The 115,343-nt window shown below is 62.9% G+C and carries 102 protein-coding genes, 1 tRNA gene and 1 pseudogene (1 of these 104 running past the window's edge); 59 read left to right on the forward strand and 45 right to left on the reverse strand.

From position 1 onward, the window contains the following. Positions 1-382: 382 nt before the first annotated feature. Positions 383-1,270, reverse strand: coding sequence for a carbohydrate kinase family protein (locus ACLI1C_RS18725; RefSeq protein WP_411399086.1), 888 nt, complete (start codon positions 1,268-1,270; stop codon positions 383-385). Next, entirely contained in the window at positions 1,267-2,214 is a 948-nt protein-coding gene (locus tag ACLI1C_RS18730; protein ID WP_411399088.1) for a pseudouridine-5'-phosphate glycosidase, read from the reverse strand. Before ACLI1C_RS18730 ends, ACLI1C_RS18725 begins: the two co-directional genes overlap by 4 nt. A gap of 431 nt (positions 2,215-2,645) precedes the next feature. On the opposite strand from ACLI1C_RS18730, the gene ACLI1C_RS18735 reads away from it, so the two are divergent. The 4 genes from ACLI1C_RS18735 (at position 2,646) to ACLI1C_RS18750 (ending at position 6,806) form a co-directional block, all read left to right on the forward strand. After that, positions 2,646-3,734: a polyamine ABC transporter substrate-binding protein gene (locus tag ACLI1C_RS18735; protein WP_411399089.1), complete on the forward strand. Its 1,089-nt coding sequence runs from the start codon at positions 2,646-2,648 to the stop codon at positions 3,732-3,734. Between the two features lie 157 nt (positions 3,735-3,891). Further along, positions 3,892-5,040, forward strand: a complete 1,149-nt coding sequence (locus ACLI1C_RS18740) for an ABC transporter ATP-binding protein (RefSeq protein ID WP_411399090.1) — start codon at positions 3,892-3,894, stop codon at positions 5,038-5,040. After that, on the forward strand, positions 5,037-5,996 hold the full coding sequence (locus ACLI1C_RS18745; protein WP_411399091.1) for an ABC transporter permease subunit: 960 nt from the start codon (positions 5,037-5,039) through the stop codon (positions 5,994-5,996). Before ACLI1C_RS18740 ends, ACLI1C_RS18745 begins: the two co-directional genes overlap by 4 nt. Then, complete coding sequence (locus tag ACLI1C_RS18750) at positions 5,997-6,806, forward strand: ABC transporter permease subunit (RefSeq protein WP_411399092.1); 810 nt, start codon at positions 5,997-5,999, stop codon at positions 6,804-6,806. Here the strand turns inward: ACLI1C_RS18750 and ACLI1C_RS18755 are convergent. Then, a complete protein-coding gene (locus tag ACLI1C_RS18755) occupies positions 6,803-7,870 on the reverse strand; it encodes a hypothetical protein (RefSeq protein ID WP_411399093.1) in 1,068 nt (355 codons plus the stop codon). The genes ACLI1C_RS18750 and ACLI1C_RS18755 overlap by 4 nt on opposite strands. Positions 7,871-8,331: 461 nt before the next feature. Here ACLI1C_RS18755 and purU point away from each other — a divergent pair, with 461 nt between their 5' ends. Further along, complete coding sequence (gene purU, locus ACLI1C_RS18760) at positions 8,332-9,186, forward strand: formyltetrahydrofolate deformylase (RefSeq protein ID WP_411399094.1); 855 nt, start codon at positions 8,332-8,334, stop codon at positions 9,184-9,186. Positions 9,187-9,193: 7 nt separating this feature from the next. On the opposite strand, the gene ACLI1C_RS18765 is transcribed toward purU, so the two are convergent. From ACLI1C_RS18765 to ACLI1C_RS18775, 3 genes are all read right to left on the reverse strand, one after another. Then, a complete protein-coding gene (locus ACLI1C_RS18765; RefSeq protein WP_411399391.1) occupies positions 9,194-10,462 on the reverse strand; it encodes an RNA polymerase sigma factor in 1,269 nt (422 codons plus the stop codon). Continuing rightward, positions 10,462-10,833, reverse strand: coding sequence for a YciI family protein (locus ACLI1C_RS18770; RefSeq protein ID WP_411399095.1), 372 nt, complete (start codon positions 10,831-10,833; stop codon positions 10,462-10,464). Before ACLI1C_RS18770 ends, ACLI1C_RS18765 begins: the two co-directional genes overlap by 1 nt. 68 nt (positions 10,834-10,901) lie before the next feature. Continuing rightward, positions 10,902-11,768 carry an EamA family transporter gene (locus ACLI1C_RS18775; RefSeq protein ID WP_411399096.1) on the reverse strand — a complete coding sequence of 289 codons (867 nt, stop codon included), beginning with the start codon at positions 11,766-11,768 and terminating at the stop codon, positions 10,902-10,904. A 120-nt stretch (positions 11,769-11,888) separates the two neighbouring features. Here ACLI1C_RS18775 and ACLI1C_RS18780 point away from each other — a divergent pair, with 120 nt between their 5' ends. Genes ACLI1C_RS18780 through ACLI1C_RS18795 form a run of 4 tightly spaced genes read left to right on the forward strand, consistent with a single transcriptional unit; the run spans position 11,889 to position 15,601 of the window. Further along, positions 11,889-12,950, forward strand: coding sequence for an aldo/keto reductase (locus ACLI1C_RS18780; protein WP_411399097.1), 1,062 nt, complete (start codon positions 11,889-11,891; stop codon positions 12,948-12,950). Beyond that, a complete protein-coding gene (locus tag ACLI1C_RS18785; RefSeq protein WP_411399098.1) occupies positions 12,943-13,626 on the forward strand; it encodes a fumarylacetoacetate hydrolase family protein in 684 nt (227 codons plus the stop codon). Before ACLI1C_RS18780 ends, ACLI1C_RS18785 begins: the two co-directional genes overlap by 8 nt. Then, positions 13,626-14,714 carry an ATP-dependent RecD-like DNA helicase gene (locus ACLI1C_RS18790; RefSeq protein WP_411399099.1) on the forward strand — a complete coding sequence of 363 codons (1,089 nt, stop codon included), beginning with the start codon at positions 13,626-13,628 and terminating at the stop codon, positions 14,712-14,714. The genes ACLI1C_RS18785 and ACLI1C_RS18790 overlap by 1 nt, the downstream gene beginning before the upstream one ends. Then, on the forward strand, positions 14,711-15,601 hold the full coding sequence (locus tag ACLI1C_RS18795; protein WP_411399100.1) for a transglutaminase family protein: 891 nt from the start codon (positions 14,711-14,713) through the stop codon (positions 15,599-15,601). Before ACLI1C_RS18790 ends, ACLI1C_RS18795 begins: the two co-directional genes overlap by 4 nt. Before the next feature lie 3 nt (positions 15,602-15,604). On the opposite strand, the gene ACLI1C_RS18800 is transcribed toward ACLI1C_RS18795, so the two are convergent. Continuing rightward, positions 15,605-16,441: a transglutaminase-like domain-containing protein gene (locus ACLI1C_RS18800; protein ID WP_411399101.1), complete on the reverse strand. Its 837-nt coding sequence runs from the start codon at positions 16,439-16,441 to the stop codon at positions 15,605-15,607. Positions 16,442-16,701: 260 nt separating this feature from the next. Here ACLI1C_RS18800 and ACLI1C_RS18805 point away from each other — a divergent pair. The 10 genes and pseudogenes from ACLI1C_RS18805 to ACLI1C_RS18850 all read left to right on the forward strand — a co-directional run. Then, positions 16,702-18,486: pseudogene (locus ACLI1C_RS18805) on the forward strand (cation:proton antiporter); the annotation flags it as partial. Between the two features lie 850 nt (positions 18,487-19,336). Then, positions 19,337-19,765, forward strand: coding sequence for an RrF2 family transcriptional regulator (locus ACLI1C_RS18810; RefSeq protein ID WP_411399102.1), 429 nt, complete (start codon positions 19,337-19,339; stop codon positions 19,763-19,765). Between the two features lie 256 nt (positions 19,766-20,021). Further along, positions 20,022-21,194, forward strand: a complete 1,173-nt coding sequence (locus ACLI1C_RS18815) for a tyrosine-type recombinase/integrase (RefSeq protein ID WP_411399103.1) — start codon at positions 20,022-20,024, stop codon at positions 21,192-21,194. Continuing rightward, positions 21,191-21,970 (forward strand): hypothetical protein, encoded by a 780-nt coding sequence (locus tag ACLI1C_RS18820; RefSeq protein WP_411399104.1) that lies wholly within the window; start codon positions 21,191-21,193, stop codon positions 21,968-21,970. Before ACLI1C_RS18815 ends, ACLI1C_RS18820 begins: the two co-directional genes overlap by 4 nt. Before the next feature lie 87 nt (positions 21,971-22,057). Then, the gene (locus ACLI1C_RS18825; RefSeq protein ID WP_411399105.1) at positions 22,058-22,315 is read left to right on the forward strand and encodes a helix-turn-helix transcriptional regulator; all 258 of its coding nucleotides are present in this window, start codon (positions 22,058-22,060) and stop codon (positions 22,313-22,315) included. A gap of 119 nt (positions 22,316-22,434) precedes the next feature. Continuing rightward, positions 22,435-22,587, forward strand: a complete 153-nt coding sequence (locus ACLI1C_RS18830; protein WP_411399106.1) for a hypothetical protein — start codon at positions 22,435-22,437, stop codon at positions 22,585-22,587. Further along, positions 22,587-25,460, forward strand: coding sequence for a VapE domain-containing protein (locus ACLI1C_RS18835; protein ID WP_411399107.1), 2,874 nt, complete (start codon positions 22,587-22,589; stop codon positions 25,458-25,460). Before ACLI1C_RS18830 ends, ACLI1C_RS18835 begins: the two co-directional genes overlap by 1 nt. 10 nt (positions 25,461-25,470) lie before the next feature. Beyond that, positions 25,471-25,851, forward strand: coding sequence for a hypothetical protein (locus tag ACLI1C_RS18840; RefSeq protein ID WP_411399108.1), 381 nt, complete (start codon positions 25,471-25,473; stop codon positions 25,849-25,851). Between the two features lie 728 nt (positions 25,852-26,579). Beyond that, positions 26,580-29,168 (forward strand): MrcB family domain-containing protein, encoded by a 2,589-nt coding sequence (locus ACLI1C_RS18845; protein ID WP_411399109.1) that lies wholly within the window; start codon positions 26,580-26,582, stop codon positions 29,166-29,168. A gap of 26 nt (positions 29,169-29,194) precedes the next feature. Continuing rightward, positions 29,195-30,205 carry a 5-methylcytosine restriction system specificity protein McrC gene (locus ACLI1C_RS18850; protein ID WP_411399392.1) on the forward strand — a complete coding sequence of 337 codons (1,011 nt, stop codon included), beginning with the start codon at positions 29,195-29,197 and terminating at the stop codon, positions 30,203-30,205. A gap of 367 nt (positions 30,206-30,572) precedes the next feature. Here ACLI1C_RS18850 and ACLI1C_RS18855 read toward each other — a convergent pair whose 3' ends face one another. The 6 genes from ACLI1C_RS18855 to ACLI1C_RS18880 form a co-directional block, all read right to left on the reverse strand. Next, complete coding sequence (locus tag ACLI1C_RS18855; protein ID WP_411399110.1) at positions 30,573-31,559, reverse strand: ABC transporter permease; 987 nt, start codon at positions 31,557-31,559, stop codon at positions 30,573-30,575. A gap of 60 nt (positions 31,560-31,619) precedes the next feature. Then, positions 31,620-33,551 (reverse strand): ABC transporter substrate-binding protein, encoded by a 1,932-nt coding sequence (locus ACLI1C_RS18860; protein WP_411399111.1) that lies wholly within the window; start codon positions 33,549-33,551, stop codon positions 31,620-31,622. A 100-nt stretch (positions 33,552-33,651) separates the two neighbouring features. Beyond that, entirely contained in the window at positions 33,652-35,751 is a 2,100-nt protein-coding gene (locus ACLI1C_RS18865) for an alpha-amylase family protein (RefSeq protein ID WP_411399112.1), read from the reverse strand. Next, complete coding sequence (locus tag ACLI1C_RS18870; RefSeq protein ID WP_411399113.1) at positions 35,741-36,790, reverse strand: ABC transporter ATP-binding protein; 1,050 nt, start codon at positions 36,788-36,790, stop codon at positions 35,741-35,743. The genes ACLI1C_RS18865 and ACLI1C_RS18870 overlap by 11 nt, the downstream gene beginning before the upstream one ends. Then, positions 36,787-37,824 (reverse strand): ABC transporter ATP-binding protein, encoded by a 1,038-nt coding sequence (locus ACLI1C_RS18875; RefSeq protein WP_411399114.1) that lies wholly within the window; start codon positions 37,822-37,824, stop codon positions 36,787-36,789. Before ACLI1C_RS18875 ends, ACLI1C_RS18870 begins: the two co-directional genes overlap by 4 nt. Then, entirely contained in the window at positions 37,821-38,900 is a 1,080-nt protein-coding gene (locus ACLI1C_RS18880; protein ID WP_411399393.1) for an ABC transporter permease, read from the reverse strand. The genes ACLI1C_RS18875 and ACLI1C_RS18880 overlap by 4 nt, the downstream gene beginning before the upstream one ends. 374 nt (positions 38,901-39,274) lie before the next feature. Between ACLI1C_RS18880 and ACLI1C_RS18885 the strand changes: the two genes are divergently transcribed. From ACLI1C_RS18885 to ACLI1C_RS18895, 3 genes are read left to right on the forward strand one after another with little or no spacing between them, the layout of a single operon-like run. After that, entirely contained in the window at positions 39,275-40,372 is a 1,098-nt protein-coding gene (locus tag ACLI1C_RS18885) for a LacI family DNA-binding transcriptional regulator (protein ID WP_411399115.1), read from the forward strand. 9 nt (positions 40,373-40,381) lie between these two features. Further along, positions 40,382-41,185, forward strand: coding sequence for a fumarylacetoacetate hydrolase family protein (locus tag ACLI1C_RS18890; protein ID WP_411399116.1), 804 nt, complete (start codon positions 40,382-40,384; stop codon positions 41,183-41,185). Between the two features lie 27 nt (positions 41,186-41,212). Beyond that, on the forward strand, positions 41,213-42,094 hold the full coding sequence (locus ACLI1C_RS18895) for a 2-hydroxy-3-oxopropionate reductase (protein ID WP_411399117.1): 882 nt from the start codon (positions 41,213-41,215) through the stop codon (positions 42,092-42,094). Positions 42,095-42,136: 42 nt separating this feature from the next. Here ACLI1C_RS18895 and ACLI1C_RS18900 read toward each other — a convergent pair whose 3' ends face one another. The 7 genes from ACLI1C_RS18900 to ACLI1C_RS18930 all read right to left on the reverse strand — a co-directional run bounded on the left by ACLI1C_RS18900 (position 42,137) and on the right by ACLI1C_RS18930 (position 49,776). After that, on the reverse strand, positions 42,137-43,186 hold the full coding sequence (locus tag ACLI1C_RS18900; RefSeq protein ID WP_411399118.1) for an ABC transporter ATP-binding protein: 1,050 nt from the start codon (positions 43,184-43,186) through the stop codon (positions 42,137-42,139). Beyond that, positions 43,183-44,223, reverse strand: a complete 1,041-nt coding sequence (locus tag ACLI1C_RS18905) for an ABC transporter ATP-binding protein (RefSeq protein WP_411399119.1) — start codon at positions 44,221-44,223, stop codon at positions 43,183-43,185. Before ACLI1C_RS18905 ends, ACLI1C_RS18900 begins: the two co-directional genes overlap by 4 nt. Continuing rightward, positions 44,213-45,361, reverse strand: a complete 1,149-nt coding sequence (locus ACLI1C_RS18910; RefSeq protein ID WP_411399120.1) for an ABC transporter permease — start codon at positions 45,359-45,361, stop codon at positions 44,213-44,215. Before ACLI1C_RS18910 ends, ACLI1C_RS18905 begins: the two co-directional genes overlap by 11 nt. Before the next feature lie 6 nt (positions 45,362-45,367). Beyond that, positions 45,368-46,354 carry an ABC transporter permease gene (locus tag ACLI1C_RS18915; protein WP_411399121.1) on the reverse strand — a complete coding sequence of 329 codons (987 nt, stop codon included), beginning with the start codon at positions 46,352-46,354 and terminating at the stop codon, positions 45,368-45,370. Between the two features lie 54 nt (positions 46,355-46,408). Further along, entirely contained in the window at positions 46,409-48,334 is a 1,926-nt protein-coding gene (locus tag ACLI1C_RS18920; protein WP_411399122.1) for an ABC transporter substrate-binding protein, read from the reverse strand. A gap of 67 nt (positions 48,335-48,401) precedes the next feature. Beyond that, positions 48,402-48,809, reverse strand: coding sequence for a nuclear transport factor 2 family protein (locus ACLI1C_RS18925; protein WP_411399123.1), 408 nt, complete (start codon positions 48,807-48,809; stop codon positions 48,402-48,404). Between the two features lie 10 nt (positions 48,810-48,819). Next, positions 48,820-49,776: a D-2-hydroxyacid dehydrogenase gene (locus ACLI1C_RS18930; RefSeq protein ID WP_411399124.1), complete on the reverse strand. Its 957-nt coding sequence runs from the start codon at positions 49,774-49,776 to the stop codon at positions 48,820-48,822. A 190-nt stretch (positions 49,777-49,966) separates the two neighbouring features. Between ACLI1C_RS18930 and ACLI1C_RS18935 the strand changes: the two genes are divergently transcribed. Together ACLI1C_RS18935 and ACLI1C_RS18940 are read left to right on the forward strand one after the other, a co-directional pair. Further along, a complete protein-coding gene (locus ACLI1C_RS18935; protein WP_411399125.1) occupies positions 49,967-51,004 on the forward strand; it encodes a LacI family DNA-binding transcriptional regulator in 1,038 nt (345 codons plus the stop codon). A 419-nt stretch (positions 51,005-51,423) separates the two neighbouring features. Then, entirely contained in the window at positions 51,424-52,545 is a 1,122-nt protein-coding gene (locus ACLI1C_RS18940; RefSeq protein WP_411399126.1) for a 5-methyltetrahydropteroyltriglutamate--homocysteine S-methyltransferase, read from the forward strand. 248 nt (positions 52,546-52,793) lie between these two features. Here the strand turns inward: ACLI1C_RS18940 and ACLI1C_RS18945 are convergent, their stop codons facing one another. The 3 genes from ACLI1C_RS18945 to ACLI1C_RS18955 form a co-directional block, all read right to left on the reverse strand. Then, positions 52,794-54,308 carry a tripartite tricarboxylate transporter permease gene (locus ACLI1C_RS18945; RefSeq protein WP_411399127.1) on the reverse strand — a complete coding sequence of 505 codons (1,515 nt, stop codon included), beginning with the start codon at positions 54,306-54,308 and terminating at the stop codon, positions 52,794-52,796. A 6-nt stretch (positions 54,309-54,314) separates the two neighbouring features. Next, the gene (locus tag ACLI1C_RS18950) at positions 54,315-54,734 is read right to left on the reverse strand and encodes a tripartite tricarboxylate transporter TctB family protein (protein ID WP_411399128.1); all 420 of its coding nucleotides are present in this window, start codon (positions 54,732-54,734) and stop codon (positions 54,315-54,317) included. A 100-nt stretch (positions 54,735-54,834) separates the two neighbouring features. After that, entirely contained in the window at positions 54,835-55,794 is a 960-nt protein-coding gene (locus ACLI1C_RS18955; protein WP_411399129.1) for a tripartite tricarboxylate transporter substrate binding protein, read from the reverse strand. Between the two features lie 302 nt (positions 55,795-56,096). Here ACLI1C_RS18955 and ACLI1C_RS18960 point away from each other — a divergent pair, with 302 nt between their 5' ends. The 4 genes from ACLI1C_RS18960 to ACLI1C_RS18975 all read left to right on the forward strand — a co-directional run bounded on the left by ACLI1C_RS18960 (position 56,097) and on the right by ACLI1C_RS18975 (position 59,599). Then, positions 56,097-57,032: a dihydrodipicolinate synthase family protein gene (locus ACLI1C_RS18960; RefSeq protein WP_411399130.1), complete on the forward strand. Its 936-nt coding sequence runs from the start codon at positions 56,097-56,099 to the stop codon at positions 57,030-57,032. Positions 57,033-57,092: 60 nt separating this feature from the next. Further along, entirely contained in the window at positions 57,093-58,088 is a 996-nt protein-coding gene (locus ACLI1C_RS18965) for a dihydroxyacetone kinase subunit DhaK (RefSeq protein WP_411399131.1), read from the forward strand. Positions 58,089-58,091: 3 nt separating this feature from the next. Beyond that, positions 58,092-58,721 (forward strand): DAK2 domain-containing protein, encoded by a 630-nt coding sequence (locus ACLI1C_RS18970; RefSeq protein ID WP_411399132.1) that lies wholly within the window; start codon positions 58,092-58,094, stop codon positions 58,719-58,721. Between the two features lie 80 nt (positions 58,722-58,801). Then, positions 58,802-59,599 (forward strand): IclR family transcriptional regulator, encoded by a 798-nt coding sequence (locus ACLI1C_RS18975; protein WP_411399133.1) that lies wholly within the window; start codon positions 58,802-58,804, stop codon positions 59,597-59,599. Between the two features lie 66 nt (positions 59,600-59,665). Here the strand turns inward: ACLI1C_RS18975 and ACLI1C_RS18980 are convergent, their stop codons facing one another. The 3 genes from ACLI1C_RS18980 to ACLI1C_RS18990 are packed head-to-tail and all read right to left on the reverse strand — an operon-like array spanning position 59,666 to position 61,892. Next, positions 59,666-60,346 carry an RraA family protein gene (locus tag ACLI1C_RS18980; protein WP_411399134.1) on the reverse strand — a complete coding sequence of 227 codons (681 nt, stop codon included), beginning with the start codon at positions 60,344-60,346 and terminating at the stop codon, positions 59,666-59,668. Next, the gene (locus ACLI1C_RS18985) at positions 60,346-61,080 is read right to left on the reverse strand and encodes a FadR/GntR family transcriptional regulator (RefSeq protein WP_411399135.1); all 735 of its coding nucleotides are present in this window, start codon (positions 61,078-61,080) and stop codon (positions 60,346-60,348) included. The genes ACLI1C_RS18980 and ACLI1C_RS18985 overlap by 1 nt, the downstream gene beginning before the upstream one ends. Then, entirely contained in the window at positions 61,074-61,892 is an 819-nt protein-coding gene (locus ACLI1C_RS18990) for an SDR family oxidoreductase (RefSeq protein ID WP_411399136.1), read from the reverse strand. Before ACLI1C_RS18990 ends, ACLI1C_RS18985 begins: the two co-directional genes overlap by 7 nt. A 460-nt stretch (positions 61,893-62,352) precedes the next feature. On the opposite strand from ACLI1C_RS18990, the gene ACLI1C_RS18995 reads away from it, so the two are divergent. The 4 genes from ACLI1C_RS18995 to ACLI1C_RS19010 all read left to right on the forward strand — a co-directional run bounded on the left by ACLI1C_RS18995 (position 62,353) and on the right by ACLI1C_RS19010 (position 70,552). Then, positions 62,353-63,429: a hypothetical protein gene (locus ACLI1C_RS18995; RefSeq protein ID WP_411399137.1), complete on the forward strand. Its 1,077-nt coding sequence runs from the start codon at positions 62,353-62,355 to the stop codon at positions 63,427-63,429. Positions 63,430-64,269: 840 nt separating this feature from the next. Next, entirely contained in the window at positions 64,270-65,532 is a 1,263-nt protein-coding gene (locus ACLI1C_RS19000; RefSeq protein ID WP_411399138.1) for an AAA family ATPase, read from the forward strand. Next, the gene (locus ACLI1C_RS19005; RefSeq protein WP_411399139.1) at positions 65,525-66,169 is read left to right on the forward strand and encodes an RloB family protein; all 645 of its coding nucleotides are present in this window, start codon (positions 65,525-65,527) and stop codon (positions 66,167-66,169) included. The genes ACLI1C_RS19000 and ACLI1C_RS19005 overlap by 8 nt, the downstream gene beginning before the upstream one ends. Before the next feature lie 9 nt (positions 66,170-66,178). Further along, positions 66,179-70,552, forward strand: coding sequence for a hypothetical protein (locus ACLI1C_RS19010; protein WP_411399140.1), 4,374 nt, complete (start codon positions 66,179-66,181; stop codon positions 70,550-70,552). 84 nt (positions 70,553-70,636) lie between these two features. Here the strand turns inward: ACLI1C_RS19010 and ACLI1C_RS19015 are convergent, their stop codons facing one another. Beyond that, positions 70,637-71,200 (reverse strand): hypothetical protein, encoded by a 564-nt coding sequence (locus ACLI1C_RS19015; protein WP_411399141.1) that lies wholly within the window; start codon positions 71,198-71,200, stop codon positions 70,637-70,639. 262 nt (positions 71,201-71,462) lie between these two features. On the opposite strand from ACLI1C_RS19015, the gene ACLI1C_RS19020 reads away from it, so the two are divergent. Genes ACLI1C_RS19020 through ACLI1C_RS19035 form a run of 4 tightly spaced genes read left to right on the forward strand, consistent with a single transcriptional unit; the run spans position 71,463 to position 75,056 of the window. After that, positions 71,463-72,683 carry a hypothetical protein gene (locus ACLI1C_RS19020; protein WP_411399142.1) on the forward strand — a complete coding sequence of 407 codons (1,221 nt, stop codon included), beginning with the start codon at positions 71,463-71,465 and terminating at the stop codon, positions 72,681-72,683. A gap of 13 nt (positions 72,684-72,696) precedes the next feature. Beyond that, positions 72,697-73,341 (forward strand): hypothetical protein, encoded by a 645-nt coding sequence (locus ACLI1C_RS19025; protein WP_411399143.1) that lies wholly within the window; start codon positions 72,697-72,699, stop codon positions 73,339-73,341. A gap of 38 nt (positions 73,342-73,379) precedes the next feature. Continuing rightward, entirely contained in the window at positions 73,380-74,108 is a 729-nt protein-coding gene (locus tag ACLI1C_RS19030; RefSeq protein WP_411399144.1) for a DUF2971 domain-containing protein, read from the forward strand. Positions 74,109-74,153: 45 nt separating this feature from the next. Next, positions 74,154-75,056 (forward strand): hypothetical protein, encoded by a 903-nt coding sequence (locus tag ACLI1C_RS19035; RefSeq protein ID WP_411399145.1) that lies wholly within the window; start codon positions 74,154-74,156, stop codon positions 75,054-75,056. Here ACLI1C_RS19035 and ACLI1C_RS19040 read toward each other — a convergent pair. After that, positions 75,032-76,306 carry a DUF4238 domain-containing protein gene (locus tag ACLI1C_RS19040; RefSeq protein ID WP_411399146.1) on the reverse strand — a complete coding sequence of 425 codons (1,275 nt, stop codon included), beginning with the start codon at positions 76,304-76,306 and terminating at the stop codon, positions 75,032-75,034. The two genes, ACLI1C_RS19035 and ACLI1C_RS19040, sit on opposite strands and share 25 nt — an antisense overlap. Before the next feature lie 226 nt (positions 76,307-76,532). Then, positions 76,533-76,622, reverse strand: a tRNA-Ser gene (locus ACLI1C_RS19045). A gap of 119 nt (positions 76,623-76,741) precedes the next feature. On the opposite strand from ACLI1C_RS19045, the gene ACLI1C_RS19050 reads away from it, so the two are divergent. From ACLI1C_RS19050 to ACLI1C_RS19140, 19 genes are all read left to right on the forward strand, one after another. Beyond that, positions 76,742-77,203 carry a gamma-glutamylcyclotransferase family protein gene (locus ACLI1C_RS19050; protein WP_411399147.1) on the forward strand — a complete coding sequence of 154 codons (462 nt, stop codon included), beginning with the start codon at positions 76,742-76,744 and terminating at the stop codon, positions 77,201-77,203. Between the two features lie 55 nt (positions 77,204-77,258). Then, entirely contained in the window at positions 77,259-78,035 is a 777-nt protein-coding gene (locus ACLI1C_RS19055) for an MBL fold metallo-hydrolase (protein WP_411399148.1), read from the forward strand. A 224-nt stretch (positions 78,036-78,259) separates the two neighbouring features. Continuing rightward, the gene (gene rplU / locus ACLI1C_RS19060) at positions 78,260-78,823 is read left to right on the forward strand and encodes a 50S ribosomal protein L21 (RefSeq protein WP_411399149.1); all 564 of its coding nucleotides are present in this window, start codon (positions 78,260-78,262) and stop codon (positions 78,821-78,823) included. Positions 78,824-78,835: 12 nt separating this feature from the next. Beyond that, positions 78,836-79,102, forward strand: a complete 267-nt coding sequence (gene rpmA, locus ACLI1C_RS19065; RefSeq protein WP_137150623.1) for a 50S ribosomal protein L27 — start codon at positions 78,836-78,838, stop codon at positions 79,100-79,102. Between the two features lie 130 nt (positions 79,103-79,232). Beyond that, a complete protein-coding gene (locus ACLI1C_RS19070; protein ID WP_411399150.1) occupies positions 79,233-79,760 on the forward strand; it encodes a GNAT family N-acetyltransferase in 528 nt (175 codons plus the stop codon). Then, positions 79,757-80,275 (forward strand): GNAT family N-acetyltransferase, encoded by a 519-nt coding sequence (locus ACLI1C_RS19075; RefSeq protein ID WP_411399151.1) that lies wholly within the window; start codon positions 79,757-79,759, stop codon positions 80,273-80,275. Before ACLI1C_RS19070 ends, ACLI1C_RS19075 begins: the two co-directional genes overlap by 4 nt. After that, positions 80,272-80,799, forward strand: a complete 528-nt coding sequence (locus ACLI1C_RS19080; protein ID WP_411399152.1) for a GNAT family N-acetyltransferase — start codon at positions 80,272-80,274, stop codon at positions 80,797-80,799. Before ACLI1C_RS19075 ends, ACLI1C_RS19080 begins: the two co-directional genes overlap by 4 nt. Next, positions 80,796-81,332: a GNAT family N-acetyltransferase gene (locus ACLI1C_RS19085; protein ID WP_411399153.1), complete on the forward strand. Its 537-nt coding sequence runs from the start codon at positions 80,796-80,798 to the stop codon at positions 81,330-81,332. The genes ACLI1C_RS19080 and ACLI1C_RS19085 overlap by 4 nt, the downstream gene beginning before the upstream one ends. Next, a complete protein-coding gene (obgE, locus tag ACLI1C_RS19090) occupies positions 81,329-82,372 on the forward strand; it encodes a GTPase ObgE (protein WP_411399154.1) in 1,044 nt (347 codons plus the stop codon). The genes ACLI1C_RS19085 and obgE overlap by 4 nt, the downstream gene beginning before the upstream one ends. A gap of 172 nt (positions 82,373-82,544) precedes the next feature. Next, the gene (gene proB, locus ACLI1C_RS19095) at positions 82,545-83,684 is read left to right on the forward strand and encodes a glutamate 5-kinase (RefSeq protein ID WP_411399155.1); all 1,140 of its coding nucleotides are present in this window, start codon (positions 82,545-82,547) and stop codon (positions 83,682-83,684) included. After that, positions 83,671-84,951, forward strand: coding sequence for a glutamate-5-semialdehyde dehydrogenase (locus tag ACLI1C_RS19100; protein ID WP_411399156.1), 1,281 nt, complete (start codon positions 83,671-83,673; stop codon positions 84,949-84,951). Before proB ends, ACLI1C_RS19100 begins: the two co-directional genes overlap by 14 nt. A 5-nt stretch (positions 84,952-84,956) precedes the next feature. Beyond that, on the forward strand, positions 84,957-85,598 hold the full coding sequence (locus ACLI1C_RS19105; protein ID WP_411399157.1) for a nicotinate-nucleotide adenylyltransferase: 642 nt from the start codon (positions 84,957-84,959) through the stop codon (positions 85,596-85,598). Positions 85,599-85,776: 178 nt separating this feature from the next. Then, positions 85,777-86,160: a ribosome silencing factor gene (rsfS, locus tag ACLI1C_RS19110; protein ID WP_411399158.1), complete on the forward strand. Its 384-nt coding sequence runs from the start codon at positions 85,777-85,779 to the stop codon at positions 86,158-86,160. 9 nt (positions 86,161-86,169) lie between these two features. Then, a complete protein-coding gene (gene rlmH, locus ACLI1C_RS19115) occupies positions 86,170-86,652 on the forward strand; it encodes a 23S rRNA (pseudouridine(1915)-N(3))-methyltransferase RlmH (RefSeq protein ID WP_411399159.1) in 483 nt (160 codons plus the stop codon). A gap of 107 nt (positions 86,653-86,759) precedes the next feature. Beyond that, entirely contained in the window at positions 86,760-88,169 is a 1,410-nt protein-coding gene (locus ACLI1C_RS19120; RefSeq protein ID WP_411399160.1) for a murein hydrolase activator EnvC family protein, read from the forward strand. Positions 88,170-88,176: 7 nt separating this feature from the next. Further along, positions 88,177-89,601, forward strand: a complete 1,425-nt coding sequence (locus tag ACLI1C_RS19125; RefSeq protein WP_411399161.1) for a S41 family peptidase — start codon at positions 88,177-88,179, stop codon at positions 89,599-89,601. Positions 89,602-89,699: 98 nt separating this feature from the next. Further along, complete coding sequence (locus ACLI1C_RS19130; RefSeq protein WP_411399162.1) at positions 89,700-90,824, forward strand: divergent polysaccharide deacetylase family protein; 1,125 nt, start codon at positions 89,700-89,702, stop codon at positions 90,822-90,824. Positions 90,825-90,836: 12 nt separating this feature from the next. Continuing rightward, entirely contained in the window at positions 90,837-91,373 is a 537-nt protein-coding gene (locus tag ACLI1C_RS19135; protein WP_411399163.1) for an RNA pyrophosphohydrolase, read from the forward strand. Between the two features lie 145 nt (positions 91,374-91,518). Beyond that, positions 91,519-92,205, forward strand: a complete 687-nt coding sequence (locus tag ACLI1C_RS19140; protein WP_411399164.1) for an aspartate/glutamate racemase family protein — start codon at positions 91,519-91,521, stop codon at positions 92,203-92,205. On the opposite strand, the gene ACLI1C_RS19145 is transcribed toward ACLI1C_RS19140, so the two are convergent. From ACLI1C_RS19145 to ACLI1C_RS19190, 10 genes are all read right to left on the reverse strand, one after another. Then, positions 92,202-94,112: a methyl-accepting chemotaxis protein gene (locus ACLI1C_RS19145; protein WP_411399165.1), complete on the reverse strand. Its 1,911-nt coding sequence runs from the start codon at positions 94,110-94,112 to the stop codon at positions 92,202-92,204. The two genes, ACLI1C_RS19140 and ACLI1C_RS19145, sit on opposite strands and share 4 nt — an antisense overlap. A 71-nt stretch (positions 94,113-94,183) precedes the next feature. Then, positions 94,184-96,052, reverse strand: coding sequence for a methyl-accepting chemotaxis protein (locus tag ACLI1C_RS19150; RefSeq protein WP_411399166.1), 1,869 nt, complete (start codon positions 96,050-96,052; stop codon positions 94,184-94,186). A 55-nt stretch (positions 96,053-96,107) separates the two neighbouring features. Continuing rightward, a complete protein-coding gene (locus ACLI1C_RS19155) occupies positions 96,108-96,692 on the reverse strand; it encodes a hypothetical protein (RefSeq protein ID WP_411399167.1) in 585 nt (194 codons plus the stop codon). 110 nt (positions 96,693-96,802) lie between these two features. Next, complete coding sequence (locus ACLI1C_RS19160) at positions 96,803-98,980, reverse strand: methyl-accepting chemotaxis protein (protein ID WP_411399168.1); 2,178 nt, start codon at positions 98,978-98,980, stop codon at positions 96,803-96,805. A 344-nt stretch (positions 98,981-99,324) separates the two neighbouring features. After that, entirely contained in the window at positions 99,325-99,750 is a 426-nt protein-coding gene (locus ACLI1C_RS19165) for a F0F1 ATP synthase subunit epsilon (RefSeq protein ID WP_411399169.1), read from the reverse strand. An 86-nt stretch (positions 99,751-99,836) separates the two neighbouring features. Then, complete coding sequence (gene atpD, locus ACLI1C_RS19170) at positions 99,837-101,276, reverse strand: F0F1 ATP synthase subunit beta (protein WP_411399170.1); 1,440 nt, start codon at positions 101,274-101,276, stop codon at positions 99,837-99,839. 24 nt (positions 101,277-101,300) lie between these two features. After that, positions 101,301-102,188, reverse strand: coding sequence for a F0F1 ATP synthase subunit gamma (locus tag ACLI1C_RS19175; protein WP_411399171.1), 888 nt, complete (start codon positions 102,186-102,188; stop codon positions 101,301-101,303). An 85-nt stretch (positions 102,189-102,273) separates the two neighbouring features. Next, the gene (atpA, locus tag ACLI1C_RS19180) at positions 102,274-103,809 is read right to left on the reverse strand and encodes a F0F1 ATP synthase subunit alpha (RefSeq protein WP_411399172.1); all 1,536 of its coding nucleotides are present in this window, start codon (positions 103,807-103,809) and stop codon (positions 102,274-102,276) included. Next, positions 103,809-104,369 carry a F0F1 ATP synthase subunit delta gene (locus tag ACLI1C_RS19185; RefSeq protein ID WP_411399173.1) on the reverse strand — a complete coding sequence of 187 codons (561 nt, stop codon included), beginning with the start codon at positions 104,367-104,369 and terminating at the stop codon, positions 103,809-103,811. Before ACLI1C_RS19185 ends, atpA begins: the two co-directional genes overlap by 1 nt. A gap of 208 nt (positions 104,370-104,577) precedes the next feature. Beyond that, on the reverse strand, positions 104,578-106,746 hold the full coding sequence (locus ACLI1C_RS19190) for a primosomal protein N' (protein ID WP_411399174.1): 2,169 nt from the start codon (positions 106,744-106,746) through the stop codon (positions 104,578-104,580). Between the two features lie 124 nt (positions 106,747-106,870). Here ACLI1C_RS19190 and ACLI1C_RS19195 point away from each other — a divergent pair, with 124 nt between their 5' ends. After that, complete coding sequence (locus ACLI1C_RS19195) at positions 106,871-107,062, forward strand: hypothetical protein (protein ID WP_411399175.1); 192 nt, start codon at positions 106,871-106,873, stop codon at positions 107,060-107,062. 8 nt (positions 107,063-107,070) lie between these two features. On the opposite strand, the gene ACLI1C_RS19200 is transcribed toward ACLI1C_RS19195, so the two are convergent. Further along, the gene (locus ACLI1C_RS19200) at positions 107,071-108,054 is read right to left on the reverse strand and encodes an omptin family outer membrane protease (RefSeq protein WP_411399176.1); all 984 of its coding nucleotides are present in this window, start codon (positions 108,052-108,054) and stop codon (positions 107,071-107,073) included. An 81-nt stretch (positions 108,055-108,135) separates the two neighbouring features. On the opposite strand from ACLI1C_RS19200, the gene ACLI1C_RS19205 reads away from it, so the two are divergent. The 3 genes from ACLI1C_RS19205 (at position 108,136) to ACLI1C_RS19215 (ending at position 111,644) form a co-directional block, all read left to right on the forward strand. Continuing rightward, positions 108,136-109,065 carry a tyrosine recombinase XerC gene (locus tag ACLI1C_RS19205; protein ID WP_411399177.1) on the forward strand — a complete coding sequence of 310 codons (930 nt, stop codon included), beginning with the start codon at positions 108,136-108,138 and terminating at the stop codon, positions 109,063-109,065. 228 nt (positions 109,066-109,293) lie between these two features. Further along, positions 109,294-110,235 carry a DMT family transporter gene (locus ACLI1C_RS19210; RefSeq protein ID WP_411399178.1) on the forward strand — a complete coding sequence of 314 codons (942 nt, stop codon included), beginning with the start codon at positions 109,294-109,296 and terminating at the stop codon, positions 110,233-110,235. A gap of 86 nt (positions 110,236-110,321) precedes the next feature. Beyond that, on the forward strand, positions 110,322-111,644 hold the full coding sequence (locus ACLI1C_RS19215) for a hypothetical protein (RefSeq protein ID WP_411399179.1): 1,323 nt from the start codon (positions 110,322-110,324) through the stop codon (positions 111,642-111,644). A gap of 65 nt (positions 111,645-111,709) precedes the next feature. Here the strand turns inward: ACLI1C_RS19215 and ACLI1C_RS19220 are convergent, their stop codons facing one another. The 5 genes in view from ACLI1C_RS19220 to sdhD are tightly spaced (at most 48 nt apart) and all read right to left on the reverse strand, a layout consistent with a single transcriptional unit that may run on beyond the window. Beyond that, on the reverse strand, positions 111,710-112,492 hold the full coding sequence (locus ACLI1C_RS19220; RefSeq protein ID WP_332686840.1) for a succinate dehydrogenase iron-sulfur subunit: 783 nt from the start codon (positions 112,490-112,492) through the stop codon (positions 111,710-111,712). A gap of 48 nt (positions 112,493-112,540) precedes the next feature. Then, complete coding sequence (locus ACLI1C_RS19225; RefSeq protein WP_411399180.1) at positions 112,541-112,825, reverse strand: hypothetical protein; 285 nt, start codon at positions 112,823-112,825, stop codon at positions 112,541-112,543. Continuing rightward, positions 112,822-113,253, reverse strand: a complete 432-nt coding sequence (locus tag ACLI1C_RS19230) for a DUF3052 domain-containing protein (protein WP_411399181.1) — start codon at positions 113,251-113,253, stop codon at positions 112,822-112,824. The genes ACLI1C_RS19225 and ACLI1C_RS19230 overlap by 4 nt, the downstream gene beginning before the upstream one ends. Then, positions 113,253-115,064 (reverse strand): succinate dehydrogenase flavoprotein subunit, encoded by a 1,812-nt coding sequence (sdhA, locus tag ACLI1C_RS19235; protein WP_411399182.1) that lies wholly within the window; start codon positions 115,062-115,064, stop codon positions 113,253-113,255. Before sdhA ends, ACLI1C_RS19230 begins: the two co-directional genes overlap by 1 nt. A 5-nt stretch (positions 115,065-115,069) precedes the next feature. Further along, a protein-coding gene (gene sdhD, locus ACLI1C_RS19240) for a succinate dehydrogenase, hydrophobic membrane anchor protein (protein WP_411399183.1) crosses the window boundary here: on the reverse strand, positions 115,070-115,343 show its 3' portion. Its footprint extends 122 nt past the window's final position; the window shows 274 of its 396 coding nt (coding positions 123-396); its start codon lies off the right edge, out of view; the stop codon is at positions 115,070-115,072.

The raw sequence follows: 115,343 nt of genomic DNA on the forward strand, positions 1-115,343 counted from the left end.
GCGCCCGGCTCACCCCAGCCACTGTTCGCCTGCAGGCCGCCCGTGCGAGGTGATGGGGCGATTATGGCATGGGTCTTGGAGGCGGGGATAAGTTGGGGATGACAATTCCGCCGGGGGTGCATTTGGCCCACAGATAGGGGCTCCCACACCCCCTCCCACCCTCCCCCATCAAGGGGGAGGTGCCGGCTGGTGGGTGGACTGGGATGTGCCCACCAATAGCTTTTATGAACGACAAGGCCACGGTGCGGCCACGTACATCGGTCTTCACCTCCCCCTTGATGGGGGAGGCTGGGAGGGGGTGACGGTTGGCCCGGATATCCGAGCTAGACACTCCCACCCTGGAGGGGAGGGACACGACTGGGAAATTGCAGAACGGCGCAACCTATGCTGCCGGCTGACCGCCGATCGACTGCACCGCTTTGGCTCCTGCCGCGATTCCCCGCGCCAGTGCCGTGGCTTCGTCGGCGCCATCCAGATGCGCCGCGATGAAGCCGGCCGCGAAGGCATCGCCCGCCCCCGTCGTATCCACCACGCTGACCTGCGGCGCCGGCAGCGCGACGCGCACGCCATCGCGCCCGCCCAGAGCCGCGCCCAGCCTGCCGCGCTTGATCAGCACGGTGCGGTAATGCGCGCCCAGCGCCCGCATCTGAGCGGCGTGGTCTGAAAGTCCGGTCAGGGCCTCGGCCTCGCTTTCATTGGCGAAGATGAAATCGGCCTCGCCGGTCCAGTCGAGGAAGTTTGCGGCCCCGACTTCGACCAGGAATCCCACCGAAGCCGGATCCACCGCCACGGCAATGCCGCGGGCCCGCGCCGTGGCGAACAGCGCCTGTACCGCCTGCCGCGGGCCGGGTGCAAAGAAGCTGTAGCCCGAGACCATGACCATGCCGATACCATCGAGCAGGCTGTCGGGCAGGTCATCGGGGCAGAGATTGAGGTTGGCGCCGCGATCGGTGAGAAAGCTGCGCTCGCCATCGGGATCGACAATGGTCACCAGGACGCCCGAGGGCTGATCCCGGTCGCCAGAGAGCACCGGCACAACCCCGAGGCCCCGGAAATAGTTCTCATACATGGCCTTGTCGGTCGCGCCGACGCGTGCCGCGAACACCACCGCGGCCCCCATCGCCCCCAGCCACACCGCCTGATTGGCGCCCGACCCGCCGGGCCGGCTGCGCACCGTGGCGCGCCGGTCACTACCTTTGACGATCGGACCCTCGGGCACCACGATGACGTCGGTCATCACATCCCCGACGACGAGGACCTTTGCGCTCATGCCCGCCGCACGGCCGGCTTGGGCGCGTGCCGCGCCGCCAGGGCCGCGGCGATGCCGGCGGCCACAAGGGCATTGTTTTCCACCAGCGCGATATTGGCGACCAGCGACTTGCCGTCGGTGAGCTCGAAAATGCGCTTGAGCAGGAACGGCGTCAGCGCCTTGCGCGACACGCCCTCCTGCTCGGCGCCCCGGATCGCCTCGGCAATGCGCGCCTCGATGGCGGACGGATCGAGCGCATCGGCCTCCGGGATCGGATTGGCCACCAGCACGCCGCCCATGCCCAGATCGGCCTGCATGGCCACGACCCGGGCAATATCGGCGACGTCGTCGAAGCGATGGTCGACCTTGTGCCCGCTCTGGCGCGCCCAGAAAGCCGGAAACTCGTCGGTGCCATAGCCCAGCACCGGCACGCCATTGGTTTCCAGCACTTCGAGCGTCTTGGCGATATCAAGGATGGACTTGGCGCCGGCGCAGACCACGCAGACGGGCGTGCGGCTCAGCTCTTCGAGGTCGGCCGAGATATCGAATGTATCCTCGGCGCCGCGATGCACCCCGCCAATGCCGCCGGTGGCAAACACCTGGATGCCCGCCAGGGCCGCGATCTGCATCGTCGTCGCCACCGTGGTGCCGGCAATCTCGCCCTTGACCAGGAGCGAGGCGACATCGCGCCGGCTGGCCTTGGCGGCCTTGCCGCCCGTCTGGGCCAGACGCTCCAGATCCTCGCCCGACACCCCGACGCAGAAGCGCCCATCCATGATGGCGATGGTGGCGGGCACAGCGCCATGCCGGCGGATCACCGCCTCGACATTCTGCGCCATTTCCAGGTTTTGCGGATAGGGCATGCCATGGGTGATGATGGTCGATTCCAGCGCCACGACCGGCGCGCCGGCAGCCAGCGCTTTCTTTACCTCGGGGCTGATCGAGAGGTAGGCCTTGGCGCTCATCTGTTCACTCGCTTTTCCGTTCTGCGTCCGGGCCGCTCCGGCCCCTTTCGGCGCGGGTTTTGCGCCTTGTTGCCGCAGGGCGTCAACCCCTGCAAAAACATGGGCGCAAGCGGCTTGTCGCCCCTCCGTTTTGGCTCTAGGTTGCCCCCATAACCTCCAGCGTGGAAAGGGCACTTCGCTGCAGACGATGATTGTTGGTCGCGCGCCTGGCGCCGATCGATACGCGCCCGGCATCGGGCCCAGTCCAGCCAAAATGCCCAGCGCTTCCGAGCGCCCTGTTGCCGTATCAGCGATTCAGACCGGACCACGTGGTCCGGGCACTCAAAGATGAGCGCCCGCTGCTGATCGTCCGTGCCCGCCCGGGCCAATTCCCGATTGCCGCGCCGCGGCGCCGCAAGCCAAAACCAATACTCTCCCAAGGAGCTCCCCAGATGAAGAAGTCGCTCGCCCTTGCCCTCGGCACTCTCATGGTCGCCAGCCCCGCGCTGGCTCAGGAAGAGGCCGTGCTCAACGTCTACAACTGGTCCGACTATATTGCCGAGGACACGATCGCCAATTTCGAGGCGGAGACCGGCATCAAGGTCAATTACGACGTCTATGACAATAACGAGATCGTCGACGCCAAGCTGCTGGCCGGCTCTTCGGGCTATGACATCGTGGTGCCCACCGGCAACTTCCTCGAGCGCCAGGTGCAGGCCGGGCTGCTGCTGCCGCTCGACAAGTCCAAGCTTCCCAATCTCGCCAATCTCGATCCGGCCGTGCTCGGCGTTGCGGCCGCGCATGACCCCGACAATGCCCACTCCATCCCCTATATGACCTTTACCATCGGGCTGGGCTACAACACCGCCAAGGTCGCCGAAGCGCTGGGCGAGGTGCCGGTCGACAGCTGGTCGATCCTGTTCGATCCGGCCAATGCCGAAAAGCTCGCCGGCTGCGGCATCGCCGTGCTCGACAGCCCATCCGAAGTGGTCGGCACCGCCCTGCACTATCTGGGCCTCGACGCCAATTCGGAGAGCGAGGAAGACCTGGCCAAGGCCGAGGCGCTGCTGACCGCGGTCAAGCCGCATATCCGCTACTTCCACTCCAGCCAGTATATCGATGACCTGGGCAATGGCGAAATCTGCCTGGCGCTCGGCTATTCCGGGGACGTCTTCATCGCCGCCGACGCCGCGGCCGCTGCCGGCCAGGGCGTCGAAGTGGGCTATGCCATTCCCAAGGAAGGCGCCGCCACGCTGATGGACCTGCTGGCCATCCCCGCCGATGCGCCGCATCCGGACAATGCCCACAAGTTCATCAACTACATCATGCAGCCCGAAGTGGTCGCCGCGATCACCGACTATGTCTTCTATGCCAACCCCAACCTGGCAGCGACCGAGTTCGTCTCCGAAGAGGTCAAGGGAAATCCCGGCATCTATCCGCCGGCCGAGACCGTCGCCAAGGCCTTCGCCCTCAAGGCGCATAGCCCCGACTACGAAGAAGTCCTGACCCGCACCTGGACCCGCATCAAGACCGGCCAGTAAGACATCGGGGGCGGCACCAGCCGCCCCTTCCACCTCTGGCCCACCAGCAGCCCTCATGGTGAGCCCGTCGAACACGAGGGCGCGGCACCATCCGAGACGACCTCGTCCTTCGACGGGCTCGGGATGAGGTCTACTGACAGGATTGCTAGGGACCGACATGGCTAAAAAGCCCCAATTGGCTATCGACACCCGCCCCTGGCGCGACCCCGCGGCCAAGCCCTTCGTGCGCATCCGAAATGTCACCAAGAAATTCGGTGACGTCCATGCGGTGCATGACGTGTCGCTCGACATCTACAAGTCCGAGCTGTTCTGCCTGCTCGGCGGCTCGGGCTCGGGCAAGTCGACCCTGCTGCGCATGCTGGCCGGCTTCGAGGAGCCCACCGCCGGCACGATCGAGATCGACGGCCAGGACATGACCCATGTGGCGCCGTATAACCGGCCCGTGAACATGATGTTCCAGTCCTATGCGCTGTTCCCGCACATGAATGTGGAACAGAACATCGCCTATGGCCTCAAGCGCGACCACCTGCCCAAGGGCGAGATCGCCGACCGCGTGGCGGAGCTCTTGAGCCTCGTCAAGCTCTCCGACTATGGCAAGCGCAAGCCGCACCAGCTGTCGGGCGGCCAGCGCCAGCGCGTGGCCCTGGCCCGGGCCCTGGCCAAGCGGCCAAAACTGCTGCTGCTCGACGAACCACTCGGCGCGCTCGACAAGAAGCTGCGCGAGGAAACCCAGTTCGAGCTGGTCAAGATCCAGGAAACGCTGGGCGTCACCTTCATCGTGGTGACGCATGACCAGGAAGAGGCGATGAGCCTTGCCACCCGCATCGGGGTGATGAACCAGGGCGAGATCGCCATGATCGGCGAGCCCACCGACATCTATGAATTCCCCAATTCGCGCTTCGTCGCCGGCTTCATCGGCTCGGTCAACATGGCCGAGGGCGTCGTCATCGAGGACGAGCCCGACCATGTGCGCATCCGCTCGGCGGAACTGGGCTGCGACATCTATGTCGACCACGGCGTCGACTGCGCACCCGACCAGATCCTGTGGTGGGCAGTGCGGCCGGAAAAGATCCATCTCAGCCGCGAGGCGCCCGATAATCCGCATGACGCCAATGTCACCAGGGGCCTGGTCGAGGAGATCAGCTATCTGGGCGACATGAGCGTCTATCAGGTCCTGCTCGACAGCGGCAAACGCCTGCGCGTCACCCAGACCAATACGGTGCGCGGCAATCCCGACTCCATCACCTGGGACGAGCCGGTCTATTGCACCTGGGGCGGCAATGCCGGATCGGTGCTGACGGTATGAGCAGCTACGACATCGATTCCCCGCCACCGCGCCGCCGGGCCTGGACCGGGGTCGAGCGCGCGCTGGCCGCCGTCGGTCTCTCCGGCAAGGCACTGGTGATCGCGGCGCCGGCCATCTGGCTGACGGTGTTCTTCCTCGTGCCGCTCGCGGTGGTCTTCGGCATCTCGCTGACGCTCAAGCAGTTCGGCCGGCCGCCCTATACGCCGCTGCTGACCACCGAGGAGGGCACGGTGCAGCTCACCCTGCACCTCAACAACTATATCCGCCTCTTCACCGACAGCCTCTATGTCGCGGCCTATCTCAACTCGATCAAGATCGCGCTGATCTCGACCATCATCGCGCTGCTGATCGGCTATCCCATGGCCTATGCCATCGCCCGCGCGCCCGAGCGCTGGCGCAATATCCTGCTGATGCTGGTCATCCTGCCCTTCTGGACCTCGTTCCTGCTGCGCGTCTATGCACTGACCGGCTTCATGCGCGGCAATGGCGTGATCAACCAGGTCCTGGCCGTGTTCGGCATCGAACCGCTGGTGATGATGCAGACCGATTTCGCCGTCTATGTCGGCATCGTCTACACCTACCTGCCCTTCATGATCCTGCCGCTCTATACCAACCTCGTGAAGCTCGACGGCGCTCTGCTGGAGGCCTCGGCCGACCTGGGCGCGCGCCCGGCACGCACCTTCCTCTCCATCACCCTGCCGCTCTCCATGCCCGGCATCATTGCCGGCTCCATGCTGGTCTTCATCCCCGCCATCGGCGAATTCGTCATTCCATCGCTCCTGGGCGGACCCTCGACGCTGATGATCGGCCGCGTGCTGTGGGACGAGTTCTTCGCCAATACCAACTGGCCGCGCGCCGCCGCAGTGGCCATTGCCATGCTGGTGGCGGTGGTCGTGCCGGTCATGCTGCTGCAAAAGGCGCAGGACGCCGTGCAGGATTCGGGGAGGACCAGATAGATGCGGCGCGGCTGGTTCCTTCCCGTCACGGCGACGCTCGGCTTCGCCTTCCTCTATGCCCCCATCATCTCGCTGGTGATCTTCTCGTTCAACGAGAGCCGGCTGGTGACGGTCTGGTCGGGGTTTTCGACCAAGTGGTATGGTGAGCTCTTCGCCGATCCGCAGATGCTGGGCGCCGCCTGGCTCAGTGCCCAGGTGGCCTTTGTCAGCGCCACCATCGCCCTGGTGCTGGGCACGCTCTGTGCCGTGGCACTGGTGCGCTTCAAGCGCTTCCGTGGCCGCACCGTGCTGGCCGGCACCGTCTCGGCCCCGCTGGTCATGCCCGACGTGATCACCGGCCTGGCTCTGCTGCTGCTGTTCGTCGCCATGGAGGCTACTCTGGGCTGGCCGGCCGGACGCGGCCTTGTCACCATCATCATCGCCCATTCCACCTTCTGCATGGCCTATGTGACCGTTGTGGTGCAGTCGCGCCTGACCGATCTCGATCTCAGCCTCGAAGAGGCCGCGATGGATCTGGGGGCGACGCCCGTGCGCGTCTTCTTCGACATCACCCTGCCCATCATCGCCCCGGCTTTGGTATCGGGGTGGCTTCTGGCCTTCACCCTCTCGCTCGATGACCTGGTGATCGCCAGCTTCGTGTCGGGCCCCGGCTCGTCGACCCTGCCCATGGTGATCTTTTCCAAGGTGCGGCTGGGCGTTTCGCCCGACGTCAATGCGCTGGCCACCATCATCATCGGCATTGTGGCGCTCGGCGTGTTTGCCGCAACCGTGCTGCAGCTGCGCTCGCGCCCCAAAAAGCTGCGGAACTAGGCCGGCCCCGGCCGGCCCAGGACCGCCTTGCGCGCCGGGCGCCGCGCCGGCCGGCCGGCATCGAGTTCGGAGCCCCGGCAGATGAGCCGGCTGGGATCGGGCACGGCCTGTGCGGCCCGGCCGAAGAAGCCAGCGATATAGGCGCTGTATTCCGGCTCTTCCGGATCGTGGTAGGATTGGCGCAGGACATCGATCAGCGCGACGACCTGCTCGCGCGGCATCACATGCCGGTCGCCCGCCTTCTCCACCGTCTCATTCTCCCGCGGGGCGACCAGCAGCCAGGCGGGCGTTTCATGCTTTTCCGCCTCGAACAGGAAGCCGGCTTCATGCAGCGGCATCTTGAACGGCATATCCACCTTGAAGACCGAGGGCGAGGGTGACTTGGGCGGGAAAAGCCAGCGCAGCGGAGGGCGCTGGAGCAGCCAGCGCAACGGGTGATCAAACTTGGAATAGCGCAGGTGCCAGGCATATTGCTGGAACCGGCGCAGTCGCGTGACGGCCTCATGCGGATCCCGCGAGTCCACTTCGGCGATCACATGGTCCCAGCCGCCATAGCCGTTGCAGACGCGGATCAGCTTGCTGACCAGGTCGGTGGCAACCTCGCTTTCGGCAGGCTCCCGCCCTGCCCGTTCGCCCGGCCGGACATTGGGAGCCTCCTCGCCTTTGGCGATGTACCAGAAGAAGATGATGCGCTCGGACCGGAAGTGCTCGGCCGTGAGATAGGCCAGGATTTTCCCGCCGACCTTGTAGTAGAGAACGATCATCGCGGCGTTCGAGCGGGGCTTGCCGAGCATGTTGAACTTGGACGCGGCGATCTTCTGCGACAGCAGGCCCTCGGGATCGCGTTCCTCGATCGGGAAGCGGACGCGCTGGATATCCTCGACATCGCCCAGCGCCGGATCGTCGGCCGAAATGATCTGATGCACCCGACGCAGCTTGAACACGGACATCAGCACCAGGAACAGTTTCCCCGCCACGAGCACCACCAGAGGGGAGCCAATGACGGTCACGATGGTTCGATATTCGGTCAGGAATTTCTCGATCTGAGTGAGCAGGTCTACCATTGTTCCCCCCAACGGATCTGCACGGGCACACAGGCGCGAAAGCGCAAATAATCACGAGAATGCCGGGGCTGGCGTTGACGATCGTCAATGACGCGGGGGCCGTGTCATGCATCGGGCGTGCCCGGCACGACGATCTGTGACTTTACAATGACGATAAACGGGAGCAGCATCCCCTCATGTTCAACCAACGTGAAGGAGGTGATCCAATGGCTCATGAGATGACGGCACTCGAAGCAGGTCTTGGATTTATGGTGTCTGCGCGGGAGATTCTCGGCTAGCACCAGTCCTCCAGGCCAAAGCGTCGGGCGCGCCCCGGCGCAGCTTTTCGAGAGTGGAGCGCACAGCGCTCCATAGGCCGAAACTCAGGAAGGGCCGTCCCTCGGGGCGGCCCTTTTTGCTGCGCACTTGACGGGCGGGCGCAACCCATTGATACCGCAGGCTGGAATTCACGGAAGCTTGCTATGTCCCCGGCCAATTTCGTCCTAACGCTGTCCTGTGCCGACCGCCCCGGCATCGTCGCCGCCGTCACCACCGAACTGGCTGCGCTCAACGCCAATATCGCCGAATCCAACCAGTTCTGGGATCGCGAGACCGGCCGCTTCTTCATGCGCCTGGCCTTTACCGCGCCGGACGGCGTGACGCGCGAAGCCATCGAACGGGCACTGAAATCGCCGATCGAGCGCTTCTCGATGAAGACCGCGCTGGCCGATGAAAGTCGCAAGAAGCGCATCGTCATCATGGTCAGCAAATTCGACCACACCCTGCTGCATCTGCTCTACCAGATCCGCGTCGGCTGGCTCGATGCCGAGGTCGCGGCCGTGATTTCCAACCATCCCGACGCGCGCAAGATCGCCGAGGATGCCGGCATTCCCTTCCATCTGCTGCCGGTGACCAGGGACACCAAGGCGCAGCAGGAAGAACAGGTCCTGGCACTGGTCAAGCAATCAGGCGCGGACCTCGTGGTGCTGGCGCGCTACATGCAGGTGCTGTCCGACAATCTCTCGACCCGCCTCTTCGGCCAGGTCATCAATATCCATCACTCCTTCCTGCCCAGCTTCAAGGGTGCCAAGCCCTATCACCAGGCCCATGAGCGCGGCGTCAAGATCATCGGCGCCACCGCCCATTATGTGACGCCCGACCTCGACGAGGGCCCGATCATCGAGCAGGAAACCGCCCGCGTCACCCATGCGATGAGCCCAGACGACCTGATCGCCGCCGGCCGCGATATCGAGAGCCGCGTGCTGGCCCGTGCCGTCAAGCTGCACCTGGAAAGCCGGGTCATGCTCAACGGCCGCAAGACGGTGGTGTTCGGCTAGCCGACGCTTACTGGATGGCAGCAACGGGCGGCGGCGGGCCCTGCTCTGCCAGCCGGTCGAGATGGAGGCGGATATGCGCCGCCTCGGCCGGCGAACCGGCCAGCGCAATGGCGCGATTGAAGGCCTCGCGGGCCGCTAAGCCATGGCCCAGTTGCAGCAGCAGGCCGCCGCGTACGCCGTGGAAATAGAAATAGCCGTCCAGCCGCTCGGCCAGCGGCTCGATCAGCGCCAGGGCCGCTGCGGGACCTCGTGACTTGCTGACGGCCACCGCGCGGTTGAGCGTCACCACCGGCGAGGGCTGCAGCACTTCGAGCGTCTGGTAGAGCCGGTCGATGGCGCCCCAGTCGGTATCGGCGGCGTGCCGGGCGCGGGCATGCTGGGCGGCAATGGCGGCCTGCACCTGATAGATGCCGGGCTCGGCATGACGCAGCGCCTTTTCGACGAGGCTGCGACCCTCGGCCAGCATGGCGCCGTCCCACAGCGCCCGGTCCTGATCGTCGAGCAGCACGATCTGTCCGGCCTGGTCGGTGCGCGCCCGATGCCGTGCATGCTGGAGCAGCATCAGTGCCAGAAGCCCCATGATCTCCGGCTCGGCCGGAAACAGATGCAGCAGCAGGCGGGCCAGCCTGATGGCTTCGTCGCAGAGCTGCGCCGCCGCCGGATCGGCATGGCCGCGCGAATAGCCCTCGTTGAAGACGAGATAGAGCATCATGGCCACGACGCCCAGCCGCTCCAGCCGGGCCTCCGCGTCGGGCGGGTCGAATGGGACCGGATTGGCCGCGATGCGCGCCTTGGCCCGCGTGATGCGCTGCTCCATGGCCGTTTCGCCGACGAGAAAGGCCCTGGCAATCTGGCGTAGGGACAGGCCGGCGACAATGCGCAGGGCCAGGGCGATCTGCTGGTTGGCGGGCAGCTCCGGATGGCAGCAGACGAACAGCAGACGCAGGATGTCGTCGCGATAGTGGCCAAGATCCAGCCGCTCAGCCATGCCGACCTCGACATCGTCCAGGTCGGACAGCCGCTCTTCGGCCGGCAGGGCCACATTGTGACGAGCCTTGCGCAACCCATCGACCCCGCAATTGCGCCCGACAAAGATCAGCCAGGCGACGGTGTCGCGCGGCGGCCCCTTGTCGGGCCAGCTGTGGATGGCGCGCAGGCTCGCTTCCTGGAAGGCCTCCTCGGCAGTATCGAGATGGCGGAAATAGCGCAGCAGGGCGCTCAATGCCTGGGGGCGGGCCGCCGTGAGCGCAGCTGCTATCCAGGCATTGTCGACCATCATCCGATCTCGCTGGGATGGTAGAGGCCAACCGGCCGGATTTCGTAGCCGCCGCCGCCCGGATTGGCCTTGGTCAGCTCCTTGGCAAAATCGATGGCTTCTTCCAGCGATTCGCAATCGACCATGTAGAAGCCGAGAAACTGCTCCTTGGTCTCGGCGAAGGGCCCATCGATGATGAGCGGCTCGCCCGAACCCTTGCGCAGGGTCGTCGCCGATGTCGTGGGCAGCAACCGCGCGACCGGGCCGAGCTTGCCCTTGGCCTTCATGCTGTCCTCTACCTTGCCGAGGCGTGCCATGCAGGCATCGTCCTCTTCCTTGGTCCAGGCAGAGACGGCTTTCTCATCGTTGTAGCAGAGGACGGCATAGAGCATTTGGAACATCCCTCATCGAAAACATGACGAGCGACTATGCCCAAAACAGACGGCGGGTGAAGGATTTTTTAGGCCACGGGCGGCGGCACGCCGCGGGCAATGGTCACGGTGGCGCCCAGCGAGGCAATGACGATCGCGGCGATGCCCGCCAGCTGCCAGGCGCCCAGCGACTCGCTGAGAATGACGAAGCCCGACAGCGCACCCAGCGCCGGCTGCCCGCTCATCAATATGCCGAACAGGCGCGAGGGGAGATGGGGCAGGGCCACCATGTCCAGCGCATAGGGAATGGCACTCGACAGCAGCGCCACGCCCAGCGCGATCGGCAGGATGGCGGGATCCAGCAAGGCCGTGCCGGCCGTGGCCACCCCGAAGGGCAGCGCGATGATCGCGGCGATGGAGACGCCCAGAGCGGTGATATGCGGCCCGCCTCCCGTGCCGGCGCGCTGGCCGAAGACGATATAGCCGGCCCAGCAGGCGCCGGCCGCCAAAGCCAGCAGCACGCCGACGAACCCGATCTCGCCGCTCGTCTGTCCCAGCGGCAGCAGCATGGCGAGCCCGGCAACGGCCAGGCCGATCCACACGAAGTCGAGCGGCTTGCGCGACCCGGCCAGCGCCACCGCCAGCGGCCCGGTGAATTCCAACGCCACGGCGACGCCGAGCGGGATGGTGGCCAGCGCGGCATAGAAGAACAGGTTCATCGCGCCCATGACGCCGCCATAGAGCAATACGGCACGCCACTGGTCAGGGGTCAGCTTCTGCCGCCACGGGCGGAACAGCGCCAGCAGCACCAGGGCCGCCAGCGTCAGCCGCAGCGTTGTGGCTCCCGCCGCGCCGACAGCGGGAAACAGCCCCTTGGCAAAGGAGGCCCCCGTCTGGGTGAACACCATGCCCAGGGTAACGAGCGCGACGGACAGAAGAACGGATTGCGGCCGCACGGGGAGGGCTTTCGAAATGAGGCGGCTGCGGTCTAGCAGGCTTTGTTTCCCGGTGCCATGCATTGACCCGACTCTCAATGCCCTTTAGCCCTAACCGGCCGGAACAAAGGAGGAATGCCGATGGAATACCGTTATCTCGGACGGTCGGGTCTGAAAGTGTCGACCCTGACCATGGGCACCATGACCTTCGGCGGCTCCGAAAAGGTCGGCCATACCGAACAGGCCGACGCGACGCGCCAGATCGACATGTGCCTCGATGCCGGCATCAACCTGCTCGACACCGCCAATGTCTACAATGCCGGCGTCTCCGAGGAGATGATCGGCGTTGCCCTGGCCGAGAATGGCCGCCGGAACAGGACGCTGGTCGCCACCAAGGTGCGCTTCAAGATGGGCGACGGTCCCAACCAGATCGGCCTGTCGCGCCACCACATCATCGAGCAGTGCAAGGCCAGCCTCCGCCGGCTCAAGACCGACGTCATCGACCTCTACCAGGTGCATGAATGGGACGGCATGACGCCCATCGAGGAGACCATGGAGGCGCTCGATACGCTCGTGCGGCACGGCCATGTGCGCTATATCGGCTGTTCGAACTTTTCCGGCTGGCATATTTCCAAGGCCCTGGCCGCGGCCAGGGAGCGCCAGGGCGAACGCTTCGTCAGCCAGCAGATCCACTACACGCTGCATTCGCGCGAGGCCGAATATGAGCTGGTGCCGATCAGCCAGGACCAGGGCCTGGGCATCCTGATCTGGTCCCCACTGGCCGGCGGGCTGCTGTCGGGCAAGTATCGGCGCGACGGGGGCCCCGATAGTGGCCGCCATGTCGGCGGCTTCCGCGAGCCCCCGGTCTATGACTGGGAAAGGCTCTACAACATCATCGACACCATCGTGGCCATTGCCGAAGGCCGCGGCGTCTCCGGCGCCCAGGTGGCCCTGGCCTGGCTGCTGGGCCGGCCCGGCGTCACCTCGGTCATCATCGGCGGGCGCAGCGATGCGCAGTTCAAGGACAATCTGGCGGCCGCCGAGCTCAAGCTCAGCGCCGAGGAGCGGGCCCGGCTCGATGCCGTCAGCCAGCCGCCGCTGCTCTATCCCTATTGGCACCAGTCCTTCACGGCGCAGGACCGGCTGGGCAAGATCGATCTCGACCTCATCGGACCCTATGCGGAGGATTTCAAGCGTGGCTGATTTCCTGTTCGCGCCGCACAATCCCGTCACCGTGCCGATCGCCCGCGGCGGGCTGTTTGCCGTCCGCCGTGTCTATTGCGTGGGTCGCAACTATGCCGAGCACATCATCGAGATGGGCAATGACACGCGCGATCCGCCCTTCTTCTTCGCCAAGCCGGCCGATGCGGTGGTCGTGGGTGGCGCCGCCATCCCCTACCCGCCCCAGACCGCCGATTTCCACCACGAGATCGAACTGGTCGTTGCTATTGGCAAGGACGGCACCGACATCGCCGTCGAGCAGGCGCTCGATCACGTCTATGGCTATGCTGCCGGGCTCGACATGACCCGGCGCGACCTGCAGGCCGTGGCCAAGAAGGCGGGCCGGCCGTGGGAAATGGCCAAGGGCTTCGATTTTTCCGCGCCGATCGGCACGATCGAGCCGGCCAGCAGCATCGGCCATCCCGCAGCCGGCGCCATCACGCTTGTCGTCAATGGCACGGAGCGCCAGCGCGGCGACCTGGCCGACCAGATCTGGAGCGTGGGCGAAACCATCGCCTATCTGTCGCAATTCGTGACCCTGCGGGCCGGCGACCTGATCATGACCGGCACGCCGGCCGGCGTCGGCGCCGTCGTGCGTGGCGATGTGCTTGAAGGCGCCATTGCCGGCGTCGGCACGGTCAGGACAGCGATAGTCTGATGCCGGTCTGGTCACCCCAGCAGGATGCGGCGCTCAAGGCCGTTTCCGATTGGCTCAAGGACAAGAACGGTCCGCAGGTCTTCCGCCTGTTCGGCTGGGCCGGCACCGGCAAGTCGACGCTGGCCGTGCACCTGGCGCAGGATGTGCGATCCGTCAAATTCGCCGCCTTTACCGGCAAGGCGGCCCTGGTCATGCGCAAGCGCGGCTGCAAGGGCGCCCAGACCATCCACAGCCTGATCTATACCCTGGTCAGCGAGAAGGAGGGCGAACCGCGCTTCGTGCTCGACGACGAAAGCCCGGCCGCCGATGCCGACCTCATCGTCATCGACGAGGTCTCCATGGTCGACGAGCAGCTGGGCAAGGACCTGCTGAGCTTCGGGGTCAAGGTGCTGGTGCTGGGCGATCCGTTCCAGCTGCCGCCAGTGCAGGGCGCCGGCTTCTTCACCGCCGACGAGCCTGATATCATGCTCACCGAAATCCACCGGCAGGCGGCGGACAACCCGATCATCCACCTCTCCATGCAAGTGCGCGAGGGGGGCTATCTCGAGCGGGGCTCCTATGGCGAATCCATCGTGGTGGGGCGCGACAATGTCGATCGCAACGCAGTGCTGGAAGCCGACCAGGTGCTGGTCGGGCGCAACAAGACGCGCCTGCAATACAATGACCGGCTGCGCGAGCTGAAGGGTCTGCCCTTTCACGAGCCGGTGGAGGGCGACCGCATGGTGTGCCTCAGGAACAACCCCCGCAAGAAGCTGCTCAACGGCCAGATCTGGATCGTCACCGAGGCCACGCGGCGCACCAATGGCAAATGGAGCCTGCTGCTCGGCGCCGACGAGGGCAAGGGCGAGGCCAGGGTGCTGACGCACAAGGCCTTTCTCTCCGGCGAAGAAGACGCGATGAGCTGGCCCGAGCGCCGCCAGTTCGACGAATTCACCTTCGGCTACTGCCTGACCGTCCACAAGGCGCAGGGCAGCCAGTGGGACAATGTCTATCTGTTCGACGAAAGCTTCGTATTCCGCGAGGAACGGGCGCGCTGGCTCTATACCGGCATTACCCGCGCCGCCGAAAAGATCACGGTCGTCTCATGACTTTGCTCTCGGTACGGCACGAGACCGTTTATCGCTATGCCCGGCCGGTCAACTTCGGCGACCACCGCATGCTCCTGCGCCCGCGCGACAGCATGGAGCAGCGGCTCGATTCCTTCGGCCTCGCCATCCGCCCGCACCCCGCCACCATGCGCTGGATCCACGATGTGCATGGCAATGGCATTGCCATTGCCGGCTTTGAGGAGGGTTCCGAGGAGCTGCGCATCGTCGCCACCATGGTGCTGGACCATTCGCCCGAGCTGACACCGGCCTTCGAGATCGAGAGCCGGGCCAAGACCTATCCCTTCGACTATGGCGATATCGATGCCATCGACCTCGCCCCCAACCTGCGCCGCCAGTTTCCCGACGAGACCGAGGTGGATGCCTGGGCCAAGCGTTTCCTCGATCCACGCGGACTGACCGGCACCGGTCACCTGCTGGCGACCATGACCATGGGCATCAAGGAGAGCTTCACCTATCTGCGGCGCCCAGATCCGGGCACGCAGCGGCCGTCGATGACCCTTGCCACCCGGGCCGGCACCTGCCGCGATTTTGCCCTGTTGATGATCGAGGCCGTGCGCTCGCTGGGCCTCGCGGCGCGCTTTGTCACCGGCTACCTCTATTCGCCCGCCCGCGACGGCAACCATCGCGGCGGCGGCGCAACCCATGCCTGGTGCCAGGTCTATCTTCCAGGCGCCGGCTGGGTGGAGTTCGACCCCACCAACGGCATTATCGGCACGCGCGACCTGATCCGCGTCGGCGTGGCGCGCGAGCCGCGCCAGGCCATTCCGATCTCGGGCACCTTCGTGGGCAAGAAGGACGATTATCTCGGCATGAGCGTCGAAGTAATCGTCGAGCGCGTCGTCAGCCCGCAGGATGGCATGGGCTAGGCCTCAGCTGCGCGACAGGCTCACCGCATCGGTGGTCCACTGGTCGGCCGTACTGCCATCCAGCGCCTGGCTCCACACCTTGATCGGCAGCGGCATGACCTGGCCATAGATGGTGGCAAAGGCCGTGTCGGCAGCGTCGCGGCCGCAGCCGATCCGTACCATGCCATCGAGTGCCGCCATGCGCGTGGCATCGAACAGGTACCAGCGGTCACCCAGATAGGCTTCGAACACCGCGTGGAAATCCTGCGGCTCCAGCTGCCAGGCGTAGCAGGAGACAAAGCGTGCCGGGATGCCCAGGGCACGGCAGAAGGTAATACCCAGATGGGCGAAGTCGCGGCAGACGCCGGCGCGCAGCGAGAAGGTGTCGGCAGCCGTGGTCGTGGTGTCGCTGGTGCCGAACAGGTAGTCGACTTCCGAATTGATCCAGTTGCAGATTTCGACGACCCGGCCAAATCCCGGCTCGATATTGCCGAATTCGCGATTGGCAAAGCGCGCCAGCTGGTCGGACGGGCAGTAGCGCGACGGATTGAGAAAGGGCAGCGTTTCGAGCGGCAGCTTGGCGACGGGCACCTCGCCCACCGCTTCGGGCTGCTGGTGGATGGGGTCCAGCTCGATCTCGGCAGCATAGCGGATCTGGATCTGGCCCTGCGTCGCGGTCAGCCGCAGATAGCGGTTGCCGCTTTCTTCCGCCGTCTTCTCGTCGGCGGCAAGGCCCGGCGTCATCGTCAGCTCTTCCCGCAGGACCCGCTGTCGGCCCCCGCGCATCGCCTCGATATTGAAGATCAGCGTGGCCTGATCCGCCACGTCATAACCGATCTCGCATCCTACTGAAAATCGCATGTTTGCCCCGTTCGCCTAGCTTGCCACAACACAGGTGACGGGCGCGAGGTTCCCTTCACTTCCGTCTGATCGACCATAGCGCCACAACTATGACAAACTTGCCTCGCTGCAATCAGTCTGGACTGCGCGGCTCGGCCAAGTGGGCAAGATTGCTGATGTTTCGGGTGTCATCGACGCTTGCGCATCGGTAGCGCATACCCCATCATCTCGCTAGAGTATTTCATCATTCATTCCGGGTCGCGATTAACGGCGGAGGCATCATGCACCACGACACACCCCTGATCTCAACGATCGTCGCGGGTCTGGTGCTGGCCTATATCTTCGGCATGATCGCCAACCGGCTGAGGCTGCCCCCGCTGGTGGGCTATCTGTTCGCCGGCATTCTCGTCGGCCCGCACACGCCTGGCTTCATTGCCGACCAGGCCCTGGGCGCCGAACTGGCCGAACTGGGCGTCATCCTGCTGATGTTCGGGGTGGGCCTGCATTTCTCCCTCAAGGACCTGCTGAGCGTCCGGGCGCTGGCCATTCCGGGTGCGCTGGCGCAGATCGGCTTTGCCACCCTGCTCGGACTGGCCCTGGCGCTGCTGATGGGCTGGAGCGTCGGCGCCGGCCTGCTGTTCGGGCTGGCCCTGTCGGTAGCCTCCACCGTGGTGCTGCTCAAGGCCCTGCAGGACCGGCGCCTGATCGAAACCGAGCGCGGCCGCATCGCCGTGGGCTGGCTGATCGTGGAAGACCTGGCCATGGTGCTGGCGCTGGTGCTGGTCCCCGCCATTGCCAGCCTCAACGGCACCGATACCGGCATCCACGATCCTTTCGTCTCTTTCGTCGAACGGATCATCGGCGGTCCGGTCGGCATCTGGGGTGTGCTGGCGCTGACCCTGGTCAAGATCGCTGCCTTTGTCGGCTTCATGCTGGTGGTGGGGCGCCGCATCATTCCCTGGGCGCTGCACGGCACCGCCTATACCGGCAGCCGCGAACTGTTCCGGCTGGCCGTGTTGGCCATAGCCCTCGGCATGGCGCTGGGCTCGGCCGTGCTGTTCGGCGTGTCGCTGGCGCTCGGCGCCTTCTTTGCCGGCATGATCCTGTCGGAAAGCGAGCTGTCGCATCGCGCGGCGCAGGAGACCCTGCCGCTGCGCGACGCCTTTGCCGTGCTGTTTTTCGTCTCGGTCGGCATGCTGTTCGATCCCTCGATCATCATCACCAATCCACTGCCCGTGCTGGCCACGGTCTTCATCATCATCATCGGCAAGTCGCTGGCAGCCTTCGCCATCGTGCTGCTGTTCAAGCGACCCGTGGCCACGGCGCTCACCATCTCGGCCTCGCTGGCCCAGATCGGCGAATTCTCCTTCATCCTGGCCGGCATGGGCGTGGCCCTGGCCATCCTGCCGCCCGAAGGGCAGGACCTGATCCTGGCCGGCGCGCTGATCTCCATCGTGCTCAATCCGGTCGTGTTCTGGAGCCTCGACCTGATGAAGCCACGCCTCGAAGCCCGGGCGGCCCTGCGCCGGGCAGACCGGGGCGCCGCCGAAGGCGAGCGGATCGAGCCGATGGAACCAAGCGCCGCCGCCACCGGCCCGATCACCACCGACATGCCGAGCCAGGGCGCCGTCGACAGCGGCGCGCCGGGAGCGGACGATGATACTGTCGAGCCCAGCAAGCAGACCGACCATGTCGTGCTGGTTGGCTATGGGCAGGTCGGCCGCATCGTGGCCGAGGGCCTCAAGCGCACCGATTCGCCCCTGGTCGTCATCGAGGATTCCGACCACGACGTGGCCGCCGCCCGCCAGGCGGGGCTCGAAGTGGTGTTCGGCAATGCCGCCAGCCCCCAGGTGCTGCAGCTGGCCAACCTGGCCCAGGCCCGCACCCTGCTGGTCGCCATCGCCAATGGCTATGAGGCCGGCACGGTCTGCGAATCCGGGCGCAAGCTCAACCCGCAGGTCCGCATCATGGCGCGCGCCTATTCCGAGGAGGAAGAGACCCACTTGCGGGGCCTGGGCGCCGATGTGGTGATCCGCGGCGAGCGCGAGATCGGCCTGGGCCTGCTGGCCTGGCTGCGCGGCGAGCGGGGCGAGGACAAGGCGCCCGATGCCGTGCCAACGGAGCCGCGCTTCCCGCCTGCCGAGAACCTGCTCGAAAAGGCCGCCGCCACGCCTGCTGCGCCAATCGTGGCCGTAGCCGTCGCCGATGCTGCGGAAGCGGTGACCTTCGTCGAGGCGGAGCCGGCGCCTGCCGATGCGCCACAATCCGAGGCTCAGCCGGTCTCGGACCTGGCCGCCGACCCCGTGATCATCGAGGCCGTCGAAGCGGCCTCGCCACCCGCCGTCATCGCCATGCCACCGCCAGCGGCCGAAGCGGAGGACAGCGCACCCGCAGACCTGGAAAGCGTCAGCGCCACCCCGGAAGTGGGCGAGGCGCCGGCCGCCATCGACGAGGTCGTACCGCCAGCGAGCTCCGACGCGGCGCCCACTGCGCCCCAGGAAGCCGCAGAGGCGCCGGCCGAGACCCCCGCCACCGCGGCCGAAGAGCTGGCCGAGCAGCAGTCCGACGAAACCAGCGAAGGCGGCATCGCGCCCCCCGAGCCGGCGCCAGAACAGGCTGTGTCAGCTTCTGAGCCGGCTGCGGCAGCTGATGCCGACGTCGCGCCGTCGTCGGAGGGTGAAGCCGAAGCGGAGGCTGCGCCCGTTGCTGTAGTTGAACCGGCATCCGAGCCCAGTTCCGAGCCCGAGCCTGAGGCTGAGCCCGAGGCAGCGCCCGAGCCCGAACCGAAGCCTGAGGCTGAGCCCGAGGCAGCGCCCGAGCCCGAACCGAAGCCTGCTGCCGAACAGCCGCCCGGTACGGTGCCCCCGGTGGTTCCCGAACCGAAATCCTAGGACCGGCCGGGAGTAGTCTGGGCAGATGATTTCGCAAAAAGCCAAATATGCCTTGCGCGCACTGGTCTCGCTTGCCCGGGTCGGCCGGGGCGAGAGCATGATGATCGGCGAGATTTCCAAGGAACAGTCGATCCCCAAGAAATTCCTCGAGCAGATCCTGCTCGAACTCAAGCGGGCCGGCTTCGTCGACAGCCGGCGCGGCCGGGCCGGCGGCTATGTCCTGCTCAAGGCGCCCGAGCAGATCATGTATGGCGAGGTGCTGCGGCTCATCGACGGCCCGATCGCACCGCTCCCCTGCCTCTCCAAGATCGCCTATCGCAAATGCGAAGACTGCCGCGAGGAAGCCTCCTGCGAAATCCGGCATGTCTTCGAGCGGGTAACCCTGGCGACGCGCGCCGTGCTGGACCAGACCAGCCTGGCCGACTCCCTCCGCCTCGAAGATCTGCCGGTCTAGCCAGAAGCCGATCTGCGGCACCCGGCCGTGTGGGTGGCGCTACTGTACGGTAATGCGAGTGGAAGTGGCGGAGAGAGAGTCCGCCAAACCACTTCGGCGACTTGTCCAGCGACATCCAGAGCCGTCCAAAATCTCCATATTTGTTAGGGACTTGCGTTGACCACCAGCTCGTGACCGTCTACCAACGTCCAGTGTCGATCGCTAACATCGCCACCTCTTGATAGGGCAGATGATAGGGCACAACATGGCCAGGCAGTTGAACAAGCTCAGCGCGATCGGTGTGGCTTCTCTGGCCAAACCGGGGCGGCATTCGGATGGTGGGGGGCTTTACCTCTCCATCTCAGCCAATGGTGGGAAACGCTGGGTCTTCCTGTTTCGCTGGAACGGGAAGCCAACCGAGATGGGGCTTGGGTCCGCGCAAACGGTTACTCTCAAGCAAGCTCGAGAGTTCGCCCAGGCCGCTCGGACAGTCCTGGCAACAGGCCAAAATCCATTAGAGGTGAAAAAGGCGGAGAAGCCAAAGCTGCAGACCTTTGGCGAATGTGCCGAGGACTATGTCGATCTCAACAAGTCTGAATGGCGCAATGCCAAGCACATCGCTCAATGGTCATCCACTCTCAAGACCTACTGCACCACGATCTGGGACACACCCATTGCCCAAGTGGACACTGAGCACGTTCTCAGCATCCTAAAACCGATTTGGACGAAAAAGCCGGAAACGGCATCTCGGCTGCGGGGCCGCATTGAGCGCGTACTTGCCTCAGCCAAAGTTCGGGGTCTGCGAACGGGGGAGAACCCGGCACTTTGGAGAAACCATCTCGCTGACGTTCTTCCGTCACGCAGGAAGCTGAGCCGAGGGCATCACAAGGCCCTGCCCTACGACGAGCTCCCGAGCTTTATGGCGTCATTGCGCGATCGGCCAGCAGTCGCTGCTCGGGCATTGGAATTTGCCATTCTAACCGCGGCAAGATCAGGCGAGGTGCTGAATGCCGAGTGGAGCGAGGTCGACCTCATCACTCAGGTTTGGACCATCCCCGCTGCCCGCATGAAGGGCGGTAGGCAACACCGCGTCCCTCTATCGCCCCAGGCGATGGAAGTGTTGAGGACCGTGTCGGACAAGAATGATGAACGTTACGTGTTCCCAGGTCAGAGAGAGGGCAAGCCGCTGTCTTCAATGGCGCTGGCCATGGCCTTGCGCCGGATGGGTGTTGAGGTGACTGCCCATGGATTTCGAAGCAGCTTCCGCGACTGGGTGGCCGAGCAGACGTCTTATCCCAATGAGGTGGCGGAGATGGCGCTTGCGCACACCATTAAGAATGCTGCCGAGGCCGCTTATAGGCGAGGTGACTTGCTAGAAAAGCGGCGGGACCTAATGACGGACTGGTCAGATTTTGCCTCGCCGGCAAATAGGGAGCTTGCGACCGGATGATCATTTCAGAAGCCGCCTTAATGGAGCCGAAGCCTCTCATCGTGCTTTCCGATGACGAGCTTGAAAGTGTCATCCTCGCCACCGAGATTCCGCTCCGTGCCCATGTGTGCAGAGACCGCTTGAAAGCGGCGATCAACGAATTAGCTTGGCCAACCCTTACGGACACATTCCCAGTACTGTACCCGGTGAAGCGTTTGGAACTGCTAGATCGCGTTGTAGCGGTCATCGACGAATATCTGGCAGATGAACGTTACCAGCGGGAATACGATGAGCCGCCGCCAATTGCGGCACCGCTGAGCGCATGGGCGACGGAAACGAAGTCGTGGCTTAGGACGACGCGGCAAAACCGCCGTGGGCGTCCCGCAGGTACTTGGACTGCTGAATTCGACGTTCGAGCTCTGGCCTTGTTCGCGGCAGCCTTTGAAATCGGGGCGGGTGAGCCGCCCACGACTTACGAGCAACCTGGAAACAATGGCGATGGTTCAACCGTCCGTTTCTTTAAGGCCCTTTTGAAAGCCTTGCAACACCGGGCCCGTAAAGAGGGCTTGCTGCTCTTGGACGCTAAGCATGTCCCAATGGCAGGAGATCTTGCCGGCGCAAGAAACTTTAGAATCCTGAAAATTCTGGAGCTCGTTACAGAGTCGGCTGCATTGGCGTCACGCATAAAAAACGCGCGCGAAGCCGGATATCCCCCCGAAGGGCACGGACTTGAACAGCGGCCTCTCTACCAACGCCTTCGTCTCCAGTACGCCCGCGCCCTTCGTCAAGGGGAATAAAGCACCAGAAAAAGCGGGATATTGTTCCCTTAGCCACACGGCCTCGGACACCCCATGCTGGACGTCATCAACCAACGATGAACAGCAATGGAGACAACCACCGTGGCCACGACTTGCAAAACACCTGTCCCTTGGTCGGACATCGATCCCGCCGGTGCTCAGTATCGAGTGAAGGACGTCCAGCTCTTGCTACGTATCTCTCGTGGCAAGATCTACGAAATGATCAGCAGTGGTGAACTACCCCCACTGATCAAAATCGGAGAGCGCTGCTCTGCAATGCCGAAGTCCTGGTTGGACGCGTATATTCGGTTTCGAGCCGAGGTCGTTACACGCCCTCCCCAATAACTGAGCGCCGCAGCGCACTCAGCGAACTTTACCCACCGAGCATTACCATGATCTTCCCTCCGCACGACGACCCGTGCTGGCACTCTATTGAGTGGCGCACGGAGACCCTTCTCGCCGACATGAACGACTACCAGTTGACGATTGAACTGGTCGCCGAGCTGACGGACACCAAATATAGTACCGTTGCCTGCTGGCGGAAATCCATAGATCGCCCGGTCTCTATCGCCCATCTCAAGGCTCTTCTATTCGAGCTTGGGAGGGGTCTGGTCTAATGGCGAATCACAACAACCGTATGCTCTCGTGGGCCGAAGGTCGCGGCGCAAATCTGGGCAAAGCGACCAATAAAAAAGGCTCATGGCTGACTCTGCGCCAGCTCCTCGGCAAGCCGACGAAGACCAATGAGAAGCACAAGGTCTACCTGAAGATGAGCCGCGATGAGCAGCTCCATCTCAAGTCGATCAATGGCTGGATTTCCGGCGCTCAGTGCGAAGGCGGCACCCGCAATCTGCGCAGCGTCAAGCCGCGCGACGTGGCCTCGTTCGACATGGACTACCCGTGGGAGAGCTTCTTCCCCGACATGGAGAGTGGCATCCACTGGCTCGCGAGCTATGAGTGCGTCGTCCTGTCTACCCGCTCCTCGACCGAGGAAAAGCCCCGCTACCGCGTCATCATGCCGATGGCCCGCTTCGTCCAGCCGGACGAGTGGATGCCCCTCTGCCGAATCATCTCGTTCCGCATCGACTATGAGCAGCAGCCCATGGAACAGGTGGACGTGGTTTCGAGCCGTCGCGCGCAGATGATGTTCCTGCCGACGATCTCCAAGGATCAGCCCTACCAGTTCCTTCACAATCAGGGCTCGGTCATCGACCCTGACGAGATGTTCGCTTGGTATGAAGAGAACCACGGGGACTATCGCGACCTGTCTGCCCTGCCGCTCTACAAGGGCGAAGAGGGCATCCGCAAGCACGCCGACAAGGCCGAGGACCCATGGCTGAAGCCGGGCGTCATCGGCGACTGGTGCCGGGCGTGGCCTATCGAGGATCTGATCGCCGAGTTCCTGTCCGACATCTATGACGACCGTACCGAGCACGGTGCGAAGCCCCGCTACACCTATACGGGCGGCTCTGCCGCCAACGGCGCGGTGGTCGAGGACAACGGCCGGTTCCTCTATTCCCACCACGGCACTGACCCGGTTGGCGAGCAACTGGTCAATGCGTGGGACCTCTACCGCATCCACAAGTTCGGCATGCTCGATGAGAGCGTCTATGAGGCCAAGGTCTCGATGATGGACCGGCCCTCGTCCAAGCGCATGCGCGAGTTCGTGGAGACGGACGAGCGCTATCGGGCCGAACGGACGAAGAGCCGCTACGATCTGGGCGCGATTCTCGATGACAGCGAAGTCGGGGACGAGGATTTCGAGGACGGCGAGGAGGAGGTCGAGGAAGACCTGCGCTCCGAGTACACGGACGAAGCCCAGCCAGAGCCCGACACCACGGCCGACGATGAGTGGGGCTTCAGCGAGGCCGATCTCGGCCCGGCCGACGCCGACGAACCGCCGAAGGACAAGCCCAAGGCGAAGAAGCCGGGCAAGGGGAAAAACCCCAAGGCCAAGACGTGGTTCGGCGAGGAGCTGGAGGTCAACAAGAACGGCGATGTTGTGTCGTCGGTCCACAACGTGGCCGCGATCCTCTATAACGACCCGCGCTTCTACGGGAAGCTCCGGTGGGATGAGTTCACGGGCGTCGTGCGCGTGTTCGACAACATCGCCAGCCGGTCAGACAATATCCCCACCCTGATCTGTCAGGACAAGCTCTGGGGCGACCGCTGGACGCAGATGGGGCACGCCACGATCCGCGCGATCCTCGCTACGCCCAACGGGGCAGGGAAGGTCGGCTACGGCCTTTCCACGGTCGCTAAGCGGGATATCGCCGATGGCGTGATCCTCGCCGCCATGCGCAACCGCTACCACCCTATCAAGAACTACCTCGAAGCCGAGGAGTGGGATGGTCAGGCACGGGTCGAGGGCCCGTTCGTGGACTATCTCGGTCTGGCCGACACACCCTATGCCCGCGAGACGGCCAAGCTGGTCCTGATCGCCTCGGTGGCCCGCATCTATGAGCCCGGCACCAAGTTCGACTACGCGCCGGTCCTGCAAGGTGATCAGGGCATCCGCAAGTCCACCTTCATTCGCACCCTCTACACCAGCCGGTGGTTCGGCGAAGTGGCGTGCGATCTGGGCGATGTCCAGAAGGTGGCCGAGGCGATCTCGGGTAAGTGGGGCAATGAGCTGCCGGAAATGGCCGCCCAGAACAAATCCGAGGTCACCGACGCCAAGGCGTTCCTGTCTAGGCAGGAGGACACCGTTCGCATGGCCTATGCCCGAGAGGTCTCGGTGATCAAGCGCCAGTCGGTCTTCTGGGGCACGACCAATGAGGACATCTACCTCAAGGATCGCACGGGCAACCGTCGCTTCTGGCCGCTTCATGTGACCACCCGGACCATCGACACCGGCAAGCTGGCCGAGGAGCTTCCACAGCTCTGGGCCGAGGCTCTGGAGCTGTATAGCGCGATGCGGGCGATGTACCCCCGCGTGCAGCACGAAGACCTGCCCCTGATGCTCACCGGCTCGGCAGAGGCCGAAGCCAAGCACCATCAAGAGGGTGTGCGTCAGAAGGCCATGGACGAGGACTGGACGGCCGAGCTTGCCGAGCACTTCGACCACCCTGTCAACCTCGTGGAGTTCGCCAACGGCTACGACATCAACCCGGCCGAGTTCGCTCAGAAAGGCCAGAGCCCGGAGGACACATGGGTTGTCCGGCAGGTCTTCCGGTCCTCGGACGCCGCCGCCGCTGTTGGCCTCGACTGGCCGATCAAGAACGGCCTGCACGGCAACGCTCTGACCCTCGCGGTCCAAAACCTGTCTGGTTGGGAGAAGGGCCACGAAGGCAAGCGATACCGCCGCTGGAAGGGCAAGGCGACCACATGGTTCCACCGCATCGGCGCGAGCCCAGAAGACCTCGACCGGGGCTTCGTCATCGTCCAGGCACCCGACTTCAAGGAAGCCGAGTTCGCTGACAACTACGGCTTCACTGATGAAGACCTCGGCCCGGAAGACCCGGACGAGGAGATCGACAACCTAGTCTAAAGGACCAAGCATGACCCTCTCCTACACGCTCAAGCACGAATGGATCGACGCGGCGAAAGTCGCTCGGTTCCGCTACACGAACCCGGAAGACCGTGGGCTCGAAGAAACCCCCGTCGCAGTCATGGACGACGGCACGGAACACCAGCTCGATGCCGATGACTTCAACCTCTACACAGGGGCGGCCAACGCCCACCAGTTCACGATGCTCTTGGTGAACCCAGAGAAAGAGGATGACTATTGGGTGCCCGTGGGTGATGTCCGAAAAGTCCAAGACCACCCCACTTCTAACGAGCATTTCACAGTGATCCTGACCGATGGGTCGTCGGTGGTTTCGCATAAGCAGTACGTTTTCCAGTGCTTCCCGGCCTTGGCTCACCCTCTCCTCTACTGAGCGCTTTTCATACCGTGGCACGATCCTCGACCCTCGCATAACCTGCGGGGGTTTTTTCTTGCCGATGGAGGGGGGGTGCTACGGGGGGTGCTACGGGGGGCCTGCTACGCCCGGATTCCTTGGGGTTTGAGGCTCACCGGGGGGCTCCAACGTAGCACCACGTAGCACACACCCCCATATAGCATTCTACGCGCCCCGGATTCCGTGTGGTATCCCATTACCACACAGTTTCTATTGAGTTGTTGTCCTATATAGGGAAAAGGGTGCTACGTGTGCTACGAAACCGGGGAAAGGCCCGGATATGCTGGGGTCTCCAGCGTAGCAGGGTCACGTAGCACCCCCCTCTACCCCGTGCTACGCGTGCTACGTTGACCATTTTCCTCCTAGCTGCGAAAAACCGAAAAAATTGGAGGGGGATTTGCCGTTTGAGGGGGGTAATCAGTCTGACCCCCGAGACCTGAGCGATCCACCCTCAGATGTCACCCTGAGCACCGTCTGACCCCCCTCAGTTAGATAAGCGGGGGCTTATGTTATACCATAACGGTAAACGATGCTGACCTAAATACTGTCGGGAGCCGGGGCTCCGCGCACCCCCCGGAAGGTCTTATGCCGGGGAAGGACCCTGAGCGACCTCTGTACCCACGTATAAAGGAGTTGTCTCAGAGCCGTGGGTGAGCAGTTGACAGCCCTCCACCCAGTCGTGACAGTTCTCTCCTTGGGGGAAATTCATGTCACTTGCGCTACTTACCAGTCGTGATGCCGTGCAAGCGGCCATGGATGAATTCGATAAGCTTGGGCGACAGAGCTTTCTCGAGCGCTATGGCTACGGTGAAAGTCCGACCCTCCTCCGAGCGCCAAATGGAAATCGCTACGACGCCGAACCCGTGCTTGCGGCGGCAGTTGGGAAGCAACACCCAGGACGAGGAGCATTGAAGCCGGGTGAGTTTCGAGCAGATCCGGCTGTTGTTGCTGATAAATTGGAAGAACTTGGGTTTGCAGTGGTCGACGCCTACGAACCGGGGCAGGCGAAGATCACTGCACAGGACATCGGACTAATCGCGTCCGCACGGGAGAAGGCTGGCAGTGGTGCGCGTTACACCGACCTGACTGAAGAAGAGCGTAACGCCTATGGTCGGGTGCATACCGCACTTGAGGTCCTTGGTGAGTTAGCTGCACGGCAGCTTGGACATGCTGATGACGTTGCTGTCCGTCTAACCTCAGGGTTTCATCCGAAAGCTGGCGTGCGCGGGTATGTGCCAAAAGATCTCTGGTTTGCGGTTTATCCGGCTGAGAACGCTGACACGCTCGCGGGTAATCCGCAGATCTTCATGATCGTCTCTGAGCGCGGTCTCGAATATGGGTTCGGCGCAGCGGTCCATCCCCGTGATTTCTCCACCCCAGCGCTGCAGTCGAAGGTTCGAGAAACAGCACCTATCGTTTTCCAGAACCTACCCCAAGCGCATGGCACTGAGGCAGCGGGGATCGCGCAGGCGATCGACCGAAGCGGTGGCTGGCTTTTTCTCGAGAAGCACAGGTTGAGCCGGTCGCAAGCACGATGGAATAGCTTGCAGGACTGGCTCGCTTTCCTCCAATCGCCAGCCGGACACAAGAACGCGGCCGGTTCGATCAGCCGGTTTGTGGAGCCGGCCGAGCTGGATCAGGCTGACTTAGAGGTTTCCGTAACCCAGATGGCGGATCTATTTCGCCCGTTGATTCTGCGCGACTGGTCAAGCCCACAGGAGACATCCTTGTTGCAGCATGCTGTGTCAAATGACGAGACAACGGCCGAGACTGTCGTTTCGTTTGCCGAACGCCTGCAGCACTTCTTTGCGGTGTTTTCGGAGAAGCGGCGGGGTCCCTTTGGCTTAGATGAAGACTTGCGACAAGCCATGAGCGCGGTGCGTGAATGGCTCGAAGCTGCTCGTCCTGTGCTCAACAGACCGACCATTGAGGTCAAGATGAGCGTGGGACAGGGTTCTTGGACACGAACACCCTGGATAGCGCTCCTGGATAGCCGCGTGACCACGTCCACGCAGCGCGGCATCTATTTGGTGTTCCTGATCGCCGAGGACCTGTCTGCTACCTATCTCACTCTCAATCAAGGCATGACCGATTTGGTGCGGGATCTGGGGCAGCGAGCGGCGGTGGAGCGCATGCAGCAAGTGGGGCAATCGACACGACCGAGGATTGCTGGCCTGGTCGAGGACCACTTCACCTTGAACAGTGAAATCGACCTGCGTTCACTAACAGGCGCTGCTCGAAACTACGAAGCTGGGACAATCATGAACTGGGCTCTCGAGACTTCTCGCCTGCCGAGCGACACCGAGGTTCTCAGCCAGCTCGAGGTGGCCCTCCAGGCCTATGAGGAAGCAAGTGCAGTGCGGGAGACGACGATGACTGTAGAGCCGCCCGAGCCGGCTGACGTGACCCTACAGCCATTCACTGTCGATGACGCTCTGGAAGACCTATTCATGCCGCGCGAGGTCTTCGAGCAATATCTCAGCACGTGGCGCGCAAAGAAGAACCTCATCTTGCAAGGCGCACCGGGAGTTGGAAAGTCGTTCGTAGCCAAGCGGCTTGCCTACGCTTTGATCGGGGCAAAGGATTCCGATCGGGTCGAAACGGTCCAGTTCCACCAATCCTACAGCTATGAGGATTTTGTCCAGGGTTACAGGCCGAACGGGTCAGGCGCATTCGAGCTGCAGGACGGTACATTCTATCGGTTTCGGGACAAAGCTTTGTCAGCGCCTGACAAACCTCATGTGCTGGTGATCGACGAAATCAATCGCGGTAACCTTTCCAAGATTTTTGGTGAGTTGATGTTGTTGATCGAAGCGGACAAGCGGGGGGCGGAATGGTCTACGCGCCTCGCCTATGCCAAGCCAGGCGACGGAAAGTTCTACGTTCCGGACAACCTCTTTATCATCGGCATGATGAACACCGCGGACCGATCTCTGTCATTGGTCGACTATGCCCTGCGTCGCAGGTTCGCTTTCATGAACGTTGACCCAATGTTCTCTGAGCCGAAGTTCGCGGAAGTTCTCAGCTCGCGCGGCATCCCCAATACTCTTGTCGCCGCCATCCGAACGCGTATGGCTGAGCTCAACGAAGCGATCGGCTCAGACACAACCAATCTCGGTCGCGGCTTTCGGATCGGGCATAGCTTCTTCACCCCTGCACAAGCTCCAGAAGACTCGCTGAACTGGTACACCCGGGTGGTCGAGACGGAGATTTATCCGCTGCTCGAAGAGTATTGGTTCGACAACCCTGCCCAGGCCGAGCAGTGGCGCGAACGGCTGCTCGCGCCAATGCCGTGACCATACCCGTCCGCAATATCTACTTTATGCTGCTCTACGCTTGGAACCACTTCCAGGCTGGACCTGTGACTGACATTGGGCAGGATCAAAGCCCGGACCTACCTACCCTTCTCGCAAAGGTGCTGTTAACCGGATCGAACCGGCTGCTTCGCCGCGGTGTCGATCGGGGTTACCGGCAATCTGTGGAGCACACGAGATCGCCTCGTGGACGCCTATTGCTTGACGACATGATCAAGCAGCAGACGATGATGCGAGGAGTAGCGGTCTGCGAGTTCGATGAGCTCACGCCTAATGTGCTGCACAACCGCATCCTGCGCAGCACGCTTCTCGCGCTTGCCGCCTGCCGGGAGATCCACCGCGACTTGCGCCATGAGCTTAGGCTGACGGCAAGACGTTTCCACGATGTGTGCGATGTTCGTCTCACAGGCGATCTGTTCCACCGCGTCCAGCTCTCGAGGAATACCGCGCAGTACGGATTGTTGATGCGCACCTGTGAGTTCGTTTTCCATTCCCTTATGCCTGACGAACAAGGCCCCGGGACACGGTTTGAGAGCATCCTCAAGGATGAGGTCAGAATGTCTGCCTTGTTCGAGGACTTCCTTCGAAACTTCTACCGGAGTGAGTTTCCCCAGTACAAAATCGGCTCGGAAATCTTGTCCTGGGAGGCAGAGAGCGAGAACCCAGAAAGTCTCCGACTACTTCCCGGCATGCAAACTGACATTACGGTTCGGTCCGAGACGCAGACTCTGATCATCGATGCCAAGTTCTATTCTCAGACGCTTGCATCCGGGCGCTACGGACAGCGTATTCGCTCTACGCATTTGTATCAGCTGGCTAGCTATTTGGCGCATGAGGCAAGGCGACCGGACCGGCAGGTATCAGGCATGCTCCTATACCCGCGAACCACCATAGATTTGGAAGAACGTTACGGGTTGCTCGGGCAGTCAGTCACAGTCGCAACGATCGATCTGTCCGCATCCTGGAGCGAGGTGGGTGAGTGCTTGAGGAATTTGCTCGCAGCAAGCATCAGCGGCTAAGGCACAGGACGACTATGTCTGAATGCGGGTGGGGAGCGGGCGGTCCGCTATCAGACAACAGAACGAGAAAGCGGACCTTCAAGGCTTGATAACGTCCATGCATATAGGCGACCAACTGCTTTGCGCTCGAGCCCGAATGGTCGCATGGCGCAATACTCGCTACCCAATGCAAACCTGCTAGGCTGATGGCTGACCGGACGCCGCAATTTGCCGCGAGACGCCGAGAAAGGCGATTTCTGAGGTGCACTCACGAAGTTTTTGGCCAGTATTGCTCGGGGCGTGCTTATTTACGCATCCATTAAGGTCTGGGCACTTGGCGCCGCTCAGAAGTTCACGATGATCAAGCCATCCAACGAGAAGCAAGTGGTCAACTGTAGCGGATGCGCGGATCGAGCCAAGCCAGCAGGAGGTCGGATAGCAAAGTGCCGACCACGGTCAGGACGCTGAGCATCATGATGAAACTTCCGGCCAGATACATGTCCTGGCTGATCAGCGCCTGCAGCAGCAGCGGCCCGGTCATAGGCAGGTTGAGCACCACTGCGGTAATGGTCGCGCCCGACACCAGCGTCGGGAGCACCCAGCCTACGGTCGAAATAAAGGGGTTCAAGGCGATACGCACCGGGTATTTCAGCAGCAGCCGCCGCTCCGAGAGGCCATAGGCTCGTGCCGTAACTACGTAGGGCTTGCCCAGCTCATCGAGCAGGTTAGCGCGCAGGATGCGGATCAGCGAAGCCGTGCCGCTAGTGCCAAGCACGATAGTGGGAATGATGAGGTGGCTGCCCAGATCGATCAGCTTGCCCCAACTCCAGGGCGCGTTCTCGTACTCGGGCGAGAACAGGCCGCCGATGCCGGTGTTAAAGTAGCTGAACGAGATATACATCAGCACGAGAGCGAACAGAAAATTGGGGATGGCCAGGCCGAGCACGCCGATGAAGGTGGCGAGGTAGTCGCCTACGGTGTTCTTGCGTACCGCCGTATAGATGCCGATGGGCAGTGATATCGCCCAGATGAAGAGCAGCGTGATCAGCGCCAAGACGAAGGTCAGGCCCAGCCGGTTCCACAGCAGGTCCGACACCGGGCGCCGCCATTCCAGCGAATAGCCGAAATCTCCGGCCAGGACGATGTTGGATATCCACTTCCAATATTGCAGGTGCAGCGGATCGTCGAGCCCGTAGCGGGCGCGCATTGCCGCCATGTCGGCGGGGTCGACAGTGGTGCCCTGGAGGTTGAGTTGCGCCACCATGGCCGTCACATAGTCACCGGGCGGCAACTGGATAATGACGAAGGTCATCACCGAGATCGCAGCTATGGTCACCAGCATGTAGAAGAAGCGACGGGCGATAAAGGCGGTCATGGATGATGCTCCGGGCAATGACCGTCCGGCCCATGGGCCGGACGGCGGGCTGGGGAGGGACTATTCGGCGGTGTAGTAGAACTGCTCGGGGTTGGCAGCGCCGGGGTGCGCATATTCGCTACTGGCGAGCAGCACAGCCGGGAAGTTCGCCATCAGTTTGTTGACGACGCCATAGTCCGAGGTCGGCTGCATGACGCCGATGGTGTAGAATTCCTCCTTGGAGATCGCGAGCAGTTCCTTCATCAGCGCCAGTCGCGACGGAATATCGATCTCTGCGAAGACCTGCTGGTAGAGCTCCATCTGCTTTTTGGCGGCAGCAGGCGGCTCTTCGGGCAGGGTGTCCTTGGTGAACCACTGGCCCCAGGTGGTGGCGTAGAATGCGGCCCACGACGAGGGAAAGTAGTACTTCGGATCGAACAGAGAATCCGTGCCGCCTGAGGCCGACCATACAGCCGCGTCATGCTCGTTGGATTCGACGCGCTGGTTGAGGGCGGTCGTGTCCGAAGTGTTGATCAGCAGGTCCACGCCGATCTGCTTCCAGTAGCCCTTGATCAGTTCGGCACTGTCGATCCACGGCTGGCGGATCACCGAGATGTCGATGGTGAACTGCAGCGGACGACCGTCCGACATCAGGCGGATACCGTTGCCATCCTTTTCGGTCAGGCCCAGGCCGTCGAGCATTTCATTGGCCTTGGCGATGTCAAACTGGGTGAACTGGGTCGCCATTTCCTCATCGAAGAGCGGCGATTCGGGACGTTCTACCGTCTGGTAGGGCATGCCCTGGCCCAGCCAGACCAACTCGATGACTTCCTCCCGGTTGATCGCAGTTGAGAGCGCCTGGCGGAAGGTCTTGTTGCCGAACAGCTCGCGGAACACGGGATCCTTGTGAGTCATGTTGAGCGAGATGATCATCAGGTTGGCGCGGTTGGGCAGCACCTCATAGAACTCGTAACCGCCGGCCTCTTGGTTGTCGAAGAACGTGCCGCGGTTTTCTGGGGTGGCGACAAAGCCCACATAGGAATCGAGCATGTCGAAATCGCCGTTGGCTGCCTTGAGCAGGGTGACCTGCGCATCGGTGATGATATCGACGGTCACGCGATCGAAGTAGGGCAGTTGGTTACCCTCGGTATCGACCTTGAAGTAATAAGGGTTACGCTCGGCAACCACCTGAGCACCGCTGCCCTCGCCAATGCCCTGGGTGATCACCCAAGGGTGGAGACGCGGCAATTCTGCATTTCGCCACATATCCGCCTTGGCATGGAAATTCTGCACCCACTCGGCGCCAGCAGCGTCCGGCGTATGGGTGGGGTGGAACTGCTCGAGATAGTGGCGCGGATAGGCGAAGGGCTGGTTCTGCTCGGCGTCGTTGGACGGTGTCGCCATATACTGCAACAGCAGGCCGTTGGGACCGCCGAACACGAATTTCACCGTTGTCTCGTCGATCTTCTCAACCACGAGCGGCGTGCCGTTGCGAACCGACCAGGTCGGCTTGGAGGGAAACAGTTCGGTGTTTGAATAAACGTCGGTGTACCAGAACATGACGTCGTCGGCAGTGTAGGGCTCGCCGTCGCTCCACTTGTGACCTTCGCGCAGATGGAAGGTGTATTCGGAGCCGTCCTCGTTGACGTCGACGCTTTCAGCCACGTTCATGATGACTTCTGGCACGATGTCGGCCTGCTCGACATCAGGCTGCCAGGTAACAGAACGGACGAAATTCTCGTAGCCAATGGTGCGGGCAAGGGTGCTGATGTCGCTGGGCGAATTCATTACCAGCCGCCATGTGCCGCCATATTGCCCGACGCTTTCGAAAGGCGTGACCACCATCGGATTGGTTGGCAACCGTTCCGCCAACGGGGGCAAGTTGCCCGCAGCAACCTGCTCAGCGAGCATCGGTGCTTCTTTGTAGTCCTGAGCAAAGCCGGCGGGGGCCGATAGCAGCAGCGCCGCAAACCCCAGAGCCGACAATCGCCAGGACGATTTCAACATTTGCATCGTTCTCTCTCCTCTATCTGTGTCTTTTTAGGCCGTTGGCGGAGTAGGCCTCCGCTCTGCCGGACAACCGGGTTTGGGCAGGCAGCGCGGGCCGCCGGCTTTACTTCGTGCTGAACTGGATCGCTTCGAAGGCGGTGACCGGGGGCAGCGCGTACCACAGGTAGCCCTGGCCATCGGCTTTGCCCTCGGGCGCTACAGTCTTGCCAGCGACCAGGGCAGTGCCGCTGCCAGTCACACCCTTGATGCCGATACGAAGACCGTGCAGCGGCGGCGCGTCTTCGTAGAGGTTGTTGCGCTGGCCGCTGTAGTTGATCAGGTGAACCAGCAGCTTGCCGGTCTCGGGCTGTGCCTGGATGGTCAGTTCGAGCGCACCCGGGCCCTCCACCTTGACTGGCACGGCGGAGATGTTGCGGACCACTAGATCAGTCAGGAATGTCCGTGTGTGGGGCAGGCTGTCGCGATAGTACAGCGCATCGGCATGCCAGGGCACGTAGATCGCCTTGCCCTTCCCATGTGCGCCGATGATGGCGCCGGGCATCTCGCTTTCGTAGTCGGGGAAGCAGAGCTCGGGCGGCCCAAAGCGCTGCGGCGGCAGCAACGTCAGGAGGGTCTCCGCGCCCTTGGTGGGTTCGGCGACGTAATAGGCATGGTCCATCATCAGCAGCTTGACGTCGCCGATCGGCAGTTCACCCGGGCGGACACGGAAATACGCGCCCTTCATGTACTGTCGCGCCATCGGCTTGCCCGTAATAGGCAGGCTGGCGAGCGCGGGCTTGTCGCGCGGGGCGCCCTTCTCGTCGTAGAGCCCGGTCTCGCCCGTTGCCATCAGCACGCCGCCAGCCTTGACCCAAGCATCGATGGCCTTGACTTCGGCATCGGACATGCAGGTTACATTGGGCAATACCAGCGCCTCATACTGGCCCAGCACCTTGGCGCCGTCCTTGCCGGCGATGATCTCGTCAACCACCAGGTCGAACGGCAACCGCGCTTCGACCAGCGCCCGATAGGCACCGCGGAATGAAGCCTCTGCATACTGGCCGCTGGCCGGCCGCTTGGCATAGCCACCGGCGCCATGGCCCGGGACCACGGCATGGGAGTGATAGAGCGCGATCTTGGAGGCGGGCTTGAGCCCGCTATAGTTGGCTTCATTGGCCTTGTGCCAGTGGAACAGCTTTGACGTATCGGCGAAGGCCGACTTGTCATCCTGGTCCATCACGCCGAGCAGGTAGAAGTCCAGCGTGGCGCCGCTGGCCAGTTGCTGTGCTCCGCGGGCCAACTGGTAGGCGCCGGTCTCCGAAACGAAGCGCCAGGCGAAGTCAATGAAGTTGGCCGAGGTGGACGACACGGTTTTACCCTGGCCATAGGCCTGGCCCCAGCGCGCCTGCTCGCCGGCCTGGTAGGGCCATTCCGGCTGCGGACGATCGACGGCGCGCTGCGTTTCCATGCGGATAAGGTCGCTGTCGCCGCGATGGCCGGTCATGGCGACCTTGGGCGCCACCTGCTTAATGTGCTTGTAGACCTTGGCCCGCAGCTCAAGCGAGGTGCGGTCCTTAAACTCGAGATAGTCTGCATACGAGGGATCGGAAAAGTCCTCTTTCAGCGGCAGCGGCTTGCCATACATGTCGTGGAATCGGCGACGGCAGTTTTCGCAAACGCAGGTGCCGAAATAGAGCCCCGAATAGTTGAAATTGGTGTAGCCAAACATGTTGAAGAACACGCCGTCGACATCATATTTGCCAAGGGATTCGCTGATGATCTGCAGCGAATAGTCCTGGTACCAGCCGCCATTGACGCAGGCCTGGTAGGTGCCGTTATATTCGAGCGACTCGCCCTTGGCATTATGGACGAACCAGTCCGGATGGGCCTCGTAGCCAAGGCGTGTGGCCTTGGACATATCGAAACGACCGACCAGCGCGATGCCCTCCGAATGCGCCGCCTCGATGGCGTCGCCCAGCGCGTCGCCCTGCATCAACGGGTTGATGGCATGCAGTTCCAGCTTGGTGGGGTAGAAGGCGTAGATGCCGCCGATATTGTAAAGCAGCACGTCGGCGCCGAATTCCTTGACCTCGCGCGCCAGCTTCTTCTGATCATAGAGCGCATCCGGCTGGCGCAGGTTGGTCTGAACCATGCGATAAGGTCGCTGCCACCAGGTCTTGGTATCAGTACCCGCGACCGAGCGTTGTTCGTGTTCATGCAGCATCGGCGTTCACTCCCTTGAGGTCGAGGCTTTCGGCAAAATGGCAGGCTACCATGCTGGCGCCGACGGCTCGCAGTTGCGGATCCTCGGTGCGGCAGCGGTCGACAGCAAATGGGCAGCGCGGATGAAACGAACATCCAGTTGGGCGATTGGCAGGGTCTGCGACTTCGCCCTTGAGCCGCATCTGCTGGCGCGTGCGGGCGCGTCGCGGATCGGGCCGCGGCACGGCGGCGAGCAGGGCGGCGGTATAGGGATGGCGTGGCTGCGCGAACAGCGGCTCGGTGTCGCTGAGCTCGACGATGCGGCCGGCATACATGACCGCAACGCGATCGGAGATGTATTCGACCACACTCAGGTCATGGCTGATGAACACATAGGTGAGCGCGAACTCTTCCTGCAGGTCCTGCATCAGGTTCAGCGTCTGCGCCTGGATCGACACGTCGAGCGCCGATACGCATTCATCTGCCACCACCAGCCGTGGATGCACGGCCAGCGCGCGGGCGATGCCGATCCGCTGACGCTCGCCACCCGAAAATGCATAAGGGTAGCGCGCCATATATTCTGGACGCAGCCCCACCTTGCGCAGCAGGTCAGCGACGCGGCTCTCCACCTCACGCTCGTCAGTGACGCCGAAATTGCGCAGCGACTCCCCGATGATGTCGATCACCCGCCGACGCGGATTGAGCGAGGCGAACGGGTCCTGGAAGATCATCCGTATGTCCGAGCGATAGGGTCGCAGCTCGGTTTCACTGAGGTGGGCGATATCTTTCCATTGCTCGCCTCGCCTGGCGTATTCGATCCGTCCGGCAGTCGGCTCGAGCACCCGCACCAGCGCCTGGCCGAGCGTGGTCTTGCCGCAACCGCTTTCCCCCACGACGCTGAGGGTTTCCCCGGACCGAACATCGAGCGTGATACCATCCACCGCACGCACATACCCGGCGACACGCTTGAGCACGCCGCGCCGGATCGGAAAATGCACTTTCACGTCTTGGGCGCGCAGCAACAGTTCGGGCACCTCAGGGGTAATATCCTGATCGATCATGCCGTCACCTTGTGCTCGGCTTTGAGGATCGCCGGGTCGCGCATGTGACAGGCAACAAAATGGCTTGGCTCGAGTTCGAGGGTCCGCGGGTCTACGGAGTCGCAGAGCCCGGGCCGCGCTTCGGGGCAGCGCGTGTTGAACGGGCAGCCAACCGGCCGATTGAGCGGATGGGGAACCATGCCTTCAATGGCATGCAGCCGCTGGCCACGGGCGCGCCGCGCTCCAAGTTTGGGAATCGAGGACAGCAGAGCCAGCGTGTAGGGATGCTGCGCGTTGTAGAACATGTCGTCGATACTGCCGCGCTCGACCACCCGGCCCAGGTAGACGACGGCGACCTCATCGGCGATCTCGGCAACTACCCCGAGGTCGTGCGTTATGAAAATCACGCCCATGCCCAGCTCATCCTGCAACCCGGCAATCAGATCGAGTATGTTGGCCTGTGTGGTGACATCAAGCGCCGTGGTCGGCTCGTCCGCGATCAGGAGGGCCGGCTGGCAGGCCAGCGCCATCGCGATCATGACGCGCTGGCGCATGCCGCCGCTGAGCTCGAACGGATAGTTGGCGAGGCGCTCCTTGGGGTTGGGGATACCGACCTTGTCCAGCGCATCGACCGCCCGCTCCACTGCTGCCTGGGTTCCGATCTTGTGATGCAGCAGGATCTTCTCGACGAGCTGGTTGCCTACGCTGTGCACCGGCGACAGGGAGTTCATCGGCTCCTGGAAGATCATGGCTATATCCCGCCCGCGAATCGAGCGGATAGGTTTCCCATCCGGGTCCAGCTTGGCGATGTCGACGGGCTCCTGCCCATCACGACGGAAAACGATCTCGCCATCGGTCACGCGCCCCGGCCGCGAAACGATCTGCAAAATCGCCCGCGCCAGCATGGATTTCCCCGAACCGCTTTCGCCCACGATGCAGAGTGTCTTGCCGGCATGTGCCTCGATATCGATGCCATCGACTGCGCGGATGAGCCCTTCGCGGACCGCGAACTGAACCTTGAGATTGCGGATGCTGAGCAAGGGTTTGTCGGTCATGAGTAGGGGTCCGCTGCGTCACGCAGGCCATCGCCGAGAAAATTGAGGGCAAGCACAGTGACGATCACCAGCAGGCCCGGCGTCAGCAACCAAGGTGCTTCTGCAAGCGACCTGATGTTCTGTGCCTCCTGCAGCAGCACGCCCCAGCTCACCACCGGCGGCCTGAGCCCTATGCCGAGAAACGACAGCGAAGTCTCGGCGATGATCATGGCAGGTATGGCGAGCGTCACCGAGGCGATGATGTGGGAGACAAAGCCGGGCACCAGATGCCGCCCGATGATGGTCATCTGGCTGGTGCCGTCGAGCCGCGCGGCCACGACGAAGGGCTCGTTGCGCCACGACATAAAGCGGCCTCGGACCTCTCGCGCCAGCGATGTCCAGCCGATGAGCGAGATGATCATCGTGATGATCAGGTAGACCAGTATGGGCGACCAGGTGACCGGAATGGCCGCTGCCAGGCCCATCCACAGCGGTATGGTCGGAACCGACATAATGAACTCGATGATGCGCTGGATGAAATTGTCGATCCAGCCACCGAAATAGCCTGAAATGCCGCCCAGAATCACACCGAGCACCAGGCTGATGGCGACGCCGATCAGCCCGATCGATGTGGAGATACGGGTCCCGTAGATTACTCGGCTAAGCACGTCTCGGCCCAGGCGGTCGGATCCCAGCAGGTAGAATGGCTGGCTGACGTCGACTGGGCCGATCAGGTGGATGTCGGCCGGGATAAAGCCCCACATCATGTAGGGCTGCCCCTTCACGAACAGACCGACCGGAACCCGTATCGATTCATCGAGCGTAAAGACCCGGCGCAGCGTATCCGGGTCGCGCTGCGACGAGAAACCGTTCACGTGCATACCAAAGTGAGTCGCGCCGCCTTCGTCGGTGTAGAAAAATTTCAGCGGTTGCGGCGCCAGCATGGTGTAGGCGGAGTCGTAGTGGTCCGGCGTGCGGGGGGCGACAAACTCGCAGAACGCGCCGACCAGATAGACCAGCGCGATGACGACAAGGCTCACAACCGCCAGTTTGTGTTCCGTGAACTTGCGCCAGATAAGTTGGCGCTGACTTGCCATGCCCACCGCGGCAGCGTCACGCGGCCGAATTGCCGGCTGGCCATCAAGCGTTGCCGTCATGACAAACGCACAGGCACAAGCATGTGTCGCAACGCACGAAGTTTCACCGGCCGCCCTCCCGTTCGAGCTCCTTGTTTGGAGCTTTTTTGTACGACGTTAGCCAAACATCATCACGGCAGGCCGGGGTCGTCAAGCGGCTTTGTCAGAAGACTCTTCGGTTTTAGCCCCATGTTGCCGCAGGAAAGACAGGGATAATGTGTCGCAAATCCTAGCTTTTGCTCTGAGTCTGCTCGAAAATTGACGGAAGAAAATGTACTAACAGCACGACTGACGACGTGGTGACAGTTGACACGCGATCCAAACGAGACCTAACAATGACAAAACAAGGGAACAAACAAGCAGGTCGGGAGGATCGTGCCGTCGGCACTGTCATGGCGCGGGTCACCATTCAGAACATTGCCGATCACCTCGGCATCTCGAAATTCGCGGTCTCCCGCGCCCTCAGCGGAAAGGCCGGGGTGAGCGGGCCGACCCGTCTCCTTATCGAGGAGACCGCGGCCTCACTGGGTTACGACGCGAAAAAACGCGTGAACAAATCGCTCCAGGTCGACGTGGTCTTCAAGAATCGAGCGACAGCTAGCCGCGAACTCTGGGTTGATGTGCAGAACGGCATCGACCATGAGGCGGCAGCCCAGGGCTATAGCGTTTCGGTGCGGTGGCTTGAAGATGCCGATGAACTTTCGCGGCTGGGCAACGGCTCAATCGGCTATATTCTGGTTGGTCCGCATGCCGCACCAATGCTGGACGCGGTTCTGGCAAGTCCCCTGCCCGCCGTCGTGGTGAACCACATCATTCCGCCCCTGTGGGCGAAGGACCAGGTCAGCGCCGCGGACGTCGAGGCCGGTGTCTTCGTAGCACATTACCTCAAGTCGCTCGGTCATCGCAAAGTGGTCTACACCCACGGGCGACTGGGCTATCCTGGGCGCTTGGCGCGCCTGACGGGCTTCGCCGATGCCGTCGCCGAAGCGACGGACATGGAGCTGCGAGAGATCGCCTTTTCGGATGATCAGGCCGCTGGCGACCTGCGCGAAGCGGTGATTGCCATGGCCGCCACGGGGTTCGAGCCAACTGCGTTCTTCTGCGGTAGCGACACTGTTGCGGTCACCGTAGTGTCCGAGTTGATGCGCATGGGGCTTCGCATTCCCGAGGACGTATCGGTAGTGGGGCACGCCGATTATGCGATAGCCACCCGTATATCCCCACAATTGACCACCGTGCACATGCCGCACCGCGAAATGGGGGTCGCCGCCGTCCGGGTCTTGCTGGCTCGAGCCGGCCAGTCGCCATTCATGAATGGCCTGCCGCCGCAGCGGATCAACCTTGTGCCCAATCTGGTTGAGCGGCAGTCAAGCGGTCCAGCGACAAGCGAATCTTGGCGGCACCGGCTGCGCGACCTGGCTATACCCACATGAGGGCTTTAGATGCAGCATGATGGTGAAGCGGCAGAGCCTGGCGAAAGCGTCGAGGCATCTTCGACGGGATCGTCAGCGTCGGAGGCCGCGCAGCTGTTGCTTGAGGCACGCCGGACGGGAATTACCCTGCCGCACCTCTTGCCACATCTGCGGCCCAGCTCGCAGGCTGATGCACACCACATCCAGGACGCCATCATCGCTCAATTGGGATCCGTCGGTGGCTGGAAGATTTTCGCGGGCGATGATGCAGCGCCATTCCTCTCGCCTTTGCCTGCAACCCTGATCTTCAACCAAGGCCATGTCGGGGCACGCGGGCCGTTGCCGATCGTGCTAGTTGAACTCGAAATCGCCCTGACGCTGGGCCGCGATCTTTGGGCGCAGAAAAGCTCGTACGATGCGGCCTCGGTCCGCGAGGCTGTCGCTAGTCTTCACCCGCTCATCGAACTTATCACCTTCAGCTGGACGGACCGTGACCAGGTCGATCGCCTGACGCAGTTGAGCGACCTGCAGAACAGTGCCGGCTTCGTCGTAGGAGGCGGGCTGTCGGATTGGGAAATGCTTGATACCGGCAATGCCAAATCGACGCTGATCTTTGATGGCGTTGAACAGGCCAACGCGTCTACCGGCGCCGACACGGCAACGATCCTGCGGACGCTGGCCCTGTTGGCAAACCACGCCCTGGCGCGCGGTATGCCGCTGCGCCGGGGTCAGGTCATCACCACCGGCGCACGGCTCGTCGCGCCCACCGGCGCTGCCAAAACCATTCGCGGCGAGATTGCGGGCCTGGGCGCAGTCGAGACGACGCTAGGATAGCCAGTTCAAGAACATGCGGAGGACGGGATGCAGGTAGGGTTTATCGGCCTGGGGGTCATGGGCTCGCCGATGGCGGGACAGCTGATTGCCGCAGGGCATGAGGTTCACCTCTATCGGGTCAAGGACAACCATCGCAACCTGCTGGAACGCGGCGGAAAGCGCTGCGACAGCGCCGCCGAGGTTGCCCAGCAAGGCGAGGTCGTCATTCTTATGCTGCCCGATACCGGTGACGTTGAATCCGTGCTGTTCGGCGAGGGCGGCATTGCTGATCACCTGTCGTCCGGCAAGCTCCTCATCGACATGAGCTCGATTTCGCCGGTCGCCACTAAGCAGTTCGCCAAGCGCCTAAGCGCCAAGGGCGTCGGCTATGTCGATGCTCCGGTATCGGGTGGCGAGGTCGGCGCCAAGGCAGCGACGCTGTCGATCATGGCTGGCGGCAGCGAAACGGATTTTGCGCGCGCCATGCCCCTGTTCGAAAATATGGGCAAGAACATCACCCACGTCGGTGGTGTGGGCGACGGTCAGACCGCCAAGGTTGCCAACCAGATCATTGTCGGCCTTACAATCGAGGCCGTCGCCGAGGCCCTGACCTTCGCCAAGTCCGCTGGAGCCGACCCTGCCAAGGTGCGCGAGGCCCTCATCGGCGGCTTCGCTTCCTCGCGTATTCTCGAGGTGCACGGCGAGCGCATGGTCAAGCGCACCTTCGACCCCGGCTTCCGCATCCGTCTGCACCGCAAGGACCTCAGCCTCGCCGTCGACGCTGCGCGCCAGCTGAACCTTAGTCTGCCAAATACGGCCGCCACCCAACAGCTGATGAACGGCGCCGTCGCTAATGGACTGGGCGATCGCGATCACTCCGCATTGATCCAGATGATCGAGCACATGTCCGACATCAAGCAGGACGGCTAATTCTTACCGCCAGGCCATGGCCGTTGCACACCGCGTTTAGTGTCACGGAACGCCGGTGCCAGCCAATTGCAGCGTGTCAGCATAGTGGCAGGCAGCCGACTGTCCCTCGCCCAGCTCTCGAAACGGGGGCGTTTCCGCCCTGCAAAGATCGGTGGCATAGCGGCAGCGCGGATGGAACGCGCAGCCCGTCGGCAGATTGGTGACATCAGCCACCTCGCCCGGCAGCCGGATACGGTCACCCTTGCGCCGCAGGCGCGGATCGGGTCGCGGCACAGCCGAAAGCAGTGCTTCGGTATAGGGATGCTTTGGAACATTGAACAGCGTCCGGGTCGGCCCGATCTCGACGAGCTTGCCGGCATACATGACGGCCACCCGATCGCAGATGTGCTGGATCACCGCCAAGTCGTGGCCCACGAACAGGTACGTGAGGTTGAACTCGCGCTTGAGTTCGCGCAGCAGGCGCAGGATTTGTGCCTGGACCGACACGTCCAGCGCCGAGACCGCCTCGTCGCACACCACGAAGGCCGGATTGAGTGCCAGGGCTCGGGCAATGCCGATACGCTGGCGCTCGCCACCGGAAAAGGCATGCGGATAGCGCTTGATGTATTCGGGGCGCAGACCGACGCGCCGCAGCAGCGTGGCAACGCGATCGTCCGCCTCGGCCCGTGGAACATCGTTGTACTGGAGGCTCTGGCCGATGATCTCCCCCACCGGCAGGCGCGGGTTCAACGAGGCGTTTGGATCCTGGAAGACCATGCGCATGTCGCGCCGCAAGCGCTTGAGCTGGGCCCTATCGGCCGCGACGACATCGACCTCACGCCCGTCCGACTGGCGGAACTGTATGCTTCCGGCCGTCGGCTCGACGATGCGCAGCAGCGCTCGGCCGGTCGTCGTCTTGCCGCAGCCGCTTTCACCCACAAGGCCTAGCACTTCGCCCTGGCGAACCTCGAAAGATACACCATCAACCGCCTTTACGTGGCCGACGGTACGGCGCAGCAGGCCCCGCGTAATCGGAAAATGGACCTGGAGGTCTTTCACCCGCAACAGGACGGGCGACTGATCGACGGTGCGGATGGGGGTCATGTCGGTCATGGCGTGCCTCCAGCAAGGCGGACATCAGCCGACAGCGGTTCATGGAGCAGGCAGCGCACCTGCGATCCATCCGGCAAATCGGTTCGCCTTGGGTCGATTCTGTTACATAGTCCGGCCACAGCCTCGCGGCAGCGCGGGTGGAAGCTGCAGCCGTTTGGCCGATTGAGCGGGTTGGGCACCATGCCCTCGATCGTGTCGAGATCCTCGCCCACATGGATGCCCAGGCGGGGGATGGAGCGCAGCAGTCCGCGCGTATAGGGGTGCTTGGGCTGGTGGAAGATGCCGTCCACGTCGGACCGCTCGACCACCCGGCCCAGATACATCACTGCAACATTGTCGGCGATCTCCGCCACCACCCCCAGATCATGGGTAATGAACAGGACCGCCATGCCCGACTCGGCCTGCAACTCCTTGATCAGGTCCAAAATCACCGCTTGCGTGGTGACGTCGAGCGCCGTCGTCGGCTCGTCGGCAATCAGCAGACGCGGACTGCAGGACAAGGCCAGAGCGATCATGGCACGCTGCCGCATGCCACCGGACAATTGGAACGGATAGGCGTTAAGCCGCTCTTCGGGCCTCGGCATGCCGACCCGGCGCAGGATCTCGACAGCACGGTCCCGCGCTTCGCGCTTACCGACCTTCCGATGCAGGCGGATGGCGTCCATGATCTGTGATCCGATGGTCTGCACCGGCCCCAGCGAGGTCATCGGCTCCTGGAAGATCATTGCGATCTCATTGCCGCGAACGCGGCGGATTTCTTCGCCGGTGGGATCCAGACTCGCCAGGTCCACGATGCTGCCGTCCGACTTGCGGAACTTCATCGATCCGCCGACCACGTTGCCGGGGCGAGAGACAATGCGCAGGATCGAGCGCGCCAGCATGGACTTACCGCACCCCGATTCGCCGACCACGCAGACCGTCTCGCCCTCGCCGACGGTGAGATCGACACCGTCGACGGCACGGATGGGGTTGCCGGTGCCAAAATAGGTTTTTAGGCCATTGATCTCGAGCAGAGGCGTGGTGCGGTTACTGGCCATAGGGGTCCGCCGCGTCGATTAGGCCGTCGCCAAGGAAGTTCATCGAAAGCACAGCCACTACTATGGCGGCGCCGGGCAGGAAGAGCCAAGGCGCCGACGCCACCGAGCGAATGTTCTGGGCCTCCTGCAACAAGACACCCCAGCTCACCACCGGCGGTTTGAGGCCGATGCCGATGAAGCTAAGGGCTGTTTCGGCCAGGATCATCGCCGGAATGGCAAGCGTCACCGAGGCTACGATATGGCTGAGGAAGGACGGCACTAGGTGCTTGCGGATAATCGCCATCTCGCCAAGCCCGTCAAGCCGCGCCGCCACCACGAAGTCCTCGTGCTTGAGCGCCATAAACTTGCCGCGGACCTCGCGGGCGAGCCCGGTCCAGCCGATCAGCGAAAGGATAATGGTGATGGCGAAATAGACCTGCAGCGCCGACCAGCTTTGCGGAATGGCCGCGGCCAGGCCCATCCAAAGCGGGATGGTCGGGATGGACTGCAGGAACTCGATGGACCGCTGGATCAGGTTGTCGACCGTACCGCCCATGAAGCCGGAGATCCCGCCGAGGATAATGCCGAGCACGAGGCTGACCGTAACGCCGATCAGACCGATCGACATCGAGACGCGGGTTCCGTGGATAGTGCGGCTCAACACGTCGCGGCCGAGCCTGTCTGCCCCGAACAGGTACATCGGGTCACGCGCGTTGACCGGCGTGATGAAATGGATGTCGGCCGGGATGAACCCGAACATCAGGTAGGGCTCGCCCTTGCCAAAGAAGGCGACTGGCACCGGCTTGTCCGCGTCTGGCACGAAGGTGCGCTTGAACGACACCGGATCGACCGAACTCGTATAGCCGTTCACATAGGGGGCGAACCGCCAGCCATCCTCATCCTGGGAGAACAGGTGCAGTTGCTGGGGCTGTGCATAGGCATAGCGACCCTCGTAGTACTCCGGCGAGAACGGCGCCAGGAATTCGGCGAAGATCGCCACCAGATAGATCGCCAGCACTACCGCGCCACTCAGCAGCGCGATCTTGTTGCGGCGAAAACGCCACCAGATCAGTTGCCACTGGCCAGCGACCTGTTCCTTGTATTCCGGCTCGGCCAGGGGGGCGAGCGGCGCTGCGGGAGCGATGGTTTGGTCGGTCATGACGCCTCAACTGTAGCGGATGCGCGGATCAAGCCACGCCAGCAGAATGTCGGAAATTAGCGTGCCGATCACCGTCAGGGTGGACAGCAGCAGGATGAAGCTGCCGGCCAGATACATGTCCTGGGTCAGCAGGGACCGCAACAGCATCGGTCCCGAAGTGGGTAGGTTGAGCACGATGGCGGTGATGGTCGCCCCCGAAACCAGGCCCGGCAGCACCCAGCCGACCGTCGATACGAACGGGTTGAGAGCAACGCGCACGGGGTATTTCAACAGCAGCACATGTTCGGGATGACCCATGGCCCGCGCCGTCACCACGTAGGGCTTGTTCAGCTCGTCCAGCAAGTTGGCGCGCATGATGCGGATCAGGCTGGCCGTCCCGGCCATGCCCAGCACGATGACAGGAATCCAAAGGTGGCTGATCAGGTCGCCGACCTTGGCTAGGCTCCAGGGCAGGTTCTCGAACTCCGGCGAGAACAGCCCGCCCACCGACTGCCCCAGATAGCGGAAGGACAGATACATGAACACCAGCGCGATCAGGAAGTTCGGGATTGCCAGGCCGATAAAGCCGACAAACGTGGCCAGGTGCGCGCCGATGGAATGGCGCCGGATCGCGGAATAGATGCCGATGGGAAAGGCGACGGCCCAGATGAACAGCAGCGTCGAAACCGACAGGACAACTGTCAGTCCCATTCGCTCGTAGATCAGGCTGGCCACCGGGCGGTTCCATTCGAACGACTGGCCGAAATCGCCGTAGAACAGGATGTTGGATATCCACTTCCAATATTGGATGTAGAAGGGCTCGCCGAGGCCGTAGCGCTCGCGCATACCTTCGACGAAGGCCTGGTTGACTTGCACCCCCTCGGCGCTCAGCCCGGCCACCATCGAGCTCAAGTAGTCACCTGGCGGCAGCTGGATGATGACGAAAGTCAGCACCGAGACCAGGGCCAGAGTCACCAGCATGTAGACCAGCCGACGGATCAAGAACGTGAGCATCCCGAGCTCCCAGGTTACACCAGCCCCGCAGCCTTCACTGCGGGGCCGGAAAGCCTATTGCGCTTTGATGTACCAGGTCGACAGATTGAGCGGCGCCGGTGTCGGATAGATTGCCGAGTCGATCATGGTGTCGGGCACATTGCCGAGCCGGTTGGTGGCAATCGCATAGGTGCCGGTCAGCAGCGAGATACCAAAGCTGCGGAATTCATCCCTGGCAATGGCGAGCACCTCCCTGAACAGCTCGGCCTGCTTATCGGCGTCGGCTGTCGCCAGCGCTTCGTCGTAGATTCTGAGCTGCTCGACTGTCACCGCATCCGGCTCGATGCCGCGATCATCCTTGTTGTACCAGTAGGACCACGGCACTGCGTAGAGCGCGTTGTCGTTGATGGGTACGTAGAGGCGCGGGTTGAGCAGTTCGTTCAAACCGCCGGCACCGACGTTCGAGATCGCCTCGTAGAGGTTGGCAACCTGTCGTTCCCGGTAGAGTGCGCTGTCGATTACATTGACCTGGAGGTCGATCCCGACATCTTTCCAGTAGCCTTGGATCAGCTCCAGGCTGTCGATCTGCTGGGTCGTGTCGGTTCGCACATCCATGCGAATGGAGAGCGGCTGACCGTTGCTCATCAGGCGAATGCCATTGCCGTCGCGCTCGGTCAGGCCGAGCGCGTCGAGCATCTGGTTGGCCTTGTCGGGATCGTATTCGGTGTACTGGCGCGCAAAGGCTTGGTCGTAGAAGGCCGATTCCGGACGCGGCGCGACCTGATAGGCCTCCCCCTGCCCCACATAGATGATGTCGATCAGTTCCGGGCGGTTCAGCGCATGGCTGAGCGCGATGCGGAAGTCCTTGTTGGTGAAGAGCGCTCGCTTGGTCTCGTCCAGCACCGTCAGGTTGAGATGAAGCGCATGTGCGGCCGATACGTCGGCGCTCAGGTCGATGAAGTGATACTGGCCGGCTTCCTGGTTATCGAAGAAGGTCGGCTTGTCGGTGATGGTGAAGTTCTGCGGCCGGTAGACGAAATCGACCTGGCCGTTCATCACCATCAGCTTGAGGACCTCGGGATCGCCGACAATCGGGAATACGACCTGATCGAGATAGGGCAACTGGTTCTCGGCGGTATCGACCTTCCAGTAGAAGGGGTTGCGCTTGGCGACCACCTGCGTGCTGGCGCCGTCATAGGGGCTGGTTACCGTCCAGGCATTGACCGTGGGCAGTTCGGGATTGAGCCACTTGGCGAAATCGCTGCCCGTTGCGCCGCCCACTTTCTGGTTGAACAGTTCCACCCAGGTCGCCGTGCCCGCCGCCTTGAGCAGGTCAGGCAAGCCGGCCTCGTTGTACTTGGGCAGGAACTGCTCCCCATAGTGCCTGGGCGCGATCGGCGGCTGGTTGTTGCCCGAAGCCAATTGCTGCAGGAACAGGCCATAGGGTGCGGCAAAGGTAAACTTGACAGTAAGGTCGTCGACCTTGGTGAGCGTGGCCGGGGTGCCCGCATTCATCATGTGTCCGCCCGGCCCACCGGGATACAGCTCCGTGTTAAGCGCCATATCTTCATACCAGAACACGATGTCGTCGGCGGTCACTGGCGCACCATCGCTCCACTTCATGCCCTCACGCAGATGGAAGGTGAACTCGGTGCTTTCTGGGTTCACATCCCAGGACGCGGCAATATTGGGAATGACGGTCCCGCCTTCGGGCGCGAAGCGGACCAGCGGTTCGTATCCCAGGATACGGTTCAGCCAGCCGTAGCCGCGGTCCGTACCCCCCAGCAGATCGGTGCGCATCTCCCCGCCATAGCTGCCCACCTCTTTGAGCGGCGTCAGCACCAGTGGTTCGGCCGGCAGCCGCTCAGCCACTGGCGGCAGGCTACCGGCGTCCACCATCGCCTGCAGGTCAGGTGCCTGATTGAATGCCCAGGCAGATGCGCTGTGCATCAACATGATGCCGAGCAAGGCAGCGCGGCCAACTCTCTTCGTCAGTTTCATAGTCCCCTCCCATAATGTCTTTTCGATCCTGCCTCCCTGCCGTCCGGCGCATTCGCGCCATGTCCGGTCAGGGTTTGAAAATCATCGTCGGTTGCAGATGCGCAATGCGCCAGCCGTCCGCCTCACGGCGGAACCGGTAGGCCAGATCGCCCACATTGGTAATCTGGGGAGTGGCCACACTGCCGTCTTCGCGCTTGGTGCCGCGCAACGGCACAAAGCACGCAGTCGCACTGGCTTCCTGGTCCGAGACCGACTCGACCAACACATTGGTGACCAGATGCCGCGAAAGGTCGCTCGCCGGACGCTGCTTGAGGGCGTCCAGAATCGCGCTCCGACCCGCTACCGGTTTGCCACCGCGAACCCATACGGCATCGTCAGTGAACAGGGCCGCAGTATCCTCATAGCGCCCCTGGTCCATCAGGCTGTAGGAAGCAATTACCAGCCTTTGGCAGGCCATCTCGGCTTCATGGTCCATCACGGCCTCCTCAATAGCCCATATGCTTGTCGACGATATTGATCAGCGGCTCTCCGGCCACGTAGCGGATCAGATTGTCGGCGAATATCTGGTAGCCGCGCGCCTTGGTGGCGAGCGTTGTCGCGCCGTTATGCGGCGTCACGATGGTATTGGGCGCGTTCCAGAACGGGCTGTCTTCCGGCAGGGGCTCGACACCATGCGCATCCAGCCCCGCGCCGGCAATCCAGCCTTCGGTAATGGCTCGGTACAGCGCTTCGTCATTGGCGACCCCGCCGCGCGAGAAGCAGACGTAGTAAGCCGTCTTCTTCATCGCCCTGAATTCGGCCTCGCCCAGCATGTCCGTCGTTTCCGGCGTCTTGGGCGCAGTCACGACGACGAAGTCGCACTCGCCCAGAAACTCGTGCAACTGGTCGCGCGAGTACATGCGGTCAAAGTTTGCAGTCGGCTTCTGATTGCGGCGCAGTCCCAACACCCGCATATGGAAAGCCTGAGCCTTGAGCGCCAGATCGACGCCGGAATAACCCGCTCCTATGATGCCGACTGTCAGCCCGTTGAGTTCGCCGTGGAAGAAGGCGTCCCACTTGCGGTTACGCTGCCCCTCGACCCACCGCATCGCATTGCGGTTGAGCATGATCATGAGCATCATCGCATGCTCGGCCAGTGGAATGGCCCCGTTTCCCTTTGAGCAGGTAAGCACTACAGGGCTCGCGACGAATTCAGGATAGAGCTGAGTGTTGGGTCCAGCGGCCCAGCTATGCACCCATTTAAGCTTCCTGCCACGTGCCAGTGCACCGGCGGACAACTGCCCCGCGACAATGTCGGCACCCTCCACCGCGGCCTCCATATCGGCCTGCTTTTCGTAGAAGGTCATGTTCGCATTGGGTGCGATTGCCTGGAGCTCGGCGAAGCGCTTGTCGTCTATCTCGCCCGTCAGCAAAATCCGCAGCTTGTCATTTGCCTCGGCCATTTCTCCCCCTCGTGTCTGCCGCATGAGCGGATCTTATTATCGAAAAAGGTAGTCGCGACGCCAGTAGGACGCAACAGAAAAACGCAACATATTGCGCTTTTTAACCGCAATATAGTTGCGCTTGGCTCAAATATATTGCGGTTAAGATGCGCCTCTGCTAGAGCGCGTCTGCTGGTCGCGGAGCCATAGAATGACGCAGAAGATTACCCTTGACGACCTGTCACGGCGCCTGGGCCTTTCGAAGTTCTCCGTATCGCGGGCGCTATCTGGCAAACCCGGTGTGAGCGAAAAGACGCGGGATGCCGTCATGCAACTGGCGAGAGAGGTTGGATACAACCATACCGGCGTGCCGCGACTCGCGGCGAGCGAGAAAATTGTCCACCTCGTCATTCCGCAGGCAGACGCAATCAACTCAAGCTTCTGGATCGAGGTCATCGAGGGTGCAGAGATAGAGGCTCGCGCCCTGGGCTATCGCCTAGTGATCGACGTGCTGAGCTCTGATCGTGGAACCGACATCGTGCAGGAGAATGTGCATGGCCTGTTGCTCGCAGGCCGCCGGTCCCGCGGCATCATCGAGCCCTTCATGCAGCTGGACATCCCGAAGGTGCTTATCGGGCATCCTAGGCCTATGGAGCTGATCGATAGCGTCCAGGCCGCCAATTTCGACGGCGGATACTGCGCGGGCGACGTGCTTGGGAAAGCGGGCCACCGTTGCATCGCATTCTTCACCGACGCCCCCGAGGACGAAGGCCGAAACTTGCGTCAGGCTGGCCTCGTCGAGGCCATGCGCGTGCACGGCGGGTTGGCCTTGCCGGCAGTGCGATTCGATGCCAGCGTCGATGCCAAGAGCGTGGTCCTTGAGACGTTGCGCGGCCCCCAGATGCCTACAGCCTTTGCCGGCGCAACCGACTTTGTCGCCATGACCCTGGCCTGGGGCCTGATGGAACTGGGTCTCAAGATTCCGCAGCACATCTCTGTGGTTGGCTCCAACGATTCCCACACCGCATCGCAGCTCGGCATCAAGCTGTCGACAGTCCGCCAACCCATGCATGAGATCGGCGCAGCCGCCATGCAGGCCTTGCGTTGGCGTCTCGAGCAGGCCGCCCCCGATGCGCGACCGAGACGAACTCTGCTGACGCCGGAATTTGTCGAACGATCCACCCACGGACCCGCGAATCCCGCGGGGCTAGCGGCGGCACTCCAAGCAATTGAACTTCACACTGGCTAAGAAGTCCTCGATCAAGCTGGCGAGCTCCTGCCACTATGCCTTCGCTCTTACGCTGCCTTCCGCATTCCGCCGCTGGCGGACCAACGACCCATATGCGCGCAAGCCGGTGCTGATCACCGTCAATGATTGTCCGCTTCGGGATCTTGAGCGATAGTAGCTAACGTCTTCAATGGGTCGTAGGCTGCCACTCGTTTGGGCCACCTGGATCCTAGCACTACCACCAGGGTGAAGGGCCACCGTTCGCTGGGCGGTCACCGCGGTCCGTGGAAGAATTGGGCGCGCCGGTCTTGACGGAGTTGAGGCGTACTGCCCGCGAGGAGTCTCCAAACCCGGTGACACGCAATATCACCACGGTTCTATCTAGCCTGCCATTCAGCTTTTGGCTGACCTTAACTACACCCCCGAAAGAGGAGTTACTCATGGCACTTGCTAAGCCGCCCTATCGTGCCGACGTCGTCGGCAGCTTCCTGCGCCCCGACAGCATAAAGGCGGCCCGCAAGGCACGCGCCGAACAGAGCGGCATGGACGCCGATGACCTGCGCGCTATCGAGGACGAGGCGATCCGCGACGTCATCCGCATGCAAGAAGATGCCGGCCTCAAGGCGGTCACCGATGGCGAATTCCGCCGGGCCTGGTGGCATTTCGACTTCATGGGGATGCTCAACGGACTCGACATCATCCAGCGTGAGGGCGGCGGCATCCAGTTTCATGGCGTGGCCACCAAGGCCGACGTGCCGGTGATCACCAACAGGCTGAGTTTTCCAGCCGACCACCCCATGCTGGAGCATTTCAAGTTTGTCGCCACCCATACCAAAGTGACGCCGAAGATCTCCATTCCCGGCCCAAGTGCCATCCATTTTCGAATTGCCGAGGACGACATTGCCGTCCAGGACTACAAGCACGACGCCGAGGCCTATTTCGAGGACATCACCGCGACCTACAAGGCCGCTGTAAGGGCCTTCTATGACGCTGGCTGCCGATACCTGCAGATGGACGATATCTTCTTTGCCTATCTTTGCGACCCCAAGATCCGCGCAGAGCGAAAGGCCAAGGGCGAGGATCCCGATTGGCTGATCGGGCGCTATGCTAAGATGATGCATGATGCCATTGCCGACCGACCCGAGGACATGCTGATCGGCATGCACATGTGCCGCGGCAATTTCAAATCCACTTGGGTGGCCGAAGGCGCCTATGACCCGGCTGCCGACGCGATCTTCAACCAGACCGATGTCGATATCTATTTCATGGAGTATGACACGGAGCGCGCCGGTGGGCTCGAGCCGCTGCGCCTTTTACCCAAGGGCAAGAAGCGCGTGATGCCCGGCTTCATCACCACTAAAGTGGCAGACCTCGAAGAGGTCGACGACCTCAAGCGCAAGTTCGACGCAGCGAGCAAGTATGCCGATATTGAGCAGTTGGGCATTGCTCCGCAATGTGGCTTCGCATCCACCGAGGAAGGCAATTCCATCACCATGGACGACCAAAGGCGGAAACTCGATCTGGTGGTGAAGACTGCCGAAGCTATCTGGGGCCATGTGTAGACGCACCGGTGGGCGTACTGGAGTCTCGAACTGCTTGCGGGCATTGGTGGGATTGGCTCGATCGTGCCTGCAGGTGTCCACATCAGCCGCTCCGCAGGCGCCTCATTCCGACCGTTCAAGCGAAAAAGCGGACTTCGGAATTGGAGGGGGAACCAAAGGGGGTCGGGGGCTGACAGGCAATCTTGCCAACCAAGTGCGCACTGCCGATCTCAGTGGCCCATTGGAGCGAGTTGCGTGAAGGGTCTCAATTACCGGCCTATCGGGACATCTGTCTCGATGGGGTCGTCACCCCGTCGAAAATTCCGAACCGTCTGGAAGATTGCGATACTCCATATAAGCAGGGTGACGACGCCGAGCACTGCCGCGACGGGGCGACCGAAAAAGCCGAGCAGGCTGCCGTCCGAAATCATCATTGAGGTGGTGAAGTTGCTTTCCACAAGGGGCCCGAGCACGATACCCAGAATGATTGGTGCGATGGCGATCATCCGCGCTTCAAGCACATAGGCGATAACGCCGGCGCCCAGCATCAAAATGACGCCGAACATGGAATTGTTCATCGAGTAGGACCCAACGATACAGAAGAGCAGGATAGCGGCGTTCAGCACGGCACGCGGAACTTCGAAGATCCAGCGGGCGGACTTGGCGGCAACCCAGCCGAGGGGCAACATCAGGACATTGGCGATGGCGAAAACAATCATCACCGCATAGAAATTTTCCGGATGAAGTGTCATCAGGGTCGGACCGGGATCGAGGCCCTTCATGACCAGAACACCAACCGCGATAGCTGTCACGGCGTCCCCCGGAATTCCGAAGACCATGGCCGGTATCCACGAGGCACTGAGGGCAGCATTGTTGGTGGCGCCGGCTTCGACAAGTCCTTCAGGGTGCCCCTTGCCGAACTTTTCCGGCTCCTTGGAAGTACGCTTGGCAAGCGAATAGGTAATCCAGGCGGCAAGGTCGCCGCCGACGCCAGGCAACGCCCCAAGCAGCGAGCCGATTATCGAACCCCTTATTTGGTTCTTACGATATTTCCACAAGGCAGGTAGCGTCCCCTTGAACGGGTTCTTGAGGTTCATCTGGGGCACTTCGGCCATCGCGCGGCGCCCCGATCGCATGATCTCGGAGACCGCGAACATGCCGATCATCACCGGGATGAAGCTGATGCCGCCCATCAGTTCGATACTGCCGAAGGTGAAGCGGGGTGTCGCTGTCAGGGGGTCCATGCCAACCTGAGCGATGAAAAGGCCAAGCAGCAAGGCAAGCGCACCCTTGATCATGCCACCTGAGGAAATCAGCGCTGCGCAGCTAAGGCCGAGCGCCGCCAACCAGAAATATTCGAAGCTTGAAAAGCCTAGGGCCGCTTTTGCGAGCATGGGAGCGGTGAACAGCAAGAACAAGAAGCCGAACAGTCCCCCCAGCACCGAGCCGACGACGCCGATGCCAATAGCCAGACCTGCCTGCCCCTTCTGAGCGAGGCGATATGAGTCCTCGACATAGGCGGCCGAAGCTGGTGTGCCAGGAATACGCAGCAGCGTGCCGGGCAAATCACCGGCGGTGATGGCCATGGCGGTGCAGGAAATGATAGCGGCAATGGCCGGAATGGGGGCCAGGTAAAAGGTGATCGGTACGAGGAGCGCGGTCGCCATGGTGGCGGTCAGGCCTGGAATGGCGCCAACAAAGAGACCGAAAACGGCCGCAAGGAAAATGGTCAGCAAGGTTTCAACGTTGAAGACCATACTGGCGGCGAGGGCGAATGCTTCCATTGATGGCTACCCCAGCAGCCCGTGCGGCAACGAGACCCGCAACACCATAGTGAAAATGAAATAGATCGCGGCGGTGGCGATGGGGCTGAAGATCAGCGCCGAAAGCCAGCCCCCACGACTAATCAGCACGATGCCAATCGAGAAGATCGTGCCCGCGACGAGAAAGCCCAGAAATGGCATGGCGACGATTGCCCCGATAATGGCAACCACGATGCCAACAGCAAACCAAGTAATGAGCGGCGGGGCCTCTTCTGCCTCATCGCGCACGATCCAACCCTGGATGGTGAGCGCCGTACCCATGAGCGCCATGGCCAAACCGACGATTGACGGGAACAGACCCGGTCCCACATTCATCCCCGGCAGGGGATGCAGACTGAGCGCCTGCTGAAAGATTGCCACCCCACCCAGAGCGAACAGCAGACCCAAGACGCTATCCAATGGAAGTGACCGCCTCATGCGCATTCTCTTGTTGGTTGAACGGCCGGAGATTGGCTCCGGCCGTTATGGTTCCTAAAGGGGAAGCGGCTTACTTTGCGAGGCCGACAGCCTGCAGGGCAGTGCCAATGGAGGCATCGGCGTCCTGCATGAAGGCTTCGAAGCCGGCGGCATCGCGATAGTCGACCCCGAAGTTGCGCTGGGCCATGAACTCGGTGAACTCGGCGCTGGTCAGCACCTTGTCTAGAGCCTCAGTCAGGCGCGCCTTGACGTCTTCCGGCAGACCCTTGGGGGCTGCAATGCCACGCCAGGCGTAAGCGGCCCATTTGTTTCCGAGCGCTTCTTCGGCGGTTGGGATATCGGGGGCCGAGGCGACGCGCTCGTTTGCAGCAACCACCAGTGGCTTAACTTCGCCGGCGTCAACCATGGGCTGGGCATCGGGCATGGTAGTGGTCACGACGCTGATGGCGCCGGAGGCCAGCAGCTGTAGGCTTGCCGAGGCACCTTCGGACGGCACCCATGGGGCGTCCGCCGGGTCGATGCCATTGGTGGTCAGCACGCCGGCCCAACCGAGATGGGCCATGCCGCCGAGATTGGCGCCGGAAGCCTTGATGGACCCGGGATTGGCGCGAATTTCGGCCAGCAGTTCGTCAAGGGTCGGGCCATCGGTTCGGACATACACCGCTTCAGGATCAGCATTGAAAAGGGCCAGTGCTTCGTAGTTCTCGTAGTTGAGCGGCGAAGTGCCGATCCAGTGGTACATGGACAGCTCGGTGGTGATGATACCGAGCGTGTAGCCATCTGGCGGCGAGTAGGAAATTTCGGTGTGGCCGACAATGCCGCCGCCCCCGGTGCGATTGATTACGTTGATGGGCTGGCCGAGTTCTTTTTCCAATAGATTCGCAACGATGCGCCCCGTGGCATCAGTGCCACCACCTGCGGCCCATGGGATGATCAGGTTGATGGCGTGGTCAGGATACTGGGCGACTGCTGGAGCAATTGCCAGGACAGATAGCGCCAAGGCGCCAGCGAGCTTCTTGAGTAGGGTCATTCATTGTCCTCCCATGGGTGGGTCGGGCTAGCCGACATTCGTGTAGCGCTTGCCGTATCGCAAACTTCTATACCACAATCCGGAACTACCACACGGAATAGGCACTGGCAAGGTGTGTAAAAAAAGCCGCAAAAATTGCAGCCATAGTTGACATAGAGGCCCTCCCACACTTATCCATTACAGGAATGCTGTTCCGTATTGTGGAATTGCATGGCTCGATGATGTCGAGCGACTTCTGTCGTGCAAGAATATTGGAACGAAAGTCGCCGAGGTGGCGACCGTCCCCGTTTTGGAGGAATTCGATGACGAACCAGATCGCGCAATCGCTGCGCAAAACGCTGACCGGTATCCTGCCGCCGCTGTCGATGCCCTTCGATGCCGATGGCAATCTGGTCAAGGGCGCGCTCAAGCCGCAGGTCGATTTCATGATCGAATCGGGCGTCCGCGGCATCGTGGTCGGCGGTTCGACCGGCGAGGGTCATACGCTGTCGTCCACCGAATTTACCGCGGCCATGATCGAGGCGCATGAAGCCAATGCCGGGAGAGTGCCGTTCGTTGTCGGCCTGATCGTGCAGTCGACGCGTGAAGCCATCGACAGGGTCAAGGCGCTTGGCGACATCAAGATCGACGCACTGCAGGTGACGCCGGTCCACTACCTGTTCAAGCCGGGCCGCGAGGCTACCATCGAGCACTTCCGCGCCATCTGGGAAGCGACCAAGGTGCCGATCCTGATCTACAACGTCATTCCATGGAATTACCTGTCCATCGACGACATGCTGGCCATCATGGAAGCAGTGCCCGGCGTCGTGGGCATGAAGCAGTCGTCCGGCGACGTTAAATCGGTGTCCGATCTGATGCTGCGGGCCAAGCCGGAAAACATTGTGCTGACCGGTATCGACGCTCTGCTCTATCCCAGCTTCGCGCTGGGCGCGCATGGCGCTATTAGTGCACTGACCTGTGCCGTGCCGGGCGTTACCGTAAAGCTGTTCAACGCAGTGCAGGCGGGTGATCACAAGACCGCCAAGGACATCCACTTCCGGCTCAATGCGCTGTGGAATGCCCTGCGCCACGACAACCTGCCGGCTTGCGTCAAGTATATCCAGCACCGCCAGGGCCTGCCCATGTTCCACCCGCGTGCCCCCATGGAGCGCGTCACCGACGAGCAGAAGCAAAAGATCGACGCCGCTCTTGCGCCAGTTCTCGAGCTGGTCGATGTCCGGGCAAGGTCGGCTGCTTGATCGTGAGAGAACGGGCCGCTGCCTTAGCGGCTCGTGCCCGGTCCTGCCTGGGAGTGTGACATGAAGAAGCTGATCAACGACCCTGCCGACTATGTCGACGAAATGCTCGACGGGTTGTGCCTGGCCCATCCCGGTCTCAGACGTGTCGGCGACGACCGCCGCGCGATTGTCCATAGCGTAGCCATGCGGCCGGGCAAGGTCGGCGTCGTCTCCGGCGGCGGCTCGGGACACCTGCCGCTTTTTACTGGCTATGTCGGGCCTGGCCTGCTTGATGCTTGTGCCATCGGCAATGTCTTTGAGGGACCCACCATCAATTCGTGCCAGGACGCTATTGCGGCGGCCGATAGAGGCGCCGGCGTGCTGTGCCTGTTCGGCAACTACGGTGGCGACCGCATGAACTTCGAGATGGCCAGCGAATTCGCTGCTCTCGAGGGCGTGGAGACCCGCACCGTTCTGGGCACCGATGACATTGCGAGTGCCAGGCCAGCCGAGGGACACAAGCGACGCGGCGTGGCCGGGCTGATCTTTGCCTACAAGGTTGCCGGCGCCATGGCAGAGGCCGGAGGCGATCTCGACGCCGTGGCATCCATAGCCCAGAAGGTGGTGGACCGGACGCGCACAATCGGGGTGGCGCTGTCCTCCTGCCAGATACCAGGCGCGGCAGGACCCAATTTCACTATTGCCGATGACGAGATCGAGTTCGGCATGGGAATCCACGGCGAGCCGGGCATCTGGCGCCACAAAATCCGTCCCGCCGACGAACTGGTCGACGAAATGATCGCAATGCTGCTGGCGGAGCGTCCCGCTGGGGTCAGCCGCGTGGCCGTGCTGGTCAACAGCCTGGGCTCCACGCCGTTCGAGGAGCTGTTCATTCTCTATCGCCGAGCTGCGCAGCAGCTCGATGCGGCCGGGCTCACCATCGTGCGGCCGCTGATCGGGCCCTATGTGACCTCGATGGAAATGGGGGGCGCTTCGATCAGCCTGTGTTTCCTCGATGACGAGATCGAGGGTCTGCTGGCTGCGCCGGCCGATTGCCCGTTCTGGAAGGTAGGCTGAGCCATGGCCATTGACGTACACACCCTGGCTGATGCAATCGAGCGCGCCAACAGGGCCATGGGAGGCCTGACCGATCAGCTCAATGCTGCCGATGCCAAGCTTGGAGATGGGGATACCGGAACCATGCTGGCCCGCCTGATCGGCAGCTTTGCAGCTGTCGATCTGCAAAATGCACCCGATCTCGGTGCCGGTTTCATGGCGCTGGCCAAGACTGGTGCGGCTTCGACCGGATCGAGCCTGGGCACCCTGATCGTCACCGCAATGATGACGGCCGGCAAAGCCAGTGCCGGACAGGACGCTATAGAGTGGAACGGGCTCAGCCAGATCCTGCTCGCCGTCCGCGACGCCGCGATGGCGCGGGGGAAAGCCGAGTTGGGGGCAAAAACCATCATCGACGGACTGGATGCACTGGCCCGGGCCATCGCCGGCAAGGACGACCCGGCGGCCGTTGCTGCCGCGGCGCGCGAGGCCATGAATCAGGCGCTGCTGGAATTCCGGGAGCGTCCATCGGCCATGGGCCGGGCGCGAATGTTCGCCGAAAAAAGCGTCGGTCTGGATGACCCCGGCATGCTGGCGCTGGCCGAGATTGTGCGTGCGGTGACCACCAATCATAGCGCAACCGCGCTTGCTTGAGGTGGTGCCGCAACTAAACTATGAAATCGAACCCCGTCAGTCCCAAGTGACTGAGCAACTGAGGCGCTGAGACTTAACCTATGACCGATTCTGTCGCGGCATCCGTGCCGAGCAAAGCGGCCCGCAGCGACGAGAGCCTCAAGTCTCTCACCAAGGTTTCGCGGGTGCTCGATTGTTTTACCACGTCGCGTCGGGCACTGAGCCTGGCCGAGATCTGTGCACAGACCGGCTATCCGCGGTCGACCACCCATCGCCTCCTGGCGGCGATGCGAGAGGTGGGGTTTATCGAGCAGGATCGGGAGCGTGATTTCTACCGGCTGGGCCTGCGTTTGTTCGAGCTGGGCAATACAGTCCTGGCCAACCTCGAACTGCATCGCGAAGGCCGCGTCATCGTGGATGCGCTGCATCGGCTGACCAGCCGTGCAGTGCATCTGGCGGTGTTTGACGGGCTGCGGGCGGTGGTGATCCAGCGCACGGAGGCCGAGCCGATGCTGAGCAACACGATGGTGGAAAATTCGCCGGTACACTGCACCAGCGTCGGCAAGGCGATCCTTGCCTATCAGCCCATCGAGATCGTCGATCGGGTCGTCGCGGCAGGACTCGAGCGCTTCACCGAGACCACCATCACCGACCCGGCCGCTTTCGCTGGCGAGCTGGAGCTGACGCGGCAGCGCGGCTATTCCATCGACAACGGCGAACACCAGCCGGGGCTGCGCTGCATCGGTGCCCCGATCCGCAATCAGCATGGCGCAGTGTTTGCCGGCATCAGCGTGAGCGCCCCGGCCTGGCAGATGCCCGTCACGGAGGTGGACGAGCTCAACAAGGTCGTCATCTACCACGCCAACCTGATTTCCCAGCGGCTGGGCTATGTACGCTGATTGATGCATTGCCCCCTCCTCCGTTGGCGTGAAGACGCTTGGCTGGCCATGGGGCCAGCCGCTGGATCAGACCGGGCCGCCGGCCTTGCCGACAGGCCAGATGGACTGCAGATCTTCGCCGGCCAAGATGCGCTGGCGGCAGGCGATTTCATTCTTGCCCAACTCGTCGGCCGCATCGGCAATGACGCCAACAAGTTCGGACGGGATGACCACGACGCCGGTGACGTCGGCAAAAATCACGTCGCCAGGACGAATTCGGACGCCGTCGATATCGAGATCGACCTGGTAGTGGGTGGCTTCCATGCGACCGGAAACGCCAACCGGGCTCATGCCCTTGGCAAACAGCGGATAATCGAGTTTGCGCACTTCGGCGAGATCACGCACCGTGCCGTTAACGACGGTTGCGACAGCGCCTTTGGTCTTGGCGCCGCTCGACATTAATTCGCCGGTCCCTGAGCCTTCGGCGCAAGAGGAATCCACCATCAGAATGCCACCTTTGACCACGGCATCGATGGCTCCATGGTAGATGTCCTGCGGCTGGCCGACGCGCGGGCTCTTTTCGTAGAGTACTGTGGAGACCGGACCGCAAATGACCTGGCCGGGCGCAAGCACGCCGAACTGGCTGATGCCCTTGAGATAGCCGTACGGTCCGCGGCCATCGAGCACGTCGTGGATATCACCCGAATACCACTTGGAGAGACGCTTGATGGCGCCCCAATCGGTCTGGTTGTAGTCGTATGTCGCCATTAGCGGGGTCGTCCTTGTTGGTTGGCGGCGTCGATCGCCTGCTGGAGATAGACGGTGGAGTTGTCGATGTGTTCGCGCATCAGAGCGCGGCTGGTGTCGGCCTGGCCACTGCGGATGGCGTCGAAGATCGCCTCGTGTTCGGCCACACCCTCCGCCTGCGTCTTGCTGGGGACTCGGCTGGTGAGGCGGATGACGTCGGTGATCAGAGCGTAAAGATTGCCGTAGACACTGGAGAGGATTTCGTTGCCCAGCGACTGCACGAGCGCGCGGTGAAACTTGGCGTCGGCCTCGGCGTAATGAGCAAAGTCGGTGGCGCTCGCGAGATCGCTGAGCGCTGCTGCAACGTCGTCAGAAAGCGCTCCCTCACCTGCGGCCAGGCGGCCAACCACTTCAAGCTCGAACATGCGGCGCACATCCATAAGCTGGACCAGATAGGCCGGATCTTCGGCAAACAGGCTGCGCACATTGGTCGCCAGCGAGCCGATGAATTGTTTGACATCGTCCCGCACCACCTCGGCACGCTCGCCATGGCGGCGGCGCACCAGTCCACGGGTCTCGAGGATCTGCAGGCCTTCGCGCACCGAGCGGGTGCTGATCGAAAATCTCCGCGCCAGATCGGCTTCGGATGGCAGGCGGGAGCCCACCTTGAGATCGCCGGACAAGATGTCAGCTTCGATGGCCGAGACCACCGACATATGGAGCTTGCCCCGATCCGGCGCGGCTGCGGTCACCATGCGGTGAAGCCGCCATCGACCACGACATTAGAGCCGGTCATATAGGAGGAGGCATCGGAAGCGAGGAACTGGACGACGCCATTGTACTCGCCCTTTTCGGCCTGACGGCGCATCGGGACGCGTTCGAGGAAGTTGTCGACGAACTCCTTGTCGAAGCTGCCGGTTTTGACACCCCCAAACGATATGAGGTTGCAGCGGACGTTCTTTTCGGCCCAGTAGGTGGCAACATAGCGCGTGAGATTGATGAGGCCGGACTTGGAGGCCGCATAGGACACGGCCTTGATGAAAGGCACGCCGTCGCGCTTTTCGCGGTAGGCATAGAGTGCCTGATTGGGCGAAACCATTCCGTAGATAGAGCCGACATTGATGATGCTGCCGCGGCCCTGTTCGGCCATCTTGGAGCCTATGACTTGGCTGCACAGCATGACACCGGTCAGGTTGACGTCGATAATGTCGTCCCAGAACTTTTGCGGATACACCTCGAACGGAGCGTTCTGCTCGGCGCCGCCATCGGGCTTGGAGTCGATACCGGCATTGTTGATCAACACGTGGGGGACGCCCCAGTCGGCGATCAGCTTGTCGGTCGCGGCTTCGAGAGCCGCCTTGTCAGTGACGCTGGCTTCATAGACGCGGATGCTGTCAGCCAACCCGGGGAACAGCTCGTCGAGCTTGTTCTGTGTAATCGGACGGCGGCTAAAGACCGCAACGTTGGCACCGGCTTTGGCCAGGGAAGTGGCAAATTCGCGCCCCAGCTGACCCAAACCACCCGTGACTACGATCACCTTTCCCGCAACGCTAAACAACTCCGACATCCACGACTCCAACTTATGTCATAAGTCATATGTCATAAGCGGGAGCTGTATGGTTGGCAAGCGGCTTTGGCAGGCCTGCTTCTCTCAATTTGCGGCTCCAGCGCGGCAGGAGAGGGCAGTCTTGCCTCAGGGACTTTGAAGCGCAAAGGAGACAGACTGTTTGCGGCCCCTGCCCAGCCAATCAGCAAAGCGCCTCATTTCAGCCGGCGCGACTGCCTTGAACGTTTCCCAAATCCAGGGACAAGCGGATGTGCTGTTGGTTGATGACGGACAGACAGGCAGTATCAGTATCAGTTGGGCTGTCGAGCGTTACGACTACAGCTGATTCCCCTGCGCAAGTGGAAGCATGAAAAGTGGCTGGTAGGTAGTCACCTTCGCTAAAATTCAGCACGACACCAATTCTCAACTGACAAAGCCCTGCCCCCGATATAGACTTTTTTCGATTGAGTTGGGGACAGCTATGCTTGGCAAGAGGCAATTTGCATCGCTATTCTGCGCTTTTGCGTTTGCTGCAGTTTTCTCATGTTCCGCTCATCCACAGGCAAATGAGAACAGCGCAGCCACGGAAAGCCTAATAGCAGCGGCGAATACAGTAGATACTGGTGAGCAACTAAATGATGAAAGATTTGGCGAAGTTCTAACTTGTTCGGTCGTTTTTGATATAGCCGCAAAACGCCCAGAACTTGCTCACCAAGCTGACTTTTTTGCGGACCTTTCGGTGCATATGTTCAATCTGGCGCTGGAACGCGGGAAAGCGCTCGGCGCGAATGATGGCGAGATGCGCGTTGTCTTTTTTCGCATTAACAATGTCCTCCGTGCCCAGTTCAGCGGTCCCGAAAAATTTCCCAACATGAAGCTGTGTACGGATTTGGCTGATGCTGAATTTGCCCATATGAACCAGGCCGATGCCCGGTATGAAAGCGAAGCAATCACAGCCGACGATGACCAACATGTAGTTGAGACTAATGTCCCCATTGAGACTAAGAAGGCAGATAGTCCTGCTTCGAACGCCACAGTTCCCGATGCCGAAGATGTACCCGCTGATTTAGCAGCGCCAGTCAGCGAGGTGCCCGTCGCTACAAACGATCCTGCATTGGTGGAAACACCTCAAAAGGACGTTTTTGACTTCGGCCAGCACCAACTGACAGCCAAATACGACCGCGCAGTCTGTGGCTTTCGGCTGTTGCGTCACGTGGTTTCCCACGGAACAGAAGCGATGATTGGTTATGGCACGTTTGTTGTGGATGGCCCATATCTATCGCAGGTGCGAGGGACATGGCTAACCAACGCGAACGCCAGCCAACAAGGTTTTGAGACGGCCAAAATGGCCTTTGTCAGTGGTGGCAGCATCGTCGGGTCGTTTCAGATCTACGCGCTGTTCGATGACGGAACAGGTGATACTGAATTGCCATCGATGGCTCAGCTTGATGGTACAGGGACACTCGGTAGCGAACTGCCCAACGGGGCTGTTGGCTTCCAAGTTGATGCTGGAAAGGTCATTGTTAACATGATTATTGAAGGATGCTCTGCATCGTAATCGTGTCTTTGACCGTGGCTTAGCCCCGGCAGTGCAGCATCACGCAAGGGTCAAGTGCGGTGTTCCCTCGTCCAGGTCGAGCTGGGCAGCGGCGATCGCGCCGGGCAGAACCTCGACCGCGGCACGCTCACAATCATGCAATGATCCCGAGACTGATGCAGTCTGGCGGCCCACATGGATACCGCTTGGTCTGCGTCGAGCTTGTTCACACTAGTGGTCCATTGCGACAACAGGCCAACATCAGCTACCGACCGTCTGAAACACAACGAAACAAGATAGAAGGTGGCGCGAGAGCCGGGGCTCGACCCGCGACCTCCGGCGTTACAGTCCGGCGCTGGGGCATGCTAAGCCGTACCCCGCCATGGCCCCGGCTCCACAAAGCGTCCCAAACAGCAGGCCATCGGCCGAATTGTCCGCTATTGTTTATGCTGCTCCAAAAACTTCCAGTCCGCTTGCGGCCCCATTATTGCCGTTACCCGCTCCCTGATGAGTGGCAGAAAGGGGGCCATTAGCGGAACGGCGGCAGATAGCGGACATTCGTCGCATGGGTAGGGAGATGGCAGGCATGGTGCCGTCGGCTTAAGCTGGAAACCGGGTTCAAGCGTGGGCACCCAACGCGAATTGAATGACCGCCCGCCAGCGGCGGGTAATGTCTAACTTCGCCCTGATCGTCACCCGCATTGGCCAAAACGGCTGAAATCAGCTGGTTTGATGAGCCTCTTCAGGCGAGTAGAGCGGGAACAGCGTCTTTCTCAAGAGGAATCAAAATCGGTATCAAGCCATAAATAACTCGACTTTTTGCAATTTCTGTGCAAAAACTAGATAAGAATGGAGGTCGCGATGTTAATTGAGTTCCGCGTCACAAACTTCAGGTCCTTTAGAGGTGAGAACCGTTTGTCGCTTCTGGCCTCCGCCGATAAGGATTTGGAGAGCTCGAACGTTGTCACCACAAAGAACACATCTGTGCCTCGCGTCTTGCGGGCAGCGGGCATCTATGGTGCTAACGCCAGCGGCAAGTCCAACCTCATTCGCGCGCTGCAGTTGATGCGCGGGATCGTCGTCGAATCCGCAAACCTCAAGCCGGATCAGCTGTTCAATGTTCAGCCATTTCGTCTCGATCCGGAAACCGACAAGGAACCAACCGAGTTCGAGCTCACCTTTTTGAAGGACGGAGTTCGCTATCAGTACGGCTTTGCTCTAACCGCCAACCGCATCGTGGAAGAGTGGCTGCTAGTTTACAAGACGAAGCAGCCTCAAACCTGGTTTGTGCGGGAGTACAATCCCAAAACCAAAACCGATGAGTACAAATTCAGCGAAGCGCATTTCAAAGGCAGTCGCAATGTCTGGAAAGAGGCGACACGCCCAAACGCACTGTTCCTCTCAACCGCAATCCAGCTCAACAGCGATTCCCTGAAGCCGATCTTCGACTACATCGCGCAGAGCCTTGTTGTCTTTGAGAATGGCAGCGGCCCGATGCCTGATTATACGATCAACCACATAGCAAGAGCGAAGTCTCAGCGTGTGAGGCAATTCCTCTCAAGCGCCGACATCAGCATCGATGAGATCGCGCTGAAAGAAGTCAAAGGGGACGCGCATAGCATCGCTATCGATCTAGCGACGGGCGGGCTTACCCATAGCAGCCATCAGGATCAAAACATGGTGGTGCCGACTTTCAAACACTCGTCGAGCAAGGGCTCGGCGGTCTTTGATTTCACCGATGAATCCGAAGGCACGCAAAAGCTCTTCTCTCTTGCAGGTCCTCTCTTCGATATCTTCGAAAGAGGCCAGGTGCTGATCGTGGATGAGCTGGATCGAAGCCTTCATGCCCTGCTTGTTCGCCAGCTGATCGCGATGTTCCATGACCCTGAGGTCAACAAGAGCAATGCACAGCTGATCTTCACGACGCACGACACCTCGCTCCTCGATGGCGCGCATCTACGGCGCGATCAGGTCTGGTTCACGGAGAAAGACGAGGAACAGGCATCGAACATCTACCCGCTGACAGATTTTTCGCCGCGCAAGAACGAAGCGTTGGAGCGTGGATATCTTGGCGGGAGATATGGCGCGGTCCCAATCTTGAAACGGCTGCGCACAGATGCCTAAGAACCGCAGCCGATCATCGCAGGACTTAAAACGCAGCAAGCCAAGGCGCACAGCCCGCGAGCGAATTCTCATTGTCTGCGAGGGATCAAAAACCGAGCCAAACTATCTGGAGGAAATCCGGCAGGAATCCAGAATTTCCAGTGTGGATGTACGCGTGCTCCATAGCGTTCTTGGAACAGAGCCGAAGCAGGTGGTGGAATCGGCAGAAGCAGAGTTCAAGCGGACGAAGGGCTACGAGAGAGTTTATGCGGTCTTCGATCGGGATGACCACCTGACATATGACACCGCACTCGATATGGCCGTGGCGCGAAACGAAAAGTGGAAGAATGATGAGGGGGTGGCGACCAAATTCGAAGCCATCGCTACGGTACAGAGTTTCGAACTGTGGCTGCTCTTACATTTCGAAGACATCAAGGCGTTCTTGCACCGTACCGAAACGCTTGCTCGCTTGAAGACGCATATCGCTGGATACGAAAAGGGCAACAAGGGCTCTTATGCTAAAACAGTCGCCAACATTCAGACGGCAATTGATCGTGCAACTGCCTTGAAGGCCAAGTTCGATCGGCCTCCTAGCGATGATGCCTACACCGACATGCATGAACTGGTGTCCCTCTTGCGCGGGCTGAAGGCGAAGTAGGACAATCATATGAGTGGCAATCAAGAAGACTTTCAGCATGTCCCTCTAGACCGCAGCTTTCGCGAGCTTTCAAGCTACGCAAGTGAGAGCGACGATGTGGACCTGTCGAAGGCATTCTATGTGTCGGACGGCATTCGCTGGCCGGAGTTGCTGCAGAACTATAGGGTTGTAATCCTCTCTGAGGCAGGATCGGGGAAAACCGAAGAGCTTCGCACGATCGCCAAAAAGCTTCGGTCCGAGGGCAAGGCTGCATTCTTTCTAAGGCTCGAGAACATCCCGGAGCATTTTTCGAGCGCGTTTGATGTCGGAACAGAAGGGGAGTTCGACGAATGGGTTGCGTCTGGCAGTGAGGGTTGGGTCTTCCTAGATTCTGTCGACGAGGCGCGGCTGCGCCATCCTCGGGATTTCGAGCTGGCGCTTCGGCTGCTCGGAGAAAAGCTGAAGCTCGCGTTCGACAGAGCTCATGTATTTCTGAGCGGGCGTATGTCGGCGTGGCGGCCAAAAACCGACCTTGACCGCGCAAGAGCGCATCTGCCTTTCACAGAAATAACGAAGGTCGCCAACGACGATGCTCGCAATACGCTGGCGTCCGCAGACGACTTTGTTGATGAGCTTATGGGGGATGAGGTCGACGATGGCGATGAGCTAAGCGTCGACACGTCTGTGTCCAGATCGCAGAAGGAAAAGCCGAAGACGTCCGCGCCGTTCAGAATAGTCACTCTGGAGGGACTGTCGCGGGATCAAGTAGAGACGTTTGCAGCCGCGCGAGGGGTCAACAACACAAAAGCGTTCGGCGATGCCATCGAGCGAGCGGACGCGTGGTCTTTCGCAACGCTCCCGCAAGACCTCGAAGACCTCGTCGCTTCCTGGTTGAAGCGCGGAGCAATAGGTACGCGCCGTACTGTCATGCAAGACGGAGTGGAGCGTCGCCTCAAAGAGCGCGATCAGGAGCGTGCGGACCTAGTCCCCCTGACGGAGGCGAAGGCGCTGCTGGGTGCCAAGCTGCTTGCAGCCGCAACAACGCTTGGACGCAATCCTGCTATCCAAGTACCTGATGGGCACGACGGCCTCGAAGGTATCGCCGTCGACAAAGTGCTGTCTGATTGGTCGCCTCCCGAACGAAAAGCGCTGCTAGAGCGCCCTATTTTCGATGCTGCCATTTATGGGGCGGTGCGGTTTCACCACAGAACGGTGCGGGAATATCTGGCAGCCGAATGGCTAAGGGAGATGCTGGCGAAACCTGCGTCCCGCCGCGCTATCGAGGACATGTTCTTCAAGACGAGCTACGGTGTCGACATCATCGTGCCGGTCATGAGGCCCATCCTCCCCTGGGTCTCGCTGTATGATGACCGCATTCGAGAGCGCGTGCTGGAGATCGCGCCTGAAGTGCTGTTCGAAGGTGGCGATCCGGCTTCACTACCTTTGCCCACGCGCCAAGAGATACTGGCCGAGGTAGTAGAGGACCTGGTGCCGGGGCACTCCCCTAGGGCACCGACGGACTTTGCCGCGGTTCAGCGCTTTGCGCATTCCGACCTAAGTGAAGATATCCGCAGCCTATTGCGAGCGCACCCGAACGACGCAGAAGCTGCCAGCTTCTTGCTGCGAATGATATGGCTCGGCGAACTGAAGAGTCTCCTGCCGGAGGCCAAGGAGCACGCGCTCATGGCGAACGCCGGAAAGTATCACCGGATGACCGCCATCCGGGCGGTGCACGCCGTCGGCTCGAAGGAGGATATGCGCGATGTGCGGAAGGCGATCTCACGAGAGCCGAGGCCCCCTGATCGAGAATGGGTTAACGAGATTTGCGACACGCTCGAGGGCACCGACGAGGAGATCGACTGGCTTCTTCAAGAGATGGCACGGGCGGAACCTCTCGCAAAGTACACGGTCGATCATTTTCAGGATGGCGTAACCAAACTCGTCGAGAGGATGCCGGTCGACAACCTGCTAAAACTGCTGGAAGGACTTTACGCGCTTCTGTCTGTGGCCCCCTTCGTCGATGCGCGCTCCTGCAAGATTTCAACAAGGTTAGGATGGCTACTCCATCCCGGTGCGGCCGCTGTGGAACGCCTGGTACGCGAGCGTCACCCTGCTTCGCTGACTTCCGTGGCCCTGAGCGTTATGGGGATGCTGCCTGTATCGAAGATGTACGATGCTGACATTCGCGATCTCAAAGCCGACTTTTCCAAACTGGTGCCGGATTGGCCGGAGCTCAATCGTGTCTTGGTTTGGGCCGAGGTCGAAAGGGCGCGCAAGGATCACGAAGGCACAAATTTCGGCCCTGTGACCAACATTTGGCAGGCAAACTCCTTCGAAGCGTTCTGGCGGTTTTCTGCCGAGGATTTCGAATATTTCATCGGGGAGATTGCTGCGCGTCGTGAGATGGATGACAAGCTGGTAGCGCTATCCGGCGCCATTGATTCCTATGTTCAGGGAGAGCGGGGCCCAACAAGGCTGAAGCAGCTAAAGAGCGCGGTTTCCGGCGTTCCGAAGTTGACCGCTCGTCTAGAGCTTTTCCTGCATCCGCCAAAGCGAGATGACGAGTTTTCCAGGCAGAACCTGAAGTGGAAAAAGCAGGCGAAGGCGCGCGCTCGGCGGGAAAAGGACAACCTGCGTAAGTCTCGGGAGTATATCGGCCAGCATCTCGATACGCTACGCGACCCTGGATTTCCAAACCCGAACGACGTGTCCAAAACGCTATGGTACCTGCATCACCAAACGCGAAACAAGTCGGAGCAGAAAGGTAAATGGACCTCCGGCGACTGGCGCTCGCTTGTTCCGGAGTTTGGCGATGAGATCGCAAGAGCGTATCGCGATGGCGCCATTCTCCATGCGCACCGTGCGACCCCGAAACTTCGCTCAGAAGGCGCGGAAGCCAACACCACAACAGGATCGACCGTTCTCGGCCTAACCGGTCTTGCCATAGAAGCCCGTGAAACACCTGACTGGCCAAGCAGTGTGTCAGAGCCGGATGCCGAGCGAGCCTGGCTCTTTGCGGCACATGAACTTAATGGCTTTCCTGACTGGTTCCCCTCCCTGTACGCGAAACACAAGGTCACGCTCGCCAAGCTAATGATGCGGGAGATGGAGTTTGAGATCACTTCCGAGCCGGAAGGCGGCATGCACTACATAATCTCCGATCTCGCCTGGTCCGGAAAATGGGCTTGGCCTGAGCTGGGTCCGTCCATCTTTCATATACTGCTGAACCGTGAGCCGAGGAATGCAGAGACGCTCAACAAGCTCTTGCAGATTGTGCTCGCCTCCGGCGTACCCGACGCCGAAGTATTGGCTCTAGCCAAGAAGCGCGCAGGGGATGCCGATACGAAGCATCCCGTGCAGTGGTTTGCGGTGTGGACGGGGATAGAGCCGGCGGCAGCGATCCCTGCGTTCTCATCCTACATCGATGGGCTGTCGGAGAACCGGGAGTCGGTAGATGTAGCGATGAGCTATGCCACGCATCTCTTCGGCGACCGGCACAGTGACTTTCCGGTCGGGCGAACTGCGTTCAAAGAGCCGCAGTATCTGGAGCAGCTCTATGTATTGCTGCACCGGCATGTGCATCGATCCGAAGACATCGACAGGGCAAACGGTGAGGCGTACTCGCCAACCCTGCGTGACCGCGCCCAAAGCTCCCGAGACGCGATCTTCAACCTGCTGAACTCAATCAGCGGGAAAGAGGCCTATATCGCCATGACGAATATCGCAGCGGGAGAAACCAACGCCGACACCAGCAAGTGGATTGCATATCGAGCGCTCCAAAGGGCCACGCAAGACGCTGATATGGACGCGTGGACACCCGAGCAGGTGCGCGAGTTCTATGACGATCAGGAGCGCACTCCGCGCAACCACCGTGAATTGTTCGACCTCGCCGTGAACCATCTCCTCGACATCAAGGATGACATGGAAAACGGGGACACCAGTGTCGCGAGGGTGCTTCTGGATATCGATCAGGAGGAAGTCATGCGCAACTACTTCGGCCATGAACTCGAACGGATGTCCGCCGGTCGCTACCAGATATCGCAGGAGGAAGAGCTCGCCGACGAGAAGCGGACAGACCTTCGTTTCCACGGCGTCGGCATCTCATCACCAGTACCCACGGAACTTAAGATCGCTGACAAGTGGACAGGTCCAAAACTTTTCGAACGGTTCGAGAACCAGCTGTCTGGCGACTATTTGCGGGATCGCCGATCGTCACGAGGCATATTCCTACTCGTGAACCGTGGAAAGGAACGTCAGCGCTGGCAGCTGCCGGATGGCACGATGACAGATTTTGAAGGTGCCGTGAAAGCGCTTCAGGATTACTGGCTTGTGCTGTCGCCCAAATACCCCGGTGTCGACGAGTTACGTGTCATCGGAATAGACCTCAGCAAGCGCGACCGATAGGCCAAGAGGTCGCCGCTCGGCGTACTGCGCACTGAGCTGTGTCGTGGTTGGGTGCAGTGTGAATCGGCGTGGAGTTCGGGGCCCCTAGACGCTGAGAGCCTGCTCGCGAACATCGTCGCTGTCCGCTTCCCCAACCAACATCGACGGTTGCCGACACGCCGCAAGCAACCGATCGCGTAGTCCGGAAATATCAACCTTGGCTCTGCGGTACTTCGTGGTTGCCAGCTCGGGCAGCAGACGGCGTGCGGCATCGCTGACGACTTCAGGTTTCCAGCGCAGATGGCGCTCCGCGCCAAGGAGCGACTCGAGCAGTCCAGCAGTCAGGCGGAAATAGAGGTGCGAGAGCTGGCCGATGATCGGATCGTCGCGGAGCCCGATATGATAGAGTTGGTTCCTGTACTCGTGCAGGATCGCCATCGCCCGGACCTGATCGGGCGGAATGTGCCCGAGCTCTCCCAGAAAGAGGACCTTCCTGTCAAAGGCTCGGCCACGTGCGTCGCTGCGCTGTTCCGGTGTGAGCCGGCGGGAATTCCCGTGCCGGTCGTCGAATAACAGGTCAGCGCATTTTTGATGGCACATGAGTTCGAGGCCATTGTCGACGGGGATCAGCGCGATCCGCCCACAATGGGAACGATCGATCGCACACATCTACTCCTAATGCGCACCGTAGCCGTGACATTTCAACTCGCCGCACCCTACATTATTTGACCCACCGCACCCGGACAGCGTCCGATAGCCACAAGGAGTTCGCGTCCTGAACAACTCGCTCCCCTTTGAGCTAGCGTCCGCGGTCGACGCTCTGTGGCGTCACCATGGTCCGGTGGCTGGCAATCTATATGCGGCCCCCGCATTTGTGAGGCTACGGGAAAGCTGCCAGCTGCTCTATCAATCAGCGGGGTCGAAGGAAGCCGTGAACCTCGCCCTCAGCCAGGCTCTCTACGGTCTCGGATTTCGCTGGAGCGACGACGCTCCAGCCCGCTTTGCTGTCTCCCCCGCTATCGCAGCGGCCCGCCTTGACCAAGCCTTCAGGCAAACGGAAGCGCACCTACTTCATCTCTGTCCGCTTGATCTCGGCGATGATGTTCCCGAACTGCGGTTTGGACCCAATGCCATTCGAAACTTCACGGCTGAGGAGCTGAGCGATCTCCTCGACCCCGATGGCTTGTCACGAGGACGGCCCGGCTGGCATTTCGACAGCCAGCGATTCAGCCGCTTTGCGTGGCTCGTCGTCGAGGAGATCGTGGTTCTCCCCGGAAAACCTGGCGGCCGCGTTCTCCCTGGACTGTTCGTCGATCTGCGACAAGATTTCGGGCGGATCGAACCGCACAAAAGGAACTTCCCCGCTCCGGTGGAAGCCGCGCTCTTCGCGCTACTGACGGCGCCTTGGGAGGATATCACAAGCTATTCCGACTTGGATTGGCGTCCCTTTCGCGTGCCATGGGTCCATACGCTGTCGGACGACCTTTTTGCGCGCCAACCGATGCCGCCTGATGCCGACACATTGTCTTGGGAGCCGGACTTCTACGAAGATACGGACGGTGCCATGGTTGAGGCTGAACGACCCACGCGGTTGCCCCTGACCAACGCCGCGATCGCCCAAACGGCCTATCTGGATGATGCGGCTTGGACTGAGCTGATTGAGGCTCGACGGTCCCCCCTATTTCATGGCCCGATCGAGCACTTCGCCATCAGGGCGTTCGCCGGTGACCGGATCGATGAATTTCTCGCGCATGTCACCGTAATCGAGGCAGCGCTGGGACAACCGATCGACCATTACCCAAGGAAGCGTCCGAAAATCACCGGACAACAGCGCCAGGGCGCGACAGCCCGGGTCGCATGGCGCCTGGCGGCCCTCCTAGACGATGCCTCCGCTGGCGAGCGATACTTCGCGCTTTTCAAGGCGAGAAGTGATTTCCTTCATGGCCAAGTGATGCAGGACATACCGAGTCAGGTTCGACTGGATGCCCGACGGCTTGCGCGTCGATGCGTCTGCGCCCTGATCAGCGCAGCAACCTCACCGTCGCCTCCAGAAAGCCAGGATGCCTTCCTGAGCGAGCTGCTCCAACGCGGTTCGTCGCAGGCCTTGGACCAGAATGCCGCGAATGGCGGCCTCGATGACGTGCGTATTTGATTGGAGCCTCTGCGTGACAGAAGAAGTCGATTTGCACAATGTCGGCGCAGCGTCCGAAAGGTTCTTTCGGCTGTACCACACGCATTGCGTCTCCCCGAGCCGCGACACGCTGTTTTCGCTCCTGGAGGCGGCGCACAGTCTCAACGATCGACTGAAGGTTGGGGCTGCTGCCGATTTCTTCGACGTCCAGGAATTTGCGGCGCTCAAGTGCCTTCGCAACTACTTCCACCATCAGCAGGAACTGCGGCACGTCGTCAGGCTCATTCCGATCGGCGGCTACCCGATAACGACGGATCTGATGACGTTTTGCCTCGTCCCAAGCGACAACGTCGTCGCGGCGATAGAGACGACAAAGCGGTATCAGAAGGAGGCTCGCCAAGCCTGCCAACAGATGTTCCACTGGTATGGTCCGGTAGTGAACATCAACCCGGCTCTGTTCAACTTCGTCGTTGCTGCATACGAGCGCCTGAAGAAACGAGGCGTCCCGCTGGCGGGGGAAGCCATTGAGGAATTCGAGGCCAGCTATGGCTATGAAGAAGAGAACAACCTTCCACATGTTGTCGACGGAAGGCTTGCAACATCGGCCGGCAGCATCGACGAGCTCCTGACGGACATTGTGAAATCCACGCCAAGCAGCGGTGCTGCCGGGAATTTTTGAGCTGTGCGCTCCGCGTCGCTCGAGTGTTGGGGGTAATCTTGCGCAAGGTTGGCGATATTGATGTTGAGGGCAACGAGACGCTTTGGAAATACTTTCGACCCGAGCGCTTTCTTTCAACACTCGCGGAGAGCCGACTCTATTTCGCGTCAGCAAACCAGTTTATCGATCCGTTCGAAGGGGCCGTCGCCGTCCAGTTGAACGTGCCGCCGCTCGATCCACGCTACGCCGAAATGGAGAGCGTGGAGCGGGCCTTCTTTGGGCTCAAACGGTTGACCAAGATCACTTGCTGGCACCGTGCGGCCTATGAGAGCGACGCGATGTGGAAGCTCTATGCGGGCGAGCACAAGGGCATCGCGATCTGCACGACGCCCGATCGTATGGCCGCCGCATTCAAACCCTTCCGGCTGAAACCGGAATACGGCGTCGAAGATCTGTGGGGAGGCCCGGTCCAATATGTCGACCTGACCCAGATCCGGATGCGCGGCGTCGCCATGCTCGACCGCTTCTTCTTCAAGCACCGGGCCTTTGAGTGGGAACGGGAGTATCGGCTCGCGATCTCCGTTCGAATGGCCGAGGAATTTGGCGTCCGGGTTCCCGAACACGGCATCCTCGTCGACGTCGATCTTCCCACTCTGATTGAACGCATCGTGCTCGGCTCAACCACAACCGAGGCCGAGCGCGCCACCGTCGCTCAACATGTGGCTGCCGCCGGGCTAAGCGATCGCCTTGAGCTTTCCACCCTTCTCGGCCAACCCCGGTATGTCTGAGGCCCAGCAAGCAGGCATCAAAACAAGACGAGGCCTCAAGCCGCAATGATATCGTATTCGGACACCGCACTCACGATCTCGGAAACGCTGCAGACCAACGCGATCGTCTGGATCCACTCGCTCCCGGAAAGCGAGATGGGTCCGAGCCGACGCATCCTCGAAGACCTTGAGGGCCTCGCCACCGCTGGCGGTTTCCCCGTCTTCGAGTATGCGGTTCGAGATCGTGCCGAACTGAGCGAGCTCTTCAAGCAGTTGACCACGAAGGCCGACCAGGGACTGAGGCCGGTGCTCCATGTCGACGCTCACGGAACGGCCGCCGACGGGCTCCTGCTTGCGCCAAGCGGCGAGCGTGTCGGCTGGGTCGAGGTCATCGAAGATCTCCGGGCCCTCAATGTTGCGACGGGCAACAATCTCACCTCAATCTTTGCTCTGTGTTTCGGGCTGCATCTCTATAGGCAGGTGAGCCTGAAGCGACCCGTGCCGTCTTATCTCTTCTGTGCGCCGCCCGCAGAAATCAGCGTTGGGTTCCTCGAGGCGCAAACACTGGCCTTCTATCGGGAGATGAACCGCACCGCGAATGTGACCGCTGCCTTCGACGCGACCCTCGGCGCGGCCATGCAGTCGTTCCATTGCCAGGGTTTGTTCCTGCAATCGCTGCTGCGATACATTCGCACCTACTGCATCGGGCGCCTGCGGCAGGACCGCCTGGAGCGCATGGTCACGGCCGTTCTGCAACGCGACGGCATCGTGAACCCTTCCAGCGCACAACTGAAACAGGCCCGGCAAAGGATACGCGAATCTTTCAAACCAGGGCAGCAAGTGATCGACGTGTTCGCGCCGTCGTTCCTTATCGGCCGCGCCCCGGCCTTCACCTACGCCGATCTCGACCGGATCCTGAAGCCATTTGTCCCCTCCGGACGATCTCAACGGCGCTCGGCATCGAGCTGAACGCTGAGTGATCTCAGGCTCGGATCGCGATGGACGACGCGAAACCAGCCGGATGCCGGTGCGCCAAAACGCTCGACCATCACCTGGTTCATTCCACGCCTTACCCGCCGATCGACATAAAGCTCGACCCGCAACATCCCCTTGTCGGCAGCGACCTGCGCGAGCAGATCGACCTGCCTGGTCCGTGCCGTCAGGCCCTCACCCGCCTCGTCGATCTCTTCAATCGCCAGCGTGCAGTGATCGAGGGATCCGAAGATGACGAGGTGCATGCCCGCGGGCATGCCCAGTCTCGGAGGGGGCGCATGCCCCAGCTCGCCGAGCTCGGTATGCGTCTCTACGCTCCGCAGGTCGCCATCCTCCCGCAGCATCTCGCGTGCGAAATCGAACGCATCGGTCTCGGCATAGAGATAGCCGGCGCTTTGCGAGACCTGGAGACGGTTGAGGGTGCGCACCATATCGCCGTCGATACCGATCGGCTCGCCTGACCGCAGACCATCCCGATAGCCGATCATTCTTGCCTTGCGCTCAGGCTCCAGATCCGCACTCGCCGCCAGTTCGTAGCGCTGGACGATCGTCGGGCAGTGCAGCGCAAGCGTCAAACCAGGTGAAACCGGCAGCATCACCACGACGCCCGGCGAGGTGAGCCCGACATCCCCGTAGGGGAAGGCGTTGATGCGACTGACGGGATGGTCCGAGATGATGAAGCGATGCTCGCCATCGCTCGCATAGAGAGCGGGATGAAGACGAAGCAGCGCGACGGTGTGATCTTGACGATCAAGGAACGCCCTGACGGCCCCCAGTTTCACTGCCGCATCGGAGAGCATCGCCATTTGCGGATCGGCGTCCGGATCATAGCCGACCTGGCGCGTCATCTCCCGCAATTGCCCTGCCAAATATTTCGGTGTTATTCGGCTGAAATGCGTCCGCAGCATCTGGGTCGCGAAGAAATCGGCGAGCGCGATACGATCATCCGCCGTCATCCACGCCAGCGATCGCCGCGAGACGATTTCGGCGACGAGGCGAGCAGTACGCGCATCAAACTCCTGGAACAGGTCCTCGAAGTTCCATTTGCTGTCGCCAAGGCTCACCGTATTGAAGTCGTTCTCGGAACCGGCATTGGCAATCGACGTCAGAAAGGACCGGTCGGACCTCTTGGCGAAAACGTAAATCGAGCGCCGTTGTGGATCGGCCGCAAAGTGCCGAAGCTGGGCTTGGGGAACGAAGTGATGCTTCTTGGATGGTCGACTCATCGTTGCCTGCCCCCATGCCTGCCCGGTAGCGTATACCACTGGTGCGCCTGCTTCTGGCTCCCAAAGCTGCCAGGCCCCTGTTCGATCGCCCAACAAGGCATAGTTGCAGCCCCCAAAAAACCGACCCAGCCTACAAAGCTCCAAACGCCACCGATAGGGCCCACGATAGGGCAGGCCTGGCCAACCCGCTTTAAATAACTGAAAAATAATGATTTTATGAAAGATGTGGCGGAGAGAGAGGGATTCGAACCCCCGATAGAGTTGCCCCTATGCCGCATTTCGAGTGCGGTGCATTCAACCACTCTGCCATCTCTCCGCGAGATCGATGAGGTCCCCTGGCGGGGTCCGGCTGGTCGACACGGCCGGGCTTATGACATAGCAATAGTTGGCTCGCAACACCTCTTGTGACCTTTCATCACGCTTGGCAGCTCTCCCATGCTTTTCGTCTATGGCACCTTGCAGGATCCCGACGTGCTGGGCGCCGTGCTGGGGCGGCCGGTGGACCTCTCGCGCCTCGAGGCGGCCACCGCACCGGGATACCGCGCGGTCTTCTATCCCGGCCGGGTCTATCCGGCGCTGATCCGCGCCCCCGACACAGCCGCAAGAGGCCTCGTGGTCGCGGACCTCTCTCCGCTGGATCTGGCGGTGCTGGACGCCTTTGAGGGCGACGAATATCGCCGCGAGGCCATCATGATCCGCGTAGGCGGGGAGCAGCTCTTGCTCGATACCTATCTTCCCGCCATTCCGATCGCGTCGGCTCCCGACTGGTCGCTGGCGACCTGGACGGCCCTGCACAAGCCGGCCGTGATCGGGCAGGAGACCGGCACGGCGCAGGCCCTGCGGCAGCGTCTTTCGGCGCGGCAGGCGGGCTACCGTCACGATTTCGTGCATTGCTGAACTGCTCTCCCCGCGCTTGCGTTCAAGGAACGCAAAGATCACAAGGGAGAAGACAATGGTAAAGCGTCGTGACGTGGTTGTCGGCATGGCAACACTGCCGCTCGTGTCTCTGGGGACTGCGGCCTTCATGCCCGCCTGGGCGCAGGGAGAAGCTGGATTGGACGGAGATGCAGTTGCGACCGCCGATGGTGATATCATCATCCATCCGGTCGATCATGCCAGCCTGCTGCTCGGCTTCGGCGCCGAGGTGATCTATGTCGATCCCGTCGGTGGCGCAGAGCGCTATGAGGGGCTGCCCGCCCCCACCGGCATCCTCATCACCCATGGCCATGGCGATCATTTCGACCTGCCCACGCTGGAAGCGATCGCCGCGTCGGCCCCGATCATCACCAGCCAGGAAGTGTTCGACAAGCTGCCCGAGGGTCTCAAGGGCAATGCCACCGCGCTCGCCAATGGTGCCGAAGGCAGCCTCAACGGCATCGCCATCCGCGCCATTGCGGCCCATAACATTACCGAAGACCGCATGAACTATCACCCGGTCGGCGTGGGCAATGGCTATGTGCTGACCCTGGGCGACAAGCAGGTCTATGTGGCGGGCGACACCGAACCGACCCCCGACATGCTGGCCTTGACCGATATCGCTGTCGCCTTCCTGCCGATGAACCTGCCCTATACCATGACGCCCGAGCAGGCCCTGGACGCGGTCAACACCTTCAAGCCGGCCATCGTCTACCCCTATCACTACGGCGACAGCGACCTGTCGGTGCTGGAAGCGGGCGTTGGAGCCGAGACCGAAGTGCGGCTGCGCAACTGGTATCCCAACGGCGCCTGAGCGCGCCGCAACGCTTGACTCTTGGGGCATTTGCCCCGATAAGCGCCCCCGGAACGCGTGCCAGCTTGCCTGGCGCGCTTCCTTTGTTTGAAAACGCTGTTCGAGGCTGCCCGCCGGTTTGATCGCCGGCAGCACGCAAGAAGACCGCAGGATCTGGGCTTATACCTGCGGCGCCACAGAGCGCGACACAATGGGACCGGGCGTTTGACGCTCCCGGTTAAGCTATGACTTTCGCCGTGATCAAGACCGGTGGCAAGCAGTACAAGGTTGCCGCCAACGACGTTCTCAAGATTGAAAAGCTCGATGCCGAAGCCGGCACCATCGTCACCTTCGACCAGGTGCTGATGATTGACGGCGAAGTGGGTGCTCCGCTCGTCGAAGGCGCGCTCGTCGCTGCCGAACTGCTCGAGACCCGCAAGCAGAAGACGGTCATCATCTTCAAGAAGAACCGTCGCCACAATTATCGCCGCCGCAATGGCCACCGCCAGCTGCTCTCGACCGTGCGCATCACCGAAATCCTGACCGGCGGCGCCAAGCCGACCATCAAGGCTGCCGGCATTGCCAAGCCGACCGAGACCGTGAGCGAAGCCGCTCCGGCCAAGAAGGCAACCAAGGCTGCTGCCCCCAAGGCCGCCGCTGCGGAAACCGCCGAGGCTCCGACCAAGGCACCGGCGAAGAAGGCTGCTGCCCCCAAGAAGGCCGCTGCCGAGACCACCGAAGCCGCTGCTGAAAAGCCGGCAAAGAAGGCCCCGGCCAAGAAGGCCGCACCCAAGGCCGACAAGGAATAAGGAGCTCCAGAGATGGCACACAAAAAAGCAGGCGGTTCATCCCGCAACGGTCGTGACACCGCTGGCCGTCGTCTCGGCGTGAAGAAGTTCGGCGGCGAGACTGTCATCGCCGGCAACATCATCATCCGCCAGCGCGGCACCAAGTGGCATCCCGGCACGGGCGTTGGCCTGGGCAAGGATCACACCATCTATGCGCTCGTCGATGGCAACGTGTCGTTCCGAACCCGTGCGAATTCGCAGGTGTTTGTTTCCGTCGACCCGGCCAAGGCCGCCGAATAACCCGGCAGGTCAATCGAACCAGCCGGTGACCCGTTCCCCGGCTCGTGTTCGCGACAATGCGAAATTTGACAAAGGGGAACCGGTTTGCCGGTTCCCCTTTTCGCATTTTCGCCACCTGGATGAACGTCAAATGAACAGCATGAAGGACCGCCTGCCCGCCACAATGACGACGGACCGCCTGCTGCTGACTACGCCGACCCTGTCGCATGTCCCCGACATCGCCCGGCTGGCCAATAATGCGCGCATCCACGACGTCATGTCGCGCCTGCCCTTTCCCTATACCGAGGCGGATGCGCTGTTCTTCATCGAGCAGGTGGTGACGAGCCCCGACGAGCGCTGCTACGCCATCCTTGAGCACGGCGTCTTCATGGGCGTCGTCGGCCTGCGCTTCGAGGCGGGAACCCTGCCGGAGCTGGGCTATTGGCTGGGCGAAGCGTTCTGGGGCCGGGGCTATGCCAGCGAGGCGGCCCGGGCGGTGGTCGCGGCGGCGAAAGTGGCCGGCATTCCCGCCCTGCGCTCGCGGGCCCTGCTGACCAATACCCCGTCGCATAATGTGCTGCGCAAGGCTGGCTTCACCATCATCGGCGAAGGCACCGACAAGGAGGGAAACCTCGCCGGACGTCGCCTGGCGCTGATGCGGCTGGAGTTCGACAGATGACGCCCATCGCCACCAAGCGGCTGATCCTGCGCGACGCCACGCTGGACGATGCCCCGCTCTATGCCCTGGGCGTCGGCGAATACGAGGTCGCGCGGTTCCTGACGCCCGTGCCCTATCCCTATACGCTGGCCATGGCGGTCGACTGGCTGCGCCAGGCCCGGCCGGCCACGCCGGAGCGATCCATGCTGGTCATCGAACTGCCCGGCACTGGCGTCATCGGCTGCGTCTCGCTGATCAATGAGCTCGGCTTCTGGATCGCCCGGCCGCACTGGAACCGCGGCTACGTCACCGAGGCCGCCACGGCCCTGCTGGACTGGCACTTTGCCGGCACCCATGCGCAGGCCGTCGCCTCCAGCGCCCATCACAACAATGCCGCCTCGCTCGCCGTGCAGAGCAAGCTCGGCTTCGTGCCGATGCGCCGCGAGATGCGGTTCAGCCAGACCCTGCAGCACAATGTCGAGCATGTGGTGACCACATTGTCGCGCCAGGACTGGCAGTTGCGAGGATCGCGATGACCATTGACCATGCCCTGCCCGCCACCGTCCGCACCGAACGCCTGACCCTGCGGGCGCCGGTGGCGTCGGACCTTGCCGATATCGTGGCCATGGCCAACAATCCCAAAATGGTCGAGACCACCGCCACCCTGCCCTTCCCCTATGGGGAGCGCGATGGCCGCGACTTCATCGCCCAGGCAACCGGCAAGCCCGACCTCAGGGCCTATGCCATAGCCGGTGCGGATGACCGCTTCATGGGGACCATCCTGTTCAAGTTCGCCGCCGGCAAGCCGCCCGAGCTCGGCTACTGGCTGGGCGAACCCCATTGGGGCCAGGGCTATGCCGGGGAGGCCGTGATCGGCCTGCTCGCTGCGCTGCGCCAGCTGCCCGGTTTCGCCCGGATCGGCGCGCGGGTGCTGGAGAGCAATCCGGCCTCGATCCGCGTGCTGGAAAAAGCCGGTTTCCTCGTGAAGGAACGCACGCAGGGCGTGGTCGAGCGCCATCGCGGCAAGCCCCTCCTCGTGATGGAGTGGCAGGCAACATGAATGTGACGCTGCGCACGCCCCGCTTCATCCTGCGTCCGGCCCAATTGGGCGACGCCGAGCCGATTGCCCGCTATCTCAACGATTTCGAAGTGGCCGGCAATCTTGCGCGCGTGCCCTTTCCGTACCATCTCAGTGATGCCAAGGCCTGGCTGCGCACGCGCCGGCCCAACCTGCCGGTCGAGGAGACCAATTTCTCCATCGAACTGCCTGGCGCCGGTTTTGCCGGCCATGTCGGCTTCCATCGGGGAGCGCAGGGCCCGATCATCGGCTATTGGCTGGGCCAGCCCTTCTGGGGCCGCGGCATCATGACGGAGGCGGTTACGGCCAGCCTCGACTGGTTTTTCGAGGCCACCGGGGCGGACACCGTCTATTCGGGCGTCTTCCATTTCAACGCGGCTTCGCTCGCCATTCAAAACAAGCTCGGATTTACCCAAACCGGGCGCTCTACCCTGCTCTGCCTTGCGCGCGGCGCCGAGGTGGAGCATATCGACACCAAACTGACGCATGGCGTCTGGAAGGCCAGAGAAAAATGAAGTTCCTCGACCAGGCCAAGGTCTATGTTCGCTCCGGCGATGGCGGCGCCGGCGCCGTCTCGTTCCTGCGCGAAAAATTCGTCGAGTTCGGCGGGCCCAATGGCGGCAATGGCGGACGGGGCGGCGATGTCATCATCGAATGCGTCGACGGCCTCAATACGCTGATCGACTATCGCTACCAGCAGCATTTCAAGGCCAAGACCGGCACCCATGGCATGGGCAAGCAGCGCACCGGCGCCGATGGCGAAGACACCATTCTGCGCGTACCCGTGGGCACCCAGGTGTTCGAGGACGACAACGAGACGCTGATCGCCGACATGACCGAGGTGGGCCAGCGCGTCGTGCTGCTCTCGGGCGGCAATGGCGGCTTCGGCAATGCCCATTTCAAGACTAGCTCGAACCAGGCGCCGCGCCATGCCAATCCCGGCCAGGTCGGCGTGGAAAAGTGGATCTGGCTGCGTTTGAAGCTGATCGCCGATGCGGGCCTCGTCGGCCTGCCCAATGCCGGCAAGTCGACCTTCCTGGCTGCCGTCTCGGCCGCCAAGCCCAAGATCGCCGACTATCCCTTCACCACGCTCCATCCCAATCTGGGTGTGGTGTCGATCGGCGAGCGCGATTTCGTGCTGGCCGATATTCCCGGCCTGATCGAGGGCGCCAGCGAAGGCGCCGGCATCGGGGACCGGTTCCTGGGCCATGTCGAGCGCTGCGGCGTGCTGATCCACCTGATCGATGGCACCCAGGACGACGTCAAGCAGGCCTACAAGACCATCCGCTCCGAACTGGCCGCCTATGACGAGCGGCTGGCCGAAAAGCCCGAAATCGTGGTGCTCAACAAGATCGACGCCATCGAGCCGGACGATCTCAAGGAAAAGCTCAAGGTGCTCAAGAAGGCCAGCAAGCAGGATGTGCTGCTGGTCTCCGGCGTGACCGGCAAGGGCACCGACATGGTGCTCTATGGCGTGATCGAGACGCTGGACGCCACCAAGGCCGCCAAGTTGGAAGCTGCGCGGCGGAAGGCCGAACCCAATTGGGCGCCGTGATGAGCCTGCGCTGGACCTGCCTTACCTCTCCCTTCGGGGGAGAGGTCGACCCTCTTGGGTCGGGTGAGGGGGCCTTTTCCAGGTGCAGTGCTGGGGTAAGGCCCCCTCACCCGGCGCTGCGCGCCGACCTCTCCCCCAAAGGGAGAGGTGAAGGGATCGAGTATCTGGCAAGATGAACGCCCTCGCGCCCTATAAGCGCCTGACCATCAAGATCGGCTCGGCCCTGCTTGTGGACAAGTCGGGGCGGCTGCGCGCCGGCTGGCTGGCGGACCTCGCGGCCGATATCGCGTCGCTCAAGGCCGGCGGCTGCGACGTGGTGATCGTCTCCTCGGGCGCCATTGCTCTGGGGCGCGGCCTGCTCGGCCTCAGCGCCGTGGCGCTGACGCTGGAGCAGAGCCAGGCCGCCGCCAGTGCCGGGCAGATTGCGCTGAGCCAGGCCTGGGCCGAGGCGCTGGGCCGGCATGGCATCGTCACCGGGCAGATCCTGATCACGCCCAATATCACCGAGGAGCGGCGCTACTACCTCAACGCGCGCACCACCATCGCCACCCTGCTGGGCCTGGGCGCCATTCCCATCATCAACGAGAATGACAGCGTCGCCACCGCCGAGATCCGCTATGGCGACAATGACCGCCTCTCGGCCCGCGTCGCCACGATGATCGAGGCCGATTGCCTGGTGCTGCTCAGCGATGTCGATGGGCTCTATACCGCCCCGCCGGCCAGGGACCCCAATGCCGAGCATCTGCCGGTGATCAGGGCGATCACCCCCGCCATCGAGGCCATGGCCGGTGGCGCCGCCAGCCACCTCTCGCGCGGGGGCATGACCACCAAGGTCGAAGCCGGCAAGATCGCGACCCAGGCCGGCACCGCCATGATCATCGCCAAGGGCACCGATTCCCATCCGCTCAAGGCCCTGACCGAGGGCGGCCGGCACACTCTGTTTCATCCCGCCCAGAGCCGCGCCCAGGCGCGCAAGCGCTGGATCATGGGTACGCTGGCCGTATCGGGCACGCTGCAGGTCGATGCCGGCGCCGCACGCGCGCTGCTGACCGGCAAGTCGCTGCTGCCGATCGGCGTCACCAGGGTGACCGGCGAATTCGAGCGCGGCGATGCCATTGCCATCACCAATCCCGATGGTGTTGAAATCGCCCGCGCCCTGGTTGGTCTCGACAGCGACGAAGCCCGGCTGGTCATGGGCAAGCGCAGCGACGCCGTGGTGGAACTGCTCGGCGCCGGCAACCGCGCCGCCCTGGTACATCGCGACAATCTGGTGCTGGTGGGCGCCAAGGAGGAAAGCCATGAGCTTGGCTGAAGCCGCTACATCCGTTTCCGGCATCATGGCCGAAATCGGCCGCAACGCCCGCATCGGCGCCAGGGCCCTGGCCATTGCCACGCCCGAGCAGAAGCGCACCGCGCTGACCGTTGCCGCCGGCGCCATCAATGCGCATCGCAAGGCGATCCTCACGGCCAATGCCAAGGACATGGCCGCCGCCGAGGCCAAGGGCATTTCCAAGGCCTTTCTCGACCGCCTGCTTTTGACCGATGCGCGCATCGACGGCATTGTCCAGGCCGTGAAGACCATTGCCGAGCTGCCCGACCCGGTCGGCGCCACCATTGCCGAATGGGACCGGCCCAATGGGCTGCATATCGAGCGCGTGCGCACGCCGCTCGGCGTCATCGGCGTGATCTTTGAAAGCCGCCCCAATGTCACTGCCGATGCGGGGGCTCTCTGCATCAAGTCGGGCAATGCGGTGATCCTGCGCGGCGGCAGCGACAGCTTTCACTCCAGCCAAGCCATTGTCGACTGCATGCTCGATGGCCTGCATGCTGCACGCTTGCCGGTGGAATGCCTGCAGCTTGTGCCCACCACCGACCGCGCAGCAGTCGGCGAAATGCTCAAGGGCCTCGACGGCAATATCGATGTCATCGTACCGCGCGGCGGCAAGACGCTGGTGGCCCGCGTGCAGGACGAGGCGCGCGTGCCGGTCTTTGCCCATCTCGAAGGGCTGGTGCATGTCTATATCGACAAGAGCGCTGACCTCGAAAAGGCGGTCAACGTAACGCTCAACGCCAAGATGCGCCGCACCGGCATTTGCGGCGCCGCCGAGACGCTGCTGGTGCACAAGGATGTGGTGACGACCCACCTCAAGCCCATCATCGAGGCGCTGATTGCCAAGGGCTGCGAGATCCGCGGTGACGACACGGTCATGGCCGCGATACCCACGGCCAAGCCGGCCACCGAGCAGGACTGGCGCACCGAATATGAGGACGCCATCATTTCGGTGAAGATCGTCGACAGTCTCGAGGCCGCCATCGCCCATATCGAGCACTATTCTAGCCACCATACCGAGGCGATCATCGCCGAGGACCCGGCAGCGGTCGAGAAATTCTTTAACGAGATCGACTCCGCCATCCTCGTCCATAATGCCTCGACCCAGTTTGCCGATGGCGGCGAATTCGGCTTTGGCGGCGAGATCGGCATTGCCACCGGCAAGATGCATGCGCGCGGGCCTGTCGGCGTCGAACAACTCACCAGCTTCAAATACCGCATCCGCGGCAATGGCCAGACGAGACCCTGACCCTTTTGACCCTGCGCCATCCCATCCGCCTTCCCGGCATTACTGAACTGCCACCCTCCGGCGCCGGCATGCGCATCGGGCTGTTTGGCGGCAGCTTCAACCCGATCCACGAGGGCCATCGCCTGGTCATCGAGGAGACCATGCGGCGGCTCGAGCTCGACGCGGTCTGGGTGCTGGTGACGCCGGGCAATCCGCTCAAGAACCACAACGACCTGGCGCCACTCGCCGACCGCGTGCTGGCCGCCCGCGCCCTGCTCGACAATCCGCGCGTCCGCGTCACCGGCTTCGAGGCGGCGCAGGGCTTTACCTATTCGTGGCAGACCATCCGCTACCTGACCGGCGCCATGCCCGACCGGCGCTTCGTCTGGATCATGGGCGCCGACAACCTGGTGGATTTCAACCGCTGGGAACGCTGGCGCGATATCGCCGCCATGGTGCCGCTGGCCATCTATGTCCGCCCCGGTTCGAGCCGCCGCGCGCCCGTCTCGATGGCGGCCACGGCGCTGGCCCGCTGGCGCATCGACGAGGAGGATGCGCCCATCCTGGCAGGCCTGGCGCCACCCGCCTGGGTCTACCTGCATGGCCGCCAATCCCCGCTCTCCTCGTCCGCCATCAGGGCAAGACGGCAACCGGTTAAGCCAAAATGAATGCCCAATCTTGCGAAATTGCCACCGAAGGCGCATATTGCCTTTGTGTGATAAACGTCACCGGAACAGGAACTGACTGCTTGCCGTTTACCAAACGCCTGCAACATTCCGATCAACAACCAAGGATGCTGACCCCACGCATGACCCATGCACTGGCATGGGCGGAAGGCCATTGCTGATGGCCGCGCTGCCCGAGAACACCGTCTCTACGCCCCCGGCCACGCCCGAACGCCCCATGATCGAAGTGATCCTTGATTGCCTTGACGATGCCAAGGCCGAGGAAGTCGTTGCCGTGGACATTACCGGCAAATCCTCGCTCGCCGACCATATGGTCGTGGCGTCCGGCCGTTCGCAGCGCCATGTCGGTGCCGTGGCCGACCAGATGGTCACCGCCCTGCGCGACGCCGGCTATGGCAAGCCGCGTATCGAGGGCCTGCCCCATTGCGATTGGGTCCTGGTCGATGCCGGCGATGTCATCGTCCACATCTTCCGCCCCGAAGTGCGCGAATTCTACAATATCGAGAAGATGTGGCAGGCCGATTTCGCCGCCGACGCCCACTAGGCTGTCTCGATGCGCATCACGATCGCGGCTGTCGGCCGGATGAAGGCCGGGCCGGAGCGGGAATTGGTCGCCCGCTATCTCGATCGTGCCACCGGCGGCGGCAAGCCGCTGGCCTTGACCGGCTTCGACGTCATTGAACTGAGCGAATCGCGCGCCTCGTCCTCGGCCAGCCGCAAGGCTGACGAGGCCAAGGCGTTGCGCGCCGCCCTGCCCGAGGGCATTGTCGTGGCGCTGGACGAGCGCGGCAAGGCCATCGGCTCGGAGGCCCTTGCCAGCCAGATCGGCCGCTGGCGCGACGATGGCCGCCCGGCGGTGAACTTTGTCATCGGCGGCGCGGACGGCATCGATCCGGGTCTGGTGGCGACCGCCGACCTGGTGCTGAGCTTTTCGCCCATGGTCTGGCCGCACCAGCTGGTCCGCATCATGCTGGCCGAACAGCTTTACCGGACCACCACAATCCTGTCCGGCCATCCCTATCACCGCGGCGATTGAGGCCACGCCATCACAGCATGGTTAAGCAACGTTAACCTGCGGTTTTCCGGCAGCTTGCTATGGTGCCGCCATTGATTCGGGCGCATCGCGCCCCTGCGGGAGTGGTCATGGCGTTGCGGCCGGGCAAGAGACTGGGTGTGCTGCTGGCCGGCCTGCTGCTGGCGGGCGCCTCGACCTTGCCCCTGCTCGCCCAGACCGAGACGCCGCCGGCTGCCACCCAAGCGCCGCCCGAAGCCCCGGTCGACGTGCCCTTGCGCGGCACCGTGTCCGAGCCGGCAGCCCCTGCGGCGACGGACCCGGCCACCCCGCCTGCCGAAGCGCCACCCACCCCGGCCGACCTCGAAGCGGTGGAAGCCACCATTTCGCTGACCCAGGAGCGCATCGATGCGCTCAAGGCCGAGATTGCCGAGATGGAGGGCGACCGCACGAGGCAGAACGCCGCCCTGATCGCCGCCGCCCAACGCGTCAAGCTGGCCGAGATCGAGGTCGCAGATGTCGAGGAGCGCCTGTCCGAGCTGATCGTCTCCGAGCTCGAAGTGCGCGGGCGGCTGGACGGCTCCAATGCCGAGATCGCCAATGTGCTGGCCGCACTCGAGCGCATCAGCCTCAACCCGCCGCCGGCGCTGATCGTCGATCCCGATGATGCGCTGGGCTCGGCCCGCAGCGCCATGCTGATCGCCGCCATCGTGCCGCAGCTGACCGCCCGGGCCGCCGCCGTGACGGCGGACCTTCAGGCGCTGACCGATATCAAGGCGCAGGCTCTCGCCGAGGAAGCCACGCTCAAGGCCAATTATGACGTGCTCGACGAGGACAGGCTGCGCATTGCCACCCTGATTGCCGCCCGCCGGCAGGGCATCGACATGCGCAGCGCCGAACTGGCCGCCGAAGAGGCGGAGGCCGAGGCCCTCGCCGCCCGCGCGGCGACCCTGCAGGAACTGATCGGCACGCTGTCCGAACGCGTCACCTCGGTCTCGACCGCGGCCGCCGCAGCCGATGCCGCCGCTGACCCGGACGCGCCGACCCTGACGCCCGAGGCAATCCAGGTGGCCCTGGCCAATACCGCCCGCACCGAGCCGGCCATTCCCTTTGGCGCTGCCCGGGGCTATCTCGCCATGCCGGCCAATGGCGTCAATGTCGTCGACTATGGCGCCGGCGACGGCTTTGGCGGCATCAGCCAGGGCATTTCGGTGGTCACCCGCGCCGATGCGCAGGTCGTGGCCCCGGCCGATGGCTGGGTGCTTTATAAGGGTCCCTACCTCAATTACGGCCAAATCGTCATTCTCAATACCGGGCAGACCTACACCGTCCTGTTGGCGGGCCTCGACACTGTGACCGTGGACATCGGCCAATTCGTGCAGATGGGCATGCCGCTGGGAACAATGGGTTCACGCACAATTGGCCGCTCGGTCACCACCAATGCTGGCGCCGATCAGCCGACCCTCTATATTGAACTGCGACAAAACAACGAGCCCATCGATCCGACCGGATGGTGGGCTGCCCCGACACAGAGTGGATAGAACCCGCATGCGCCTGACACCCCTTCGCGTTGCTGCCATCGTCCTGGCGCTGTCGCTGCCTGCCGGCCTGCTGATCGCCCAGGAAGAGCCGGCTCCGGCCCCCGCCGAAGAGCAGGCGCCCCCCGCCGAGCCCGCCCCCAGCGGCGAAGAGCCCGAGCCGACGCCCGAAGAAAATGCCGCGGCCTCCCGCGACCCGCTCGAAATCTATGCCGATCTGAACCTGTTCGGGGAAATCTTCGACCGCATCCGCGCCGAATATGTCGATCCGCCCGATGAGCAGGAGCTGATCCGCGCCGCCATCCAGGGCATGCTGACCTCGCTCGATCCCCATTCCGGCTATCTGCCGCCCGCCGACTATGACGACATGCGCGAGGACACCTCGGGCGAATTCGGCGGCCTGGGCATCGAAGTCACCATGGAAGAGGGCGTCATCAAGGTGGTCTCGCCCATCGACGACACCCCGGCCGCCCGCGCCGGCATCATGGCCAATGACCTCATCATCGAGCTCGATGGCGTGCAGGTGCAGGGCCTGACGCTCGACGAAGCCGTGGCCAAGATGCGCGGACCGATCGGCACCTCGATCAATGTCACCGTGTTCCGCGAAGGCGTTGCCGAACCGCTCGATTTCGAACTGACCCGCGCCGTCATCGCCATGCGCGCCGTGCGCTGGAGCATGGAAGGCGGAGCGGAAGAGGGCGAAGGCGATGTCGCCGTGCTGCGCCTCTCGCGCTTCTCCGAACAGGCCTTTGTCGGCATCGAAAAGGCCCTCAAGGACATCTATGCCGCGCGTGACAATGAGGCCCCCAAGGGCATCATTCTCGACCTGCGCAACAATCCCGGCGGCCTCGTCGACCAGTCGGTCTATGTCGCCGATGCCTTCCTCAAGCAGGGCGCCGTCGTGCTGACGCGCGGCCGCATTGCCGAGGAAAGCGCCCGCTACGACGCCCAACCCGATACGCTGGACGCCATGATCGCCGACGTGCCGCTGGTGGTGCTGATCAATGGCGGCTCGGCCTCGGCCTCCGAAATCGTCGCCGGCGCCCTGCAGGACCACAAGCGCGCCACCGTGGTGGGCACAAGGTCCTTCGGCAAGGGCTCGGTCCAGTCGATCATCTCGCTGGGGCCGGACGGCGCCATGCGGCTGACCACGGCGCGCTACTATACGCCCAACAACCGCTCCATCCAGGCGCTGGGCATCACGCCCGACATCGAGGTCAAGCAGGTCGTGCCCGAGGAATTCCAGGGTCGCGACGAGATCATCGGCGAGGCAGGCCTGGCCGGTCACATCACCATTGAAGGCCAGGAAGAGACCAGCGTCGGATCCTCGGTCTATGTCCCCGCCGAAAAGGCGGAAGACACCCAGCTGCAATATGCCATCCGGCTGGTGCAGGGCGAGGAGACCGACGCGGCCTTCCCGCCCAAGGCGGAATGACCGGCCCGAGGGCCGCTGTGTTATGAAAATCCAGGGGGCGGGGCTGCTGATTCGCTGCCACGCCCCCGCTCTGTTTCGTCGTGCGGAAGTCATGAACCATGGCCAATGACCTGACGACGCCGCTCACCGGCCGCAAGCGCAAGGCCGGTTCGCGGCCGCATATGCCCATCGCGCGGACCCTGTTCGCCCTGCTGGCGCTGCTCGCCGTCGCCTTCGTGCTGCGCCTGGTGCTGACCGACGACCCCAATGGCGGCCGCCCCAGCGAGGAAGTGGCCATTACCTCGACGCGCAACAGCAACGAGATCGCCAACCAGGTCGCCACCGGCCCGGTGACCATCACCGCCGACCCCCAGCAATTTCCCGCCGGCAGCTCCATGACCGCCGTGCCCACCGGCACAACCGGCGCCAATTCCATAACCGGCCTGCCCGACATATTCGGCGCCCTGCCCGATCTCAGCGAGGAGACCAGCGAGGGGCCCATTCCGCGCGTCTCGACCACCGGCCTCACCCCCTTTGCCGCCTATGCGCGGCCGGCCGGGGAAGCGGTGGCCAGCGGCCTGCCCATGGTGGCCATCATCGTCACTGGCCTGGGCATCAACGAGCAGGGTTCGCTCGACGCCATCGACCAGCTGCCGGACGACGTGACGCTCGCCTTTGCCCCCTATGGCAAGACGCTGGTGACCACCGTGGCCGCCGCCCGCTCGGCCGGCCATGAAGTGCTGCTCGAAATCCCGCTCGAACCCTTCGACTTCCCGCAGAACGATCCCGGCCCGCAGACGCTGCTGACCGGCGAGCCGCCGCGCGCCAATCTCGAAAAGCTGTTCTGGCTGATGTCGCGCTTTGGCGGCTATGTCGGGGTGATCAACAATATGGGCGCGCGCTTCACCGCCGCGGCGACCGATTTTTCGCCCATCATGGAAGAACTGGGCGCCCGTGGCCTGGGCTATGTCGACGACGGCTCATCCAACCGCTCGGTGGCCAACCAGCTGGCGGCCGGCAACAAGGTGCCGTTCTCGCGCGCCGACCTGGTGATCGACGCCAACCCGGCCCGCCAATCCATTCTCGCAGCGCTTGCCAGCCTTGAGGCCAAGGCGCTGGAGAACGGCTCCGCAATCGGTATTGTCAGCGCCCTGCCCATATCGGTGGCGGCCATTGCCGAATGGTCGCGCGAACTGCAATCCCGGGGCGTCGTGCTGGTCCCTTCCAGCGCCCTGATGAAGTAGGAATCCTTGTCCATGCCAGCCCGTCCAGACCGTGAAAGCCTGCCCTATCGCGATTGCGTGGGGATCGCCGTGTTCAACCACGACGGCAATGTCTTCATCGGCCGGCGCAAGGCCGAGGACGACCCCGAGGACAGCGCCGAGCTGGGTGCACCCTGGCAGATGCCCCAGGGTGGCATCGACAAGGGCGAGGACCCGCTCAAGGCCGCCTTGCGCGAGCTGCACGAGGAAACCAACATTACCGCCGTGAGCCTTTTGGCCGAGGCGCCGGAATGGATCTACTACGACCTGCCCGATGAGGCGCTGGGCATTGCGCTCAAGGGCAAGTATCGCGGCCAGCGCCAGCGCTGGTTCGCCTTTGCCTTTACCGGCAATGACAGCGAAATCGACATCTCCGCGCCGGGCGGCGGCAAATATACCGCCGAGTTCGACGCCTGGCGCTGGGAAAAACTGAGCCGGACCCCGTCGCTGATCGTGCCGTTCAAGAAGCAGGCCTATGAGAAGGTCGTCGCCGCCTTCGCCGACATTCCCCAGCGCTTTACCCACGTCTGAAACGGCTTCGATATTGGCGCTGGGGCGGCCTGCAACGGGCAATCTCCTGCGCTTCCGGTCCTCACGTACCTGATGTAGGCTCCGGACCGGTTCTCGAAGACCGCCCGTTTCGGCTCATCCCAACACCAATCTCAGCGCAGTTGACATGAAAACCATTGGCCTGATCGGCGGCATGAGCTGGGAATCGACGGCGCATTACTATCGCGTCATCAACCAGGAGACCGCCGCGCGGCGGGGCGGCCTTCATTCCGCGCCGCTGATCGTCCATTCGGTGGATTTCGCCCCGATCGCCGCCATGCAGTCGGCCGGCGACTGGGAGGGCGCGGGCCAGCAGCTGGCCGGGATTGCCCGTGATCTCGAAGTGGCAGGCGCCGAAGTCATCGGGCTGGCCACCAATACGATGCATATCATCGCCGACCAGATCACCGATGCCATCACGGTGCCCTTCATCCATATCGCCGACCCCACCAGCGACGCCCTGCTGGCGGACGGCTTTGAGACTGTGGGCCTGCTCGGCACCCGCTTCACCATGGAAATGGACTTCTATCGCGACCGGCTGACGGCGCGGGGCCTGACCGCGCTGATCCCCGATGTGGACCGCACCAATCTCAACGGCATCATCTATGACGAGCTGTGCCGCGGCGTAGTGCGCGAGGAGTCCCGCCGCATCTACATCGCGGCCATCGAGCGCCTCGCTGCGCGCGGCGCCGAGGCGGTGATCCTGGGCTGCACCGAGATCACCATGCTGATCGACGACGCCATCAGCCCGCTGCCGGTCTATGACACGACCGACCTGCACGCCAAGGCGCTGGTCTCCGCCGCCCTGTCTTAGGCGGCGCGGCGGGCGCCGGCGCCGGCATCGCCCAGCCGGAACACGGCAACCAGGCGATCCAGTTCGCTGGCCTGGCCCTCGGTCTGCTCGATGGCGGCGTTGGTTTCTTCCACCAGCGCCGCATTGTGCTGGGTCATTTCGTCCATCTGGCGCACCGCCACATTGACCTCTTCGATGGCCGAGGCCTGCTCGCGGCTGGCGCGGGCAATGGCGTCGAGAGCGGTATGGTTGTCCATGACCGAGGCCAGCATGTCGGCCAGCCGCTCGGCGGCATCCGACACCAGGCGGGAGCCGCCGGCGACCTCGTTCACGCTCTGCTCGATCAGCTGCTTGATCTCGGCCGAAGCACCGGCCGCCGATTGCGCCAGACGACGCACTTCCACCGCCACCACGGCAAAGCCCTTGCCGGCATCGCCGGCCCGCGCCGCCTCGACCGAAGCATTCAAAGCCAAGAGGTTTGTCTGGAAGGCGATGTCGTCGATCAGCCCGATGATGTTGGAGATCTTGGACGAGGACTCGGTGATCCGCTCCATGGCGGAGGTGGCCTGGTGCATCACGACGCGCCCCTCTTCGGCCGCACGCGAGACGCTGCCGGCTTTCTTGCTGGCCGCCTCGGCCCGGGCGGCATTGTCGACCACGGTCGAGGATAGCTGCTCCATGGCCGCCGAGGTTTCCTCGATGGTCGCGGCCTGCTTGGTGGTGCGTTCGGACAGATCGTTTGCGCCGCTCAGGATCTCGCCCGTGGCAGTCTTGAGTGCCGCCGAGGTGCCGCGCAGCTGGCTGACGATCTCGGTCAGGCGGTCCGCCACCGCATTGGTGTCGTCCTTGAGCTGGCTGAAGGCACCCTGATAGCTGCCGCGCACCCGCTGATCGAGCTCGGCCCGGGCCAGGGCGCCCAGCACGCCGCTGGTTTCGCTGAGCCCGGTATCGACCACACGCACCAGGTTGTTGACCGCCCCTGCCACTTCCTGCAATTCGCCATCGTCGAAACTGGTCTCGACCCGTCGCGAGAAATCGCCATTGGCGGCAGCGCCCACCACATCGGCCAGGCTGCGGTTGAGCTGCAGCGACTGGCTGGCCCGGCGCGCCGTCTGCTGGGCCGCGGCATCTGCATTGGCGGCCAACTCGGCGCGGCTCTGCAGGGCGGCGCGGAACACACCCAGCGTCGAGGCCATGGCGGCCATTTCCCTGACCGGCTGGTGCTCCGGCACGGTGACGTCGAGCTGGCCTTCGGCCAGCCCCTGCATGCTCTGTGTCATGGCGGTCATCGGGGCCACCACGAAGCGCCGGCTGAGCACGAGCATGCCGGCAGCCAGCAGCAGGATGATCGCCATGCCCACGATATTGGCGATGCGCGACATCTGGATGGCCGAGGCCACCGCATCATTGTTGCGGCCATTGCCGGACTGGATCGTGTCCGAGACGGCCTCCATGGCGCCTTCCAGCGCCCCGAAACTGGTCTCGAACCCGGCCAGCGCCGCCTTGGCGCCACCAACATCGTCGGCACCTGTCTGGGCGACGATGGCCTGCGCCGAACCGATATAGTCCTGCAGCACGCCCGCCACATCATCAAGCGCGAGCCGGATATCGGCCGGCAGGTCGAGCGCCTTCTGCGCTTCGATGGCGGCGATGAAATTGTCGCCATATTCGACGATTTCAGCCTGGGTCTCGGCGGCGATGGCGGCGTCGCCGGTGGTCGCTGCATAGAGCGAGCGATAGACCACGCCGCGCATGGCATCATGCATCATATCGGCGAACATCTGTTCGCGCATGGACTGCATCAGCACCGAGGATGCCCGGCTGGTCTCTTCGAACGCCCGTCCCACATAGTAACTCGAGCCCATCAGCAAGGTGCCGGTGACCAGCACCGCACCACAGACCCCGCCGACAATCGTGCCAAACCGCATTTGCAGACCTCGTCCCGTTTTGGGTCAGTATGAGCGCCAATACCTAAGGAAACGGTAACCATGGCACCGTGTCAGGCGGCCCGGCGGGGTGCTTTCTGCAGGGCGGGCTCGTCCAGCTTGAACACCGCCACGATGCGGTCCAGTTCGCTGGCCTGCGCTTCGGTCTGCTCGATGGCGGCATTGGTTTCTTCGACCAGGGCGGCATTGTGCTGGGTCATCTCGTCCATGGTGCGGACGGCAATATTGACCTCTTCGATGGCCGAGGCCTGCTCACGGCTGGCCTGGGCAATGCCCTCAAGCAGGCTGCTGTTCTCGCGCACAGCATCGCGCACGCTCGAGAGGCGCTCCGCCGCCTCGGCGACAAGGCGCGACCCCGAGGCCACTTCGCTGACCGAGCGGTCGATCAATTGCTTGATCTCGGCGGAGGCCCCGGCCGCCGATTGCGCCAGGCGCCGCACTTCCACGGCCACCACGGCAAAGCCCTTGCCGGCATCGCCGGCCCGGGCAGCCTCGACCGAGGCGTTGAGCGCCAGGAGGTTAGTCTGGAAGGCAATGTCGTCGATCAGTCCGATGATATTGGAGATCTTGGCCGAGGATTCGGTGATCTTCTCCATCGCCTCATTGGCCTGGCTCATGATGGTGCCGCCCTGGTCGGCCGATCGCAGCACGGCCTCGGCCTTGGTGCTGGCCTCGGCGGCATGGGCCGCATTCTGCCCCACCGTGCCGGCCAGCTGCTCGACGGCTGCCGAGGTTTCCTCGACGGTCGCCGCCTGCCGCGTCGTGCGCTCGGAAAGGTCATTGGCGCCCGAGAGGATTTCGCCCGTGGCGGTCTTGAGCGAGCGCGAGGTCTGCCGCAACTGGGTGACGATCCGGGCCAGCTGCTCGCCCACCTGGTTGGTGCTGTTCTTGAGCGCGCCGAACGCGCCCTGATAATTGCCGGTCATGCGGACCGAGAGATTGGTATCGGCAAGGGCCGCCAGCACGCGCCCGGTTTCCTCGAGCCCGGTATCGACCGTGGCGACGAGGTTGTTGACGCTGCTGGCCAGCTCGTTGAGCTCGTCATCGGGGAAGCTGGCATCGACCCGGCGGCTGAAGTCACCGGCAACGGCGGCATCGACCACTTCGCCAAAGGCGGCGCGCAGCGAGGCCATCATGGCGGCGCGCTCGCTGGCGGTGCGGCTGCGCTGTTCGGTTTCGGCCTGGCTCATCTCGCCGACCTTGACGCCATTGTCGCGGAACACCGCCACGGCGCGGGCCATTTCGCCCAGCTCGTCCGCCCGCGCAATGGCCGGAACGTCATCGACCGAAGCAGGGTCCTGCGCGATCTGGGTGGCCGCACGGACGAGGCCCAGCAGCGGGCCGGTAATGGACAGGCGAATGAAGAAATAGAGCGCGACGGTCAGCACGGCGATGACGCCGACGCCCACCATGGCCGCGGTGACCATGGTCTGGCTCTGCCGCGCGAGGCTGTCGCTGATATCCCAGGCAAAGGCGGCGGTACCGACCACGGCCTTGTCCGGACCGAAGCGGGCCGGCACTGCGACATAGGCAATGGCGCCCTCCGAGCGGGCTTCCACGGCCCCGCTGGCCAGCGAGCGGGCGGCGATATCGGCCAGGGCCGCACTGTCGTCCGATCCTTCGGCCGTGGTGGCGATCAGGGTCGACTGCAGGTCGAAGCTGGCGCCGGCCGCAAACTGGTCTCCCAGCGAGGCCTTGAGCCCCTCATAGGCGGTGAGCACCGCATCGGCCTTGCCGAAGCGGATGCCGCCGGCGAGCTGTTCTGTGCTGGCGGTCGAGACCGTGACATTGGCCCGCTGCAGCTCGCTCCGCAGCAGCGCCGCATTCTGGCTGGTGCCGACATAGCTGATGATGACGGAACCGGCGACCAGGGCCAGCAGCACGAGGCCGACGATCTTGCGGGTGAGGGTGAGCTTCAACATGGTGGAGGGACCTGACGCAAAGGAGTGGCGGCGGCCCAAGGGCCGCCGCGAGGGATCAGAGCATGGAGACGTCGACGCCCACGGTGACGGCACCGATGACCGCGCCGGTCGCCGGATCGCTGATCGGCACCGAGACCTGGCTCTGGAAGATCTGCGTGCTCTCGTCCTGCTCGATCTCGCCGATATGGACCGCATCGGCACCCGCGCCGAAGCTCATGGTGAACTTGTCCTCGTCACCCTGCCAATAGTCGGACGTCAGCGTGCTCTGGCCGACATTGAGGCCCTTGGCGTCCATGACGAAGATCTCGGTATACTTGCCGGCCGAAGCATCCTGCACACCGGCCAGATATTGCGAGGCGGCATTGGCCAGCGTCGCGTCGATCAGCGGCTTGCTGGCGGCACCCACTTCGGCGCGCCATTGCGTATCCAGTGCATCGATCTGAGCCTGGTCATAGCTCCCGGTAACGGCATTCTGCGCCACGATGGCGGCAACCACGATCGGATCGGCGGCGAATGCGGTGATCTCGCCTTTGGCCAGCTCGGTCAGCGGGGCGGTGAATTCGTCCTGGGCATGGGGGGCAGCGACCAGCGAGAGAATTGCGGCAAGGCTGAGGGCCGCAAGGGTAGTGGGTTTCGACACGGGAATTGTTCTCCTCTGCCGCGCGAGGGGAAGCGCGGCGTGAGGTCAAGCATGTGCCGTCATCGTAAAGAGTTGGTGAATTAACTGCTGCCGCCGAACTTAATCAGCGGTCATGCCGCCCGGCTTCTCGAACTTTCCGATGCGCGAACAACGGCTTGGCTGCCGCCCTCCTCGAGCACAAAAATATCCACGATGCGATCGAGCGTCTGCGCCTGTGCCTCGGTCTGCTCCATGGCGGCATTGGTCTGTTCGGCCAGGGCCGCATTGTGCTGGGTCATTTCATCGAGCGTGCGCACGGCGGTAGAGACTTCCTCGATGGCGGAAGCCTGCTCCCCGCTGGCCCTGGCGATCGCCTCGACAAGGGCACTGTTCTGCTTGACGGCCTCGAGCATGTCCGACAGCCGCGCCGCTGCATCGGAAACCAGCTGCGAGCCGCCCTTGACCTCATTGGCCGAGAGCTCGACCAGCGACTTCACATCCGCCGAGGCACCCGCAGCCGATTGCGCCAGCCGACGCACTTCGACGGCCACCACGGCAAAGCCCTTGCCGGCATCGCCCGCCCGAGCCGCCTCGACCGAGGCATTGAGCGCCAAGAGGTTGGTCTGGAAGGCGATATCGTCGATCAGCCCGATTATGTTGGAGATCTTGGACGAAGATTCGGTGATGCGTGCCATGGCGTCATTGGCTCTTGCCATGACCGTGCCGCTCTCGGCGGCGGCCTGTGACACGGCCGAGGCCTTGCCCGCTGCATCCCTGGCCATCTTGGCATTGGCGGCCACCGTGCCCGCCAGCGTGTCCATGGCGGCGGCGGTCTCCTCGATCGTGGCCGCCTGCCGCGTGGTGCGGTCGCTCAGATCATTGGCGCCGCTGAGGATTTCCCCGGTTGCCGCCTTGAGCGAGCGCGACGTGGTGCGCAGCTGGCCCACCACTTCGGCAAAGCGCGCCACCGCGCCGTTCAGCGCATGGCGCAGGTCTTCGAATTCGGGCTGGAAAGCGGTGTCGATCCGACCGGTCAGGTTGCCCTCGGCCAGTTGCTGCAGGCCGGCGCCGACGGCCGCCACCGCCTGGCGGCGCGACGTGACATCGGTGGCGAACTGCACCACCTTGTAGGGCACGCCATCGAGTCCCAGGATGGGCGTGAACGTGCTCTGGATCCACACTTCGCGACCGTCCCTGGTGCGACGGCGATATTCGCCGCTCTTGAACTGGCCGGCAGCCAGGTCGAGCCAGAACTGGCGATAGGCCAGGTTGGTCGGATCGGCATCGAACAGGAAGAGCGCATTGGGGCGACCCTGCACATCGGCCAGGCCATAGCCCAGAAGGGTGAGGAAGTTCTCATTGGCCGTCAGCACCTCGCCATCCATGCTGAACTCGACCACGATCTGGGACATGGAAATGGCATTGCGCTGGCCGGTATGGTCGGCGGCCTCTGCCAGATGGCGCCTGGTTTCTTCGCCCAGCTCGGCAACGCGCTCAGCATTGGCGCGGAACACTTCCACCGCCCGCGCCATGGCGCCAATCTCGTTGCGCCGCTCCGTATAGGGTACGGCCGCGCCGAAATCGCCCTCGGCAATGGCGCTCATCACATCCGACAGGCGCGGGATCGGCCGCGTCAGCATGCGCGACAGCAGCAGGGCCATGATGCCGATCAGCAGGAGCGCGGCGCCGCCAATGGCGACCAGCATGCTCAGATTCTGCCCCACCACCGCCTCGATCGGCCCGCGATCCACCGCAACCAGCAGCGCGCCGATGACAGTGCCATCGGCCATGGCGATGGGCTGGTAAAGGGTGAAATAGCCAGTGCCATTGATCACCTCTTCGGCCCGCACCGGGCTATTGGCCATCATGGCGTCAAACAGCGGCGTGCCGGCCAGGATCGGCGTATCAAGCAGCCGCTTGCCATCGGGCATGAGCAGGCTCGACGTGCCGAGATTGAAATCAGGGCTGACCTCGCTGTCATAGACATAGATCGCCGCCTCCTGGCCGGAGACCCGGGCAATGGTGTCGATCACGTCATGGCTGCGGAAGCGCGGCATGGAGCGCATGGTGAGCGCTGCGACATTGCCGGCCTCGTCCGAGGCGATCTCGAGGCTGGGCAGGTTGACCTGGAGGATTTCCGCGGTGATGCGCGTCGCGCTCGCCACTTCCTGCGCCGCATCGCTGCTGGCCGTGCCGGAGAGGCTCACGAACAGGCCCAGCAGGACCGCCCCGATGGCAATGGCGATGGAACAGACGGCCATGGCGGCAATCGCAAAGGTGAGGCGGATATTGCCCAGCAAGGAACCCATTCTGCATCTCCAACGGCGATCCGGTCACAGGGACGTGACCGGGCACGGGCAGAGTGAAGCCTCTTCGTTAAGCGAGTGTTTATGCGGGGCAATTGTTTAGTCAGCTCAAGGGTTTGCCCATATTTTGGGCATCCCTAATGCGGCCCGTGCAGCGGTCCCGCCGGGAGATGGCGCTGCTCAACCACCACCTTGCGGCTGCGGCATGATCTCGGGATGGGCTCTGGCTCAAGGCCGGGGTGACATCGCAGGTGGAACGGTCGAGAACACAACACCGAGGCCACCAGAATGAAGAAAGGCCAGGGATCGCTCCCGGGCCTTCTCAAATCTCTGAACGGTCGCAGCGCCTAGTGGATGTGGCCCTGGTTGAGCTGGCCGGCCTCGATGGCGAGGTTGAGCAGCGCGCTGACCACTTCCTGCGCATAGGACTTTTCCTCAGGCGTCGGCGCGGCGGCAAGCTCTGCCTCGGCGGCCTTGATCTGGGCTGCCAGGTCCGCATGGTCGAACTCGGCATAGGGCACCGACTGCTCGGCCAGGATCGTCAGGCCCTCGGGCGAGACATCGGCAAAGCCGCCCTTGACGAAGAAGATCTCGTCGCGGCCGCCCTGGCCGTTGACGGTGATGAAGCCGGGACGCAGCGTCGTCATGAATGGCGCATGGTCGTTCATGACGGTGAAATAGCCTTCCGTGCCCGGCACCGTGACCGAGGTCACGATTTCCGACAGCACCAGCCGCTCGGGCGACACGATCTCGATCTTGAGGCCTTCAGCCATTCTCTTGGTCCTTTTGCACTGAAGTCCGGAACGATATCCAGGCTCCACTACGTCATGGCGCCCGGGCCGGAGCCCGGGCTATTGGATCAGGCAGCCTGGGCCGCCAGCTTCTGGGCCTTCTTGACGGCATCTTCGATGGTGCCGACCATGTAGAAGGCGGCTTCCGGCAGGTGATCGTATTCGCCGTTCACCAGGCCCTTGAAGCCCTTGATGGTGTCATCGAGCTGCACGAACACGCCCGGCGAACCGGTGAACACTTCGGCCACGTCGAAGGGCTGGCTCATGAAGCGCTCGATCTTGCGGGCCCGGGCCACGGTGAGCTTGTCCTCTTCGGACAGCTCGTCCATGCCCAGGATGGCGATGATGTCCTGCAGCGCCTTGTACTTCTGCAGCACTTCCTGCACGCGGCGGGCGGTGTCGTAATGCTCCTGGCCAACGACGCTGGCATCGAGGATGCGCGAGTTGGAGGCCAGCGGATCCACGGCCGGGTAGATGCCCTTTTCCGAGATGGCGCGGTTGAGCACGGTCGTCGCGTCAAGGTGGGCGAAGGAGGTTGCCGGCGCCGGGTCGGTCAAGTCGTCGGCGGGCACGTAAACGGCCTGCACCGAGGTGATCGAGCCCTTGTTGGTCGTGGTGATGCGTTCCTGCATCTGGCCCATGTCGGTGGCCAGCGTCGGCTGGTAACCCACGGCGGACGGGATGCGGCCCAGCAGAGCCGACATTTCGGCGCCGGCCTGGGTGAAGCGGAAGATGTTGTCCACGAAGAACAGCACGTCCTGGCCCTGGTCGCGGAAGTTTTCGGCGACGGTGAGGCCGGTCAGCGCCACGCGGGCACGGGCACCGGGGGGCTCGTTCATCTGGCCGAACACCAGGGCGCACTTCGAACCGGCAGCCGAGCCGTTGTTCTCATGCGGGTCCTTGTTCACGCCCGATTCGATCATTTCGTGGTAAAGGTCGTTGCCTTCGCGGGTGCGTTCACCCACGCCGGCAAACACCGAATAGCCACCATGCGCCTTGGCGACGTTGTTGATCAGCTCCTGGATCAGCACGGTCTTGCCCACGCCGGCGCCGCCGAACAGGCCGATCTTGCCGCCACGCGCATAGGGAGCGATCAGGTCCACCACCTTGATGCCGGTGACGAGCACCTGGCTCTCGGGGGACTGGTCGACGAAAGCGGGTGCTTCCTGGTGGATTTCACGCTTCTGCGTCTCGCCGATCGGGCCGGCTTCGTCGATCGGCTCGCCGATGACGTTCATGATGCGGCCCAGCGTCTCGATGCCGACCGGCACGGAGATGGCGGCGCCCGTATCGGTCACTTCCGCACCGCGAACCAGACCTTCGGTCGTATCCATGGCGATGGTGCGCACGGCGTTCTCGCCCAGATGCTGCGCCACTTCCAGCACGAGGCGCTGGCCATTATTGGTGGTTTCGAGAGCGTTCAGGATCGCGGGCAGGTGGCCGTCGAACACGACGTCCACGACGGCACCGATGACCTGCGATACGCGACCGGCCTTTTTCTCTGCCATTTGTTTGTCCTTCGCTTCGATTGCTTAGAGCGCTTCCGCGCCCGAAATGATTTCGATGAGTTCTTTGGTGATCTGGGCCTGGCGCTGGCGGTTATAGCTCAGCTGCAGCTGGCCGATCATTTCACCGGCATTGCGGGTCGCATTGTCCATGGCGGACATCTGCGCACCGTAGAAAGAGGCGGAGTTCTCGAGCAGGGCCTTGAGGATCTGCACCGAGATATTGCGCGGCAACAGGTCTTCGACGATGGCTTCTTCGCTCGGCTCATATTCATAGGGCACGGCGGAGGCTTCGACAGCGCCTTCACCAGCCGGCTTCTCGAGCTTGGCGGGGATGAGCTGCTGGGCCGTCGGCACCTGGCTGATCACGCTGCCGAACTTGGCGAAATAGAGCGTTGCCACGTCGAATTCGCCGGCATTGAACATGGCCAGCACCTTGTCCGCGACCTGCTGGGCCTGGACGAAGCCGACCTGCTTGATTTCACGGAAGTTGAAGGTGTCGACGATGTGATCGGGATACTGACGCTTGAGGATGTCATTGCCCTTGCGGCCAACGGTCAGGATCTTGACCGTCTTGCCCTGGCTGATCAGCTTGGCGGCATGCTCGCGCGCCAGCCGGGCGATCGACGAGTTGAAGCCGCCAGCCAGACCGCGCTCGCCGGTGGCGACAACCAGCAGATGCACCTGGTCCTTGCCCGTGCCGCCGAGCAGCACGGGTGCATTTTCCTGCCCGTCATAGACGGCACCAAGCGCAGCCAGCACCTTGCCCATGCGCTCTGCATAGGGACGCGCCGCTTCGGCCGCTTCCTGGGCGCGACGGAGCTTGGCCGCCGCAACCATCTGCATGGCCTTGGTGATCTTCTGGGTCGATTTGACCGAGTCGATCCGGTTCTTTAGGTCCTTTAGCGAAGGCATGGGCCTGTCGTCTCGCTTCCAGTGTGGTCGCGCTCTCGAACCGGAAAGGTGGTACCCACCTTTCCTGAGAACGCTCTAAAAGGCCTTAGGCCGCGTAGGTCTTCTTGACGTCGTCGAGGGCGGCCTTGAGCTTGGCACGGGTGTCATCGCTCAGCTGCTTCTCGGTGGCGATGGTCTTGAGCAGCTCGGCATGCTTGCCGCGCAGGGCGCTCAGCACCGTCTTCTCGAAATCGGCCACCTTGTTGACGGGCAGCGAGTCGAGATAGCCATTGGCGCCGGCAAAGATCACCGCAACCTGTTCTTCCGTCTTGAGCGGGGAGAACTGGGGCTGCTTGAGCAGCTCGGTCAGGCGCGCACCGCGGTTCAGCAGGCGCTGGGTCGAGGCGTCGAGGTCGGAGCCGAACTGGGCGAAGGCCGCCATTTCGCGGTACTGCGACAGTTCGCCCTTGAGGGAGCCGGCAACCTGCTTCATCGCCTTGATCTGCGCCGCACCACCCACGCGGGACACCGACAGGCCGACGTTCACGGCCGGGCGGATACCCTGGAAGAAGAGGTTGGTTTCAAGGAAGATCTGGCCATCGGTGATCGAGATCACGTTGGTCGGGATATAGGCCGACACGTCGTTGGCCTGGGTCTCGATCACGGGCAGCGCGGTCAGCGAACCCAGACCATGGTCTTCGTTCAGCTTTGCAGCGCGCTCGAGCAGGCGGGAATGCAGGTAGAACACGTCGCCCGGATAGGCTTCGCGACCCGGCGGACGGCGCAGCAGCAGCGACATCTGGCGGTAGGCGACGGCCTGCTTGGTCAGATCGTCATAGGCGATCACGGCATGCTGGCCGTTGTCGCGGAACCACTCGCCGATCGCGCAGCCGGTGAAGGGCGCGATATACTGCAGCGGCGCCGGATCGGACGCGGTTGCCGCGATCACGATGGAATACTGCAGGGCGCCGGCTTCTTCGAGCTGCTTGACGAACTGGGCAACCGTCGAGCGCTTCTGGCCGATGGCGACATAGATGCAATAGAGCTTGTCGGTGTCGGACGCATTGGCGTCGTGGGCCGGCTTCTGGTTGAGGAAGGTATCGAGAATGATCGCCGACTTGCCGGTCTGGCGGTCACCGATGATCAGCTCGCGCTGGCCACGGCCGATCGGGATCAGCGCGTCGATGGCCTTGAGGCCGGTCGACATCGGCTCATGCACCGACTTGCGCGGCAGGATGCCCGGGGCCTTGACGTCGACGCGGCGGCGTTCGGTATGCTCGATCGGACCCTTGCCGTCGATCGGATTGCCCAGACCATCGACCACGCGGCCGAGCAGGCCCTTGCCGACGGGGGTATCCACGATCGAGCCGGTGCGCTTGACGACATCGCCTTCCTTGATGGAACGGTCATTGCCGAAGATCACGACGCCGACATTGTCGGTTTCGAGGTTGAGCGCCATGCCCTTGATGCCGCCCGGGAACTCGACGAGCTCACCGGCCTGCACATTGTCGAGACCATAGACGCGGGCAATACCGTCACCGACGGAAAGCACCTGGCCGACTTCGGAAACCTGGGCTTCCTGGCCGAAATTCTTGATCTGGTCCTTGAGGATCGCAGAGATTTCCGCGGCTTTGATGTCCATTATCCGACCTCTTTCATGGCGATCTTCATCGCAGCGAGTTTTGTCTTGAGGGAGCTGTCGATCAGCTGGCTGCCGACCTTCACCTGAAGGCCGCCAATCAGAGACGGATCGACGAATTGGTTGAGCGTGACGGTCTTACCGATCTTGGCCTTGAGCGTCGCGGCAAGCGCCTTGACCTGATCGCCATTGAGCGGGGCGGCCGAGGTCACATCGGCGGTGACTTCGCCGCGCGCCTTGGCAGCCAGTTCACGGAAGCCGGCAATGATGGCATCGAGCGCAAACAGCCGGCCATTCTTGGCGACGAGCCTGAGGAAATTGGCGACCAGCCCATTGGTCGTGGCCTTGGCCAGCAGCGCATCGAGCGCCTGGGCCTTGGCCTCGCCGGTGATGACCGGCGAACGGAGGAACCGCGCGAAATCCGCGCTTTCCCCGATCAGGCGGGATACGTCGGAAAGCGACGTCTCCACCGATGCCAGCTGGTTCTCGCTTTCAGCGAGGTCGAACAGCGCCGACGCATATGGCCGGGCGATCTGGGTAAGCACTGAATTTTGCGCTGCCAATGCCGCTACACCCTCTTGGTTGCCTGCCTGCTTCGCCGCCCTGTTTTCTCTGGGAAACCCGGGCGGTTGCCGACGCTTGTTCTTGTCTGGGAAAGGGGACGTCCGGAGACCCCTTCAAAGTCGCGCTCGCTCTAGCACAAGGCTCGCGCGGCTTGCAAGGCTTGGGGTCGCGATTCCAATGCGGCGAAAGTGTCGCAGGGGCATCAACCTACATAAAGCTCATCGGGTCGATATCCACCTGCACGCGCAGATTGCCCGTTACCTTCTCGGCCGAGCCCAGCCAGAATCGCACATAGCCCGAAAGGTCGAAATCCTTGCCCGACTGCGCCAGCAGCCGCACGCGGTGGCGGCCGCGCACCATGGCGATGGGCGCGTCGGCCGGACCGAACAGCTTGACCCCATCGGCCATCGGCGCCGCCGAGAGCAGCTTTTTGGCATAGCCCATTGCCGCCTCATGCTCGTTGGCCGAGACGATCAGCGCTGCCAGCCGCCCGAATGGCGGCAGCCCGCCGGCCTCGCGCGCCGCCAGTTCATGCGCATAGAAGGCTTCCCGATCCCCGCTGACCATGGCGCGCATCACCGCGTGGTCGGGATGATAAGTCTGGAGGAACGCCTTGCCGGTCTTGGATGCCCGTCCGGCCCGGCCGGCCACCTGGGTCAGGATCTGGAAGGTTTTCTCCGCCGCGCGCGGATCGCCATGCGCCAGCCCCAGATCGGCATCGAGTACCCCCACCACCGAGAGCTTTTCGAAATGGTGGCCCTTGGAGACGAGCTGCGTGCCGATGATGAGGTCGAATTCGCCGCGCTCGATTTCCGAGAAGCGCTCGCGCAGCTGGGCATTGCTGCCCATGTCGGAGGAGAGAATCACCCGCCGCGCATCGGGGAAGCGCGCCGCCGCCTCCTCGGCCACCCGCTCGATGCCGGGACCCACCGCGATCAGCGCATCGGCCTCGCCACAGGCGCCGCAGACTTTCGGCGTGCGGATCTCATGCCCGCAATGGTGGCACATCAAGACGCCGCGGAAGCGATGCTCCACCATCCAGGCCGAACAGTCTGGGCATTGGTACTGGTGCCCGCAGGAGCGGCACAATGTCAGCGGGGCATAGCCGCGCCGGTTAAGGAACAGCAGCGCCTGTTCGCCCCGGTCGAGCGCCGCGAACACTTCGCGCGCCAGAAGCGGCGCAATCCACTGCCCCTTTTCCGGCCCATCCACCCGCATGTCGATGGCGGTGATATTGGGCATGGCCGCCTCGGCAAAGCGGCTGGTCAGCAGCACATGGGCATAGCGCCCGCCATTGGCATTGTTGCGCGTTTCCACCGACGGCGTCGCCGAGGAGAGAATGACCCGCGCATCGGCCAGGTGCGCCCGCACCACGGCCATGTCACGCGCATGGTAATTGACCCCGTCGGACTGCTTGTAGGCGCCGTCATGCTCCTCATCGAGCACCAGCATGCCCAGTTCGCGAAACGGCAGGAACAGGGCCGAGCGCGCGCCCACCACCGCCCGCACCGTGCCATCGAGCACGCCGCGCCACACCCGCCCGCGCTGCGCCGGCGTCATGTCGGAATGCCATTCAGCCGGGCGCGTGCCGAAGCGCTTGGTGAAGCGGGAGATGAAGGTATTGGTCAGCGCAATCTCGGGCAGCAGGATCAGCGCCTGCCTTCCCGCCCGCAGCGTGTCCGCCACCGCCTCGAAGAAGACTTCAGTCTTGCCGCCCCCGGTGACGCCGTCGAGCAGCGCCACGCCGAATTTGTGCGGATCGAGTGCGGTGATCTCGGCCAAAGCCTTTTGCTGATCGGCCGAGAGCGTGGCCACCGCGCCATCGGGGTCGGGCGGCAGCACCACGGGCGGCGCCGGCATTTCCAGCCGCTCGATGGCCCCTGCCCGCTCCAGCCCCTCGATGACCGAGGGCGAAACGCCTGTGGCCCCGATCAGCGCCGGCTTGGGCCAGGCCATGTCGTCCATCAGTGCATCGAGCACCCGCAGCCGGGCCGGCGTCAGCTTTTCCGGCTCATGGCCGGTCCGGCGGAAGGCGATGACCGGCCGTGGCGTATCGAGCGCCTCGGTCGAGCGCAGCACGGCGCGCAGCACCTGCCCCGGCGCTGCCAGCGTATAACGGGCCACCCATTCGACCAGCCTGAGCAATTCCTCGCTGAGCGGGGGCACATCATAGGCCTGGGCGATGTCGCGCAGCCTATTATGCGCCACCATGTCCTTGGGTGGCCCCCAGACCACGCCCAGCGTCAGCCGGGGCCCCAGCGGCACGGCCACGATCGAGCCACGCGTCACCACCATGCCGGGCGGGATACGGTAGCTATAGGGCCCCTCGACGGCGACCCCCACCATGACGGCGACGATGTCTGGACGCTGTTCCATTTGTGCCCGTTCTGTTCGCATCCGAACATAGGAAGCGCAAGTGATTCTGCCAAAGCCGTCGCGTGCTGACAGGGCCTGTCAGCACCCCTGGCGCAAGCTGATTGCATCAGGGAGGAGCCAAGCCATGACCCAGATGATCGATCGCCTGCCAGCCAATGATGAGCTGGTCGCCATTGCCGAAAAGGCAAGCCTCTATGCCTTGCTGCAGCAGGCTTTGCGCCGCCAGCGCATTCCCCAGCAATTGCCGGCGCGGCTCTATGACGACCTGGGCATCCTGCCCAGCCAGCGGCCCGATTTCACCCCGAGGGGTCGCTAGGCACCGGCCTAGAACGAGCCCTTGATTCCCGCGGTGATTTCGCCGCTGCGCAAGGCGCCGGCCGCGACATTGCCGATGGCCCCGGTCGGGGCGCCGGTGGCGATATTGTAGTATTCGGTATCGCCGCGCTGCTCGAAGATATGGTCGTAGCGCGCCGCCAGGGTCAGCTCGACATTTTCGCCCAGGTCAAAGCCGACATCGACGCCGGCCGTAACGGTCGGCGCCATGTAGAGGCGATCAAGAAAGCGCAGGTTGCGCAGCCAGTGATCGTCGGTCGAGACCGACAGGAAGGTCACCCCGCCGCGCAGCAGGCCGCCGACGCGGAAATTGCCGTAGTCTTCCTCGCCGTCAAAGCCCAGGAACAGCTCGGGAAACTGCTGCCGATAGGTGGCGGCGGCGACGCCGTTGGCAATGGTGCCCGGCTGGTCGCGGAAGCCGCCATTGCTGGAATAGAGATAGGTGCCGCCATAGGCGGTCCATTGCGCATCGGTATATTTGAACCCGCCATGCGCCCGCACCACGGCCGTGCCGTCCTTGACCAGCTCATAGCCCAGCGCCGCAGCACCGGTGAAATAGTGATCGAGATTGGTATCGGGATGCTGGCTGCGATGGGACCAGTTGGCGAAGGTGTCGTCGCCCTTCAGCCAGTCATAGTCTTCCATATAGCTGTTGCCGAAGCCGGCGACGCTCCCTTCGGCGCGCAGGCTGAACCCGGCGCCAATATCGGCAGCAATGCTGCCGCGCAGCACGGGCGTCGTGCTCTGCCAGATCAGGTGGCTGAGCGTGTAATTGCCCACCATCACCTTCTCATTGCCTTCCAGATACATGGCGCCGATGCTGGCATCGATGCGCACCGTGTCGTCGGCCGAGGCATGGCTCACCGACTGGGGCTGGTCGCTCCAGAAATCAGCCGACTGGCCTGCTGCGGCCGTGGTGGCGGCCAGCATCAGCAGGCTTGCGGCACATGCCTCGGGCATGGAAAATCTGCGCATCGCTCTGCCTCCGATCGATTATGGAACCCTGGACGGTGCGGGTTAAGGTTCGGTTTACCCTCGCGGCCGGAGACTGCAGCAATGGTCGATTCCGCCTTTGCCACCGATGATGCCGTCCGCGCCCAGCTCGCCGCCTGGCAGCGCGAGCTCGGCTCCGTGCGCCGTCTGGCCGCCAATACGCTAGAGGCCTATGCCCGCGATGTCGACCAGTTCCTGTCCTTCCTGGCCGGCCATGCCGGCGGGCCGGTGACGCTGGCAACGCTGCGCGAGCTGCGCGGCGCCGACATCCGCGCCTTCATGGCGCAGCGCCGCAATGAGAGCCTCGGCTCGCGCTCGCTGGCCCGGGTGCTCTCGGCGCTCAAGAGCCTGTTTCGCTATCTCGAACGCGAGGGTGTGGTGACGAGCGAGGCGCTCAATGTCATCCGCACGCCCAAGCTGCCCAAATCCCTGCCCAAGGCGCTGACCGTGCTCGAGGCGCGCCAGACCATCGCCACCACGGCGGATATGGAGGAACGCCCCTGGGTCGCCGCCCGCGACATGGCCGTGCTGACGCTCTGCTATGGCGCCGGCCTGCGCATCGCCGAGGCGCTGGCCCTGACCCGTGGCGACCTCGAAGCCCAGACCCTGCGGGTGACCGGCAAGGGCGGCAAGGTGCGGCTGGTGCCGCTGATCGATGCGGTGCGCCGCTCGATCGAACTCTATCTCGAACTCTGCCCGTTCAAGCCCTGGCCGGAAGAGCCGCTGTTTCGCGGCGTGCGGGGCGGCGTGCTCTCGCCGCGGTTGATCCAGCTGCGCGTCGTGCAATTGCGCAGTGCGCTCGGCCTGCCGCCATCGGCCACCCCGCATGCCCTGCGCCATTCCTTTGCCACCCACCTGCTGGGCAAGGGCGGCGACCTGCGCGCCATCCAGGAATTGCTGGGTCACGCCAGCCTCTCGACCACCCAGATCTATACCGCCGTCGATACGGACAGGCTGCTGGAGAGCTACCGCAAGGCCCATCCGCGCGGCTGAACCGCCTGGCAGACGCCGAACGGATATCGCCCGGCCAGCCTTGCCAGCCCCCTGCCGGCTCGCTACGACACAAGCCATGCACTCGTCCGCGATCCTTATCCTCGCGCTTCTTATTTCTGGCTCCCCTCGGGACCGGAACGAGCGCTGACGTCCAGCCCCTCGTGTCTCCGGCCCGCCTTTCAGGCGCTCCGGTGATCTGTCAGGCGGGACCGCTCAGGAACCCGCCTCATGTCCACCATCGCCGTCCCCCAACCCGCCAATGATCCGCTCGGCTATGCCTTTGCCGTGGCCGGGGCGGTGCTGTTTTCCACCAAGGGCATCTTCATCAAGCTCGCCTATGGCCAGGGTGTCTCGACCGAGATGCTGCTCAGCCTGCGCATGATCGTGGCCCTGCCGGTCTATCTCGTCATCCTGCTGACCCTGCTGCGCCGCGAGGACAGCCTGCGGGCCGCCCTCACACCCAAAACCGTCATCGCCAGCATGGCGGTTGGCATATTGGGCTACTACCTCTCCAGCTATCTCGACTTCCTGGGGCTCAACTACATCACTGCCCAGTATGAGCGGCTGGTGCTGTTCACCTATCCCTTCTTCGTGCTGCTGTTCGGCGTCTGGTTTTTTGGCGACCGCATGGTCTGGCGCGTCGTGCCCGCCATGCTGGTCTCCTATGCCGGGCTGCTGGTGATCTTCGGTTGGAACCTGGCGGTCAATCCCGATGGCCTCGTGCTGGGCACGCTGCTGGTACTGGGTTCGGCCATCACCTTCGCGCTCTACCAGCATCTGGCCAAGCGGCAGATGCTGGTGCTGGGCTCGGCGCTCTTCACCTGCATCGGCATGTCGACGGCGGCACTCTGCGCCATTGCCCAGAACATGGTGCTGGCCGGACCCGCCAGCTATCTGGCGCTGACGCCGCAGATCTGGCTCTATGGCCTGGCGCTGGGCCTGCTCGGCACGGTGCTGCCCAGCTTCCTGATGAATGCCGGCATGGCCCGCATCGGGGCGCGCGCCACCTCCTCCACCGCCGCCTTCGGCCCGGTAGTGACCATCATCATTGCGGTCATCGTCCTCTCCGAACCCTTCACCCTGTTCCATGGCGTGGGCACCGCGCTGGTGCTGGCCGGCTCGGTCCTCTTCGCGCGCGCCGAACGCCGCGCCCGGCAGGCGCCCGGCTGAATCTTCACCGCAATGGCTTTTGGCCGCCTTAAAGCCGCTGTAAGGTCCGGGCACGACTGCGGCATACATCCGGGAAGGGACAACCGATGAACGCATTGAACAGGGCTTTGGGCGGAGCTTTTCTGGGCCTGGTGCTTGCCGCGGGGCTCGCCGCCCCGGCGCTGGCGCAAAAGCTCGACAACAAGAATCCCGCGCCTTCGGCTACCGCCACCACGGCCAGCGGCGACATCGACTTCGGCGATGATTCGAGCAGCTGGGCCAATGATGGCGAATGCGACGACCCCCGCTTCGAAGGCGCCGGCACCGCCACCGAACTGCTCGATGACGACATCCGCAAGGACGCGACCGATTGCCGGGCCGCCTATGAGGCCGGCACCGTGACGCTCAAGGATGGCGGCACCGCCCCGGCCGACATCGCCATCGCCACCCCGATCGACGCCATCGACTTCGGCGACGACAGCAGCGAATGGGCCAATGACGGCGAATGCGACGATCCCCGCTTTGCCGGTACCGGCGCGGCCGAGGAGCTGCTCGACGCGGATATCCGCAAGGATGCCACCGACTGCCGCGCAGCCTATGAGGCGGGCACGGTCATGCTGGCCGATGCGGGCGCTGCCGCAACGGCCATCACGACCGCCGAGATCGACTTCGGCGATGATTCGAGTGAATGGGCCAATGATGGCGAATGCGATGATCCGCGCTTTGCCGGCACCGGCTCGGCCGATGAAACGCTCGCTGCCGACATTCTCAAGGACGCCACAGACTGCCGCGCCGCCTATGACGCCGGCACGGTGACCTTTACCGGCGGCGACAGCCAGACTGCGGCCATCGATTATGGCGACGACACCAGCGAATGGGCCAAGGACGGGGAATGCGACGATCCGCGCTTTTCCGGCACGGGCGTCGCCAGCGAACTGCTCGATGCCGATCTGGGCCATGACGCCACCGACTGCCGCGCTGCGGTGGAAGCGGGCACCGCCACCTTCAATGGCGGTTCGGCCACCACCCCAGTTGCCGAATTCGACTATGGCGGGGACTGGAGCAAGTGGGCCAATGACGGCGAATGCGACGACCTGCGCTTCATGGGCGAAGGCACCGACAAGAAGCTGCTGACCGACGACATGATGGGCGACGCCACCGACTGCAGGACGCTGGAAGCCGACGGCAAGGTCACCATCCGCACGGTCTATTCGCCCGAATATGCCGCCGGCGCCCCCTATGACAGCAGTGGCATCGACTTCGGCGACAACAGCTCCGACTATGCCAATGACGACCGCTGCGACGACCCGCGCTTCGAAGGCCCCGGCGCCGCCTCGGTCCTGCTGGAAAGCGACCTCGAACACGACAGCGCCGACTGCAAGGCCGCCTACGAGGCCGGCACGATCGTGCTGATCGACGCGCAGAGCTGAGTCAGACTGCCCGCAGACGTCATGCGGCGGGGTGAAAGCCCCGCCGTTCTTGTTTCTGCAGGCGGTCAGGCCGCCTTGCGCTCGACCATCATCTTCTTGATTTCCGCGATCGCCTTGGCCGGGTTGAGGCCCTTGGGGCAGACCTTGGCGCAGTTCATGATGGTGTGGCAGCGATAGAGCTTGAACGGGTCCTCGAGGTCATCGAGGCGTTCCTGCGTGGTCTCGTCGCGGCTGTCGATCAGCCAGCGATAGGCCTGCAGCAGCGCGGCGGGGCCGAGATACTTTTCGCCATTCCACCAATAGCTCGGGCACGAGGTCGAGCAGCAGGCGCACAGAATGCACTCGTAGAGCCCGTCAAGCTTGGCGCGCTGCGGCACCGTCTGCGTCCATTCCTTTTCCGGCGTCGGCGAGGTGGTCTTGAGCCAGGGTTCGATCGCGCGGTGCTGGGCGTAGAAGAGGGTGAGGTCAGGCACCAGGTCCTTCACCACCGGCATATGCGGCAGCGGGTAGATCTTGATCGGGCCGGAGCTGTCATCCATGCCCTTGGTGCAGGCCAGGGTGTTGAGCCCGTTGATGTTCATCGAGCACGAGCCGCAGATGCCCTCGCGGCAGGAGCGGCGCAGCGTCAGGGTCGCATCGACCTTGTTCTTGATCCACAGCAGCCCATCGAGGATCATCGGGCCACAATCGTCCAGATCGACGAAATAGGTGTCAATGCGCGGATTGGCGCTCTGGTCGGGATCGTAGCGATAGACGTGATATTCGCGCAGCCGCGTCGCGCCGGCGGGCTTGGGCCAGGTCTTGCCCTTGGTCGGCCGGTCGGCCTTGGGGAGCATCAGTTCGACCATGGGTCGGTCTTCCTTTTCAACGCGCGCCGCTCAACCCGGCGCGAAAACCTAATAGTTCGGCTTGCAGATCTGGTTCGATTTGGCGACGTAGGTATTGTAGGGCACGGCGTCTTCCGGAGCCGTCGCGCGGCCCTTCATCGAGGCGATCACCACGCCCATGAAGCGCTCGTCGATCAGCGTCATCGCCGCATCGGCCTTGCACGAGCACAGCGTCTGGTCCTGGGCGATGCCCATGCAGACGGCATAGAATTCGTCCTTCTGCGCCGCGGTCGGCGCGGCAAGGGTCGGAACGGTCATGAGGCCAAGCGCGGCCAGCACGGCGACAGATCTCATCTCAGCTCCTTCCGGATCACCAGTTTCAGGCCCGACCAGGTGGTGTCCACCGCACAGACCTTCACATCGACCAGCCCCAGCGGCAGCACCACGGCGCGGATCACGTCCTCACTGATGTCAGTCGCCACCTTGGCGGCCTTTTTGGGCCAGCTGACCCAGATCATCCCATCGCGGGCCATCAGGTCCATCAGCCTTTGCGCCGTCGCCTCGAGCACCGCCCGCACAGTCGTGAAGAGGTGGATGACATCATAACCGGCCTGCGCATCGCCGAGCTGGTCGGCGCTGACCCGGCGCGACTCGATGAAGTTGCGCGCCGTGGCGAGTTCGGCCAGCGATGCGGGCAGGTCGATGAACAGCGCCCGCTGTCCATCCCTGAGCCCCAGCTTCTGCGCCAGGGGCGTCCCCGAATATCCGGCCGGATCGCTCATCAGTAGACGCGCGCCTTGGGGGCGATCTTCTTGAGGTCGATGCCGCCTTCGCTCTCGGGCGTCAGCGGATCGACATGCACCGGGCGGTAGCCCAGCTTGACCGCACCGGTATCGGTATCGATCCAGCTCAGCGTGTGCTTGCGCCAGTTCTCGTCGTCGCGGGAGGGGAAATCCTCGCGCGCATGGGCGCCGCGGCTTTCATGCCGCGCTTCGGCCGAAACCACCGTCACCATGGCATTGGCCATGAGGTTTTCCAGCTCGAGGGTTTCCACGAGGTCCGAATTCCAGATCAGGCTGCGGTCGGTGATGCGGACATCGGGCAGGCGCGAATAGATTTCGCTCATACCCCTGACGCCGCTCTGCAGCGACTCGGCGGTTCGGAACACGGCAGCGTCGGACTGCATGGTGCGCTGCATCTCGTCGCGCAGCTTGGCGGTCGGCTGGCTGCCCGACGCATTGCGCAGCCGGTCGAAGCGGGCGAGGATCTTGTCGTCCTGCGCCTTGTTGATGGCCGGGATCGGCGCGGCACGATCGAGCACCTTGCCGGCGCGGATGGCGGCGGCCCGGCCGAACACCACGAGGTCGGTCAGCGAATTGGAACCGAGCCGATTGGCGCCATGCACCGAGGCGCAGGCGGCTTCGCCCACCGCCATCAGGCCGGGGACCACGGCGTCGGGATTATCCGGCGTCGGGTTGAGCACTTCGCCATGATAGTTCGCGGGAATGCCGCCCATATTATAGTGCACCGTCGGCAGCACCGGGATCGGCTCGCGCGTCAGGTCGACGCCGGCAAAAATCTTGGCGCTCTCGGTAATGCCCGGCAGGCGTTCATGCAGCACCTTGGGGTCCAGGTGATCCAGGTGCAGATAGATATGGTCCTTCTTGGGACCGACGCCGCGGCCCTCGCGGATTTCCAGCGTCATGCAACGGGAAACCACGTCTCGCGATGCCAGGTCCTTGGCATTGGGGGCATAGCGCTCCATGAAGCGCTCGCCCTCGGAATTGGTGAGATACCCGCCCTCGCCGCGCGCGCCTTCGGTGATCAGCACGCCCGCGCCATAGATGCCGGTGGGGTGGAACTGCACGAATTCCATGTCCTGCAGCGGCAGGCCGGCGCGCGCCACCATGCCATTGCCGTCGCCGGTGCAGGTATGGGCCGAGGTGGCCGAGAAGAAGGAGCGGCCATAGCCGCCCGTGGCCAGCACGACCAGCTTGGCGCGGAAACGGTGCAGCGTGCCATCGTCGAGCTTCCAGGCGATGACGCCCTGGCATTCGCCATTCTCGCCCATGATCAGGTCGAGCGCGAAATACTCGATATAGAATTCGGCATTGTTGCGCAGGCTCTGGCCATAGAGCGTGTGCAGGATCGCATGGCCCGTGCGGTCGGCGGCGGCGCAGGTGCGCTGCACCGGCGGGCCTTCGCCGAATTCGGTCATGTGCCCGCCGAATGGGCGCTGGTAGATCTTCCCTTCGGTGGTGCGCGAAAACGGCACGCCGTAATGCTCGAGCTCATAGATCGCCGCCGGCGCCTCGCGCGCCAGATATTCCATGGCGTCATTGTCGCCGAGCCAGTCCGACCCCTTGACGGTGTCGTACATGTGCCACTGCCAGCTGTCGGGGCCCATATTCTGCAGCGACGCCGCAATGCCGCCCTGTGCCGCCACGGTATGGCTGCGGGTGGGGAAGACCTTGGTGATGCAGGCGGTCCGAAGACCCTGCTCGGCCATGCCCAGAGTGGCACGCAGGCCCGCGCCACCGGCGCCAACCACCACCACATCGAATTCGTGGTCGATGAGTTCGTATTGAGCCATCAGGCCTAACCCCAGAAGACGAGCTTGAGAATGGCAGCCACACCGGCCACCGCGATCGCGATGCAGAACAGGGTGTTGAGCATCATGTAGAAGCGGTAGGTGCGCCCGTGGAAATAGTCTTCCAGCGTGTCGCGCATGCCGTTGCGCATATGCAGGGTGACAATCACCAGCAGCGCAGCCAGCGGCAGGCCGATCCAGCCATTGCCGATCACCGCCACCATGTCGACACGGTCCTGGCCGGCGAGGCGCACCACGACGAAGAGCAGCAGCAGCAGGAAG

It is taken from the genome of Devosia sp. XGJD_8, from assembly GCF_046614475.1.
In the GTDB taxonomy this organism is placed as follows: Bacteria; Pseudomonadota; Alphaproteobacteria; order Rhizobiales; family Devosiaceae; genus Devosia.

Coding starts and splice junctions, on each gene's coding strand:
- ACLI1C_RS19220 (WP_332686840.1), bottom strand. CDS start 112,492: ATGGTCGAACTGATGCTCCCCAAGGCCGACCGGCCGACCAAGGGCAAG.
- ACLI1C_RS18820 (WP_411399104.1), top strand. CDS start 21,191: ATGATCATTTCAGAAGCCGCCTTAATGGAGCCGAAGCCTCTCATCGTG.
- ACLI1C_RS19205 (WP_411399177.1), top strand. CDS start 108,136: ATGGTCGATTCCGCCTTTGCCACCGATGATGCCGTCCGCGCCCAGCTC.
- ACLI1C_RS19165 (WP_411399169.1), bottom strand. CDS start 99,750: ATGGCTGAAGGCCTCAAGATCGAGATCGTGTCGCCCGAGCGGCTGGTG.
- ACLI1C_RS18885 (WP_411399115.1), top strand. CDS start 39,275: ATGACAAAACAAGGGAACAAACAAGCAGGTCGGGAGGATCGTGCCGTC.
- ACLI1C_RS19230 (WP_411399181.1), bottom strand. CDS start 113,253: ATGAGCGATCCGGCCGGATATTCGGGGACGCCCCTGGCGCAGAAGCTG.
- ACLI1C_RS18765 (WP_411399391.1), bottom strand. CDS start 10,462: ATGGTCGACAATGCCTGGATAGCAGCTGCGCTCACGGCGGCCCGCCCC.
- ACLI1C_RS18970 (WP_411399132.1), top strand. CDS start 58,092: ATGGCCATTGACGTACACACCCTGGCTGATGCAATCGAGCGCGCCAAC.
- ACLI1C_RS18960 (WP_411399130.1), top strand. CDS start 56,097: ATGACGAACCAGATCGCGCAATCGCTGCGCAAAACGCTGACCGGTATC.
- proB (WP_411399155.1), top strand. CDS start 82,545: ATGAACGCCCTCGCGCCCTATAAGCGCCTGACCATCAAGATCGGCTCG.
- ACLI1C_RS18995 (WP_411399137.1), top strand. CDS start 62,353: ATGCTTGGCAAGAGGCAATTTGCATCGCTATTCTGCGCTTTTGCGTTT.
- ACLI1C_RS18755 (WP_411399093.1), bottom strand. CDS start 7,870: ATGGTAGACCTGCTCACTCAGATCGAGAAATTCCTGACCGAATATCGA.
- sdhA (WP_411399182.1), bottom strand. CDS start 115,064: ATGGCTCAATACGAACTCATCGACCACGAATTCGATGTGGTGGTGGTT.
- ACLI1C_RS19225 (WP_411399180.1), bottom strand. CDS start 112,825: ATGAGATCTGTCGCCGTGCTGGCCGCGCTTGGCCTCATGACCGTTCCG.
- ACLI1C_RS18780 (WP_411399097.1), top strand. CDS start 11,889: ATGGAATACCGTTATCTCGGACGGTCGGGTCTGAAAGTGTCGACCCTG.
- ACLI1C_RS18945 (WP_411399127.1), bottom strand. CDS start 54,308: ATGGAAGCATTCGCCCTCGCCGCCAGTATGGTCTTCAACGTTGAAACC.
- ACLI1C_RS18850 (WP_411399392.1), top strand. CDS start 29,195: ATGCTGCTCTACGCTTGGAACCACTTCCAGGCTGGACCTGTGACTGAC.
- ACLI1C_RS18745 (WP_411399091.1), top strand. CDS start 5,037: ATGAGCAGCTACGACATCGATTCCCCGCCACCGCGCCGCCGGGCCTGG.
- ACLI1C_RS18980 (WP_411399134.1), bottom strand. CDS start 60,346: ATGGCGACATACGACTACAACCAGACCGATTGGGGCGCCATCAAGCGT.
- ACLI1C_RS19015 (WP_411399141.1), bottom strand. CDS start 71,200: ATGTGTGCGATCGATCGTTCCCATTGTGGGCGGATCGCGCTGATCCCC.
- ACLI1C_RS19160 (WP_411399168.1), bottom strand. CDS start 98,980: ATGGGTTCCTTGCTGGGCAATATCCGCCTCACCTTTGCGATTGCCGCC.
- ACLI1C_RS18990 (WP_411399136.1), bottom strand. CDS start 61,892: ATGTCGGAGTTGTTTAGCGTTGCGGGAAAGGTGATCGTAGTCACGGGT.
- ACLI1C_RS18875 (WP_411399114.1), bottom strand. CDS start 37,824: ATGACCGACAAACCCTTGCTCAGCATCCGCAATCTCAAGGTTCAGTTC.
- ACLI1C_RS19175 (WP_411399171.1), bottom strand. CDS start 102,188: ATGCCTTCGCTAAAGGACCTAAAGAACCGGATCGACTCGGTCAAATCG.
- ACLI1C_RS18925 (WP_411399123.1), bottom strand. CDS start 48,809: ATGGACCATGAAGCCGAGATGGCCTGCCAAAGGCTGGTAATTGCTTCC.
- ACLI1C_RS19010 (WP_411399140.1), top strand. CDS start 66,179: ATGAGTGGCAATCAAGAAGACTTTCAGCATGTCCCTCTAGACCGCAGC.
- ACLI1C_RS19190 (WP_411399174.1), bottom strand. CDS start 106,746: ATGGAACAGCGTCCAGACATCGTCGCCGTCATGGTGGGGGTCGCCGTC.
- ACLI1C_RS18860 (WP_411399111.1), bottom strand. CDS start 33,551: ATGCAAATGTTGAAATCGTCCTGGCGATTGTCGGCTCTGGGGTTTGCG.
- ACLI1C_RS18740 (WP_411399090.1), top strand. CDS start 3,892: ATGGCTAAAAAGCCCCAATTGGCTATCGACACCCGCCCCTGGCGCGAC.
- ACLI1C_RS19035 (WP_411399145.1), top strand. CDS start 74,154: ATGATATCGTATTCGGACACCGCACTCACGATCTCGGAAACGCTGCAG.
- ACLI1C_RS19195 (WP_411399175.1), top strand. CDS start 106,871: ATGACCCAGATGATCGATCGCCTGCCAGCCAATGATGAGCTGGTCGCC.
- ACLI1C_RS18985 (WP_411399135.1), bottom strand. CDS start 61,080: ATGGTGACCGCAGCCGCGCCGGATCGGGGCAAGCTCCATATGTCGGTG.
- ACLI1C_RS19000 (WP_411399138.1), top strand. CDS start 64,270: ATGTTAATTGAGTTCCGCGTCACAAACTTCAGGTCCTTTAGAGGTGAG.
- ACLI1C_RS18900 (WP_411399118.1), bottom strand. CDS start 43,186: ATGACCGACATGACCCCCATCCGCACCGTCGATCAGTCGCCCGTCCTG.
- ACLI1C_RS19055 (WP_411399148.1), top strand. CDS start 77,259: ATGGTAAAGCGTCGTGACGTGGTTGTCGGCATGGCAACACTGCCGCTC.
- ACLI1C_RS18935 (WP_411399125.1), top strand. CDS start 49,967: ATGACGCAGAAGATTACCCTTGACGACCTGTCACGGCGCCTGGGCCTT.
- atpD (WP_411399170.1), bottom strand. CDS start 101,276: ATGGCAGAGAAAAAGGCCGGTCGCGTATCGCAGGTCATCGGTGCCGTC.
- ACLI1C_RS19145 (WP_411399165.1), bottom strand. CDS start 94,112: ATGCGGTTTGGCACGATTGTCGGCGGGGTCTGTGGTGCGGTGCTGGTC.
- ACLI1C_RS19005 (WP_411399139.1), top strand. CDS start 65,525: ATGCCTAAGAACCGCAGCCGATCATCGCAGGACTTAAAACGCAGCAAG.
- ACLI1C_RS18835 (WP_411399107.1), top strand. CDS start 22,587: ATGGCGAATCACAACAACCGTATGCTCTCGTGGGCCGAAGGTCGCGGC.
- ACLI1C_RS19040 (WP_411399146.1), bottom strand. CDS start 76,306: ATGAGTCGACCATCCAAGAAGCATCACTTCGTTCCCCAAGCCCAGCTT.
- ACLI1C_RS18735 (WP_411399089.1), top strand. CDS start 2,646: ATGAAGAAGTCGCTCGCCCTTGCCCTCGGCACTCTCATGGTCGCCAGC.
- ACLI1C_RS19135 (WP_411399163.1), top strand. CDS start 90,837: ATGCCAGCCCGTCCAGACCGTGAAAGCCTGCCCTATCGCGATTGCGTG.
- ACLI1C_RS19070 (WP_411399150.1), top strand. CDS start 79,233: ATGAACAGCATGAAGGACCGCCTGCCCGCCACAATGACGACGGACCGC.
- rlmH (WP_411399159.1), top strand. CDS start 86,170: ATGCGCATCACGATCGCGGCTGTCGGCCGGATGAAGGCCGGGCCGGAG.
- ACLI1C_RS18880 (WP_411399393.1), bottom strand. CDS start 38,900: ATGGCAAGTCAGCGCCAACTTATCTGGCGCAAGTTCACGGAACACAAA.
- ACLI1C_RS19120 (WP_411399160.1), top strand. CDS start 86,760: ATGGCGTTGCGGCCGGGCAAGAGACTGGGTGTGCTGCTGGCCGGCCTG.
- ACLI1C_RS19140 (WP_411399164.1), top strand. CDS start 91,519: ATGAAAACCATTGGCCTGATCGGCGGCATGAGCTGGGAATCGACGGCG.
- ACLI1C_RS18865 (WP_411399112.1), bottom strand. CDS start 35,751: ATGCTGCATGAACACGAACAACGCTCGGTCGCGGGTACTGATACCAAG.
- ACLI1C_RS18870 (WP_411399113.1), bottom strand. CDS start 36,790: ATGATCGATCAGGATATTACCCCTGAGGTGCCCGAACTGTTGCTGCGC.
- ACLI1C_RS19080 (WP_411399152.1), top strand. CDS start 80,272: ATGACCATTGACCATGCCCTGCCCGCCACCGTCCGCACCGAACGCCTG.
- ACLI1C_RS18830 (WP_411399106.1), top strand. CDS start 22,435: ATGAACGACTACCAGTTGACGATTGAACTGGTCGCCGAGCTGACGGAC.
- ACLI1C_RS19200 (WP_411399176.1), bottom strand. CDS start 108,054: ATGCGCAGATTTTCCATGCCCGAGGCATGTGCCGCAAGCCTGCTGATG.
- ACLI1C_RS18810 (WP_411399102.1), top strand. CDS start 19,337: ATGATTTCGCAAAAAGCCAAATATGCCTTGCGCGCACTGGTCTCGCTT.
- atpA (WP_411399172.1), bottom strand. CDS start 103,809: ATGGACATCAAAGCCGCGGAAATCTCTGCGATCCTCAAGGACCAGATC.
- rsfS (WP_411399158.1), top strand. CDS start 85,777: ATGGCCGCGCTGCCCGAGAACACCGTCTCTACGCCCCCGGCCACGCCC.
- ACLI1C_RS19125 (WP_411399161.1), top strand. CDS start 88,177: ATGCGCCTGACACCCCTTCGCGTTGCTGCCATCGTCCTGGCGCTGTCG.
- ACLI1C_RS18955 (WP_411399129.1), bottom strand. CDS start 55,794: ATGACCCTACTCAAGAAGCTCGCTGGCGCCTTGGCGCTATCTGTCCTG.
- ACLI1C_RS19130 (WP_411399162.1), top strand. CDS start 89,700: ATGGCCAATGACCTGACGACGCCGCTCACCGGCCGCAAGCGCAAGGCC.
- ACLI1C_RS19085 (WP_411399153.1), top strand. CDS start 80,796: ATGAATGTGACGCTGCGCACGCCCCGCTTCATCCTGCGTCCGGCCCAA.
- ACLI1C_RS18725 (WP_411399086.1), bottom strand. CDS start 1,270: ATGAGCGCAAAGGTCCTCGTCGTCGGGGATGTGATGACCGACGTCATC.
- ACLI1C_RS18910 (WP_411399120.1), bottom strand. CDS start 45,361: ATGACCGACCAAACCATCGCTCCCGCAGCGCCGCTCGCCCCCCTGGCC.
- ACLI1C_RS19215 (WP_411399179.1), top strand. CDS start 110,322: ATGAACGCATTGAACAGGGCTTTGGGCGGAGCTTTTCTGGGCCTGGTG.
- ACLI1C_RS18905 (WP_411399119.1), bottom strand. CDS start 44,223: ATGGCCAGTAACCGCACCACGCCTCTGCTCGAGATCAATGGCCTAAAA.
- ACLI1C_RS18825 (WP_411399105.1), top strand. CDS start 22,058: ATGGAGACAACCACCGTGGCCACGACTTGCAAAACACCTGTCCCTTGG.
- ACLI1C_RS18750 (WP_411399092.1), top strand. CDS start 5,997: ATGCGGCGCGGCTGGTTCCTTCCCGTCACGGCGACGCTCGGCTTCGCC.
- ACLI1C_RS19100 (WP_411399156.1), top strand. CDS start 83,671: ATGAGCTTGGCTGAAGCCGCTACATCCGTTTCCGGCATCATGGCCGAA.
- ACLI1C_RS18840 (WP_411399108.1), top strand. CDS start 25,471: ATGACCCTCTCCTACACGCTCAAGCACGAATGGATCGACGCGGCGAAA.
- obgE (WP_411399154.1), top strand. CDS start 81,329: ATGAAGTTCCTCGACCAGGCCAAGGTCTATGTTCGCTCCGGCGATGGC.
- ACLI1C_RS18790 (WP_411399099.1), top strand. CDS start 13,626: ATGCCGGTCTGGTCACCCCAGCAGGATGCGGCGCTCAAGGCCGTTTCC.
- ACLI1C_RS18855 (WP_411399110.1), bottom strand. CDS start 31,559: ATGACCGCCTTTATCGCCCGTCGCTTCTTCTACATGCTGGTGACCATA.
- ACLI1C_RS18890 (WP_411399116.1), top strand. CDS start 40,382: ATGCAGCATGATGGTGAAGCGGCAGAGCCTGGCGAAAGCGTCGAGGCA.
- ACLI1C_RS18800 (WP_411399101.1), bottom strand. CDS start 16,441: ATGCGATTTTCAGTAGGATGCGAGATCGGTTATGACGTGGCGGATCAG.
- rplU (WP_411399149.1), top strand. CDS start 78,260: ATGACTTTCGCCGTGATCAAGACCGGTGGCAAGCAGTACAAGGTTGCC.
- ACLI1C_RS18915 (WP_411399121.1), bottom strand. CDS start 46,354: ATGCTCACGTTCTTGATCCGTCGGCTGGTCTACATGCTGGTGACTCTG.
- ACLI1C_RS19075 (WP_411399151.1), top strand. CDS start 79,757: ATGACGCCCATCGCCACCAAGCGGCTGATCCTGCGCGACGCCACGCTG.
- ACLI1C_RS18920 (WP_411399122.1), bottom strand. CDS start 48,334: ATGAAACTGACGAAGAGAGTTGGCCGCGCTGCCTTGCTCGGCATCATG.
- ACLI1C_RS19210 (WP_411399178.1), top strand. CDS start 109,294: ATGTCCACCATCGCCGTCCCCCAACCCGCCAATGATCCGCTCGGCTAT.
- ACLI1C_RS18965 (WP_411399131.1), top strand. CDS start 57,093: ATGAAGAAGCTGATCAACGACCCTGCCGACTATGTCGACGAAATGCTC.
- ACLI1C_RS18975 (WP_411399133.1), top strand. CDS start 58,802: ATGACCGATTCTGTCGCGGCATCCGTGCCGAGCAAAGCGGCCCGCAGC.
- ACLI1C_RS18770 (WP_411399095.1), bottom strand. CDS start 10,833: ATGCTCTATGCCGTCCTCTGCTACAACGATGAGAAAGCCGTCTCTGCC.
- ACLI1C_RS18845 (WP_411399109.1), top strand. CDS start 26,580: ATGTCACTTGCGCTACTTACCAGTCGTGATGCCGTGCAAGCGGCCATG.
- ACLI1C_RS18895 (WP_411399117.1), top strand. CDS start 41,213: ATGCAGGTAGGGTTTATCGGCCTGGGGGTCATGGGCTCGCCGATGGCG.
- purU (WP_411399094.1), top strand. CDS start 8,332: ATGTCCCCGGCCAATTTCGTCCTAACGCTGTCCTGTGCCGACCGCCCC.
- ACLI1C_RS19050 (WP_411399147.1), top strand. CDS start 76,742: ATGCTTTTCGTCTATGGCACCTTGCAGGATCCCGACGTGCTGGGCGCC.
- ACLI1C_RS19150 (WP_411399166.1), bottom strand. CDS start 96,052: ATGTTGAAGCTCACCCTCACCCGCAAGATCGTCGGCCTCGTGCTGCTG.
- ACLI1C_RS18940 (WP_411399126.1), top strand. CDS start 51,424: ATGGCACTTGCTAAGCCGCCCTATCGTGCCGACGTCGTCGGCAGCTTC.
- rpmA (WP_137150623.1), top strand. CDS start 78,836: ATGGCACACAAAAAAGCAGGCGGTTCATCCCGCAACGGTCGTGACACC.
- ACLI1C_RS18930 (WP_411399124.1), bottom strand. CDS start 49,776: ATGGCCGAGGCAAATGACAAGCTGCGGATTTTGCTGACGGGCGAGATA.
- ACLI1C_RS18730 (WP_411399088.1), bottom strand. CDS start 2,214: ATGAGCGCCAAGGCCTACCTCTCGATCAGCCCCGAGGTAAAGAAAGCG.
- ACLI1C_RS18795 (WP_411399100.1), top strand. CDS start 14,711: ATGACTTTGCTCTCGGTACGGCACGAGACCGTTTATCGCTATGCCCGG.